We start from the raw sequence: 109,101 nt of genomic DNA on the forward strand, positions 1-109,101 counted from the left end.
GCGACGGCCCACCCAGCCAACGGCCGCCGCCGGGCGGCCTTTTCTTTTGGGGCTCGGCAGTCCCCCCCCCCGCCGCTTCGCGCCGACCTCCCCATCGAGGGGAGGTAGGAGGTCGCGGCAGTTTTGCCACCCGGACAATCCACGATGGTCCAGCGGCTAGCAAACCAGTTCGACCATAAAAACGCGGCACCCTACCTCCCCTCGATGGGGAGGTCGGCGCGCAGCGCCGGGTGGGGTGATGGCGCCGGCCTCGGTTCAAGTCTCAGAACTTGCCGGCCTTGATGTAATCGATAAACGCCCGTAGCGGCGCTGGAACCAGACGCCGTCCGGGATAGTACAGAAATGGCCCGGGAAAGCTCTGCCACCACGGTTCGAGCACGGGCTCCAGGTCACCGCTTTCGAAGTGAGGGCGAAGCCACCCCTCGAAGAGAGCGACGATGCCGCTGCCGGCAATCGCCGCATGGACGGCAAGATCGCTCGCCCCGCCGATGCGCACGATCAACGGCCCCGTCGTGTCGACCCGCACCACCTCGCCGTCGCGCTCGAATTCCCACGGCAGCATCGCACCACTGGCAAAACGGCCGCGCAGACAAGCATGGCCAAGCAGATCGCTCGGGTGCTGCGGCCGCCCATGGCGATCGAGATAGGCGGGGCTGGCGCCAGTGGCGAAGCGCTGGACGCGCGGTCCGATCGGCACCGCGATCATGTCCTGCTCCAGTCGCTCGTCATAGCGGATGCCGGCGTCGCAGCCGGCCGCCAGCACGTCGACGAAGTTCTCATCGGCGATGACCTCCAGCCGAATGCCGGGATAGGCGGCGAGGAAGCCCGGAACGATGTCGGGCAATATCAGCCGCGCGGCGCTGACCGGGACGTTGAGGCGCAGCGAGCCGGCCGGCCTGTCGCGAAAGCCATTAACCACGTCGAGGGCCGCCTCCACCTCCGACAGCGCCGGGCCAAGCCTTCCCAAGAGGCTGAGGCCTGCGTCGGTTGGAACAACGCTGCGTGTCGTGCGGTTGAACAGCCTGACGCCGAGCTGCGTCTCCAGGCGGCGCACCGCTTCGCTCAGGCCCGACGCGCTGCCGCCGCCGGCGCGAGCCCCTTCGCGAAAACCGCCGGCACGCGCCACCGTCACGAAAGCATTCAGATCGCCAAGATCCATCATTGTTCGCCATTCCGCACAAGCTGTACGGATTGTACCTTATTATCCCAAGGTTGAGCAGCGTCTATCTTCGCCTCCTCAAAGGAGATCGACCATGTCCACCATCCAAAAATCCGGCACATTCACCCTCGGCAGCCACACCGTGAAACGGCTCGGCTACGGCGCCATGCAACTTGCCGGCCCGCATGTTTTCGGTCCGCCGAAAGATCGGGACGCGGCCATTGCTGTGCTGCGCGAAGCGGTGGCGTCCGGGGTCAACCACATCGACACCAGCGACTATTATGGCCCGCATGTCACCAACCAGCTGATCCGCGAAGCGCTGGCGCCCTATCCGCAAGACCTCGTCATCGTCACCAAGATCGGGGCGCGGCGCGGCAGCGACGGCTCCTGGCTGCCTGCCTATTCCGCCAAGGAACTAGAGCAGGCCGTGCACGACAATCTCAGGAATCTCGGCCTTGAGGTGCTGGATGTCGTCAATCTGCGCATCATGTTCGGGGTGATGGGTCCGGCCGAGGGCTCGATCGAGGCGCAGTTGACCGCGCTTGCCGAACTGCAGCGCAAGGGCCTGGTGCGCCATATCGGCCTGAGCAACGTCACCCCAGCGCAGGTCGAGGAAGGCCGTGGGATCGCCGAGATCGTCTGCGTGCAGAACCAGTACAATCTGGCGCATCGCGACGACGACGGGTTGATCGATGAACTGGCGCGCGCCGGTATCGCCTACACGCCGTTCTTCCCGCTCGGCGGTTTCAGCCCGCTGCAGTCGTCGACCTTGTCGGATGTGGCCGCGCGGCTCGGCGCCACACCCTTGCAGGTTGCGCTCGCCTGGCTGCTGCGCCGCTCGCCGAACATCCTGCTGATCCCGGGGACGTCGTCGATCGGGCATTTGAGAGAGAACCTGGCGGCGCGGGAACTGGAGCTGTCGGCCGATGTGCTAAGGGAATTGGATGGGGTGGCGAAAGCGGCGTGAAGATTTTGCGGGCGGCGCTGTCACCCCACCCGCGCCTTCGGGCCGACCTCCCCATCGAGGGGAGGTAGGAGGTCGCGGCAGCCTTGCATGCCTCGCAATCGCTACGACTGTCGGAATCTAAAGCGCCAACGCCCTACCTCCCCTCGATGGGGAGGTCGGGGCGCAGCGCCGGGTGGGGTGATGGTGCCGACGTACGATTTCTAATTGATACTCGCCGTATTCGCGGCTCGGCCGGCTTCCCTCATCCACATAAGGCGCCCGAAACCCATCGGCCCCCAGCCAGCCAATCGCAGCCTTCGGTTCTTCGGTCTGGATGATGGTGGCGCCGCGTTCGGCCCAGAAACCGTGTCTCGGCCGGCATGCCGGCCCGCACCGCCAGTTCATCGCCGCGGCCGCCGGAGAGGAGTCGCCGGGCCTTGCGCCTTGGCGATACAAATCCTGTGTCGCCCCTCTAGAACGCTATGGCGTTTCGCCAAGCTGTGACTGGCATCTTGCGTGCCGGTTCTGTAGTTGTGGCAGCCCGATGAACAAAGAAGGACCCGTAATGGCGAACCAGACCATCGACAACGCCTTCACCGCCCGCTCCAAGACGGGGCCTTCCTTCGAGCCGACCTATGCCGGCGCGCTGTCGTTCATGCGGCGCAAATACACCAAGGATGCAAAGGGCGCGGACGCCGTCGTGTGGGGCATTCCGTTCGATGCCGCCGTCACCAACCGGCCGGGCGCGCGCTTCGGGCCGCAGGCGATCCGCCGCGCCTCGGCCATCCTCGACAACGACCCGCAATATCCGTTCTCGCGCGACCTGTTCGAGCATCTCGCCGTCATCGACTATGGCGATTGCCTGCTCGATTCGGGCAATCACCAGAAGACACCAGGCACGATCGAGCGCGAGGCGGCGAAGATCCTGAAATCGGGTGCCTTCCTGTTGTCGCTCGGCGGCGATCATTTCGTCACCTGGCCGCTGCTCAAGGCACATGCCGCCATCCACGGGCCGCTGGCGCTGGTGCAGTTCGATGCGCACCAGGACACCTGGCCTGACGATGGCAAGCGCATCGACCATGGTTCGTTCGTCGGCCGCGCCGTCAATGAAGGCATCATCGACCCCGACCGCTCGATCCAGATCGGGATCCGCACGCATGCCCCCGATACGTTCGGCATCAAGATCCTTTACGGTCACGAGATCGAGGAGATGCGGGGTTCCGACATCGCCTATGCGATCGTCGACCGCACGTGCGGCAGGAAGACCTATCTCACCTTCGACATCGACTGCCTCGACCCGGCCTTTGCGCCCGGCACCGGCACGCCGGTTGCCGGCGGACCGTCCTCGGCGAAAATCCTGTCGACGCTGCGCCAGCTCGGCCAGGTCGATATTGTCGGGGCCGACGTCGTCGAGGTTGCGCCGGCCTATGATCACGCCGATATAACGGCGATCGCCGGCTCGATGGTGGCCATGCACTATCTCGGCCTGGTGGCCGAGCGAAAAGCGCGGGCGGAAGAGCTGAACAGCGGCAACCATGGCGCGGCAAACCATGGCCAGGGCATATAGGCCTGAATTAGCAGGGAATTGACCGGCACATGAAACCGAAAATCTTCATCGATGGCGAACACGGCACCACCGGCCTGCAGATCCGGGCGCTGCTGGCCGAGCGCGGCGACCTCGAGATCATCTCGATCCCGGCCGAGCGCCGCAAGGAAACGGCGGCGCGCGCCGAGTTCCTCAATGCAGCCGATGTCGCCATCCTGTGCCTGCCGGATGCGGCTGCCAAGGAAAGCGTATCGCTGATTGCCAACGACACCACCAAGGTGATCGACGCCTCCACGGCGCATCGCGTAGCCGAGGGCTGGGAATATGGCTTTGCCGAGATGGAAAAGGGCCAGGCCAGGATCATCGCCAATGCAAAACGCGTCGCCAATCCCGGCTGCTGGCCGCAAGGACCGATCGCGACACTGCGGCCGCTGGTCGCCGCCGGCCTGCTGCCGGCGGATTTCCCGATCACCGTCAATGGCATTTCGGGCTATTCGGGCGGCGGCCGGCCGATGATCGAGGACTATGTCGCCAAGGGCGAGGATGCCTCTGAATTCCAGGTCTATGGGCTGACCCTGCAGCACAAGCATGTGCCGGAGCTGCGCACCTATGCGAAGCTGTCGCACGATCCGATCATGCAGCCGGCGGTCGGCAATTTCGCCCAAGGCATGATCACGGTGGTGCCGCTGCAGCTCGGCGGGCTTGACCATGTGCCGGCCGGCGCCGAACTGCACGCGGCAATCGCCGACCATTTTGCCGCCATCAAGGGCGGCGTGGTCGAGGTAGCTCCTTACGAGCACGTGGAGCGCCTGCCCGAGATCAATCCCGAGGTCTATAACGGCACCAATCGGATGAAGGTCTATGTCTTTGCCAATGACGACCGGGCGCAGGCGCTGCTGATTGCGGTCTATGACAATCTCGGAAAGGGCGCCTCGGGTGCTGCCGTTCAGAACATGGATCTGATGCTCGGCCTTTAATTCAGTTGGAGAGAGCATGTTGCCCGAAAACCGCTTAACACTTTTCGGCATCACGCTCTGAATGGACGCGCCTGCATTTCCAAAGCGCTGGAAGATCAGCGCGCCCGAGCTCATTGCGGAGACGTTTTCAAGCCGCATCTGGAAGGTGCGGCGTGAGGACGGCTCGCCGGCCATCGTCAAGGCGCTCAAACCATTCGACGATGTCGAGGACGAGTTGCGCGGCGAGCGCTATCTCGCATGGCGGCGCGGCGAAGGCGCGGTGCGGCTGCTTGGCCGGGACGGCCACCGCATGCTGCTCGAATATGCCGGCGACACCCTGCTTTCCGACGTTCTGGCCAAAGAAGGCGACAACGCCGCGACCGCAATCGCGGCCGAGTTGATGGGGGGACTGTTCTCGCCCACAAGACACCCTGCCCCGCCGGACCTGCAGCCGCTGCGGACACGGTTTGCCAGCCTGTTCAAAAAGGCCGGAGCCGATCGCGACGCCGGAGAGCACAGCCTCTATATCGAGGCCGCCGAAATCGCGGACCGGCTGCTCGATGCCCCGCATGCGGTCAAGCCGCTGCATGGCGACCTGCATCACGACAACATTTTGCACGGTGCGCGCGGCTGGCTGGCGATCGACCCGAAGGGCGTGCTCGGCGATCCCGGCTTCGACGCCGCCAATCTGTTCTACAACCCACTGGGGCGCGACGACCTCTGCCTCGATCCCGAGCGCATCGCGCATATGGCCGAGATCTTCGCCAGGACACTCGGCCAGACGCCGGCTGCCATTCTCGACCATGCCATCGCCTATGGCTGCCTGTCGGCCGCATGGCATCATGAGGACGAGAATGCGGTCGACGAGAACCGCGAGCTGTCGGTTGCGGGAGTGATCCGAAAGGTGCGGCTCAGCTTCTGACCGGCGCAGCCTCGCGCGTTAGACGTAGCGAGGCAGTTCGTTCGCGAAATAGATTATTGCGACGGCCAAGACACCGTAGACGATGTACCTGCGTTCATGGGCGGCCGCGTTGGCAGTGGATAGGCGCCCTTGTTGCCGCGCCAGTGGGCGGCGGCAAATCCCAGCAGGACAAGCGCGAAGGCCTGATGGGTCAGCGCCATGTGCAGCGGCACCTGCATCAGCAGCGTGCCGATGCCGATCGAGGCCTGGACCAGCACCAGCAGAAACAGCAGCGTCGCGCGGCGTGCGTGTGTCGTGCCTGGTAAACGCCGGCGTGTCGCGATCATGTGCCAGAGCCCGACGGCAAAGACCGTGTAGGCGCCCAGTCGGTGGACGAACTGCACCGTCTTCGGGTTCTCGAACAAGTTGCGCCAGGCCGGCTCGAGCAGAAGCAAATCTGACGGGATCACCTTGCCGTCCATCAGCGGCCAGGTGTTGTAGCTCAGGCCGGCGTCGAGCCCTGCGACCAGGCCGCCGAGATAGATCTGGACCAGCACCAGCAGCACGATGAAGCCGGCCAGCCTTTGTGTCGGCCGGTCGGCGGCAGGCTCCGAATGCGGCGCCAGCCCGCGCGCGACCACCATGGTGGCAGTGAAGATCAGGGCGGCAAGCGTCAAATGCGTGGCCAGCCGGTACTGGCTGACGGAGACGCGGTCGACCAGGCCGGAGGCCACCATCCACCAGCCGATGGCGCCTTGCAGGCCACCAAGCAGCAGAATACCGACCAGCTTTGGCCCAAGGCCGCGCTCGATGCGGCGCGTCGCCCACAAGACCAGCAACGGCAGGCCGAAGACCAGGCCGACACTGCGCGCCAGGATACGGTGCGCCCACTCCCACCAGAAGATCGACTTGAAGGCGTCCAGGCTCATGCCCTTGTTGAGCTCGGCATATTGCGGAATCTTCTGATAGAGCTGGAATTCCTCCTGCCACTCGGCGTCGTTGAGCGGCGGTATCACGCCGTGGATCGGCTTCCACTCGGTGATCGACAGGCCGGAATTGGTGAGCCTGGTGGCGCCGCCGACCAGCACCAGCGCAAACAGCACCAGAAGCACGACATACAGCCAGCCGCGCACCAGCGCCCGATTTTTCAAGTCGCGATCGCGGTCAATGTAAGGCGCGGCGGCTGATATGGCGGCCATGGTTGGTCCCGGCAGGTTGACGTGGCGGATTGGTGAACCATCGCAACCCGGCTGACAAGACCGGACGGCGCGGCACGCCGTCGCGCCGCATCTCCCGGGTTGCACAGGCGCGCGGTTGGGCCTAAGCGGAGGCGATCAACGAGAACGCTCATGCCCATCCGCCTGAAAAAGCTGATCGGAACTTTCCTGCTGGTGGCGCTGGTCATCATCTATGCGCTGGTCGCGTCGATCATAGCGGTCGCGCAGCTGTCGCAATCCAGCCCGCTGGTGCACTTCCTGTTCTTCCTGTTCAGCGGCCTGTTCTGGGTGCTGCCTGCGATGGGCATCATCAAATGGCTGATCCTGGAGCCGCCGCCGAAAGGCTGAAGAGCCCGCCCCAGGTTAGATGGTGACCACCATTTTGCCGGCATTGGCCAGCGGCGTCGTTACGCCCGACAACATGGTGCGGATATGGGCGACGCTCTGGTAGCGGCCGTTGATCGAAATGCGCGGCAGCGCGTGCAGGAAGCCGGCGTGCTCGGCGTGCAGCACGCCGTGGCGAGTGGTCACCGCCGAGGCGTAGCCGGCGTCGCGGGCAAAGCCCACTTCGCGGCAGCCGACAGCGCTGGCGTAACCATAGGGGTAAGCGAGATGACGTGGGTCTTCGCCGAGCTGCGCCTGCAGCTGGCGCCTGACGTCGACGATCTCATGGCGCGCATCGGCTTCGTCGAGCCGCTTCAGATTGCGGTGGTTGACCGTATGCGCGCCGATCGTCACCAGCCTGTGCCCGGCCACGGCGCGGATATCGTCCCAAGTCATCAGCGTGCTTGGGCGCAAGCCATCGAGGTCGATGCCGTTCGAGTGCGCCAGATCGCGCAGCACGGCGCGCTGATCCTCCTCGCGCACCTCGAGCGTCAGATAGGCATGCAGACGCGCATTGGCGTGGAGTTTCTTGCTGTGGGTCGAGCAGTCTATGGTCACCGGCCCCTTCGGCGTCGCCAGCGTCAAACGCTCCCGCGCGTTGACGATATCCTCGACCACGTCCCACCATAAATCGGCGCTGCCGTCGATCAGACCCGGCGCGACATAGATGGTGATCGGCGCGTCGTGCTTTTCGAGCACTGGCAGCGCTTCGGTCATGTTGTCGCGATAGGCGTCGTCGGCGGTGATGGTGGCGAACTGGCCGTCCTTGCCGCCGGCCTTGATGCGCTCGATCGCCTCGTCGAGGGTGACGAAGGCATAGCCCCTCGACTTCATGTCGGCGACGAGAGCGTCGAGGAATCGCGGGGCGATGTTGAGGTGGCGGTTAACGCCGTCCGGCTTCTCCGGCGTGGCGGTGACCCGATGCAACATGAGGATGGCGCCAATGCCGCCGACGAACGGCTTGGCCAGCGGTGCAAGGCCGGTAAAGCGGGCGATATTAAGCGCCAGTTTCCGAACTGCCTCACCACCGTCGATCATTCATTCACCTTTTGCGCCTAGGCTCGATCCAAGCACGGAACGCGCCGACGCGAACTCCTGATCGCGACGAATACGCCTTAAGGATTGAGGTATGGTTGACGCCACCGCGTCATTTGACGGCAATCGGCTCGCCGCAAGCAAGGCGTCTGCGCGTGCGCCGGCTGCCGACCAGACCAGTCTGTCGGTGTCGATCGCAGATGCTGCCGCGCTCGCCTCTTACGGCGAATTCTGCCGTTCGGCGCTGTTTGCGCCGGCGCAAAGCGCGGCCTGGGTTCATGCCTGGACGGCGCAGGCCAATCCCGATGCGGTCGTCGCCACGCTGACAATCGAGGACAGGCCGGTCTTTGCACTGGCACTGGAAATCACGCGAACTGGTCCATTCCGCGTCGCCCGCTTCATGGGCGGGCGCCATGCCAACGGCAATTTCGCCGCCGCCGATCCGGCATGGCTGGCAAAGGCCGATGCCGGGGGGATCCGCAGGCTGGTGACGGCGATCGGCAAGGCGCGCCCCGACATCGATCTCGTTGCCTTGGAAAGGCTGCTCCCCGACCTCGATGGCGTTGCCAATCCGCTGGCGGCGTTCTCCAACTTTCCGAGCCCAAACCTGTCGCTCGCCGTCAATCTCGACGGTGGTTTCGATGTGCTGCTGTCGCGTGTGGGCGGCAAGCGCAAGCGCAAGAAGCACCGTTCGCAGACACGCAAGTTCGAGGCGGTCGGCGTTCATCGCCGCATCGAGGCGCAGACACCGGAAGACGTGAACCGGCTGCTCGACGCTTTCTTCGAGATGAAGGAGTTCCGCTTCGCCAAGATGGGCATCGCCAATGTCTTCGGCGAGCCGGAGGTGCGGGCTTTCTTCCGTGCCCTCTTCGCCGGCGCGCTGGCCGAGGAGAAACCGGCCTTTGTGCTGCATGGGCTCGAAGTGGCCGGCAAGCTGCGCGCAATCACCGGCTCGAGCCGCTCGGGCAAACGCCTGATCTGCGAATTCGGCGCCATCGCCGAGGACGATCTCGGCCACACCAGCCCCGGCGATTTCCTTTTCTTCGACATCATCGAGGAAGCCTGCCAAACAGGCTTCGATGTCTATGATTTCTCGGTCGGCGACGAGCCCTACAAGCGGCTCTGGTGCGATATCGAGACCCAGCATTTCGAGGTGCTGGCGCCCCTGACGCTGAAGGGACGCGCCCTGGCGTCGGCGCTGCGGCAGGGCGCACGGGCGAAAGCCTTCATCAAGAACAACCCGACGGTCTGGAAACTGACCAAGATGCTGCGCCGCAAGGCCGCCGGACAGGCAGCGCCCGCTCCCACGGACGACGAAAACTAGCGTTCAGAAATTCAGCGCTTCGCGGAGCGCCGGGCCGGCCCTGACCCGCAGGTCGAGATCCGCCTCGATGTGGTCGATATGGTGCAGCATCAGCCGGCTCACCAACCCGCAATCGCCGCTCTCCAGCGCGCCGACCATTTCCGTGTGCTCACTGTGCCCGCAGGCCGACACGCCGGATCGTCCGTAAAGGGCGATCACCAGCGACGAACGCGCCACCAGCTCCTCCATGAAGCGCTGCAGGATGGCATTGCCGGCGACGGAGGCGAGCAGCAGATGGAAATCGCCCGACGCCTTGATTTCGGAGCGCCGGGCGGTTGGGCCGCGCTCGGCGATGAAGCGGCCTTCCTCGTCGAGCTGCGCGCGGAACGCAGCGATATCGGTGGCTGTGACCCGCCCACAGGCGGCAATGGCTATGCCCGGCTCGATCAGCCGGCGCGATGCGAACACCTGGCGCGCTTCCTCGGGCGAAGGGTTGGCGACGAAGGCGCCACGGTTGCGCTCGGTACGCACCAGCCCCTCGAAGGACAGCATCTGCAGCGCCGCGCGCGCGACCGTGCGCGAGACGTCGAACAGCGTGCCGACCTCGCCTTCCGACAGCTTGGTGCCGGGCGTCAGCCGACGGTCAACGATGGCGTCCCGCAGATTGTCGCGAATCGCCTGGGCGCGATCCTGGTTGGCGCTGTCGGCGGAATGGATCTGATCGGCAATGTTCATGGCGATGATGGTTCCCAGCCTCTTTCTAGCGCAACTCGTCGCCTGCGCACGAGAGGCAAAGTGGACACGAAGCCAAAAAAGATTGCATACGATTCTTGCGCGGATCGCGCACAATCGCCCATAATTTGTGCAATGCACAAGATAGCTCACCGGCTAGGCAGTGGGCACGAATTCCGATTTTGCTGATGATTCAAACGCTTGGCCGAATCTCGCCGATTGGCACGCATAATGCATTGGTTGACGCGACCAAACGGGGAAGCCTGAATGTCCAAAGCCGCCGAGATCGACATCGTCTCCGTTTCGAAAGTGTACGGAACGACGACTGCCGTCGAGGCCATCAGCCTGAAGATACCGGCAGGCACCTATTGCTGCCTGCTTGGCCCCTCCGGCTGCGGCAAGACCTCGACGCTGCGCATGATCGCCGGCCACGAAAGCATTTCGTCGGGCGATGTCCGCCTCGGCAACATCGTCGTCACCGACTTGCCGCCGGCAAAGCGTGGCACGGCGATGATGTTCCAGTCCTATGCGCTGTTTCCGCATCTCGACCTTGTCGACAATGTCGCCTTCAGCCTGAAGATGAAGGGCGTCGACAAGGAGCAGCGCCGTGCCAAGGCGCTCGACATGCTCAAGCTGATGCAGATGGAGGCCTATGCGACGCGCCGGCCGGCGCAGCTTTCCGGCGGCCAGCAGCAGCGTGTTGCACTCGCCCGCGCTCTGATCACCGATCCCGAGGCGCTGCTGCTCGACGAGCCGCTGTCGGCACTCGACCCGTTCCTGAAGATACGCATGCGCGCCGAGCTGAAGAAATTGCAGACCTCGCTTGGCATCACTTTCGTCCACGTCACCCACAGCCAGGAAGAGGCCATGGCCTTGGCGGACCTGATCGTGGTGATGAATGACGGCCGCATCGAACAGGCGGCGCCGCCGCGAGATGTGTTCGAAAGGCCGGCCACCGCCTTCGTCGCGCGCTTCATGGGTGACCACAATGTCATCTCCGGCCGGGTTACCGGCGCGCGCGACGGCATGGTCGTCTTCGACGTCAATGGTGGCGCCTCGCTCGCCGCCCGCGGGCAAGGCCGGGAGGCGGGCCAGGAGGTGGGCACGCCGATCGACATCGCCATCCGCACCGACCATGTGCGCATCGGCGAAGCACCCTCTCCCGGCCTCGGCTTCACCGGCATCGTCTCCAACATCGAATATCGCGGCGCCACGGTGAAGCTGTCGGTCACCGGCGGCGGCATCGACGATTTCACCGTTATCATCGACGATTCCGACTTCTTCGCCAAACCCGTCGCCCTTGGCGACGCCGTACCGCTCGCCTGGGATTCCGAGGACGCCATCGTCCTCGGCCGCCTTCATTCATGAATTCAACGAAGCAAAACAAAACAGGGGAATAGGAATGACAAAAACAGTAGAAACAAAGACCGGAATTTCGCGACGTTCGTTGCTCAAGACAGGTGCGGCCGCCGTCGGCCTCGCCGCAGGCTCGGGCGCCATTACAGGCTTCCCGACCATCTGGGCGCAGTCCAACATCACGCTGCGCCAGTTCGGCACCGGCGTGTCGAACCTGAACGCGATCGCCGACAAGTGCAAGGCCGACCTCGGCATCACGCTGGAAATGACGGCGACCGATTCGGACGCGGCCGCCCAGCGCGCCGTGACCCAGCCCGACAGCTATGACATCGCCGACATCGAATACTGGATCTGCAAGAAGGTGTTCCCGAGCGGCGTGCTGCAGCCGATGGATGTCAGTAAGCTGAAATACTACGACGAGCTGGTGCCGTTGTTCAAAACCGGCAAGCTGACGCCCGACAGCATCATTGCCCAGGGCACCGCGCCGCACACGGTCGGCTATGTCGAAGCGCAGGACTCAAAGACCTTCGCCAAGGCGCCGACCAAGTGGTTCACCATGGTGCCGACGATCTACAACGCCGATACGCTAGGCATCCGGCCCGACCTCGTCGGCCGCGACATCACCACCTGGGCCGACATCATGGATCCGGCCTTCAAGGGCAAGACCGCGATCCTTAACATCCCGTCCATCGGTATCATGGATGCGGCCATGATCATGGAGGCCACAGGCAACATCAAATATGCCGACAAGGGCAACATGACCAAGGAAGAGATCGACAAGACGATCGACTTCCTCATCAAGGCCAAGCAGGCCGGCCAGTTCCGCGCCTTCTGGAAGTCGTTCGACGAGAGCGTCAACCTGATGGCATCGGGCGAAGTGGTCATCCAGTCTATGTGGTCGCCGGCCGTCGCTGCCGTGCGCTCCAAAGGCATCGCATGCCGCTTCCAGCCGCTCAAGGAGGGCTATCGCTCATGGGGCGGCGGCCTTGGCCTTGCCGCCCATCTCAAGGGCGCCGAGCTCGACGCCGCCTACGAATACATCAACTGGTATACGTCGGGCTGGGTCGGCGGCTATCTCAACCGCCAGGGCTACTATTCCGCCAATATGGTCTCGGCCAAGAAGTTCATGTCCGAGGACGAATGGGGCTACTGGATCGAAGGCAAGCCGGCCAAGGGCGAGATCAAGGCGCCGGACGGCACCGTCATGGAAAAGGCCGGCGCCGTGCGCGACGGCGGCTCGTTCGAAGAGCGTATGGGCAAGGTCGCCTGCTGGAACTCGGTCATGGACGAGGACCGCTACATGGTGAAGCGCTGGAACGAATTCATCGCGGCGTAGAGCGGACGCGTTCACTGTGATGTTGCGATCCTTCGCGCCCCCCTCTGTCCTGCCGGACATCTCCCCCACTTGGGGGGAGATTGGCAGCGTCATGGCCGGCTCTTCGTTAGCAACGTTGGAGTTTGGCGAAGGCCGTTATGAGAGTTCGATCTCCCCGCTCGTGGGGGAGATGTCCGGCAGGACAGAGGGGGGCGCGAAGGATCGCAAGTCATCGCGATCACGCGGAGGATTTTCCCAATGACAGTCGCGCTCGAACGCCCCGCCATCGCAGCAGCCAAGCCCGCCAGACGCCGCCGCGTCTCCCTTGGCGCCGTCACGCCCTATTTGCAATCGGCGCCGCTGGCGCTCATCCTCGGTGCGTTCCTGCTCTTGCCAATCATCATGATCGTCGTCGTCTCCTTCTGGGATTATGACTTCGCCGCCATGTATCCGGATTTCCTGACGACGAACTATTCCGACGTGCTGGGATCATGGGTCACCTGGAAGACCTATCTCAACACCATCAAATTCGCTGCCATCGTCTGGGCTCTGACCTTGTTCATCGGCTTCTGGGTCGCCTATTTCCTCGCCTTCCATATCCGCACCACCGCCATGCAGATGGTGCTGTTCCTTGTCTGCACGGTGCCGTTCCTGACCTCCAACATCATCCGCATGATCTCGTGGATCCCGGTGCTTGGCCGCAACGGGTTGATCAACTCGACGCTGGTGCAATTGGGGCTGGTGCCAAAACCCATCGAATGGCTGCTCTATTCGGAATTCGCCGTGGTGCTGGCCATGGTGCATCTCTACACGCTGTTCATGGTAACGCCGATCTTCAACACGTTGATGCGCATCGACCGCTCGCTGGTCGAGGCCGCGCGCGATGCCGGCGCGTCCGGCTGGCAGGTCTTGTGGAACGTCGTCATCCCGCTGGCCAAGCCCGGCATGGCGATCGGCACCATCTTCGTCGTCACGCTGGTGATGGCCGATTTCTCCACTGTGCAGGTGATGTCGGGCGGCCAGAGCGCGTCGGTCGCACTGATGATGAAGAACCAGATGTCGCTGCTGCAGTATCCCGCAGCCGCCGCCAATGCCGTAGTGTTGCTGGTGTTGGTACTGTTGATGGTCGCGGGCATCCTGCGCATCGTCGACATCCGCAAGGAGCTTTGAGGTGAGCCACGAAAAACGCACCCTCGAATTCTATGTGCTTGCGGTCTTCTTCACTCTGTTCGTGCTGTTCCTCTACGGCCCGCTGTCGGCGATCCTGATCCTTTCTTTCCAAGGCGAGACCGGCGGCCTCACCTTCCCGCTCAATGGCGTGTCGCTGCACTGGTTCGCCAATCTGTTCGAGCGCCAGGCGGTCGGCGATTTCGGCGGCAGCTTCAAGCGCTCGCTCGTGCTCGGCCTCATGGTGATGATCGTCACCGTCGTCGTGTCGCTGCTGGCAGGGCTCGCTTTCCGGCAAAAATTTCGTGGCGCCACCGCTTTGTTCTACCTGGCGGTCGCCAGCCTCGTCGTACCCTCGATCATCATTTCGCTCGGCATCGGCGTCGTCTTCCAGCAGGTCGGCTTCCGCCCGGCCTGGTACACATCGGCCTTCGGCGCGCACCTGACCTGGACCTTGCCCTTCGGCGTGCTCATCATGTTCGCCGTCTTCAACCGCTTCTCGCCCGCCTATGAGGAAGCAGCGCGTGACCTGGGCGCCAACTCCTGGCAGACCTTCGCCCATGTCGTGCTGCCGATGATCGCGCCGAGCCTGATCGGCGTCGGCCTGTTCGGCTTCACGCTGTCCTATGACGAGTTCGCCCGCACGCTGATGACGTCGGGCACCTTCAACACGCTGCCGCTCGAGATCTACGGCATGACCACCAATGTCACGACGCCGGTGCTCTATGCGCTGGGCACGGTGACCACCGTGTTCTCCTTCCTGGTGATCCTGGCCACACTGGGCGCCATCCTCTATGTCGGCCGCAAGCGGGCCAGGGTTTGATCGTGCAGATACTGGTGGTGAACCCCAACACGACGGCGAGCATGACCGAGACGATCGCGGCGGCGGCGCGCGCCGTTGCCGGCGCCGGGACCGAGGTGATCGCGGTCACCTCCTCGATGGGTCCTGCCTCGATCGAGGGCTATTATGACGAGGCATTGGCCGTGCCCGGCCTTTTGATGGAGATCGCCGCCGGCGAACGTGCCGGGGCTCAGGCCGCCATCATCGCCTGCTTCGACGATACCGGCCTGGATGCGGCACGCGCCATGGCCTCCATTCCGGTCATCGGCATCTGCGAGGCCGCTCTCAGTGTCGCCTCCTACATTGCCCAGCGCTTCACAGTGGTGACGACCACCGAACGCTCGCGTGTCCCTGTCGAGGGGCTGGTGCACCGCTACGGCATGGCCGGGCGTGCCCGCGTGCGCGCCGCCGACATTCCCGTACTCTCGCTTGAAGACGCTGCTTCCGGCGCTGTCGAGAAACTGCGCGCCGAGATCGCCCGCGCCATAGCGGAAGACCGCGCCGAGGCCATCGTGCTCGGCTGCGCCGGCATGGCCGACCTGGCACACCGGCTGCAGCAAGAGTTCGACCTGCCCGTCATCGACGGCGTCGGCGCCGCCCTCAAACAGGCCGAGGCGCTGATCGCATTGGGCCTGTCGACCTCGAAGCGCGGCTCCTATGCCAGTCCGCTGGCCAAGCCCTATCGCGGCGTGCTGAAATCCTTCTCGCCGGGGGTGGTCGCCGCGGAGTGAACGCTATGAAGCCTACCGTCCGCGCATTGTCTCCGCCGGAAGTGACCGTTCTCATCGACTGGGCGGCGGCTGAAGGCTGGAACCCTGGCCTTGATGATGCCGCCGCGTTCCGGCCAACCGATCCTGAAGGGTTCATCGGCGCTTTTGTCGACAACGAGATGACCGCCGCCATCTCGGCTATCGCCTATGGCGGCAACTTCGGTTTCATCGGTCTCTACATCTGCCGACCAGACATGCGCGGCAAAGGCCATGGCAAAGCAGTCTGGAATGCGGGCATGGCCAGGCTGGCCGGCCGAACGGTCGGCCTCGACGGGGTCGCCGCGCAGCTGGCGAATTATCGCCGCACGGGATTCAGCTCGGCGTACGAAACCATCCGCTTCAGCGGCCGTATCGCGACCCCGCCCGTCCGAAGCGAAGGGGTGCGCATGATAACCACGCAACTCGTGCCCGACATCATCGTCTATGACGCCCGCTGTTTCCCCGCGCCTCGACGAGCCTTCCTGCACCGCTGGGCGCAGCCGCCGCATTGCGGGTTCGCCGCGATCAGTTCACTCGGCACCATAGGCTACGCCGTGGCTCGTCCCTGCCGTTCGGGTTACAAGATCGGCCCGCTGTTTGCCGACGACACCGAGACGGCGATGCAGCTCATGGGCAGTCTGGCTGCCGCATGCGAAGGTGGCGACCTGCATATCGACGTTCCTGCCGAAAATTTCGATTTCACCACGGCGCTTTCAGCAATTGGTTTCAGGCCGACCTTCACCACCACGCGCATGTACAAGGGCCCGCCTCCGAAGGTCGACTCGCGCCGAATATTTGGCGTGACGACCCTGGAGTTGGGGTAGATCCCGGCGCCGACTGACAGGCTTGGTTTTTCGGGAGCCGGCGGGCGATGGACGAGCCGATCCGTAGTAGCGCCGCCTAAGTCGAATTGTCTGATGTCTCAGGCGGCGCTACGTCGTCCCGGCACGGGGTTACCCGGCGTCTCGTGGCCGATCGGCGTCACCAGAGTGAGGTCGGGATAGCCGCTTTCGATCAGCTCGACGGCGGCCTGCGCCACCTCATCGTCCGCCTGCAGCATGGACATGAAGACCTCGGTGCTGTCGCCGACCAGTCGGCTGATGCCTTGCGCATCGGCCGGTCCGCATTCGACGATGACCAGATCATAGGCGGTGGTCAGCGACTGCATGATGATCGGCAGCCGGTCGGCGGCGCGCATGGCGCGAACCGGATCGGCGGTGCCGACGGGAACGACATGGCAGTCCGAATAGAGGTCGGCGTGGATGACGTCGCTGAACTGCGCTTCCGAAGCCAGCAGATTGGTGATGCCGGGGAAAACTCCGCTGTCCAGCATCGGCCGCGAGGCGGCACCTGACGCCGTGAGATCGAGCAGCAGCACGCGCAGGCCAGCGTCGGAGACTTCGCGCGCTACCAGCACTGCCGATGCAGCCGCCTCATCGCCTTCGGGCGACACGAAGATGGCGCGCGCAGCACCGCTGGCGATCAGCTTTTCCGCCGCCTTCTCGACATCGATCTCGCCAAGGCTGGAGCGGACAGGTTCGGCTTGCGGTTCGGAACCGGCAGCCGCTGCTCCTTCCAGCACTGAAGGAGCCGGCTCGGGCTCTGGCACCAGTTCAGACTCCACGGTCGTCGGCTGATCGTCCACTTCCACGACCTCAGGAGCCGGTTCCGGGTGGACGACCGGCGCCGACATTGCCGACATCGCAACCTGCTCGATACGCTCGAAGCGCGCCCCTGGGGCCGGACGCATGGCGCGGCCGGAAAACAGCTCCTGCAGCAGCGTGATGACCGACATCAGCAGCAGCGAGCCGACTAAGGCGGCGCCGACGATCGGCACGAGCTTGGGGAAATAGGGTTCCGACGGCACGCGCGCCTCGGAAAACACGCTGGCATCGACCGGCAGGTAATTCTTGCGCGAGGACACTTCGCGGAAGCTCGCCATATAGGATTCAAGCTGCTGGCGCCGGACGTTCGCCTCGCGCTGCAGCGCATCCAGCTGGACCTGCTCCTCGCCGGCCCGCGACGACGCCGCTTTCAGCTTGTTGACGTCCGATATCAGCTGGTTTTCGCGCGCCTGGGCGGTCTGCGCCTGCGTCAGCAACCCGCGCATGATTTTTTGCGCTTCGTTGCGGATCTGGCCGTCGAGATCGGCAAGCTGCGACCTCATCGCCCGCAGGCGGGGATGGTTGTCGAGCAAGGTGGTGGAAAGATCGGCGATGTTGGTTCTGAGCTCGATCTGACGCTCACGCAGCCGCTGGATCAGATCGGAAGACAGCACTTCGGGTACAGCGTCCAGCGAACCGCCATTCTGCAAAGCCTGGCGCACCCTTTCGGCCGTCGCCTCGGCCGAAGCGCGGCTGGCGCGCACACGCGACAGTTCGGTCGATAGCTCGGACAATTGCTGTGTCGCCAGCACCGAATTGTTGCCGCCCATCAACAGGTCCGACTGGGCGGAACGGAAGGCCGCGACCTTGGCCTCTGCATCCCTGACCTGCTTCTGCAGATCGTCGATTTCCGGCCCGAGGAAGGCGGTCGCGGCGGCGTTCGACTTGGTCTTGGCGTCCGCCTGATAGGCCAGGTAGGCCTTGGCGATGGCGTTCGGAATGTCAGCGGCAAGCTGGGGATCTTCAGAGGAAAATTCGACGGCGATGACGCGGGTCTTTTCCACGCCATAAACATTGAGCTTGTCGCGCATCTTCGTCAGCACGCGCTCTTCGAGCGGAATTTCTTCCGGATCGCTCTTCAGCCCGGCAATGACCAGGAGCCGGGTGACCGGCGACATGCCGAGCGCATAGTTGAACTCGGGCTTGTCGCCCAGCTTAAGGTCGGCAGCCACCTGCTTGAGAATGTCGGACGAGGAAATGACCTGAACCTCGGTTGCTACACCTTCCGCATCGAGCACAGGTTTGTCGTCTTCATTGGTGCCGGCAGGCCGCGTATAGGCCGATTCGCTCAACTGGATTTTCAGCTGCGTCGTGGCCTTATAATGCGGCGTGGCAAGCCACGCGAACGCGAAGGCGAGACCAGTGACGAGAAGCGTGATCACAAGAATGCGCAGCCAGTTCCGCGCCAGGCTGGCGAAGAGCTGTCTCAGGTCGACATCGACATCTGCGGCCGCGGACTGGTCGGACATGCATTCCTGCTCCGGACATGAGGCTAGATGGTAGCGTAAACAACTATGGTAACTCAGCCGTTAAGATCGCGGTAAGCAGCTGTTAGGGTTTGCTGACATCCGGTAAACAAAGCCAGCAAAACTATACGGCTTTTTGTCGATTGCCGCCAAATCGGCCGCGTCCCTTTACCGGCCATTAACCCTAACAGGATGATAACGAACCCAGATCCTTAAGGTTTGCCGCCGTGTCCTGGCGGCCATAGCGACGAAGGTGTGTGTCCGATCATGAAAAGCGCTGCTGGTCTGTTTCGCGCTCTGCTGGCCGTGTCGATGCTCGCCGGCTGCTCCAGCTACCGGCCGACGCCGGCGGCCTTCCACGAGGTACTCGACCAGCCCTATCGGCTCGGCGCCGGCGACCGTGTCCGCGTCACCGTGTTCGAACAGGACGGTCTGACCAACACCTACAGTGTCGATCAGTCCGGCTACATGTCCTTCCCGCTGGTCGGCGCGGTGCCGGCGCGCGGCCACACGGCCCAGCAGCTGGAAAAAGCGCTCGCCGACAAACTGCGCCAAGGCTATCTGCGCGACCCCGACGTGTCGGTCGAGATCGATCGCTACCGGCCGATCTTCGTCATGGGCGAAGTGGGCGCCGCCGGCCAGTATTCCTACGTGCCGGGCCTCACCGTGCAGAAGGCCATCGCGATTGCCGGCGGTTTCTCGCCGCGCGCCAACCAGGAAAGCGTCGACATCACCCGCGACATCAACGGCAAGGTGATGACAGGCCGGGTGGTTACCTCCGATCCGCTGCTGCCGGGCGACACGGTCTACGTTCGCGAACGCCTGTTCTGACATCAACGTGGCGGACCAGCTCAGGATCGTCCACTGCTTTCGCTCACCCGTCGGCGGGATCTTCCGGCATGTGCGCGACCTGACGGAGGCCCAGCTCGCCGCCGGACATGTTGTCGGCATCGTCTGCGATTCGACCACCGGCGGCGAATACGAGGAACGCCTGTTCGACCAGATGAAGGACAGCCTGGCGCTGGGCATCCATCGCACGCCGATGCAGCGCCATGTCGGGCCGGGCGACTTCGCCTCGGCCTGGCGTACCTATCGAATCATCAAGGAATTGCGGCCGGACGTGTTGCACGGACATGGCGCCAAAGGTGGCGCCTATGCCCGTCTGTTCGGCTCATTGTTGCGGGTATCAAGGTCTCGCGTAGCCCGCCTCTATTCGCCGCATGGCGGCTCCCTCCACTATGATGAAACGACGACGACCGGGAAGCTGTTCTTCGCGCTCGAGCGCTTCATGGCGCGCTTCACCGACTGCCTGCTGTTCGTCTCCGACTATGAGCGGCGCACCTATCGCAGGAAGGTCGGTGAACCGCCTATCCCGAACACGCTGGTCTATAACGGCCTGCGCGCCGCCGAGTTCGAACCGGTGGTCGCACAGCCCGACGCGGCCGACCTGCTCTACATCGGCATGATGCGCGACCTCAAAGGGCCTGACATTTTCATCGACGCGCTGGTGCTGGCCGGGTCCCAGCTTGAGCGCCGCTTGACCGCGGTCATGGTCGGCGATGGCGACGACCTGCCGCGCTACCATGCGCAGGTGAAACGGCTGGGCCTCGAAAAACAGGTCCGCTTCTTGCCGCCGATGCCGGCCAGGGAGGCATTTTCGCTGGCCGATCTGGTCGTCGTCCCCTCCCGCGCGGAAGCCATGCCCTATATCGTGCTGGAGACGCTGGCGGCCGGCAGGCCGATGATCGCCACGGCCGTCGGCGGCATTCCCGAAATCTTCGGGGAGGGATCCCCTGCCCTGATCCGTCCCGATCCGCGCCAACTCGGCGACAAGATGGGTGAAGCGCTGCGCGATCTCGACGCCTACCGGCGCGCCATGCCCGATACGGCCAGCCTCAGGGCGCGATTCGGCGCCGATGTGATGGCCGCCGAAATCGAAAAGGCCTATTTCGCCGCTCTCAACAGATAGACGACCCTCCAAAACCACAAGTTGTCTCAAGGTTTTTTTAGCTCTCTTTCTGCTATCGTCATCGCGGAAGCTTGTGGGAAACCCGATGAACGAGACCGACCCCACGCGCCGCTTTTCGGCCGATGCGGTGCGCAAATTCGACAGTCCTGCCGAGAGCCCCACGCCCGGCGGCATGAACAGTGTTGCCCGCCAGGTCGCCTCGCAATACCGGCGCGATACGATGTCGCCGGTCATGGTCAGCGGCGTATTGCGCATCGTCGAATTCGGCTTGCTGTTCCTGTCGGGGCTCGCGCTCTACTTCCACTTTGTCGGCTTCTTCAACTATCTCGCCTGGCAATATCCGCTGACCATTGCCGCGGCGTCATTCGTGGCCGTGGTGCTGCTCGACGTCAGCGATTGCTACCAGATCTCCGCCTTGATGCGACCGATCTCCAATCTCGGCCGCGTGCTGATGGTCTGGGCCGGCACCTTCGCGCTGATGGCGCTGACGGCCTTCATCATGAAAATGTCGGAGGATTATTCGCGTCTGCTGTTCGGCACCTGGTTTGTCGTCGGCCTGCTTCTGCTGTTCGGCCTCAGGCTGGTGATGTCGAAGCTGATCCGGCGCTGGGCGCGCAACGGCCGCATGGAACGCCGCGCCGTCATCGTCGGCGGCGGCAAGGCGGCCGAGATGCTGATCCGCTCGGTCGAGAAGCAGCCAGACAACGACATCCGCATCTGCGGCATCTTCGATGACCGCGGCGACAAGCGCTCGCCGCCGATCGTGGCCGGCTATCCCAAGCTCGGCACCATTTCGGAGCTGATGGAATTCGCTCGCATCGCGCGCATCGACATGCTGATCGTGTCGCTGCCGCTGACTGCCGAAACGCGCGTGCTGCAGCTGCTGAAGAAGCTCTGGGTGCTGCCGGTCGACATCCGGCTCTCGGCGCATTCGAACGCTTTGCAGTTTCGCCCGCGCGCCTATTCCTACATCGGCTCGGTGCCGATGCTCGATATCTTCGACAGGCCGATCAACGACTGGGATTCGGTCGCCAAGCGCGCCTTCGACATCGTCTTCTCGCTGATCGGCATCATCCTGTTCTCACCGGTGATGCTGGCGACTGCCATCGCCATCAAGCTCGACAGCAAGGGGCCGGTGCTGTTCAAGCAGAAGCGGCACGGCTTCAACAACGAGATCGTCGAAGTCTACAAATTCCGCTCCATGTACACCGACCGCTCGGACCCGACCGCCAAGCAGACGGTGACCAAGAACGATCCGCGCGTCACCCGCGTCGGCCGCTTCATCCGCAAGAGCTCGATCGACGAACTGCCGCAGTTCTTCAACTCGCTGTTCGGCACGCTGTCACTGGTTGGCCCGCGCCCGCATGCGATTGCCGCGCAGTCGCACAACCTTCTCTACAACGAGGTGGTCGACGGCTATTTCGCCCGCCACAAGGTCAAGCCCGGCGTTACCGGCTGGGCGCAGATCAATGGCTGGCGCGGCGAGATGGACACCAATGAGAAGATCCGCATGCGCACGGAATACGACCTCTATTACATCGAGAACTGGTCGATGCTGTTCGATCTGCGCATCCTGCTCATGACGCCGCTGCGGCTGCTCAACACGGAAAACGCCTATTGAGCGCGATTTCCCATGATGTGCCGCAGGCTGCGGTCAATGCCAAGCTGATCGCGCTGATATCCTCGGGCGCGGTGTTTTTCGGCGTCTTCCTGTCAGGCTTCGTCATCGACGAGCCGGCGCCTTACGATCTTTTCATGGTCGGGCTGATCGCGGTGTGGGGGCTGTTTGGACTGCGCATATCGCGTGCCGCCGCGCCGCTGCTCGTGCTGCTGATCACGATGAACATCGGCGGCATGATTGCCATGACGCAGATGGCCGATCTCGCCAACACACCGCTCTATCTCGCCGTGTCGCTTTTTCTCGCTTTCACCGCGGTGTTCTTCTCGTCGGTGACTGCGGTGCAGCCCGGCCTCTACCGGCTGATCTTCATCGCCTATGTCGTCTCCGCGGTGGTGACCTCGCTGCTCGGCATTGCCGGCTATTTCCACGCTTTCCCGGGCGCTGAAATCTTCACCAGATACGACCGCGCCCAGGGCGCCTTCCAGGATCCGAACGTGTTCGGGCCGTTCCTGGTGCTGCCCGGCATCTATCTGCTCTATCTCCTGTTGACCGGCTCGATCGCGCGCATGCCGCTTCTGGCGGTGCCGCTGCTGATCATCACCGCCGGCATTTTCTTCTCCTTCTCGCGCGGCGCCTGGGGCATGTTCGCCGTCTCGGCCATCCTGCTCACCGGCGCCCTGTTCCTGCAAAGCAACAGCGGCAAGTTCCGGCTGCGCGTCATCATCATGAGCATTGCCGCCGTCACCCTGCTGGTGGTCGCCATGGTCGTCATCCTGCAGCTGCCCGGCGTCGGCGAGATGTTTTCCAGCCGCGCCCAGCTCGAACAGAGCTACGACACGGCGCGCCTTGGCCGTTTCGCCCGCTACACGATCGGCTTTCAGATGGCGCTCGAACATCCGCTCGGCATCGGCCCGCTGGTGTTCGGCACCATTTTCGGCGAAGACACGCACGACATCTGGCTGAAGACGCTGATGGATTATGGCTGGCTCGGCTTCGTCTCGTTCCTGTCGCTGACGCTGTGGACGATCGCCGCCGGCTTCCGCATCCTTTTGCGCGACCGGCCGTGGCAGCCCTATCTGCTCTGCGCCTACGTCGCTTTCATCGGCAATATCGGGCTCGGCACATTCATCGATATCGACCACTGGCGCCATGTCTACCTGCTGCTCGGCCTGATCTGGGGCGCGATCGCGCTGGAATACAGGCATCAGCGCGGGTTGCGGGCGGTGGCGCAACCGAGGTAGCCGAGTAATCCTGAAGGACAGGCGCACGCCAATACCGGGGTTGTGCAGGCCATCGCAGGCTTTGATCTGCTTGCTTCCACCTCTGGTCTAATTGAGCACGTTTGCCGGCGGCGCTTATGTTGTGATGGTGGGAAAACGTCTCTAAACGCGACTGACAAAATTCGAATTGAGTTGGCGTGCTTGCCGGGCTGGATAATATTCCACGTTGGTGGGCGCCACTAATCTGACGGGCGTGGTTATGCTGAGGGAAAGCTATTTCGAATTCATGCTGCGCTGGTACGCGTATCGGCGGTGGCACAGGCCCCCGCGGCGTGTGCGGCAGGCCGAATACGACTTCCATCAGCTTATGAAAAGGCTTCCCGCCGATAGTCTGTTCATCGATCTCGGCGCCAACATTGGCGACGTCACGGGACATGTACTAGCCTATGGAATGCGGGTGATTGCTTTCGAGCCTGACCCTGTTGCTCGCCAGATTTTGACGAAAAGGTTTGGCAACAACGACCGGGTGACGATCATTCCGAAGGCTGTTGGTGGATCAGCGCGAGCGGCCACATTCCATCAGAGGCCGGACGTCAGCGATCTCCGCAGGACCGAATCGTCGTCCCTGATCCAGACACACGAACACACGAACGGGAAAAGCTTTGAAGTTGAGGTGGTTGACCTGGTGCAGTTCCTGCAAGGTCTCCATGAGCCGATCGCCATCGTCAAGATGGACATAGAAGGGGCCGAAGCGGAATGCATCGAAGCCATGCTGGACGCCGGCGTTCACCGTTCGATTGGACAAATCCTGGTCGAGACACATGAACGGTTCTCGCCAGACCTGGCCGACCGGATCGGCAAGCTGCGGGGCCGGATCGCGCAGGAAGGCATCCGCAACATCAATCTGGATTGGAGCTAAGTATCGGCTCGGCCTTGAGCGTGCTAGCCGGAGGGCATCAACCAGCGGGGCAATAGACTTATCGAGGAAGATTGGCGGGAGGAACCGCGTCCGGCGGAGCGTCAAGTTCTATCTGGCTATGCCAGCTACCCGTTCGGGGTATTGCACGGCCAACATCGAATTGTCCGCATGGCTGGCAAAGATGGCGCTGACCTTTTCGGCGTCGAACCGCGCCCGTCGCTTGCGCTTCTCGTCGTTCAGCAAAATCCCGCTGATGGCGTCGAACTTGCGGCCGAGGTTTTTCAATATGCCTCTCTTGATCGGCCAGTTGCTGTTGAAACGGCCGGCCCAGGGCGTGCCTTTCGCCAGATCACGATAGATCGCCATGGCGCCGACCTCGACACCGATCGGCGGACGGTCCCAGGGCTTGCCCCAGGCGAAGTGGCGGGCGTAGCAGCGGCTGAAAGAGATCTGGCTGGTGTAGTTGGTCATCACGTTCCAGAACGGGTGCATCGTCTGCCACCTGCCCTCGAAAGCCACGTTCAATGCACCTTGATCCATCCCGTAAACCTGCTCGGAGGCCAACTGCCGGGTACGCTCCAGAAGCCCCTCCTGCCTGACCAGTGGCATGTTGAACACCAGCACGCCGGCATTGAACTTCGGCGCGCCTGGCTGCATCGGCAAATGCTGTCGATACTTTACGTCGAAATAGGTCTGCTCATCGTGTGCGGCCAGCAGCGGAGCGTTGAGCGGGACGTTGCAGAGGTCTTCTATCGATCTGTTGAAAAGCACATCGGCGTCGGAATAGGCGATGCGGTCATATGGTTCGAACTCCGGCAATTGATCGGCAAACAGCCTGATGTAGGTCGCAAGGGTTGGGTGCGTTCCGCGGTTGAAGTTTGTCGCTTCCATGAATTTCGTGACATCCAGGATGCGGATCTTCCCACCGAGCAGACGCTCTCCGATAGCTCGGTCTTCGCTGGAGATGACACCGGTGTGCAAAATAAAGCCGTCGAGGTGGTCCGACACATTCAGCACGCGGCGCGCCGCCAGGCTGGCATACGGGAAATACCTCTGGTCGGTGGCGAAAAAGAAACACGAATTTTGCGACATGCTACAACCTGTTGCCTGACCCACTCGCGAGAGCTCCGTTGCGGCTCTCAGGCGAAACCACCGAGTACTTCCGGAAACTGCACAGCCATAGCCCCGGCGTCAGCATGCTCGGCATATATCTTATGCACCTTGCTGCCGTCGTACCGTGCGCGCCGCCGATACCGATCCTTGTTCGGCAACATCCCCATGATACCGTCGAACCTGCGGGCGTACCGCCTCATGACGCCCCGCTCGAAGGGAATACGCTGCCGGAAGGGCTCAAGCCATGGCGTATCCCTTGCCAGATCGCGCCAGACGGCAAGCGCCTCAGGCTCCACATCGACCTGGCTTCCCCAGGGCTTGCCGCCGGCGAAATGCCGCGCATAGGCTTGGGCGAAGCGGAATTCCTTCGTATCGTTGGACATCAAATTCCAGTTCGGGTGCATCGTCTGCCACTTACCCTCGAAGACGATGTTCAGCGCGTTCTGATCGTTCATCTGCCCGGCAACGGCGACATCCCTGGCGCGGTGCAAAAGTCCCTGTTCACGGACCGGCGGCATGTTGAAGACGATGATGCCGGCGTTGAAATAAGGCGCCCCCGGCTGCATCGACAGTTTGTTCCGATAGCCCGGGCGGAAATACATGTAATCGTCGTGAGCGGCCAACAACGGAGCATGAAGTGTCTGGCCCACCAGGTCGGCGATATCTCGATTGAACAGAACATCGCAATCGACATGAGCGATGCGGTCATAGTCCGCGAACTGAGGCAGTTGGTCGGCGAAAAGCCGAACAAAAGTGCCGACATTGCTTGGCCGGAAAGTATGGCCAGCCTCCGCAAACAGCCCCGAAACGTCCACTATGCGAAGACGGTTAGTCAGCAGGCGTTCAGCAACACGCATATCGGCATCGCGTGCGCCGACATGCAGGATGAATCCCGGTGTTGCCTCTCCCGAAACATCCAGAATTCTGCGCGCCGCCAAGCATGCATACGGAAAATAATTGGCGTCGGCCGCCAGAAAAAAACAGGAATTTGCCACGCGCAATCCTTCGTATCGATACTGCGCGAGCCATATCGCCTTGGCATTGCGGCGACAAGGCCGAATGCTGGCGACTTTCAGGCCCGGCGCGCCGTTTTAGCGCTTGCACCATACCCCTTGAAAATATATGGCTTTGCGCGGTCCGGAGTGTAGCGCAGCCCGGTAGCGCACTTGACTGGGGGTCAAGGGGTCGTCGGTTCGAATCCGGCCACTCCGACCAAATAAAAGCAAGGACTTACCCCCAAAGTCCCCCTTCCCGCAAAGTCGTGGTATTGGCCTCAGGGTAACTCCTGGGGTATCAGAAACCTGGTGGGCGCGGATTCGGCTCAAAGAAAATCTGTCCCGCCAATCGGCTCAAGATTCGCTTGGACTGAGCCGACCCCCACGGGATATCTCGTTAGGCCTCGTTATCAACGGAGGCCCCTTATGCAAAAACAATACCGCACCTCGCGTGAAGTTCGCGCACGCTACGGCGACGCCAGCGAAATGAGCTTGTGGCGTTGGCTCCGCGATCCCAAGCTCGATTTTCCTAAGCCCTTGATCATCCAGCGCCGCCGGTTCTGGACCGATGAGCAGCTTGACGAATTCGACGCTCGCCAGCGCGAGGTCGCATAAAATGGAAAGCCTCGAAGAATTCAAAGGGCGTGTTGTTGCACACCTTCGTCAGCATCTGGTTCACGCTTTGGTGCACGGCAAGGACATCCTTGATGAGGCGAACCGGTTTCCCGTGGTTCCGGAATCCATCAGGCATCAGGCCGTTTATGAGGCTGAACAAGAGGTGACCGAATTCACCTTGGGACGATTGAAAGCCCAGTGCGCCCTCGAAGGCTTCAGCAAGGTGTTGCGGCCGGAACCGGCTGCCCCTCGCAGCCGGCCAATCGGGGAACATGATCCGTGTCCATTCTGATGCGCGTCGATCATGAACTTGTCGAGATCGTCGCCGTCCAGGTAGTGAAGCATTTCCGCGATCTCGACAGGCCGCTGCTGCCATCCATCCGCAGGCGCTTCGGCCTCGATGACATCCACGCAATTGCCGCCATCCGCCGCGCCGCCGAGATCCGCGCCGAACAGGTGAAGGGGGCTCGGTGATGGGCACCGGTACGAAGAGCGGCTCGTCAAGCGTAGCCGGCGCTAAGAAAAGGCTTTGGCTGAAGGCGTGGGTTCCCCACCGCCTGGAGATGCTGATCAGCCCCGCCTGGACACATGCGCCGCAGCCTCTACGGCGGATCCTGGAGCGACTGGAGGTGGAACATCTTCGCCACGGCGGCCAGCACAACGGCTACCTTCATGTTGCCTTTTCTCAGTTTGTCCTGGCCGGCGTTTCCAAGCGAACGATCCGACCATCGATCGACCTGGGTCAAGCCCTTGGTCTTCTCGAATGCGTTCCCGACGATGAGCCAGCGGGCGACATCCGAGGCCCAAATCGTTACCGGCTTACCTACGTGCCGGCCAAAGGCCAGCCTTTTCCGACCGACGAATGGAAGAGAGTGACACAGGAACGGGCCGAAAAAATTCTCAAGCAATTTCGAGCTTCATCTGACGGCCAGAAAAGCCAGCAGAAGGCAAACGAAAAGGCCGCCTGATATGTGGATCAAAAAACAGCTTCCCAGTTCCCTTTCCCGCATCTCGTCGGTTCCCTTTCCTACATCGAAACGGGGATTGCCGGTTCCCTTTCCTGACCGCTGCCCAGTAGTCGATAGGGAACTGTCTCTTATAGCTCGGGGGGGAATGTCATGAAGCCCGATCTTCCTCTCTTTGAATGGGCGGCCCGGCCGTGCCAGATCCTTGCCTTTCCCCTAGCGCGCCGTGTCGGCAAGGTCCGCGACGTCGCCGCCAAGCTGTCAGGGAAGACGACAGAGAAGCATGCCGCCTCCTACCGGCTCCAGGTCGATGTTGGCCTCAGAACGCATCTGGCGAAGACACGCCTGAGGCCTGAGGCCATAGACGCCGAGGTGGCCGCTTTCTGGTCTTCAGTCAGGATTGAAATGCAGCGCATCGCCTTCCGCGATCATGGCAGGGGAGGCGCGACACCATAGAAAAAATCGAAAAATCAGAAATCAGAAATCAGAAATCAGAAAATCAGAAAATCAGAAAATCAGAAAATCAAGAAAAAGGAGCGGATGGATTATGAAAAATGAGCAAGATAAAGACTGGCAAAAATACGAAATCGGCGGCGCTGGATAAATCCAAAATCTCGGTCGCCAAGACGGCGAAGGAGAGGAAGAACGAATGGAAGGAGCGACAAGAAAGAGGCGAGGCCGTGTTTCCCCTGACCCTGAAGGTCGCAGAGGCACGAGACGCTTTTCTTGCTGCGGGCGTATTGCCGGAATGGGACAGCGAGGACCCCACGAAAATCGCTGAGGCTGCGTCGCGCATCGTGAAAATCGTAATCGATTGGTTGCTACAACGCAGTGATCAATTACCGTTCGCTCATGGTCGAAGCAGTCTCGGACCAGGCCTTTGGTTTCGATCTGGATTGTCGGGCAAATCTCCAGATGGGCGATTGCGGAACGCGTTCCAAGCCAGTCATTTAGGGTTTGCTATGTCGGAGCCTCAGCTAATCGGAGGCTCCCAAATGAATGTTCTGAATGACCTTCTCAATGGCAACGATCTTGATGCTTTTCTGAAACTGGCGCGGTTGTTGACAAAGGCCGATAGCCATGTCGGCTCCTCCCGCACGGATGAACGTGAATTTCTTGAGGACGTCGCCGCAGTCATAAAGGCGGCAGTTCAAAAGGAAACCAAAACTCTCACCAACCGCGTGACTTTGCTTGAGGTTGCTGCCAGCGCGCAGAAGAGCGCGAAACCAATCGCCAAGATGCGCACTGCCAAGGTGAAGTTGTGATGACCAATCCGCAAGCTCTACGGTTTTGTGAAGATGCGTTCCGAAACGTCGCTACGCACGTTCTCAGTGATTATGAGAACTACCTCAAGAAGCAGGGGCTTAGTGAAAGCGAGGCGGTTGAACGTCTCTGCGTGTATCGCGCACAGATGGAGGGTTGGCTAAAGCGATCCATTGACGCGGCTAAAAAGAGGTTCCCGGTACATTAATTACACCTTGGCGGGAATTTATTCCTCCTTCCTTTGGCCATTTGCCACCGCGCCGTGACGCCGCGCGGTGGCCGCTCTAGGAGGGGTCGGGGGCATGAAAGTGTACTCAGTAGCGGACACTGGACGACCCCAATTGGTACCCGCCGCAGGATTTTTTTCCTATGACAGGATTTTGGCCCAGGCGATTTATTTCCTGATTAGCGTTTCACAATGAGGATTTGAGATGGCAAAAACCCAGACAAACCCTGGAGACCTCGGGATCCCGTCAGGTCTCAGCCGGCCGGAAAAGCGCATGTTTCGTCAGCTTTTCCAGGCATTTTTCCCGGAGTCTAGCGCAATTTCGGCCGCTGACGCCATGGATTTGGAAATGATCGTGGCTACCGCTAGTCGGATCAGATCGCTGCGGCGACTTTTTGCCGAACAAGTAAGAATGAGCGTCGCAGACGAGATCTTGAGCGGTGACTCGCTAGGGGTCTCGCGGGAGTTAAACTCCGTGACACGGCTTCATGCCGATCTCAGCAAAAAGCTTCGTTTACTGAATCGTTCTGCTGCTTAGGAGACTTCGCGGCCTAGATTCGATTGGTACGAAACTCTGACCACCACTTCCCCGGTGGTGTTAAATCGGTATCTTTGTGCGGTCGGTCGTCGGGCGGGATAGAGCTACGTGAGTGGTCCAAAGCTAGTCCAAGTTTCACAAGATTTGTGGGAAATGCCAGAACCGCTTGGTATCTTCGCCGGGGAACTGTTGCGGCGTGGCAGGGCCTACTACCAGGCTTTCAAATTACTCTCCGAGAACGACCAGCCCGACCTTCGATTTCCAACCTATTTTCTCCTCGCTCATTCGTTCGAGGTTGTCCTCAAATCGTATCTGGTAGCAGTGGGAACCCCAAAGAAGGCGTTAAACAGGAAGCCCTTGGGCCATGATATCGGATCGATCTACTCCGAGTGTGAACGGAACGGCCTGACCGTAGCCCACCCACTTGTTCGACCGCTTGCAAATCAACTGACTGAGATCAACTCCGACTATGACCTTCGATATCCTTCAGGCTATCACCTGCCAATTGCTAAGCCATCAGAATGCATGCCTCCTTGCGACGCGCTGATTAGTGCCGTGTCCACAACAGTTGGGCGAGCTAAAGCTCAGGCCCAACTACAATATGCAACGGATACTCGGCATCTTCAGGGAAGCAAAGTGCGCTGGTGCGACTAGCGACGGCCGATTTTCTAGCCGATACTCGATTGTAAGGCGGCGATGTTCAATGGAAGAATAGAGGGTAGTGATACGGTCCCGGCCTTCCGCGACGCCTTCAAGTCCAAGCGCTGCCTGATCCCTGCCGATGGCTTCTACGAGTGGACGATATCGCCAGCCGACGGCAAGAAGGACCCTTGGCACATATACCAGCCAGGCCACGCGCCTTTCTCGTTCGCCGGCCTTTGGGCTTACAATTCCAATCTTGACATAACCAGCTGCACCATCATCACAGAGCCTGCCGCAGAACCGATGAAGCAGTTGCACGATTCGACAGCCTCTCATTCTAGACCAGGCATACTATGACGCCTGGCTGGACCCGGCGACGCCCAAGGACAACCTCAAAGACATTCTCAGCCACGACATCGACGGTCAGCTGCAGTTCAATCGCGTTGGGCGTGAGGTGAACACGAGCGCCGTCAACAAGTTGCCCAACGACCATCCCGGCCTGGTCGGGCCGATCAACCCGCTATGAGCGACGAACGGGCCGGCTTGCCGAAGGCATGACAGCACCCCAGCGCGATTCGGCGACGCGTCGACAATCATGCGTGCGAGCATCTCGGCTGCGGCAAGGATGCTGGGTTCGGATTTGCAAAGCCGCGTCTGGCGTCGCACTGGTTCTGCATGGAGCACCGCGGCGAAGGCGAGCGATATCTTTAGGAGGTTTCAATGTCGGAAAACGTGCTGCCCACCCAAGCCAGGCCGAAGTTGATTGTGATTGTTGCCTGTGATCGAGGCCAGGATGGGCGATCTGTTCACAGCCTATGGTCCAACCGATCAGCAGAGCGAAGAACGCGCGATTTGTACTGCCAAGGGCCTATCATCCAGCCATGTCGGCGTCATAGCCTGGAGCCGTGATGCAGACCCGGCGCTTGGTGATTACGGGCCGCCCACCACGCTATTCGTCAGCGGTGACGTGCCGGATATGGAATGATCAGAGGTCAAAGAGATCAGTCCGTCCAAGGCCGATCTCGTCGACTTTTTCGCGTAACAGGGCGGGAACTGAGCGAAAACACTCGAAGGTTCTGTGCCGTTTCTGTGCCAGATGAGGGCTGGGTAGCTCTGACGCCAAGAAAACCCGCCGTGAGCGCGCAACAGCGGGTTTTCGTAGTCACGGCTACATCCAAAGAATCGACCGCTTGAGGTAGAAATGTGTGGTTGTCGCTGCGGTTCCATACAATTTTAGTTAGCTGGGCCAGATGCCGACGTAAAAAAGCCCGTCGCCTTAATTGGCCACGGGCTGGAGCTATGGGGTTGGGTCAGGAGGGCAAAATGTAGACCCGACAACACGATGCGCCACGCCTCATGATCGAGGTCTTAACCGAACCGCGACAATTCGAACGATCTTGTCGACCTGTGGATAACTTTGCTGACGCCGGCTCATCGGCAGGGAGAAGACGTGATTTGACCTTGGCCGCGCGGCGCTCACGATGCGACGGCTTGGGAGGGCGCGAGATGCAAGTATGCAAAGACATGATTGTGGTGCCGCCGATCGGCGCACATTTCGAGACGCCGGAATTCCTCGCCGAGATCAGCGCCCTGCTTGATGAGGCCTATCCCGACTACGATTTCACGATCACCACCATAAGCAAGTTTCGGGATGACAGCTTCGTGTTGATCCCGATGCTCGGCAGCGTCGGTGGTGAAGGCTCCGTTTTGGCGGCTTACCCGGATATGACGGCAATGCAGGAGATCGGCCTTTTCCTGTTCAAGCACATTCATCGGCCATCGCCGTCGCGACATTAGTGGCCGCACGTCGGCCCAATCACCATGAATTGCCTTCGCATCAAAATCCTTGTGTGAAATGGTAAGGCATTGAGCCGCGTTGAGGGGCCGGCGATGCCGTTGGAACGTTACCGTGGGGTATTCGAACCCGAGGATCTGGACTTGCTCCAGAGGGTGCTCGACAAACTGTGCGGCGAGCGCGGGATCGCCCGAGACGACAGGGAACAAAGGGAAGCCCTGGCTTGGGGAGTCATCCTCCTTTTTCAGAATGGGATTGCCGACGAGGCGGAACTGCTGCAGACGTGCAGGTTGCGCTGAACGCTAATGCCCGTCCTTAAGAAGCCGTGCCTCACGAAGTAGGGAATTCCAGTCGGTGCCCATCAGTTCGATAAGCTGACGTGATTGCTCTACCGAAACACCTGTTTCTTTCGCCAATCCTGCGGCGAGTGCTTCCACCTCAATTCCTTGACGCTGTTTTTCCATAAGCCTGCTCCGCAACCAGAACCGGTGTGCGGCAACAAGGTTCCCTCCGTCTCACCATCTGCCTTGTCGGCTAGTCCTTTAGGGCGTCCGCGTCGCTATTGTCGTCACGCTGACGTTGACGAAGGCGCCTCAGCAGTTCGCGTGAGGCTTGGATCGCCCTGCGCGATTGATCCATATTCTGGCGAAACGTGGCGCGTTCCTCCATGGACTTCTGCCACTTCAGCAAGGTGGCCGTCGTAGTCGCAGCGGCTGCGCGAGCGATATCTATGGGCGTTGTAACCATCACATCCTCCCAAAAAGGCAATGGTAAACGCCATCTTTATAGGCCCGCCGAAACCCTTTCTTCAATCAAAAACGACCATACGGGCATACGGCAAAAATGGCTATTCGGCGAGTCGCTCGACGGCGGCTTCGTCGACCTCGGCTTCCATCTCGTCGTTGATGGTCTTGGTCTTGGCAAAACCGGCCATTGGCACACCGTCAAAGCCCTGCAGCCAGGCTTCGGCATGTTCCTGCCAGTAAGCTGGCACCTCACGCTCCTTGCTGTCCTTACGCGCTTGGGCGCCGTACATCCAAGCGTAGTTGGCGCGCTCCTGATCGTTCTTAGGCACCGCCATTTGTGTCATCCTCTCGAAAGTCCTGCAGTGAGGCGTGGCGCAGGTCATCCTCGCCGCGCAGGTGCTTCACGCGGCCGATCAGCCCCGGCTTGACCCATTGCGTCGCCGGCCGCTTCATAATGCCCTCGTGCGCCGTGGCCGTCACCCGGATTCGGGATCGAGGAAACTTTTTCCAAGCTTCGCTGTTAGGGCTCCATGGCCCGCTTCTTCTTCGATCTAACCGAAAACGGAATCCCCTACCCGGATATTGAAGGCACCGAGCTTGCAAACTTGGCCGCCGCTGAAGATGAGGCGGCAAGGGCGTTGTTTGAGATCGTGAAAGACCAGATGCCGGGCGGCACATTCCGCCAAGTCGCCTTCCAAGTCCATGACGGCACCAGCATTTCGCTGTTTGAGGTGAAAGTCACGTGTGAGGTGACGCGGGCTGGACATTCCGATGACAGACCGTTGGAAGCCTGACGATTCACACCTCGAAGCGCTCGCCGGAACCAACGCCGGGCGGTCGGCGAACTCAACTACCTACGTTCATACCGACGAGACACGTCGCGTCCTAGCTGCGTCACGGAAGCTCTTGGAACAGATGGCCGAACGCGAAGACCCCAGCCGCCAGGTTAACGCGCCTTCTATTGGAATCCGCTCATCTTGACGCGAGAGCTGGCAGGTCCGTCAACCGGCTACCCGCAGAAGCAGTGCGACACCGATCCCATAAGGGATCAGCAGTGCCGCCAAGGCGACCCACAGGCCCGGATCGGCGAATACCTGCATCTGGCTGCGAAGCTGTTCCATTGCACCCAACGGCGAAAGGCCCGCTGTGTTCCAAAACTGAAAAGGCCGGCGCACTCAAGCTGGCGATGGGCATTAGGTTCCATTGCTAGATCACGAGCAAGCGCGCTTACCTGCAGCGGAACCTGACGGCCACTACGACCGTTATTCGAAAGGACAACGAAAGGAGATCGCCATCATGGACTGGAACCGCGTCGAAGGGAATTGGAAGCAATTCAAAGGCAAGGTCAAGGAGCAGTGGGGCAAGCTCACTGATGATGATCTCGACCGCATAGCCGGCAACCGCGATCAGCTCGAAGGTACGATCCAGGAGCGCTACGGCATTGAGAAGGATCGCGTGCGGCGAGACGTCGACGACTGGTATGGCCGACAAGACTCGTAGGATACGACAGTTGGACCTAGTCAAATAAAGGGCGCGTGACGAACCGCGCCCTTGTCGCCTTTTTGGCATCCGTCGTGCCGTTCGGCTCGGCCTTGAACAAGCGATTTTTGGGAACGTGTCGGCTTCCAGCCGCGTTGATCTCCACAATCGGAGATCTTAGCAATGTCCATCCACAAAGAAGACTATCGAACGAACAGGGCTGACTACCTGATAGCGAAAAGGCCAGATCTGGTTGAGCGGACGAAGCCGAAAAAGAAGACATTGCGGCGTGACGATCAGCGTTCCGTAAGGTTACTAGAAAACCCCTCCGCGTTATCCGAGAAGCCGGCATCACGCCGTTAGAAATTGCAGAAGGTCAAGTGGAACATTTTAGCGATTTTGAATGTTCGACTGTCTATGAACAGCCGAACCGTACTCTCAGCAGATCAATCCAGAGCAGCACTCTCAGCAGATCAATCCAGAGCAGCACGAGCCCTACTGAACTGGTCGCGTGTGCGACTTGCAGCAAAGGCCAATCTTAGCGAAATGGCCATCAGCGATCTTGAGAACGGATTCAGCAAATCGCGTCCCCACTACATCGCGGCCATCCGGAAAGCGTTTGAAGACGCCGGAATTGTCTTTACCGTCGAAGGCACTCCATCGCTGCTAGCCCGCTCAGAAGGTGATAGCGGCCTCGCCGCCGATAATAGACAGTGGCGCCGCCGGGAGAAAAAAGGATAAGCGGAAAAGCCAGCCATTGTTGGATGGAAACGGTTGAACCATCCTGAATGGGCAGTACGCAGATGAGATAGCCTCTGCTTCAGGTCGTTGGCATTCAGGATGGCCGCCAGCTCTTCGGCATACTCCATGTCGGGAAGGTCGACAGATGGGTGGCCCGCTAAAATAGCCGGCAGCCCGGTGAACACGTCGAACACCGTCCACGTCCCATCCGCTTCCCGCCTTACGCCGTACCGCAGAGTTGCCATGAGAGGATGCTAATGGAAGTCGGGAATAGATGGTACAAAAATGCGAGCGGGCGATCGGACAACAGGCACGCCTTTCCGGAAACTTTTGCCGCTGCGGCGGGTTCGGTCGAGCATGACCAGAATGGCCGACCTCGGACCGCCCATTTCCGGCAAGACACATGACCTGACTGGGAAGAGCATTTCTATGCGCGCCACACTGCGCGCAACAGGGAGACCGTCCCGAGTTCGCCAAGTGATGTGGCAGGAGCTACCGGGGCACCAGCCGCTGGAATTCGACGCCTAAGAGCGCAGCACAACCTAACTGGGCATCGCTATCGAACCAGCGTTTGCGCGCGGCCACTTCTAGGCGCATGATACCTAGATGAGTTCTATCGAACGGAAGCTGGCCGAATTGAACGACATTCAGCAGGACTTGACTGAAAAGGCTACAATCCTGCGCTATCGCTGCGAGTGTTCGCGCCAAGACGCGAGAGAGCTATGCGAAGAGCTCCGCCAACTGGTAGGTCTGCCCCGCAGCAGCAACAAATTCGCGTCTATCATCACCGGCTCGCGCAAAGGCTGAGCGACGGCGGCCCGCGTCACGCCAGGAAGACGGGGCCCGACCGTTGCTGTCTTCAGCTTCGACAGGCGGAACCGATGGGCGTCATCGGGAGAATTTGGCGCCAATCCAAGCACGACTTGATAATCTCAGCGTTCTCATCGGATAATGAGGTTCAATAGAGGCGGCTGATCCGATGCGGGCGAGTTGTCCACCCGAGGAGCGCCTTATGCCAACAAGGGTTGGATCGGATGGCGCCAAGGTTCATAACTAAACAACTGTCTTGGCCGACCGGAATCGGCGGCTGGCTGGTCCGGGCCGGCATGAACCGGGGCAATGCCCGGCTCAACGGCTACGCTCTCAATGAATTGCAACTGGTCCCGGAAGATCGCGCCGTGGAGGTCGGTTTCGGCGGCGCAGTTTTACTGCCGCAACTTCTCCGTGGGGCAGCATTCGTTTGCGGTGTTGATCGCTCGCAGGATGTCGTGAACGCTGCCTCCCGCCGGTTCGCCGATGCAGTGCGCGCCGGACGAGCCGAGTTCCGAGTCGGGCTAGTCGAGGACTTGCCCTTGCCAGATAGCACATTCGACAAGGCTCTCAGCGTCCACACAGTGTACTTCTGGCAAAGCCTTAGAGCTGGATCCGCAGAGCTCGCTCGCGTCCTCAAACCAGGCGGTCGCGTCGTGCTGGGCTTCCTCCCGAAGGCGCATATGGACCGGATGAACATGCCGGCCGATATTTTCACACCTCGCGGGCCGGATGAGGTGATTGCTGCCTTGCGAGACGCAGGGTTCAGCGACCCTGAAGTGCGGAGACCGAGCACGGAAACCGCTTGGCTCCTTGTGACAGGCAAACGAAGATAAGTTTCGGCGCCAGATGCAAAAAACCCGCCGACCAAGGCCAGCGGGCTCGTATTGCCGGAGAGCGAGGATGTTCCTGGGCCGCACAAAAAAAGCCGCCGGCCGGGGAGCCAGCGGGCTCACGGGCCTATTTTCCCATCATCATCGCAGCTTTGCAGAAACTTTCATGGGCCTTCGCAATGTCTGCGTCAGCGCAGTCCTTCATCACCGCGTCCTTGTCCTCCTGAGACATAGCCGACCAGGCGGCTTTCGCTTCGGCCTCAGACTTCATGGTCTTCATGCCGGCGTCGGTGAAGAAAGGAGACATTTTCGCAGGATCGTCGAGGGCTGACGTGCCGGTGGAGCTACCGGCAAAGGCCGTTCCCGTCATAAGAGCAAATGTCGCGCCGAGAATGATCACTTTCGAATACATCGAAATTCCTCCTAGGACAAACTGCTTGAATGCAGCTGTGCTAATTCAACGCTTGCGGGTAGAAATGGTTTCCAGCCAGACCGAAAATTCGAGAAATTCATACCGATCGTCGTCGTCAACCAGGAGGCATTGGCCCGCGAGTCGGTCAAGGCGGCCCGCGCCCACCATCGACGCTGCAATTGCCTAGCCGGTTGCCATGGCCCGCTAACGAGCGCACACTGTTGCGGTCGCCTCGAAAAACCAAAAACAAACACAGGCACGAGGCGCTTGGGAGCGATCATCAGGCTTTCGCCCGACCAGGGAGAAGGCCCATGCCGACACCGGCAGAGATCCGGCTCATTTATTTGATGGGCCAACTCGCTCACAACCAGAGCATCGTTTCCAAGCAAGATATACTCGTTGGTTTGCTGAATCACGAAGGCAGTCCAACGACCGACGCCATTAGCCTTTTGGCGAGCATGCACCACACCCTGCAATGGACCCGCCAAAGCTTACACGAGGCGGAAGCGGTATATCGAGCCAGATATGCGGAGTAGCGAAAAAGCAAAGCTCGCGTACACAGCCGCAGAGTTCGCCGAAAAACACGGTTTGACAGTGAAGGCAGCCGAAATCATCTTGTCCGTGAACGGCTCCTCACGTGTCGCTTGCGATGCAGCAGCACGCGCATTCAAAGAAGCGGTAGCGCACCGACAACACAGCAATGACAGAGAACGATGAAACTGACATCGGGGGAGGCCCGGGCTTGTGTGCAGGGATGGCCCGCGCTTGCTTCCGAGCGCGGGCCGACCGTGATGAGTGAGGGGCCATCTTGGTCACCGGCAGGGACCGCTGCAGAACGAGCCGGGTGCGACCGAACAGCCTCGGAGCGAGGAAGTTCCCGACTGACGCAAAAAAGCCCGCCAGCAGCCGGCGGGAAATCGGTCTGGAGTAGCTGGAGCGAGCCAGCAAAATGTTAACGAGCGGCGGAGGGTTGGTGGCGCTGAGCACCGCTCTAGGCGCTGGGTTGCCCGGCTCCGTATCTATTTCGCCGCCCGCAGCGAAAAGGTTGTGAACCCATCGCGGCGCGCACGCTCGCAAACGGTTTGCGGCCCCATTGGCACAAGCCTCATCGATCCTTATAACAGCCTAGAGCAATAGCTCAGGGGCGTCAGAACCCTTCACGCAGCGGCGCAAGAGCAGCCGTCACCCGCTCTCTCCGACCTGGTCGGGGAGGCCGCGGCGCATGTCCAGGGCGAAAGCCTAAAGGCTGCGGCGCATCTCCTGCGTGAGATGTTCTGAACTCCCCGATCAAGGTCATGGGGAGTAGTATAAAAAATCTCGTTTTGGCATTAGTTGGCCTCGCGGCTGCGATTTTCGTCGGCGAGTTCGTCTGGACATCGGCCTCAGGTGCCTACCGTAGTTCGGTATCTGAAAAGCAGGCTAAAAAGGATGAGTTTGATCACATCGTGCTGGAACGGACGATCCTACTCTGCAAACATTCAGGATACGATCCGGCAGCGCCTTTCTGCCAATCTGCGAGGGCTACTTGCCTTAAGGACGCGGCGCGGTTTCCCGATCTCTGTTGATTGAGGTCGCATCGGCAAGGCTCGCCGACAGGCTCGGCGACGCCGCGCTGATCCGGAGCTGTGGCTTTACCAGTGACGAAATGTGTATAGAGCTAGCAGGCCGACAATCGCCCAGACGCCGACCTCGATGTTGTTTAAGCGCCGTCTGATCCCTACGAGATTGAAGTTCGCAACCAACGGAACCGTCCTCAGTTCATCAGCAAGAACAGTAGCGTGCTGATCTCCGGGATCATCCATTTTGGCTATTATCTTTTCGACCCTTCTGTCGTGGGCATCCCGCATATCGGCGAATATCATCGGAAAAGCTCCTTTTTTTGACCGAGTCTGACTCGGATTGGCGTCATGAAGCTATGATTGTGGAGTAGGCATGCGGGCGCGGGGCACCAAATAAATGGCAACTATATCGAAGCTGGATGTTGCCCGCAGGCAGTTGCTTGCCGCGATCCATATCCATTGGTATCTCAATGAGCCTTTGGCGGTCTACACTCTAGCAACAAACGCCTGGGAGGTTTCGGACGCACTTCTCAAAGTCTCAAATAAGATGCGCATGATTGATCAGTTCGCCAACGCTTTTGGGAGGGCCGCAAAAGACTTTCGCGACATGTTCAACGAACCACGTAATTTCATGAAGCATGCTGACAGAGATCCTTCCGCGTTGGCGCCAGATCTGCCCGTAGAGGAGTGCGACGCCGTTCTTATGGTCGCCTGCATAGACTACATGGTGGCGTCCGGCCGAAGCCCTTATATCGTAGGTCTTTTTGTTGCGTGGTATGCTGCGATCTATCCGTCGAAGACAGGCGATTTTTTTAGATCTGAGGCTGATCTACAGTTTCCAGACCTCGTAAGGCTATCTTCTCGAAAAGAACAATGTGCTGCAGCCAGAACCGCAGCCTTGAACTGGGGCAAGTCGGGGTTGATGTCGCATCCAAAAAATGAGCTTACAGATAACTCCCGATGGACGAAACTGCGGCAAGCACTTTCCTAGGTTGCATAGGCAACACAATCGTTGACTGGGGATTGGTCGTGAGCAATGACGTAAACAAGCCTTTTGTAAGCGATTGGCCCGAAGCAGATCGTGCGCGCTATGAACAGCATGCTCGCGAAGTATTCAAGCAAACGGCAGAGCTTCGCGCCGCCAGCCAGCGCAATCACGTTGACTATGGCCGATGGTTGATTGCCAGCTTATTGGCCGTTCACGGCGGCTCTCTTTATGCGATCAGCGGCCTTTGGAACGGCAGCCGCAAGTTAGCCGACACGGCAATGCCAGCCCTGGTAGCTGGGGCAGGATGGAATCTTTTCGGGATCGGTTTCATCCTCATCGCCGCCTTCTTGGCATGGCTGAACTTTCAGTTCGCAGAACGCCAGTATTTCAAATGGGGTGATCCCGCCATCCTTTACCGAAGCGACTATTGGCCCAAAGGTGACGAGAGGACCGATCCTGTCACCGCGACCCTATTCCTTTCTGCGGCGTTTGGTCTGACGTCGTTTGGGTGTTTCGTTGCGGGCGCAATGTCAGTATTTCATGCCCTTACGAATCCCTGACGGTTCCAACGATTGGGTTCCACACAGGAAGGCCTGAGAACTAGGCCGAAGGTCCCACCTGTTGCGAACATCCTTGCAAGAAGTCGTCAAAAACACAAAATGGCCTTGACTTTTTAAGCGAACAAGGAGAGCAACCAACCTAGGGGTAGGGGCAAATAATGAACTATGCGGCGCGGCAAGCTTATTATCGAGAAATCGAAAAGGCGCGCGGCTCGAAAGTAATAGCGTTCGTCAACGGCGAACGTCTGTCGCTCCAGACCATCATTGCCGGCGATGCGATTGAGCCATTCGTCACATTGCTCGACGCGATTGGCCCTACCAAGAAGTTGTCGCTAATACTCGACACCAATGGCGGCCATACCGCCGCCGCATGGCGGCTAATACATTTGCTCCGATCCTTCGGAGACGAGATCGAAATCATCGTGCCGGCAAAAGCCATGAGCGCCGGAACACTTATGGCTCTTGGAGCCGACAAGATCGTTATGACCAAGCAGGCCGCTCTAGGCCCAATCGACCCTAGCTTGGATAACCATCCTCTCAATCCCATGACGCCCGCAGGGTCGGCCGTCCCTGTCGCCGCCGAAGCCATTCGCGGATATATGAGCGAATTAAAAAAAGACGTTACCGACCCCGTGGCGCTCGCATCGGTGTGGAATCATCTTTCGACGCAGATACACCCACTAGTGCTCGGCCAGCTATTTCGCCTCGGTGGTCAGATCCGATCTATGGCAAAAACTCTCATCAAGGGTCAGGTCAAAGACGAAAAGAAGCAGAACGAAATAATTGAGTTGCTATGTTCAGACTCCGGGAGTCATGACTATACTATCAACCGCAGGATGGCAGCAGAAATTGGACTTTCGGTCGACAAGCCAAGCGACGCGTTATACAAAATTCTGTCCAATGTAACGAAATCTTATCATACCGAGCTCAAAACTCTTGAACCATTTAGTCCTCATGGGCTACTGGCGGGCGCGACCCAAGCGCCCTATACCCTTGTAAGAGGCCTCATCGAAGCCACCGAAACCGGCTGCTTCGGTTATGTGACAGAAGGTCAGGTCGGTCCTGCGCTCGGACCTGCTGGGCCCGTGATGACCAAAACGTTCGAAGGATGGAGGAAACTGCCGTGACCCACACATCGGATGGTAGCAACATATTTCGCATAAATGCCGCGGCACCGAGCAACCGCTCCAACAATGTCAGCGGCGTGGCTGCCGACGACCGTCACTGGGAGTATCAGTCGTCGGCATCGCAGCCGAACTGGAATGTTCCCCAACCGCCGTTCACAGTCCCTGGCGAACCGCAACCGCACAGCGACAAATAGGTCGGGTCACTCCCCCTGAAATCCTGCAATGAGGCATGGCGTAAGTCTTCCTCACCGCAGATGCTCCACCGTGGCAACGAGCTCCGGCTTAACCCAGTTGGGTCGCCGGCCGCTTCATGCCCTTCGGTGCCGCCGCTGCATGGTCCGGGACGCGCTTCCAAAGCCGCTCCCGCATATCCCGATTCAAGTGATAAAGGCGGCGCCGACATAGCTTGCTGGCGTCTTAGCCTGGGGCCGAGACGCCGATCCGGGTCTAGGTGACTATGGACCGCCGAAGACTCTCTTTGTAAGCGGCGATGGGCCGGATATGGAGTAAGCTCGCCCGGACTCACATCAGGAGATGCCCTATGGATTTCGGTGACGATGACGAAAAACGGGATGATCTGATAGCGGCGGAACTCGGGCTGACACGAGATGAGCTCGATGAAGCCATCTGGAGGATTCAGGAGAACGCCAGCGATGATGAGCTGACGTACAGCTTCATTATTATATTCGACCCCTCTACGCCGGCCGAAATTTTGGCCAAAGTTGAAGGATTGAACCGAACCGATCTATCCGTCCACATAAGCGTCAATACGTTTGACGAACCAGATCCTGAGGATTTTTCCTAAAGAGGCGGCCCATGGCATTTTACAGACATCAAGGATGGAAGATACAGACCACACGAAATTCTGATTGGAGCGCAGCCATCTCTCGGCCCGGGAGCAGGTTCTGCGAACCGCAATTTGCGCAGGCCATACGCGAGGAAGGCGAACAAGTTTGTCTCAGTCGAGCAAAGGCCATGATCGACCGCTGGGAGAAGGGAAGTACGCAGATTTAAGGCTTGCGAACGCGTTCAGTACTACCTCGCGAGGAGTAGACCGGCCCGCTGATCAATGCTGAAACCGCCACGGCGGCGCCGGAATCCGCTATAGAGATCATCGACCATGGCGGCCTCCGCTGGGTACAAGATATGCCCGTAGGATAGGCCCTGCATCATGGCCTTTAGCTCGCGATCATGTTGCGGGTTGTCGGCGAGGCATTTCTGAACGGCGGCATCCAGGATCATTGCCCAGTTCTGAACATCGACGGCGACGGCGCCGGACGCCTCGCGCCGGAGCCGGGCGAAGATGGTCCGGATATCGAGCTCGCGCATGGTCTGGCTGTAGTCCAGGCCGCGCCGGTTGGCGTCCGAAACGAACCTCTCAAAATCGGCTTGGCCCGGTGTGCCTTCAATCAGGTCCAGGAGATCGGGCAGCTTCGAGAGGATCATACCGACGCCGCCAAGGATGACGGGCGAGAAATACAGGAGATCAGACCAATCCATTGCTGCGACCTTTCACTTCAACGCGACGCTTTTCCGTCGATAGGATTCCATCCGCCGAGGCCGTCTCGGCCCGGATCTCATTTGCTTGGCTCACAAGCATATCAAGAACGCGCTCATCCCAATTCCTGACCTTGGTAGCCGGAACAAAGAATTCCATGTAGGTGACCCGCCTCTCCGCCGATGCGATTCGGCGCTCGATATCTGGCCAACGCGTGAGAGACTTCAGGGTCTCCGCGTCTTCCGCGCCTTTCAACCACTTCTTGACCGTGGAGAATGCAGAATGCTTGCATCGGCTTGACGCCTGTTTGGCGGCCGTTGTCTGGTTGTTGCCGCAAAGGAGTAGGTAGGCAGCTACGGCCTCAGTGATCTCATCCAGTTCTTTCTTGTTGCCATCGCCGCCACTGCGAAAGACGCGCGTCTTCAAGTCCTCGAACAACGGAGATGTCCGTCCCTTCCCCAGGTGGTCAAGCATCACCGCGACGGTGTCGAGGGCATGAGCAAGCTCTGTGCCGCTGTCGGCGTCAACTAAATCCCGGCATGCCTCCGCAGCCATGGCTAGAGCTTCGTTCAAGGCGGGAGTCACGCTACAACCTCCCGCAGCTTCACCACATTGGCCGCCGGCCTTTCTGTGACCAACGCATCAATGAAGTCTGCCCAGGCCAAAAGGGCGGCCCGCTTCTCCTTGGCAAAATCGAAACGCTGATAGACCCCGACGATGCCGGCGAAACTGCCAGAGCTATGGTTAAGAACCTTTTCGACCACAGGCAGACTGATGTTGAGGGCCGCCATACCTGATGCCATCGTCCGGCGCAGATCGTGAAGCGTCCATGGCGTGAGACTGATCCTTGCCGGATCATCGCCGGCCTTCGCCGCCGTGTCGCGAAGGATGGCCAGCATCGCCAAATCCAGGCGACCCTTGGAACGACTAAAACCCGACACAGCAGTTTCGCCAGTAGTGGTGAAGACAAAGCCCTTGTCTCCTATCCTGGGCAGCGATTTGATCAGGGTGGCCGCCCCCGGCGCCAACGGAACGAAATGTTCATTGCCGTTCTTTGTCCTGGCGCCCGGAATCGTCCAGGCCGGCGCGTCGTCATCAAGGGCGAGTTCACCCCGCTTCATGCCGGCTATTTCATTGCGCCGCTGGCCTGTCAGCAAAAGCAGCCGCCACATCGGGCCGAAGGGATGATCGAATCCTTCCGTCGCCTGCCAGAAGAGCTTGATCTCATCACTTGTCAGGATTCGTTCCCGTGATGTTTCCGGCGTCGGTTTCTTCATGCCGGCACAGGGCGAAGCCTTTAAGATGTCCCGTTCGATCAGCCAGCCGAAGAACCGCCGCAGTGTCGCAAAAATCCTGTTGGCGGTAACCGGCGACCCTCTGTCGATGACCGCGTCAAGAAGATCCAGCACATCACGCTTGGTGATGTCATGAACACCCTTTTTGCCCCAATGCGGGTTGATCTCGATTTTGAACTGGCGTTCCACCTCTTTCCAGGATCGGTTCCGGGGTTTGCAGTAGCGGGCAATGAATCGCTGACCTTGTTTCTCGACTGAGTCTTTGTCCTCACCGGTGTCGGCCGCCCGATGCGCCTTGGCCTCTTTCTTGGCTGTGCCGGGATCGCGCCCTTCGCCAAGGGTCTGGATCGCGTCGCGGGCGGCCCGGCGCGCCTCCTGGAGTGTCATCGACTGACCAAGAGGCAAGGTGCCCTCGATCTCATCCCCTTCCCTCTTGAGCAGGACCGGGCCAATGGTAAGTTTCTTTGGCTTGCCGTCGAACCGGTACCGCAGCGCCCAGGACTTCACCCCCGTAGGCTGGACAACCAGATAGAGACCCGGCAGGGCTCCGTCAGGAATCTCGCGTCGGTTCTTGGCCTCAGGCTTTGCCGCCTCGACGGTCTTTGCCGTAAGCACTTTTGATGGATTCCGGAGACCGGCGTTACCCTGATCTGTGACAGCGCTCATTGGTCAAAGGCTCCTATGGGGTAACAGGGGGTAACAGAAATGGTGTGTTAGGCCGTGTTACCCCGCGTTATTAACGGGACCTATCAATGCCTCACAAGCGCATGGAATGCAAGGCTTTGCGGCCCGAAGGATGTTATGACTTGTTAAGCGTCGTTACGCCCTGGCCTTTTTCTGGGGGTCAAGGGGTCGTCGGTTCGAATCCGGCCACTCCGACCATTTTTAGACAGGACTTGCCCCAAAGGTCCTGCTTCTCAAATCACCAACATTCATCCTTGGCAGACGTCGACCCATTCGGCGCCGACAATCTGTGCCATGCGCTGCGGGCTGAGCCTTACAGCGGCGTTGGTGGCGCCGGCCGCGGGCACGACTTCATCGAAGGCGCGCAGCGAGACGTCGCAATAGACCGGCAGCGGCGCCGGCAGGCCGAATGGGCAGACGCCGCCGACGGGATGGCTGGTGATCGCGACAACCTCGTCGGCGTCAAGCATGCGCGGCTTGCCGCCGAAACGGTCCTTGAATTTGCGGTTGTCGAGCCTCGACATGCCGCCGGCCACGATCAGCATGGTCTCACCGCTGACGCGCAGGCAGATGGTCTTGGCGATCTGCGCCGGCTCCACGCCATGCGCCTCAGCCGCCAGCGCCACCGTCGCGGAACTCGCTTCGGTGACGAGCACTTCGACATCGGGCGCATGGGCAGCCAGGAAGGCGCGCACGGATTCAAGGCTCATCTCGGCATTGTCCCATTCGAAAACGGTTAGCGTTCACACTGGATAGCTTCACGCTCGGTCGGCGGCAACCTCCCCGCCCCTCGACGGCTGCAGCGATACCAGGCCAGGCGGGTCGCGCCGCATGTCAGCAACGCAAGGCGCATCCCCCGTGCGGGAGATGTGTTCGGGCTGCTGCCTTGGTAGGTCGCAATGGATCAGGGCCGGCGCTGATGCTGTGCTCCCACGACCAACCGGAGAGATCATCATGCTCAAGCTCGCCTCGGCTCTGGCGCTGCTGCTTATCGGGACGGCGCCGCTGCTTGCCGACGACATGCCGATAAACGCGGACGCCATCAAATGGGGCCCTGCTCCTGCTGTCTTGCCCGCCGGCGCGGACATGGCTGTCATCGCCGGGGACCCCTCGAAGGATGGCATCTACGTGCTGCGGTTGAAGCTGCCGGCCGGCTACAGGATTGCCGCGCACAACCATCCCACCTCGGAATATGTGACGGTGATTTCCGGCAATTTTCATATCGGCATGGGCGACAAGCTCGACGAGACCAAGGGCATCGAACTGACCGCCGGCGGCTTCGGCGTAGCCCCACAGGGAATGAACCATTACGCCTGGACGACAAGCGCTACGATCGTCCAGGTTCATGGCGAGGGGCCGTTCGCGATCACCTACGTAAACCCGGCGGACGATCCGAGCAAGAAGTGACATTCGCCGTTGGGCGAATGCAACAAGCCCGCCAGGGCAAACCATGGCGGGCTTGTTGAACGACGCTTGGCCGTTGTTTATGAAACGGACCGATTTTCCACAGGCGCCGTGGGCGCCGGGGCATCGATCAGGGCCGTTTCCGGCAATTGCAACGCTGCGGCGATCCGGCGAAGTTTCGTCGGATCGGTGTCCTTGCCGCTCTCTATGTCGGCAATCTCGCTGGTCGACAGACCGCAGGTCAGGGAAAGCTCTTCAATACTGTATCCCTTTGTCTCCCGGATGGCTTTGAGGCCGGGGTGCTCAAGCGCTACATCGGCCGCAACATCGGCCGCCAGCCTGGAGAAGGGTTCGTGTTTTGCAGTTTGGGGCATTGGCAACTCCATGGGGCTAAAGAGTTTTGGATTAAATGATAGGGTGTTGCCTGAGAGCCGGGACAATGCCCGCTTGACGGCGATTTGCCAAGGCCCAAACCGACCGTCACAGCATCGTGAACCGGCGTCAAAACCGCAGGCGCCAGGGCGCATATAGGATCTCCGCCCCGATCTCCCAATCAAGTTCTTTTGAAGGGCCGCACGCCGAAGTGTTCAGCGGTTTTGCGCCGCTCGCGCGTTAGCCTGATGTTGCTGGCAGCCGCATCGGGCCAGCTTTTCCCAAGAGGATCATATCCATGACATTCAAGACATCAGCCATCGTGCTCGCCACGATTTCAGGCCTCGCTGGCGCGAGCATGGTCGCGGCGCAAGCCGCCGAGGCCGTGCGCATTCGCGGCACGGTGACCGCCTTTGCCGGAGCGACGCTGACTGTGAAGACCCGCGAAGGCGCTACCGACGCCATCGCGCTGGCTGAAGGGTGGAAGATTTCCGGCGTCGCCAAGGCGGATGCCGGGGATATAAAGCAAGGTGATTTCCTTGGCATTGCCTCTGTTTCGAAGGCCGATGGCGGCAGCGGCGCGCTCGAGGTGGTGATCTTCCCGGCCGCGCTGAAGGGCGCCGGCGAAGGCGACCGCCCGTGGGATCTCGAGCCCAATAGCCGGATGACCAACGGCACGGTCGCCGATGTCACCGAGATTGCAGGCCGCACGGTGACGCTGACCTACGACAATGGCCAGAAAAAGCAGATCGCGATCCCGCAGACGACGCCGGTGGTGACCTTCGCGCCGGCGACGCCCGCCGACCTCAAGCCTGGCGCTGTGGTGTTCGTCAACGCCGAGCGCGGCAGCGACGGCAAGCTGACCGCGGGCCGGGTCGTGGTCGGCAGCAACGGCGTCGTTCCGCCGATGTAGGTTGCCGACGAAGCCGCCAGACACAATCCAGAAACAAAATTCTACAGTCCGGAAAAACTGTCGAAAAGTTCGGAGGCGATAGTCATGACTGCGGGGTTCACCGGCACCGATCTTGCTCGGTGACGGTCAAATTCAGCCCGCGCAGAAAAGGAAACGAAGTCATGAAGAAGTCCCTCCTGTCGGCTCTCGGGCTGGCTTTTGCCCTGGCTGTCTCTCTGCCCCTCATCGGCGCCAGCAGCGCCGACGCAGCACCGCTGCACAAGAAGCATCACCACCATCATCATCATCATCACAACAAGCATCACCGCCATCACCACCACCACCACCACCACCATCACCACAAGGTGGAGGCCAAGAAGGCCTGAAAGGGCCGACTTGCCCAACGGGAAGGCTGGCCCTGGAGTCCTCGCCAAGGCCGCCTTCCCGTTGGTTTCTGCCAGGCGAAGGCAGGATTCGATGGCGCCCATGCGCCAGAACGCGAGCAACCACAGGTTGCCAGCTGCAGGACACTACGGGGTCTCTCAATGCTGCCGGAACCCGCTAGGACGGCGCCGCGAACGCGAGCACTATTGCGATCAAAATCAAAAGCGGTCCCATCCATTTGAAATGCTTCGCGACCTGCAGCCACCATGGCTGCTGACCTTGCTGGGCCTGAAAAGGACTTTGGAGCAGCCCAAAACCAACGCCTGTCATCCACAGCCCAGCGCAGAACATAATGAACTCGTCGATGTAGTTTGCGACCACTTCCGTATCCTCCGCCGGTACCTTTGGACTGGCGTTATAGTCGCAGCCGGGAGTGGCAGAAAGCGCGGTGCCAAGTGGCGGCAATGACTGCTGCCGCCACCTGACAAGAGCCAGGCGCGGACTCGGTCTTGGCTGGCCATTTGGGCACGCCACGGTGCGACCTTCGCATGGGATGCCGCGCTGCTACGTCAGCGCCCTTCACGCGAAATGCATGATCGATGCCCGCCCGGCCCCGCCAGGCGCCGTCCGTTGGCGAAGGCTAAAAATCAACGTCGCGAAAAAACGCGAAGAAAATTCGAACCGCGCATGAACCTTTGCTTTGGAGGCCGCACTAACCCGGCATGGACGCCGAGAAGGCGATCCCAACACAGAAGGACGCCATGGTGGCGATCCTCGATCCAGAGAAGGAAATGCTCAAATGACCAACTTCAAGCGCATCACGCTCGCCGCGGCCCTCATCGTCTCGGCCTTCGGTTCGGCTTCCGTTCCGACCTCGGCCTTCGCCAACGGCACGCATCCCACGGGCGACGGCGGCGCGGTTTGCAAGGGCTCTGGGCATTGCCTGGTGCTCTCGATCGAGTGCAAAGGCACCTATACCGACGCCACGGACAAGAATGGCACTGTCTATGGCAAATGCAGCCAGACCGCGCAGGTTTCGCCGCAGGCCAAGATCAAGCTCGCCAAGTAATCGGCCGCAGATCAGGGAAATGGCGGTCGTCCGCGGGACGGCCGCCATTTTCTTTTTGTTTTCGTGAATTGTTTTAGCGCCGGCTGAGCAACAGGCTGGCGAGAAGGCCGACCACGACCAACCCAACAGCAGCGGCTGTTGCCGGACGATCGCGCGCCGTCCTTTCGATCGCCCTGCCCTGCTTCCTGATCGCCGGCAGCGCATCGCTGACAAGGTCGGCAAGCTGCCCATAATAGTCCGAAGCGGCATCGCGCCCGTCCTCGTAGTAAGCACCGCCGCGTTTGGCCACGACTTTGCGCAACGCGGCGAGCTCTTTGGAAAGGGTCGCGACCTGCTTTTCGAGATCGAGATCGGAGAGGGTCGAAAGCGATACCATGATTGTTTTTCCTTCTTTTGAGAGAAGGCCAAACGCATGGCCTCGGAACCGGTTCCGGTCTGCTTGCCCGAGGGCAGCGGAAAGGTTAGCGCACCTGGTCGAGCAGGCGCTTGCACTCCAGGAGGTCAAACAGCGCCTCCTGCAGCAAGGCCCGGTTGTCGCGCGACAGTTTCGATGCGCCGGGCTGGACCGGACCTTCCTCCTCGGTCTTGCCCAGGCCGAAAAAGCGGCGGCTGGGTTTTACCTTGGGCTGACCGACCAGCATCTCGTCATCCATGCCGCGCGGCTGGGCGGCTGGCGTCAGCGGCACCTGATCGGCCTGCCTGCGCTGCGAGATCGCTTCGACGGCAGCCATGTCGCCATTGCCGATGGCGACCAGGAAATGGTTGCCGTTCTCGCGCAGCAGTTTCTGCACGCCCTTGATCGTGTAACCCTGGTCGTAGAGCATGTGGCGGATGCCCTTGATCAGTTCGACATCCTGTGGCCGGTAGTAGCGGCGGCCGCCGCCGCGCTTCATCGGCTTGATCTGGTTGAAACGGGTTTCCCAGAAGCGCAGCACGTGCTGCGGCAGATCGAGATCCTCCGCGACCTCGCTGATGGTGCGGAAAGCGTCGGGGCTCTTGTCCATGGGCGAAATCCTCACGCTGGACGGCGATCCGGCCCAGTCTGCCGAATCGGGTATCATTTCAGCGGTTTATGAAACAATATTCAAGCCCGGCGTCAAAACGGCCCGGCGTTTTCAACCGAAGCCTGCGGCAGAACCTATTTGCCGCCCTTGGCCTTGCTGTTCTGGTGCGAGCGCAGGATACGGCTTTTCAGCACGTTCGACGACTTGAAGGTCATCACCCGGCGCGGCAGGATCGGCACTTCCTCGCCGGTCTTGGGATTGCGGCCGATGCGTTCGTTCTTGGAACGGACGTGGAAGGTGGCGAAGGACGACAGCTTCACCGTCTCGCCGCGTACGATGGCTTCGCAGATTTCGTCCAGCACCGCCTCGACGAGTTCTGCCGATTCAGTGCGTGACAAGCCGACCTTACGGTAAACAGCTTCGGCAAGGTCGGCGCGCGTAAGTGTCTTTCCCCCCATGCGACCGTCCCATCAGTTCAAAAAACATAAATCGATACAGGTAAAGGCAGAGCCTAAGTAATTGATCCGGCAAGGTCAAGGACCGAAACCGGACCGTTCGGCACTTACCAGCGAACGAGAACCGCGCCCCAGGTGAAGCCGCCGCCCATCGCTTCCAGGAGCACGAGATCACCCTTCTTGATGCGACCGTCGGCGACGGCCACCGAAAGCGCCAGCGGCACGGAAGCAGCCGAGGTGTTACCGTGCAAATCGACGGTGACCACCACCTTTTGCTCAGCAATCCCGAGCTTCTTGGCCGAAGCGTCAATAATGCGTTTATTGGCCTGATGCGGCACGAACCAGTCGAGGTCGTCGGCGGTTATGCCGGCCTGCGAAAACGTCGCCTCGATGACATCGGTGATCATGCCGACGGCGTGCTTGAACACTTCGCGGCCTTCCATCCTGAGATGGCCGACCGTGCCGGTGGTCGAGGGACCGCCATCGACGAAAAGCTTGTCCTTGTGGGCGCCGTCGGAGCGCAGGCTCATCGCCAGCACGCCACGGTCGGCAATGCCGCCGGTGCCCTCATCCGCTTCCAGCACCAGCGCGCCGGCGCCGTCGCCGAATAAGACGCAGGTCGAGCGGTCGCTCCAGTCGAGGATGCGCGAAAAGGTCTCCGCGCCGATCACCAGCACGCGCTTGGCGAGGCCGCCTCTGATGTAGAGGTCGGCGGTGGTCACCGCATAGACGAAGCCCGAGCACACCGCCTGCAGGTCGAAGGCAAAGCCGTGATGCATGCCGAGCCGGTTCTGGATCTCGACGGCGGTCGCCGGAAAGGTGTTGTTGGGCGTCGAGGTCGCCAGCACGATCAGGTCGATGTCGGCAGGCGTAAGACCAGCATTGTCGAGCGCTGCGCGCGCCGCCGCCTCGCCCAGCGACGCCGTCGTCTCGTCATCGGCGGAGATATGACGCTGGCGGATGCCGGTGCGCTGGGCGATCCACTCGTCCGAGGTTTCGACCATGCCTTCGAAATCGGCATTCTTCATGATGCGGAGGGGCAGCGCAGCACCGGTGCCGCGCACGACTGATCTGATCAAAGCTCTTTCCTATTCCTTTTCGTCGACGGTGGCGTCGGATTTCCTGCTTGCCTGGGCATGCGGGTTGCGCGCATGGAACAGGTCGAGATCGGCCTCGATGCGGTCGATCAGATTGTTGCGCACCATGTCATAGCCCAGCTCGATGGCCGCCGCGAAACCGTCCGAATCGGCGCCGCCATGGCTCTTTACCACGATGCCGTTCAGACCCAGGAAAACACCGCCATTGGAGCGGCCCGGATCGAGCTTTTCGCGCAGGCGGTCAAAAGCGCCCTTGGCGAAGACATAGCCGATCCTGGCCATCAGCGTGCGGTTCATCGCGGCGCGCAGATAGCCTGAGATCTGGCGCACAGTGCCTTCTGCCGTCTTGAGCGCGATGTTGCCGGCAAAGCCCTCGGTGACGACCACGTCGACCGTGCCCTTGCCGATGTCGTCACCCTCGACGAAGCCATGATAATTCATCGAGGCCATGTTGGCCTCGCGCAGCATGCGCCCGGCTTCCTTGACTTCTTCCTGTCCCTTGATCTCCTCGACGCCGACATTGAGCAGGCCGACTTTCGGCCGGTCGATGCCGAACACCGAGCGCGCCATGCCGGTGCCGAGAATGGCAAAGTCAATCAGCTGGTGCGCATCGGCGCCGATGGTGGCGCCGACATCCAGCACCACGCTCTCGCCGCGCATCGTGGGCCAGATCGCCGCGATCGCCGGACGATCGATGGTCGCCATAGTGCGCAGGCAGAATTTCGACATCGCCATCAGCGCGCCGGTATTGCCGGCCGAAATGCAGGCCTGCGCGCTGCCACTCTTGACTGCTTCGACAGCCTTCCACATCGACGACTTCCAGCGGCCGTGGCGCAGCGCCTGGCTCGGCTTGTCGTCCATCCTGACCGCAACTTCGCAATGGTGGAACTCGCTGACCTCGGCCAGTTTGGGGAATTTGGCGAGTTCGGGGCGCACCAATTCCTCGCGCCCATATATGACGAAGCGGATGTCGGGACGCCTGACGGCGACCGTCATGAGTGCCGGGATGACCACGTTTGGCCCGTGATCGCCACCCATGGCATCGATGGAAATCCTGATCACGCGGTCTTTATCTCACTAGCTTGGGCCAAGGCACATGGCCCGCGAAAGAAATACGAAACTCGCGAAATTCGGGGGCTCGCGAAGGTTCGGCGAAAATAGCGGTTTTGGGCTGCCGCACAACCGGCTTTTCTCCGATCGCTTCGGGTTTTAGGATTTTCCAAGCAAGGATCGCAGCTTTTGCTGGAATTCATTCTCGACGGGCTCGTCCGGGCCGGCGGCATCGAGAGAGGCGCCTGTCTTGCGCGGATAGGGATCGATCGCCAGCCCGAAGAACTGTTCGGCGAGCGCACCGACGTCGATCGTGTCGCCGGAGAATGTTTCCGGGCCGTCTGGCCCGTCGGCGTCGAGCAGGATCTCGCCGCCGCCTTCGAACCCTTGCCGTCCGAGCTTGGATTGCTCCGGCAGGAACAGCGCCTCGACCTCCTCGTCGATATGGGCCGCGACCGGCTCAAGGGTGACGATGCAGGCCTGGGTGATATCAGCCTCGACGCGGCCGCTGACCTTGACGCCATTGCGCTTCCACGGCGCCACCAAAAGCTCAGCACGGTAGTTTTCGACCGAAAGCAGCTCGTGCTCGCGCGCAAGCATTGCGCGCTGCGCGGCGTCGGCGTCGATCACCACCTGCAAACCTTTGTGCGGCAGGCGGCCGACATTGGCCGCGAATGAGACCGGGCTAGGCGTGTCCACATGTTTCATCTTGGTCTCCCCTCCTCACTCCGCTTTCGCGACGGGAAACGCCACGGCACCGGAAACGATCAATTCGGACGGCTGTGCTTCAAGCTGCCTTGCGGCATCGATTACATAGGACGCCAGCGGCAAGGCTTGCGGCCAGGCGCCGGCATCGGGCCTGACATTGCGCGCCAGGGCGGCAGCAAGCGCGTCGCGGTCGCTGCGTTCCAGCGCGTCGTCATAGGCGGCGGTACGGCCGTAGAACATTTTGGCCAGCCTCTTCATGCGCTTGGGCACGCCGACATCGCCAACGCCCAGTTCCCGCAGCGAATGCTCGACATCGAGAAAGAACTCGTCGATCAGCACCTGCGCGACCTCATGCGCGACGCCCTCTTCGCCGCGGAGCCGGTGCTGAAACAGGAACATATGCAGCGACAGCATCTCGAAACGGCCGAGCGGCGTATCCGGCACATTCCAGTGGGAATAAAACACGGTCTGCCGCGCCGCCGCCACGATTTGTGCGTAAAGCGCCTCGGTGATAGCGCGGTTGGCGTTGCGTTCGCGGCCAAAAAGGCGCTGGAACATTGAGGGTGGTCTCCTGGGGACCGATTGTTTGAATGGGCCTTGTTGCATCGGCAAGCAAGCTGGTTTACCGGTTTTGCCGCCCAGCGCAAGTTGCGGCCAGCTAATGGAGTTGTTGTTGCGCGCGCTGAAATTCAAGTCGACTTTTCTGCCTGGGGCCACCGCCGCGGTTTCGCTGGTGCTGGTGGCTTCCGCGCTGTCGGGCTGCAATTCGTCCAAGATGTTCGGCGACCTTAACCCTAGCGAGACGCTGACGCAGGGCTATGTTATCGACCAGCAGGCGGTCGATTCGGTGCCGGTGGGCTCCAGCCGCGAACAGGTGCTTCTGGCGCTCGGCACGCCATCGACGAAAGCCACCTTCGACAATGAGGCGTTCTATTACATTTCGCAGACGCGCAAGCGCTATGTCGCTTTCGACAAGCCGCGCCTGGTCGACCAGAAAGTGCTCGCGGTCTATTTTGGCGAGGACGGGCGCGTCACCCAGATTGCCAATTACGGTCTGAAGGACGGTAAGATTTTCGACTTCATCTCGCGCACCACGCCGACCGGCGGCAAGGACCAGAACTTCCTCAGCCAGATCATCAAAGGCGCCAGCAAGCTGGCGCCCCCCATTCCTGGCGGCGGCGCCTAAGAAGCGACCACCTTCCTTAGATTTTTGCTTCCCCCGAAGCGACACCATCTCAGGCGACCAAAAGCCCGTGGGAGCGATCCTGCGGGCTTTTGTTTTGAGGTCATGCGGCCGCAACACCCGTCGCGCTTTGCCGCGCGTGGCCTGTTCGGCCGCCGGGCTCCAGCGAGGCGCGGTGCACAGCCGCACTCTGCCGCGCTTCCGAAGGCGTCATGCCGAAATGCCGGCGGAAGGCGTGGTTGAAGGTCGAGAGATCGCCGAAGCCGGCGTCGAAGGCGATGGCGCCGATGGTGCGGTGTGCCAGGCGCAGGTCGGATAGCTTGCTGCAAACCAGCGCCAGCCGCCGGCCAAGCACGAACTGCGACAGCGAGGTACCCTCACCCTCGAACAGCTTTCTGATATAGCGCGCGCTGACGCGGTGGCGCCCGGCCAGCGCGTCGGACCCGACATCGCCGGAAGCCAGATTGCTTTCGATATCGGCTTTGATGGCGCGCAGCCGCGCGGCGCGTATGCCGCGGCCTGCGGCGACCTCGGTGGCGTCCTGCGTTACCACGACCGCGACAAGGTCCTGTATGTGCTTGGCGGCAAGCCAGCGCAATTCGGACGCGGCCAGGTTCGGCTCCTGCATCAGCAGACGGACATAGCTGGTCAGCAGCAAGAACTTTTCGCCCACGCATGACATCGGCGTCATCAGGGCGGCATCCGCATTCGCAGCCATGGGCCCGAGCGCTGCCTTGGGGATGGTGATGAAGAGATGATGCGACATCGCCCGCTCGATCACATGCGGATCAGAGGAGGACAGAAGGATTGCCTGGCCGGCCTCGATGCTGGCCTCGCGGCCGAGATGCGAGAAGGTGGCAGCGCCCTCCAGACACATGAAGAAAATGTAGTCATCGGTCCCCTTGGCCATGGCGCTGGAACGGATGGTGCGGAAGGCGGTGGTCCTCGAATCGGCAATGCCGACGCCCGGCAGCCGCAGGATGGTCGCGTCGACGGAGAGCTTTTCCTCCGTGACGTTAAAATCCATGTCGGTCACCATCCGGCGCAACAGGTCGCAATAGACGTTTCGCCATTCCGCTCGCGGCCACATGGCGGTCGAAGAGCGCGCATACGCAAACTCGGGGGGTCGAATAGTCATGGGGTACTCCCAAGCGATTGTCTTCATTTCACTGTCGTTCGTAGTCGAGGCTCGTTCCATGAACGGCCTCTCATCCGACGGCGGCAATCGGGGGGCACTGGATGGCTACAATGATTTGCGCACTTGGACAAAAGACTATTTACGAAGCTATGGATGAGCTTTGTTCATTCATGCTAAGGAACCCATGGGCAGGATCGGGTGACGGCAAATGACAAGACGGCTTCCACAACTGGAATCCATTCGTGCTTTCGAGGTCATTGCCCGGCTGGGCAGCTTCAAGCGCGCCGGCGATGAGCTGAATGTTACGCCAAGCGCGCTCAGCCACCGCATCGCCGATCTCGAAGCCGATCTCGGCGTGCTTCTGTTCACCCGCCATGTCCGCCGCGTCGAACTAACGCTTGAAGGCGAACGATTGTCCGCGGGCGTGCGACGCGCATTGCTGGAAATCCAGAGCACGGTCGCGAGTGTCGCGCGCAACGAGCGCACGAGGCTGAGGGTCACTGCCATTCCTTCGCATGCCGTACGCTGGCTGGCCCCGCGCCTGCACAGGTTTCGCAAAAAGCATCCCGAAACAGAGATCGACATCAATGCGGATCTTGCAGTCGTCGACCTTTCGCAGCGAACAGTCGACATCGCATTGCGTTTCGGCGGCGGACACTATCCGGCCGTCGAGACCGAATGGCTGATGGCAGATGCGATCTTTCCTGTCGTCAGTCCCGACTATCTCGCCGCCAACGGCCCGGTCAGAGACCAGCACGATGTGCTGCGACTGTTCCGCATCCTCGACACGACGGCCGAAAATGACGAGAGCGGCGCCAATTGGCGCCACTGGTTCGAGAGAAACAATCTGCCGCTGGATACGGTTGGCGACGGCATGAATCTGAATGGCACCTTGTTGGCGGTCGAAGCGGCGGCGAGCGGTCTGGGCGTCGCTATCGCGAGGAAGTCGCTGGTCGAGAGCGATTTGCGGACCGGCAGGCTCGTCCGCCTCCTGACGACGGACATACCGACGAACTGGAACCACTACGTCGTCGTCCACCCGTCCATCTCCGCCTGGGAGCCTGCCAGATCGTTCATCAACTGGCTGAAGGCGGAAGCCGGCGACAACACCGGCGCCGGTTGACCTCGGCGGCCGTCCAGGAGCTCTCATCGGAAGGCGTCGGGGCTCACGGACTCATTGTATCGGCCAGTTGCTCATCCTTGCGGCCCGACTGGTTCGCCGCCTTGGCGGCAAGCGCTGCCGCCATCCGGCTCTCCAGCTCGCGCAGCTTGGCGTCGAGTGTCGCCATGCCACCCCAGGCGAATGTCGCGCGGTATAGCGGTGCGATCTCGGGCGTCAGGAATTCGACCAGGGTTTCGTCCTCGACCCAGACCTTGAGCACCTTGAACAGGCGGGCATCGATCAGCTCGCTATGCCAGCCCATGCGGGCGGCAATGCCCTGGATGGTTTCGGTCGAATTGGGCGTGCTGAGCAGCACATGCGAGCCGGAGCGCAGGCGCATGTTCGGGTCGAAGCCGATGCCGAGCGGCGCTTGCTGGTCCAGAACCGTGCCGCACGGCAGGATTTCGATCAGCGAGCCGAAATCGTCGCCGAGGCAGACAAACCATGCGCCCTCAGGAAATGGCGGCGACGGCGCACGAACCGCGGTGGCGACAAGCATTTCGGCAAGGACGCTGGCGACGGCCTGCGGATCGCGGGCGTTGAATGAAGCGTGATGCAGCATGGCAATACTCCTGTTTTCAACGGCGGCGGCCGGCAGAAGTGCCGACCCATGCCGCGGCGTTCCGTAAAAACTGAATCACCGGCTGAGCGTCAGGATGACCGCGGCAAACAGGCAGGCGTATTCGGCCAGTCCAAGCACAAGGCGCAAATTGTGGTTGGCCGCCCAGCTGTCGCGCGTCTGCGCCCAATCATCGGGGATGGTCACCGGCGTCCAGCTCTGCACCTGTTTGTTGAGCGGCACCTGACGGCTGACGGTGAAGCCAATGTCGATCACCACCAGCGCCGCGGCGACGATGGTCAGGATGCGCGGCAGGCCGGCATCGACCGCAAACATCGCCATCGCCGCGATCAGCACCAGCGTCGTCAGCCTGACGAACGGCATCACCCGGGTAAACGTCCGGTCGCGCATCTGATGCATGGCCATGTACTGGCCGGCGGTAAGATCATCGATGCGAAAATCGTGGATTACGCCCGAGACGTAGATGCCGGCAATAATTCCAGCCAGCGCAAGCGAAGCCGCCATCAAGAAAATGTCCATGTCTTTTCCCTGCCCGAATGTCGTTTCCCTGGCCAAAATCGCCGCAGAGGCGAGCCCGACACCGCGTCGATCGCAATGTCCTGGCCAATGGCGGGGTATTAAAGCAGGCGAACGGTCCGGGCTTGGGTAGGATGGAACGATGTTTTGGGCAATGCGGCCCTCCGATTGCGTCGGAAACATCAAGTGCCGTGAGATCGAAATCTATCAGCAACCTTGACGCGTACTTGCCAGCGACCGGTCAAATTCGTATCAGACCGTGCTGGCCAATGGCGCATCACGCTGAATTGGGAGGAGCATCCGTGCCGGAAAAAACCCGGACAAAACCGACAGGCTGGATGGCGACCGGAACGGCTGACGGCCAGGTGGTCACGCCTGACTGGATGCCCATCGAGCCGGTGGCGATCGATGGCGTGAGGGTCAAGGAGATCAGGCCGGTCGCAACCTCCACCGGCTATCTGACCGAGATCTTTCGCGAGGAGTGGGAGCTCGATTCGGAGCCGGTCGGCCAGGTCTTCCAACGCACCTTGTATCCCGGCGCGGTGACGGGCTGGCATGCCCATGCGGTGACGACCGACCGGCTGTTCTGCTGCGTCGGCAGCGTTCGCATTTCGCTGTTTGACGGACGCAAGGCCTCGCCGACCTTCGGCGCCGTCTGGCACAAGATTATCGGCCCGTTGCGCCCGGCGGTCGTCATCATTCCACCCGGAATATGGCACGGTGTTGTTTCGCTCGGAGCGGAGACGGCGGTGCTGCTCAACCTCGTCGACAAGGCCTATGCCTACGATCAGCCCGACCATTGGCGCCTGCCGCCAGACACCGACCACATTCCCTACAGACTGGTGTAGCGTGGAAGCATCGGCGCAGCGCGATCAGGCCGGCGGCGAACCGCTGGTTTCGATCGTGATCGCGACGCACAACCGGCCGGCAGCACTGCGGCAGGCATTGACCAGCGTCATGCGCCAGACGTTGCAAGACTGGGAAGCCTTGGTCATCGGCGACGGTTGCAGGCCGGATACGGCGGCCGTTGTCGCTGAATTTGACGATGCCCGCATCGTCTACATCGATCTTCCTGTCAATTTCGGCGAACAGTCCGGTCCCAACAATATCGGCTTTGCCAGGGCGCGTGGCCGCTTCGTCGCCTTGCTCAACCACGACGATCTGTGGTTTCCCGACCATTTGGCGGCGATGACCGGCTGGATCGACGCCTCGGGCGCCGACGTGGTGCTGGCGCGCGGTGCCGTCATCCAGCCGCCGTCGGCGGCCGGCAATCCTGTCAATTCGATCTTCGGGATCGGCAAGGATGGTTTTTACGACCCCGTCACGACGGAAGGATTTGGCTCGGCACACATGTTTCGCCGCGCTTCGTTCAGCCTGCTCGGACCTTGGCGACCCGCCAGCCAGTGCTTTTGCGAAAGCTCGCAGGACTGGCTGTTTCGGGCATGGCGAAAGGGCGCGGTGATCGCGACGATGCCGCACCTCACGGTGATCAAGTTGCATTCCGGCATACGCAAGGGTTCCTATCTCGGCGACAATGCGCAGGAACAGAAGGATCTTCTGGACGCCATGCAGACGCCGGACGCCTTGCGCGTGAAAATCCTTGGCTGCGCGCGCGAACCCATTCGCCTGGCGGCATCGAGTTATCTCAGGCGCAGGCTGATGGCGGCTCTTAGCATCCATCCCCGTGCCCGCGCCTTCCGCCGCAAGTATAAGCGAGGCGCCTTCCTTGCCAAGCTGCGGCGCCTGCGTGGCCTGGCGCCGATGCCTGAGCGCGAACCTGGCGTGAGCGAATTGCTAGATCGCTACAGCGAGCGCGGCGATGCCGGCACCGAGCCGGATGAGGGTTGACTGCCACCAGCGTAAATCTCAAACAAAAACCCGCGGGATCGCTCCCGCGGGTTTGTTCCTGAAGCAGTGGCGTTGACTTAGCCGTGCGCGAGCACGGCCAGCAGCAGAAGCGCCACGATGTTGGTGATCTTGATTGCCGGGTTGACCGCCGGGCCGGCGGTGTCCTTGTAGGGATCGCCAACCGTGTCGCCGGTGACCGAAGCCTTGTGCGCTTCGGACCCCTTGAGGTGCTTGACGCCGTCCTTGTCGACAAAACCGTCCTCGAACGACTTCTTGGCATTGTCCCAGGCGCCGCCGCCCGAAGTCATCGAGATGGCAACGAACAGGCCGTTGACGATGACGCCGAGCAACGAGGCGCCGAGTGCCGCAAAGGCGGACGCCTTGGAGCCCGAGATCAGCTGCACGCCGAAATAGACGACGAGCGGCGCCAGCACCGGCAGCAGCGAGGGGATGATCATTTCCCGGATCGCCGCCTTGGTCAGAAGGTCGACGGCGCGCGCATAGTTTGGCTTGGAGGTGCCGGCCATGATGCCCGGATCCTCGCGGAACTGCTTGCGCACTTCCTCGACGATGGCGCCGGCCGCGCGGCCGACGGCCGTCATGGCGATGCCGCCGAACAGATACGGGATCAGACCGCCGAAGATCAGGCCGGCGACGACGTAGGGATTGGAGAGGTCGAAGGAGACATCGCCCATGCCCTGGAAGTACGGATATTTGTCGCCATTGGCGGCAAAGAACTTCAAATCGTTCGAATAGGCCGCAAACAGCACCAGCGCGCCGAGGCCGGCCGAACCGATGGCATAGCCCTTGGTCACCGCCTTGGTGGTGTTGCCGACCGCGTCGAGCGCGTCGGTGGAGTGGCGCACTTCCTTGGGCAGGCCGGCCATTTCGGCAATGCCGCCGGCATTGTCGGTGACCGGGCCGAAGGCGTCGAGGGCGACGATCATGCCGGCAAGGCCGAGCATGGTGGTGACCGCGATCGCCGTGCCGAACAGGCCGGCGAGCTGGTAGGTCGAGATGATGCCGCCGACGATGACGATTGCCGGCAGTGCGGTCGATTCGAGCGACACCGCAAGTCCCTGGATGACGTTGGTGCCGTGACCGGTCACCGAGGCCTGGGCGATGGAGTTCACCGGGCGCTTGTTGGTGCCGGTATAGTATTCGGTGATCACCACGATAAGACCGGTCACAACGAGACCGATCAGGCCGCAGATGAACAGGTTCTTGCCGATGATGGTCATGCCGGCGACGGTGCCGACCTCGCCCCAGCCGACGGTTGCCGAGGTAGCGACGCCGAGACCGACGATCGACAGCAGGCCGGTGACGATCAGGCCTTTGTAGAGGGCGCCCATGATCGAGCCGTTGGAACCGAGCTTGACGAAGAAGGTGCCGACGATCGAGGTCAGGATGCAGGCACCGCAGATAGCGAGCGGATAGAGCATCGCCGCACCCAGAGCGGCGGTGCCGCCGAAGAAGATGGCAGCCAGCACCATGGTGGCAACGACGGTCACCGCATAGGTCTCGAAGAGGTCGGCGGCCATGCCGGCGCAGTCACCGACATTGTCGCCGACATTGTCGGCGATGGTGGCCGGGTTGCGGGGATCGTCTTCGGGAATACCGGCTTCGACCTTGCCTACGAGATCGCCGCCGACGTCGGCGCCCTTGGTGAAGATGCCGCCGCCCAGACGGGCGAAGATCGAGATCAGCGATGCGCCGAAGCCGAGCGAAACCAGCGCATCGATGACGATGCGGTCATTGGGCTGCAGGCCCATCGGGCCGGTCAGGATATAGTAGTAAATCGACACGCCGAGCAGCGCGAGGCCAGCCACCAGCATACCGGTGATGGCGCCCGACTTGAAGGCGATGTCGAGACCGGCGGCGAGGCTGTTGGACGCCGCCTGCGCGGTGCGCACATTGGCGCGCACCGAGACGTGCATGCCGATGAAACCGGCGGCGCCAGAGAGCACGGCGCCGATCAGGAAGCCGACCGCGGCGGTGATCGAGAGCAGCCACCAAGCGAGCACAAGCACGACCACGCCGACGATGGCGATGGTGGTGTACTGGCGCGCCAGATAGGCTTGCGCGCCTTCGCGGATGGCGGCGGAGATTTCCTGCATGCGTGCGTTGCCCTGATCGGCTGCAAGAACCGATCGTGTCGCCCAGATGGCGTAAAGGATTGAAAGCAAGCCGCAGGCTATGACGGCAGAAATGATGGTCATTGCCGAATTTTCCTCGATTGATGGCCCAAAAGAACCCCTCCCTGGGCCGTTGGTGCGGGGAGCGGATAAGCCTAGGCGGAATCCGTCCTTCGCAGCGGTGTATGCGAAACAGGGCTCGGAACGTCAAGATATTGTTCGGTTTTTGCCCCGCTTTCAGCCAAAAGGTTTAGGCCAGAACATTCCCGTGGCCGATGCCTTGCTATTAGATCGGTTGAAATGACGCTGCCTCAGTCAATGCTTTGCCCGCAGTCCAGCGAAGGTCAGTCGCCAGTCTCCTGCCCCATCTTGCGCGCCGTATAGCGCTCGATGGCGGACAGTCCGTCATAGATCAGCACCGCCAGCGCCGCGACGATCAGGCCGCCTTGCAGGACGAAGGCGAGATTGTTGGACAGCAGGCCGGCGATGATCACCTCGCCCAGCGTCTTGGCGGCAACCGTCGAGCCGATCGTCGCCGTGGCCAGGCTGATCACCACCGACAGCCTTATTCCTCCCAGAATGATCGGCGCGCTCAGCGGCAATTCGACCTTGACCAGTCTTTGCCAGCCCGTCATGCCGGCGCCGCGCGCGGCCTCCATGATGTTGCCCGGCAGCGTTGTGAGGCCGGTCAGCGCGTTCTCGAAGATCGGCAGCAGGCCGTAGAGAAACAGCGCAATCAGCGTCGGCTTCTCGCCGAAACCGACGGCGGGCACCGCCAGCGCCAGCACCGCCACCGGCGGAAAGGTCTGGCCGATATTGACCAGACTGCGCGACAGCGGCAGGAATTCGGCGCCCGCCGGCCTGGTCACCAGGATGGCAAGCGCCACGGCAACGATGGTTGCGGCGACGGTAGCGATCAGCACGGTCCTGAGATGCAGCAGGGTCAGCGTCAGCAGGCTGCCCTGATTGTAGATCGCCGGCGCATTGTTTTCGGTCAGCGGCTTCAACAGCGGCTCGAACCAGCCGGGATTGGTGACGAAGGCTATGAGAAGCACCACCAGGGCAAGCCTGAGCAGCGAAGGCAGCCAGGCTTTTAGACCGGCCCCTTTCATGCCGGCCTCGCCGCGCGCTTCACCAGCCCGTCGACGGTGACGCGGCCGAGCAGCTTGCCGTCTTCGCCCTTGACCGGCAGCGCCGGCCGGCCCGACCACAGAAGCTCGGCCAGCGCGTCGCGCTGGCTGGCGTCGCCTGGGATCGCCTCGCCTTCGGCAGTCCCCTTTTCCACGGCGTCGCGCACGCGGCCGAGCGACAAGAGCCGGAACGGCTTTTCGCTGGCGCCGACCAGGGTTTCGACGAAGGCGTTCGCCGGCCGCGCCAGGATCTCTTCCGGCTTGGCGTATTGCACCAGCTTTCCGGCATCCATGACGGCGATCTTGTCGCCCATGTGGACCGCCTCCTCCATGTCGTGGGTAACGAGGATGATGGTGGTGCCGAAGCGCTTCTGGATTGCCAGCAGGTCCTCCTGCGCCTTGGTGCGGATGATCGGGTCGAGTGCGCCGAACGGTTCGTCCATCAGAAGCACATTGGGCTCGGCGGCGAGCGCGCGGGCGACGCCGACACGCTGCTGTTGCCCGCCGGACAGTTCGTGCGGGTAGCGCGGGCCATAGGCCTCGGGGTCGAGCTGGTAGAGCGTCATCAGCTCGGCGACGCGGGATTTGATACGGGCGCTGTCCCAGCCGAGCAGGACCGGCACGGTGGCGATGTTCTGCGCAACGGTGCGGTGCGGGAACAGGCCGTGGCCCTGGATGGCGTAGCCGATGCTGCGGCGCAGCTCGTAGCCGGGCAGCGAGCGGTTGTCGTTGCCGTCGAGCTTGATGACGCCGGCGGTCGGCTCGACCAGCCGGTTGATCATTCGCAGCAGCGTCGTCTTACCGGAACCGGAGGTACCGACAATGACGCAAACCGTGCGCGGCTCGACGACCATGGACACGTCGTCGACCACGGTCGTCGCGTCATAGCGCTTGGTAATGCCTTCGATCTCGATCATGCCGTTTCAACCCTGCGCCTGGTGGCGGTCATTTCGATTACTGCGTCGAGGATGATGGCCGCGGCGAAGGCCAACGCCACCGTCGGCACGGCGCCAAGCAGCACCAGGTCCATCGCCGTCTGGCCAACGCCCTGAAACACAAACACACCGAAGCCGCCGCCGCCGATGAGTGCTGCGATGGTGGCAAGGCCGATGTTCTGCACCAGCACGATGCGGATGCCGGCGAGGATCACCGGAAAGGCCAACGGAAACTCGACGCCGAACAGGCGCTGGCCATCGGTCATGCCCATGCCGCGCGCTGCATCATTGGCCGCGCGGGGTACGCCGGCAAGCCCGACCACGGTGTTGGCCACCACCGGCAGCAGCGAATAGAGGAACAAAGCCACGAAGGCCGGCGCGGTGCCGATGCCTCTGATACCGAGCGCTGCGGCACCCGGAACATGCGCGGCGACCCAGCCGAGCGGCGCGATCAGCAGGCCGAACAGCGCGATCGAGGGTATGGTCTGGACGATGTTGAGCACATTGAGCACGCCGGCCCGCACCCGTTCGACGCGGTGGCACAGGATGCCGAGCGGCAGGCCGACGATCACCGCCGCCGCCAGCGACCCCAGCGCCAGTGTGATGTGCTTGGAGCCTTCCGCCCAGAAACTATCGGCGCGGTTTGCATATTCCTTGAGGATCGACAGGCTGTCCCACTGCCCCGATATCAGCAACAAGCCGATGGCCAGCGCCGCGACGACGAGCACGCCGACGCGGGCCGGTGGCGACAGGTTGAGCCTGGTCAGCACGTCGGCGAGCAACAATGTGAAGGCGAAGATCAACAGCCAGAACCCGGAAGCCGGCGAGATGCGGGCGAAGGTGTTGCCGGCCGGCATCAGGAAGGTGCCGGCGACACCGATCAGGATGGCAAGGGCGGCGAGCGCCACGACGCTTGCGGCCAGGCGCAGGACAAGCGGGGTTTTCAGCAAGGCAACAATTGCGGCCACGACGACGATCGCCAGCAGTAGCGGCCCGACTGTGGCCGGCAGCGCCTCCAGGATCGAGCGCGCCTGACCGGGGACGATACGATTGGCGCGGAAGGTGGCGAACGGAGCCAGAAACGCCGCATAGGCAACGATCGCCGCGATAACCATGCCGAGCTTGTCGAAACGCAGGGTCATGGATGCCCCTCATGAGGAGCGATTTTCCACGTTGCGCAGACTACGCTGGTGATCGGCGCAAGCCGACGCGAAGTCCGATCTCCCCCCTTGCGGGGGAAATGGCCGGCAGGCCAGAGGGGGGTGTGAAGGATCGTCAGCTTTCGAGCGTCGGCCTGTTCGGAAGCAACCCTGTCGAGGCACGCACCTGCTACCGGTTGTGAGGTCGGCGGGACAGCACCCCCCTCTGTCCTGCCGGACATCTCCCCCGAAAGGGGGGAGATCAGCAGCTTCCAGAGAGGGGTGTCTCGCACCAGCGTCACGATCAGCTATGCGCTGACTACTTCAAAAACCCGTTCTTCTTCAGAAAGTCCTCGGCGACACCCTTGACCGGCTCGCCGCCGACCTGGACGCGGCCGTTGAGTTCCTGCAGCGTGACGAGGTCGAGCTTGGCGAACACCGGCTTCAACAGCGTCTCGATCTCCGGATGCTCTTTCAGCACCGCTTCGCGGATGATCGGCGCCGGCTGGTAGACCGGCTGCACGCCCTTGTCGTCGGCGAGCACGACCAGGCCGGACGGCGCGATGCCGCCGTCGGTGCCGTAGACCATGGCGGCGTTGGCGCCGTTGGTCTGGTTGGCGGCAGCACCGATTGTCGCGGCGGTGTCGCCGCCCGAAAGCGTGATCAACTGCTCCGGCTTCAGCGTGAAGCCGTAAGTGGTCTGGAACGCCGGCAGGGCTGCCGCCGAATTGACGAACTCGGCCGACGCCGCCAAAACCACCGTGCCGCCGCCGGCGACGTATTTGCCGAAGTCGGTCAGGGTCGCCAGCTTGTTGGTCTCGGCAACCTCCTTGCGCAGCGCGATCGCCCAGGTGTTGTTGGCCGGTGACGGCGACAGCCAGACGATCTTGTTGGCGTCATAGTCGAGCTTCTTGGCGGTCTCATAGGCCTTGGCGGCATCCTTCCAGACCGGATCGTCGGCCTTCTCGAAGAAGAAAGCGGCATTGCCGGTGTACTCGGGATAGATGTCGATCTCGCCGGCAGTGATCGCCTTGCGTACCACCGGCGTGCCGCCGAGCTGGATGCGGTCGGTGGTCTTGATGTTGTTGGCGTTGAGCACAAGCTGGATGATGTTGCCGAGCACGCCGCCCTCGGTGTCGATCTTCGAGGAGACGACCACCTGGGCATTGGCGGAGGCGGCCGTGATGCCGAGCGCCAACGCCGCGCCGGCCAGAATCTTGACTGAAAACATTGTGAAAACCCCTTGCTTTGGACCGAAATGCGGTGGCCGCATATGAGCATGGCTTCAACGCCCCGTCGGGGCACACGGTTTCATAACAATGGGTACAGACGCAATAATTTTGTGCGGTCGCCGCGATTTCGGCCGCCGCCATGCTGACACGTCGTGCCAAGCCAAAGATAGAACCGGATCAGGCGCGGGCTTTGCGCGATCCGGTCAGTTTGAGCGCGCCAAGGGCGACGAAGCAGAGGGCGACGACCGGGAAAACCAGCCAGTTCAGCATCTCCCAGCCCCAGGCATTGTAGATGGCGCCCGACATTAGCGAGGCGAAGGCGACGGAGCCGAACAGGACGAAGTCGTGGAAGCCCTGCACCTTGCTCTTTTCGGACGGATGGTAGCTGTCGGCGACCATGGAGGTGGCGCCGATGAAGGCAAAATTCCAGCCGAGGCCAAGCAGGATCAGCGCCGTCCAGAACTGCCACAAATGCAGGCCGGACAATGCCACCGCGGCGCAGCCGATCAGCAGGACCAGGCCGGTTGCGACGATGCGTTCGGCGCCGAAGCGATGGATCAGCGATCCGGTGAAGAAGCTCGGCGCAAACATCGCCATCACATGCCAGGAAATGCCGAGCGTGGCGTCGTCCGTCGACAGGCCGCAGCCGACCATGGCCAGCGGCGCGCCGGTCATGACGAAACTCATCAGCGCATAGCTGCCGACGGCGCAAAACAGTGCCGCGACGAAACGCGGCCGGGTGACGATCTCGGACAGCGGCCGGGCGTCGCTTGACGCGACTTCCGCGTGGCCGGGAGCCTTGGCCGAGATGCGCAGGAATGACAGGATCATGGCGCCGGCCGCCGCCAGAACCGGAATGGCCAAGAACGAGCCGGCAAACATCACCGGCGCCAGCAATTCGCGGGTGAAGATGACGATCTGCGGCCCGAGGATCGCGGTGATGACGCCGCCGGCCAGCACGAAGGAAATGGCGCGCGCCTTGAATTCGGGCGGAGCATTATCGGCGGCGGCGAAGCGGAACTGCTGGACGAAGGCGCCGCCGACGCCGATCACCAGCAGGGCGAAAGCGAACAGCCAGAAGCTGGCGTGGAACAGTGCCAGCGTGGAGATGACGCCGCCAAGCGCGGTCACGATGGTGCCGGTCATGAAGCCGCCGCGCTGGCCGAGCCAGTGGATGATGGCCGCGGCCGGCAACGCGCCGAGCGCCACGCCGATGTTGAAGCCGGTGATTGGCGCCGTTGCCAGCGACTTATCGGGGCCAAGCAGATATTGCCCGGCCAGCCCGCCCATGGAAATGGCAATCGGCGCGGCCGAACCGATAATCGCCTGCGACGTCGCCAGGATGATCGCCGTGCGGCGCGCTTCCCTTGCTGCGCCGGCGACGGTGCCGGTCACAATGCGTCCTTGCCGCGCCCCTCGCCCCGCACCCGGCGCGACACACGGTCGAGCACGGCGTTGGTCAGCTTCGGCTCGTCTTCCTCGTAGAAGGCCTTGGCGATGTCGACATATTCCGAAACGATGACGGCCACCGGCACGTCGTCGCGCTTCATCAGTTCGTAGACGCCGGCGCGCAGGATGGCGCGCAACGTCGAATCGAGTCTGGACAGCGGCCAGTCTTCCGTCAGCGCCTGGCGTATGATCGGATCGATGGTCGTCTGGTTCTCGACGACGCCGGCCAGGATGGCGCGGAACCACTGCGCGTCGGCCTCGCGATAAAGCGCGCCGTCGACTTCCTTGCCGAGCCGGAACGCCTCGTATTCGGCGGTGATCTCGAAGACGCCGCTGCCGGCCACGTCCATCTGGTAAAGCGCCTGCACGGCGGCCAGACGGGCGGCGCCACGCTTGTTGGCGTGGCGTATCGCGGGCTGGCCGGGCGAAGCGGGTTCGCTCACGATTGCGCTCCCAGCTTCTCCTTGAGCGCGATCATGGTCAGCGCCGCGCGCGCGGCAAAGCCGCCCTTGTCGCCCTCCGAGCGCTTGGCGCGCGTCCAGGCCTGCGCGTCGTTCTCGGTGGTCAGGATGCCGTTGCCGATCGCAATCGCTTCCTGCACCGAGAGATCCATCAGCGCGCGGCTCGATTCATTGGCGACGATGTCGAAATGATAAGTGTCGCCACGAATGATGGTGCCGAGCGCGACAAAACCATCATAGTCCTTGCCGCCCTCGCCCATGCCGTCGAGCGCAAAAGTGATCACTGCTGGAATTTCCAGCGAACCGGGAACGGTGACGACGTCATAGGTCGCGCCGGCTTCGTCGAGCGCGCTCGTCGCGCCGTCGAGCAGCGCGTCGGCAAGATCGTCATGAAAGCGCGCCTCGATAATCAGAAGGTGGGCCTTCTTCTTCGGGCGAATGAACGCTTTGCCGTGTTGGGATGTGCCTGCCATGAATGTCTCCGGGGGTAGCCGGTGACTTAGGCCGAAGCCGGTTTGATCGCAAGCGGAAGATTGCTGGAGGCGAAGCGTAGCCTAGCGCGTCTTTGGGCTGGGCGTCGGTAGCGGGCACTCGCTGCAGAGGCTTTCAGCCCAGACGAGAACAGCTTCGTGATCCACTAAACGACCCGCGTCTACATCGGCCATTGCTTCGCGCGTAAGCCGCTTTTTCTGTTCGATTGTGAGTCTTGCGGCCATCAAAGCCCCTCTTTCGCCGCCTCGACTAGGCGCGCGGCGTAGCGGGCGATCGTGTCGATCTCCAGGTTGACCTTGTCGCCGACCTTGCGCTCGCCCCAAGTGGTCACGGTCAGCGAATGATGGATCAGAAGCACGTCGAAACGGGTGCCCTCGACCTTGTTGACGGTAAGCGAGGTGCCATCAAGTGCGACCGAGCCTTTTGGGGCAATGAATTTTGCCAGTTCGCGCGGCGCCTCCAGCGTGAAGCGAACGGCATCGCCTTCATCCTTGCGCTCGATGATTTCGGCCATGCCGTCGACATGGCCCGACACGATATGCCCGCCAAGTTCGTCGCCGATCTTCAGTGCTCGCTCAAGATTGACCTTGGTGCCTGATTTCCAGCCCGACGCCGTGGTCAGCCTGAGGGCCTCTTCCCAGGCTTCGACCTCGAACCAGCGTGCGTTGGACCCGCCATCTGGCAGCGCCGTCACCGTCAGGCAGACGCCGCCGCAGGAGATCGAGGCGCCAATAGCGATGGTCGCGGGATCATACGCGGTGTCGATGCGCAGGCCGACGCCTTCGCTCAGCGGCTTGACGGCCGCGACGGTGCCGATATCGGTGACAATTCCAGTGAACATTTCAGATATCTCTCACCCATTCGGCATAGCTGTCTTCCGCGAAGCGCATCTCGCGCAATTTGCGGAAGCCTGCCGGGATATGGTTGGCGTCGATGGGCGATGCAATGCCGCCCTCGCCGATCGCTTCCGGTCCCTGGAACAGCACGATGCGGTCGACCAGTCCTTCGGCGAGGAAGGCGCTGGCTACCTTGGCGCCGCCTTCGACCAGAACGCTGGCCATGCCGAGCGCGCCGAGATCCTCGAGCAGTTCCGGCAAGGCCACGCCGCCTTCATGGGTTTCGGTGCCGATGAAGCGCACGCCGGCACGCTCCAGCACCGACCGCCGCAGCGGATCGGCCCCCAGGCTCGCGGCGACATAGAGCGGCACTCGGTCGGTGCCGGAGACCAGCTTCGAGGCTTCCGGCAGCCTGATCTGGCGGTCGAGCACGATGCGCGCCGGCGAGCGGTTCTCCAGCCCCGGCAGCCGCACGGTGAGCGCCGGATCATCCTCCAGCGCCGTGCCGATGCCGACCAGTATGCCATCGGCTTCGGCGCGCATCAGATAGACTTCGCGGCGGGCGATATCGCCGGTGATCGCGACCTGGCCGGCGCCGTGCCTGCCGATCTTGCCGTCGCTGGAAAGCGCAAGCTTCAGAATCACTTCCGGGCGCTTTTTCAGGGACCGAATCAAATAGCCGGCCATCTGCTCGGCGGCTTCCTCGGCCAGCACCTTTTCGACCACTTCGATGCCGGCGGCGCGCAGGATGGCATAGCCTTTGCCGGAGACGCGCGGATCGGGATCGCTGGCGGCGCCGACGACCCGCGCCACTCCGGCATTGACCAGCGCGTTGGCGCAAGGCGGGGTGCGGCCATGGTGGGCGCAGGGCTCCAGCGTGACATAGGCCGTGGCGCCGCGCGCCAACTCGCTGGCGTCAGCCAACGCCGCGGGCGCGGCAGGCGGCCGGCCGCCGACGGCGGTGACGCCGGTGCCGACGATCATCGGCCCGGCGCCATCGTCGCGAACGATGATGGTGCCGACCGAAGGGTTGGTCGAGGTGCGGCCGGCATTTCTGCGCGAGAGCCTCAGCGCTGCGGCCATGAAGCGGCGATCGAGGGCCTGCTGATCGGCCTTCCCTGACGTTTGGCTTGCCATGCTCAGCCGGCGTCCTCTTCGCTCTTCAGCTCGTCGCCTTTGAGTTCGTCACCTTTGAGCTCACCCAGCACATCGTGAAAATCCTTGGCCTCACGGAAATTGCGATAGACCGAGGCGAAGCGGACATAGGCGACGTCGTCGAGCGACTTCAGCGCTTCCATGACGAGCCGGCCGACCTCGCCCGAGGCGATTTCAGTCTCGCCGGAGCTTTCGAGCTGACGCACGATGCCGGTGACGGCGCGGTCGATGCGCTCGGGATCGACATTGCGCTTGCGCACCGCGATCTCCACCGAACGCAAGAGCTTGTCGCGGTCGAACGGCACCTTTCTGCCGGACTTCTTCACCACCACGAGGTCGCGCAACTGGACGCGCTCGAAAGTGGTGAAACGGCCACCGCAATCGGGACAGACGCGCCGCCGGCGGATCGCCGCGCCATCCTCGGCGGGGCGCGAATCCTTCACCTGCGTATCTTCGGACTGGCAATAGGGACAGCGCATGGAGAGCCTTCAGGTTGGCGATTCTGGCGGAACGATAGGCTTAGAGGTTTTTGCCGGGACGGCAAAGGTTCGGCAACGGCCGCTGGCGCCCTCAGAGATAGCGAGGCGGGAGGAAAATTGCCAGCCGCGCCAGATATGTCAGGGGGCGACGTCCTTGGTCGGGAAGCCGCAGGACGTTCCGAGGTTGCGGTAGGCCTTGGTGAAGCCGTCCATAGGGATGCTGGCGACGGCTTGCTTGCCGAACGTCACGTCGAGCGAGATGACCTGGCGCATGGCCCGCAACAAAGCGAGACTGGTCTTGGCCTGGTTGTCGACGGTCCAGCTCGGGCGGCCGGCATCATTGGAATAGACAGTCGCGGAAACCTTGACGCCGGGGTCACCGAAGGTCGCGGCGATCTTCTTGCCGGTCGGCAGCTCCTTGTTGGCGACGGTGAACATGATCGCCGGATAGGCATCGGGCGGCAGGGCGTCGCCAGTCGAGATCGAAAGCGTCAGCGTGCCGGCATTGCCGCCGCCATCGACAAAGGCCGTGGAGGCAGCGCAGGTCTTGTGGGAATCCTGGCCGGTGTCGAGCGCATCGATGATGGTGGTCCACCTGCCAAAGGTGTTTGTGGCGGGGATATCCGTGCCCGGCTGCGGCTGCTCCTGGGCGATCGCGCCCGACACGGCGACAGCGGCAAGCGAGCCGATGAAGGCCAGAACGGCAGGACGGAACACGCGCATCGTCAGATCTCCAACAGGCCGCGCCGCCCGAACAGCAAGCGGCGCAGAGCGCGGGATAAAAGACGATGCGCCGCTGGTGGTCAACCGAGATAGGGATAGAGCGGGAAACGATCGGTCAGCGCCACGACCTTTGCCTTCACCGCCGCCTCGACCGCCGCATTGCCTTCGTCGGAATTGGCGACCTTCAGCCCGTCCAGCACTTCGGCGATCAGCTTGCCGATCTCGCGGAACTCGGCCTGGCCGAAGCCGCGCGTGGTGCCGGCCGGCGTGCCCAGACGCACGCCAGAGGTGACGAAAGGCTTTTCCGGATCGAACGGGATGCCGTTCTTGTTGCAGGTGATGTTGGCGCGGCCGAGCGCTGCCTCGGCGCGCTTGCCGGTGGCGTTCTTGGGCCTGAGATCGACCAGCATCAGATGGTTGTCGGTGCCGCCGGACACGATGTCGAGGCCGGTTTCCTTGAGGCTCGACGCCAGCGCCTTGGCGTTGGCGACGACGCTCTCGGCATAGAGCTTGAAGCTCGGCTTCAGCGCCTCGCCGAAGGCGACAGCCTTGGCGGCGATGACATGCATCAGCGGCCCGCCCTGCAGGCCGGGGAAAACCGCCGAATTCATCTTCTTGGCGATGTCCTCGTCATTGCACAGGATCATGCCGCCGCGCGGGCCTCGCAACGATTTGTGCGTGGTCGTGGTCACGACATGGGCGTGCGGCAGCGGTGACGGATGCACGCCGCCGGCAACCAGGCCGGCGATATGGGCCATGTCGACCATCAGATAGGCGCCGACCGCATCCGCGATCTCGCGAAAACGCTTCCAGTCCCAGATGCGCGAATAGGCGGTGCCGCCGGCCAGGATCAGCTTTGGCTTGGTCTCATGTGCGGTCTTTTCGATCGCGTCCATGTCGAGCAGATGGTCGTCCTTGCGCACGCCGTAGGAAACGACTTTGAACCACTTGCCGCTCATATTGACGGGCGAGCCGTGCGTCAGGTGGCCGCCGGAATTCAGGTCGAGGCCCATGAAGGTGTCGCCGGGCTGCAGCAGCGCCAGGAAGACCGCCTGGTTCATCTGGCTGCCGGAATTCGGCTGGACATTGGCGAAGTTGCAGCCGAACAGCTTTTTGGCGCGCTCGATGGCGAGTTCCTCGGCGACGTCGACGAACTGGCAGCCGCCATAATAGCGCTTGCCCGGGTAACCCTCGGCGTATTTGTTGGTCATGATCGAGCCCTGCGCCTCGAGCACGGCGCGCGAAACGATGTTTTCCGAGGCGATCAGCTCGATCTCGTGGCGCTGGCGGCCAAGCTCGTTGCGGATGGAGCCGAAGATCTCCGGATCGGCATCTTCCAGCGTGGTTTCGAAGAAGGATTCGAATTTGTTCGACGCTGCCGCTGCAGTTGCCATGGCCTGAAATCCTTCGGTTCGGGGCATTTATCTATGCATATCGTTGCCCCGAAACCGCTGCACGGTTCCGGGCGACATGCATTGCCGCGCCATTAACACAGTTGTTTTCGCCTCGCCACGTTTGCAGCGCGAAATTTGCTGGCCGGATTGCGCCAGAGCGGCCCTGTACCGCTATTTTCGCTCCTGCCGCCCCTGCAGCAAGGCTTCGGTGAGCGTGATCTCGGTAAACAGCGCCCGCGCCGTATGGTCGTTGATCGCGCCGCTGCTTAACATGTCGCGCACGGCGATGCGCTCGGCCTCGATGCCGGCAAGCCGCATTTCGAGCTCCAGCCGCCCGGCTTCGCGGGCCTCTGCCCGGGCGTCGTCGGCCTCGTCCGAGGTGGCGATCCGGCGCCGGTAGCCGGCGACGATGTTTTCGGCGGCGGCAAGCCTGGCGCCGGGCACCTCGCCCTGGTCGTCGTCGCTGGCGCCCGCCATGCTTTCGACGCGGGCGATGGCCGCCTTGGCGGCGCCGATGCGGGCGAGACGCTCCTCGATGGCGCTGCCATCCTCGCCCGGCTCGACCAGCCCGCGCGCTATCTTCGGCAGCGCCACGCTGGCGATGGCGAGCGAACAGATGATGACGCCGGCGGCGAGGAAGATCACCAGGTCGCGCGCGGGAAAAGGCGAGCCGTCCGGCATGGCGAGCGGGAGCGACAGGATGCCGGCCAGCGTGATCGCGCCGCGCACGCCCGCCACCGAGCCGGCAAGCCGCACACGCATCCCGAACGGCTCGGCCTTGCGCTTTCCCCATTTTGCCTTGAGGCCTGCCGCGATGTCGCCGACCCAGATCCAGAGGAAGCGCAGCGCGATCAGGCACAGCGTCAGCGCAATCACCGTCGCGACCGGCTGGATGATCGGGTAATGGCCAGTCAGTTCGGGCGGCACGCGGCGAATGATTTCGGGAAGCTGCATGCCGAGCACGATGAACAGCGCGCCATTGTAGACGAAGGACAAGGTCGTCCACAGCGAGATCGTCTGCATGCGCGCCGAGACGCCGAGGAAGCGGAAGACGCCGGAGCCGCCGGTCAAAAGCCCGGCGGTGACCGCCGCCAGAATGCCTGAGGCATGCAGATGTTCGGCGACGAGATAGGCAATGAAGGGCAGCAGGACCATGACCAGAACCTGCGCCTCGGCCGGAACGCCGCCGATGCGATTCAGAAGCTGCAGGAGCCTGGCGGCGATGAACAACGCGGCGATGCCGGCCAGGATGCCGATGGCGACGGCATAAACGAAGCTCAGCGATGCATCGGCGAAGGAAAAGCTGCCGGTCACGGCGGCGGCGACGGCGAAGCGGAACATGACCAGGCCCGAGGCGTCGTTGAGCAGCGCCTCGCCTTCCAGAATATGCATCAGCCGCGCCGGCACCAGGCTTCTGTCGACGATCGAGGACACCGCCACGGCGTCGGTCGGGGACAGCACGGCAGCGAGCGCGAAGGCGACGACCAGCGGGATGCTCGGCACCAACCAGTGCAAGGCATAACCGAAGCCGACAATGGTAAAGAAGACCAGCCCGATGGCCAGATCGAGGATCGGTCCGCGCAGCGCGATCAGCTCGCGTTTGGGCGCTCCATAGGCATCGCCGAACAAAAGCGGCGGGATGAACACCAGCAGGAAGAGTTCGGGGTCGATCTCGACATGGATGCCTTTCACCGGCCATGCGAGCGCGGCGCCGATGGCAATCTGCAGCACCGGCAGCGGCACCCGAACCAACCGCACCAGTGCGCCGGAAAGAGCGACGAAGACCAGCAAGGCGAGGATGAAGATTGCGACCTGCATGGCGCGATTCCGGCTGTTTTGAGGACCATGCGCAATTGCCGTTAGTCCGTCCAGATGGGCCTGCGGCGCAACGTCCGGCAGTGTTCATGGCCTGCATGGCTGGCGGCCACCAGTCTTCTTCTGTTGGGATGTCGAACGGAAAAGGCCGCCTCACGGCGGCCTTTTCATAAACAATTCAGGCACCTAGAGCGAAGAGGTGATCTGCAGTTCGCTGGCGCCATCGAGCGCGTAGACGTCGTCGCGGAACTGCACGACGCCCGGACCCGTCGACCAGGCCGACACATAGAGGAAGTGGACCGGAACCGGGTTGACGACCTGCACCGGCGTGTTCTCGCCGGTCTTGATGGTAGCCTCGAAATGCTGGCGGTCCCAGCCGGGTGTGTCGCGCAGGATCCATGTGACGAGGTCGCGCACGTTCTGGACACGCACGCAGCCCGAGGAATCGAAGCGCATCATCTTGCCGAACAGGCTTTGCTGCGGCGTATCGTGCATGTAGACGCCGTCGGGGCTGGGGAAGTTGATCTTCACCGAGGCCATGGCGTTGCCGGAACCCGGATCCTGGCGGAAGCGGTATTTCGCGGCATCATCCGTCGACCAGTCGACAGTCATCGGATCGACTTCGCTGCCATCAGGCGCAAACAGCCGGATATGGCTGTCCTTGAGATAGTCGGGGTTCTTCCGCATCAGCGGAATGATGTCCTTGCGCACGATCGAGACCGGCGCGTTCCAGTAAGGATTGACGATGATCTCGTTGATCTTGGAATTGACCACCGGGGTCTGGCGGTCGATCTTGCCGACGATTGCGGTGTGGCGCAGCACGACGCGATCGTTCTCGACCGCCTCGATCTGTGCCGCCGGGATATCGACCAGCACATAACGGCTGCCCAGCGTGCCGGCCTTTTCGCGCAGGCGCTCCAGATTGGTCTGCAGCTGACCGAGGCGGATCTGCGCCGAAACGTTCATCGCCGCATAAGTGTACTTGCCCATGGCACCGTCGGCCGGCAGGCCATGGCGCGCCTGGAAGCGCTTGACCGCGGCGTCGACGTAGGAATCGAACGACGTCGAAATGCCGGCGCTCTGCGCCAGATCGCCCGAAACCATCAGCCGCTTGCGCAGCGGCACCACGTCCGGATCGTCGACGCCAAGCTGCAGCTTCTTTGTCGCCGGCACCTCGCCCCAGCCGCCCTGGGCGACGATGTTCTGATACTGCGCCACAGCCTGTTCGGTGAAGGCGACCGTCTGTAGGCTGAAGATCGGCAGCGTCGAGGCGACCTTGCCGCCTTCGGAGGCGCGGGCGTCGAACTGGTCGTCCCAATTGCCACGGTTCGAAGACTTCAGGATATCGTCGATCACATCCTGCGCGCTGGCGGCATTGGCAACCATGGCAACGGCGAGCGCGGAAGCTCCGGAAAGGAAAAAGCGGCGGCTGGTTCTCATGGACGTTCCAGACATTCTTGTCGTGTTGGCTTGTAGCGTTTGGCTGTTGCAGCGTTCGGCTACGTGCTCGATTTTGGGCGATATCGCCCGCACTTTAAAGTTGGCATTGTTAAGAATTAGCCAACCATGACCTGCGTCACCTGGCCGTAAAAAGCGGACGGCGATGCGACGTTACAGGCGCGCGAACAGCTTTCGCCGCCGCATACCCACACCCCTCGCTTCCACCGCGAATATGGCGGCAACGTGGCTTTGCGCCGAATTTGGAAGCGCCGGCGGCTCGAAAAGAAAAGGCCGGTGCTTTTCGGCACCGGCCTGTTGGCTGAGACTTTCCTCCGGCCGCGCTTCTTCCGGCGCAGCTGCTATTCAATGGCCCGCTGATTACATCCTGTAAGCAATCGTGTCGTTCCAGAAGCGGTCGAGGCGCTGCAGCGCGCGGTTCATCTGCTTGAACTCTTCGCTGTTGATGCCGCCGACCTGTTCGATCGAGCCGACATGGCGCTCATAGAGACCGGCGACGACTTCCGCCACTTCATTGCCCTTCGGCGTCAGCGAAACGCGGACCGAACGGCGGTCGATGCGCGAGCGCTGGTGGTTGATGAAGCCGAGATCGACCAGCTTCTTCAGATTGTAGGAGACGTTCGAGCCGAGATAGTAGCCACGCGAGCGCAGCTCGCCGGCGGTCAGTTCGGAATTGCCGATATTGAACAGAAGCAGCGCCTGGATGGCATTGATGTCGGAACGGCCGTTGCGGTCGAACTCGTCCTTGATCACGTCAAGCAGACGGCGATGCAGACGCTCCACCAGTTGCAGCGATTCCATGTAAAGCGAACGGATAGCCTCGCGGCGATCGTCGGATACGTTGGCGGTCTTCGCCGCCGGACGCGAATTGATCATTGTCTTTGCCTCTCGTTTGTCGCCCTGGTGATTTTTTGTTTTTCACCTTGATTGCGACACTATCGAATACTCATAAAATTCGACTTAAACGCTAGGGCTAACAAGAGCTTACCGGTAATAGGTTTCGCAAGACGCTTAACGAACGGTCACCCGAGCAAGGATAATTAACCTAAAGATTTACCCAATGGCTGCGGGGCGGCGTTTCAGGCGCGCGCGGGGCGCTTGCGCATCCAGATAACGACGCGGAAGGCGATGTAGAGCAGCGCCACCGCGGCATGCGAGAAGACGATCAGCGGCCGGTGGCCGTACAGATCGGGGAAGCCGGCATACATGATGGTCTCGGTCACCGCGCAGATGAACCAGATCACCGGGCCCCACGACGCCAGCATCCAGAGGCCGGCGGCGGCGAAGGGGAAGAACACGGCCAGCATCACCGCCACGACCTGCCAGTGCACCGGCATCAGGTCGAAGCGCCACAGCGGGCCGGGATAAAAGCCGATCAGCCGGATCCAGTACAGGATGCCGAACAGCAGGCAATAGCCCGCTATGACGCGCTGGAACCAGGCGAAGATGATCTCGACACCCGAGGGCTGCAGCACGATGCGCCGCGACGTGACCTCGCTCACAGTTCGAGTTCCCGTTCGAGCGGCGCGAAATAGGCGTCCACCGAAGCAGCGTCGACCTCGGCCAGGCTTGCCGGCCGCCACTGCGGCGTCGAACCCTTGTCGACGAGGACGGCGCGGATGCCTTCATAGAAGTCGTGCCCGGCCAGCATGCGGTTGAGGATGCGGAACTCCATCTTCATGCAGGCTTCCATCGACAGCGTCAGCCCGGCGCTGATCTGGCGCCACGCGACACTGAGGCTGGTCGGCGAGCGGGTGCGGATGGTGGCCAGCGTCTTGGCGGCAAACTCGTCGGCGCCTGCCGCGCGCTCCAGGCTCTCGAGGATTTCGGCGAGCGAGGGTTGGGAAAAATGCCGGGCAATGGCTTCCAGCACCGGCTGGCCGGTCTCCCGCCTGGCCGGCACGAAAAAGCCGCGCAGCACCGATTCCGGATCGCCATTGGCGCAGAGCCGATCGAGAAAGGCAGCCTGGTCGGCGGCCTTGATGGTGTGGGTGGCCAGGCCAGACCACAGCGCATCGCCATAGCGAATGCGGTTGCCGGTCAGCGCCAGATACATGCCGAAGCTGCCGCCAAGGTCAGGCAGAAGATGGCTGCCGCCGACATCGGGGAAGAAACCGATGCCGACTTCGGGCATGGCGAACTGGGCGTTCTCGGTCAGCACACGCTGCGAACCGTGGAAAGAGATGCCGACGCCGCCGCCCATAACGATCCCGTCGATCAGCGCGACATAGGGCTTTTTGTAACTGTTGATGCGGGCGTTGAGCCGGTATTCGTCGGCGAAGAACTCGACCGGCGGCTTCCCGGCGCGGGCCTCGTAGACGTGCATGATGTCGCCGCCGGCGCAAAACGCCCTGCCCTCGGCCTTGACGACGACGACATCGATGCCGACGTCGCGCTCAAAAGCGTCGAGCGCCTTGTCCAGCGCCTTGATCATGCGATGTGTCAGCGCATTGAGCGCCTGCGGCCGCGTCAGCGTGACGACGCCTGCCTTGCCCAACCGTTCGAAGCGGATCTTGTCGCCGCCGCCAAAAACCATCGTCAGAGAATCCCTCCCCGCGCCTGCGGGACTGAAGTGCTAAAGGTGGCGCATGGGTGCGTCAACCGGCGGGCGCGGTTTGGATTTTCGCAAGGGAACGCGACCGTGCTTTGCCCCCGACAGAAATGCGCGCAAAATTGCCGGGCAAAACAGCCTTTCTTCTGATGCAGGGACAAACGCATGACGCTTGAAACCGCAGCGCCGAGCCATGGCTGGGAGATGCCGAAAAAGTTCGACCCGGATGATGTTCTCAGCCGCCCGCTGATGGCCAATCTGGCGACCGTGACCGCTGACGGTGCGCCGCGCAACGCGCCGATGTGGTTCATCTGGGAGGACGCTGCGATCTGGCTGCTCGGCTCGACCGGCGCAAGTGCTGTCAAACACCTCGAACGTGACCCGCGCTGCGCCGTGGAGATCGTCGACAATGAGGCCGGCATCCTGCTGCATCTCGGCCTGCGCGGCGTCGCCACCATAGAAGCTATGGCGCCGAACCGCTTCAAACGGCTGCTGCACAAATATCTCGGCCCGGAGGCGACCTGGAACCGCTGGTTCATCGACAATGTCGCCGACATCGGCCATCCGGACGGGCGCCTGATCCGGCTCGCCCCGGAGAGCACCTTCACCAACAATGTGTCGTTCTTCAAAACCGGCCCAGAACTGGCGTGGCCGCCAAAGCCGTAAGCACCGCGTCATCGGCTGGCACAATCGTGTCGCATTGGTCAGCGGCAAGGCCTCGTGGTAAAAGCCGCCTCGACCCGGAGTTTTTGCGATGAACAAATTCACCCCCGCGACGAGCAACAAATTCCCGCCGGCAAAGCTCGGCGCACGCAGCGTCGACGAGATCACCGGCAGCCGCCGCTTGCGGCGCATGCGCAAGGCCGACTGGTCGCGCCGCCTGGTGCAGGAAAACCGGCTTACGGTGAACGATCTGATCTGGCCGATCTTCGTGATCGACGGCAAGAACACGCGCGAGCCGATCGCCGCCATGCCCGGCGTCTTCCGCCTGTCGCTGGACCTCGCCGTCAAGGAGGCCGAGCGGGCCGCTAAGCTCGGCATTCCGGCGATCGCCACCTTCCCCAATGTTGAACTCAGCCTGCGCGACCAGACGGGATCGCACATCCTCGACCCGGAAAACATAATCAACCGCGCCACCCGCGCCATCAAGGACGCAGTGCCCGAGATCGGCATCATCACCGATGCCGCGCTCGATCCGTTCACCTCGCACGGCCATGACGGCATCTTGCGCGACGGCATCATCGTCAATGACGAGACAGTGGAACAGGTGACCGCCGCGGCCGTCATCCAGGCAGCGGCCGGCGCCGACATCATCGCGCCGTCCGACATGATGGACGGCCGCATCGGCGCCATCCGCGACGCACTCGACGCCAACGGTTTTTCGGATGTGGCGATCATGTCCTATGCGACGAAATTCGCCTCCGCCTTCTACGGCCCCTACCGCGAGGCGGTCGGCACCGCCGGCCTGCTCAAGGGCGACAAGAAGACCTACTATCTCGACCACGCCAATTCCGACGAAGCGGTGCGCGAGGCCGAGCAGGATATCGCCGAGGGCGCCGACATGCTGATGGTCAAGCCCGGCCTGCCCTATCTCGACATCATCCGCCGGCTGAAGGACGAGTTCCAGATGCCGACCTTCGCCTACCAGGTGTCAGGCGAATATTCGATGATCAAGGCGGCGGCCGCCAATGGCTGGATCGACGGCGAAAAGGCAATGCTGGAGAGCCTGCTCGCCTTCAAGCGCGCCGGCTGCGACGGCATCCTGACTTACTTCGCGCCGGAAGTGGCGCAAATGCTGAAGGGATAAATTCACTCCAGCACATAACTCTCTTTGACATTTCTTGTTTCGAAGTCCAGCCGACCACGCCCGCAAACCGACATGTCTTGGAACAAGTCGGGATTCTTGATGCCTGCTTCGACACAGGCTTCTCTCAATTTGGCGGTGCAAATGACGATGCCCATGTTCTTCTGTTTGAAGATATGCGCATCGCCAACAATCTCCTCCTTGAAATAGAAGCACGCGCCTCCGGCGCGGTCGTAGTGGACGCCTCCATTCTCGCCGATCAAAAGCCTAAACTTCGACGATTCGAGATCCACGGCATCAATCTTGCGAACGATGTCGCAAAGGTAGTGCTTTGGTTCGATCGGCTTTCCGCTCAAATAGAATACGTCGCAGTCGTTAAACACGACCCCATCGGGGTCGACTGACTGCAGAACTTCCTTCAGGCGCTCGGATACAAGCCAGTAACAATGAAAATCTTCTAAGTCTTTTGGTGGCCTGCAATAGGCTGTCGCTTCAGGCCGTAGCCTGGGCGTCTCCGGGTACTCAGGAAAGCCGTATCCCCCAAACTCCGTCGGCCCGAGCAGTATGCGGGGTGGCGGCACCAAAGCTTGGGCGTTTTCCAGCTGAAGACAATGGGACCCGCCGCGATATGTCGGTCCGATCTGGAAGAATTTTCCATGTTTCTTGAATTTCGCCTCTTTGCGGAAAACCCGCTCTGGGACTTGAGCTGGCCTATTCTGCGGGCGGTTCCGGTTGGCAAACAGTTTTGCAATGAGTGAAATAATGGTCACGTGCGCGCCTGCTCAGTTTACCGACTTTCGAGTTCAAGACTAAATCGCGTGAGAGTACCCGTCCACCTGCTTCGCGCCCGAAGTGGCGCAAATGCTGAAGGGTTAGCCGGAACCCTGATACACCGGGTTCCGGCTTTTCCTCACGCCTTCGGCAAATAAGGGATCGTTCCAGCGAGATCGGTATCGTCGATCAGTTGGAAGCGGCTGTCGCTGCCCTTCCGGCGCTCCGCCACAAACGGAGCGTATTGCGGATCGTTGGTGAAGGCTTCGGCTGCCTTTGCCGACGGAAACGCCATGATGGCGATCAGGCTGGTGTCGAGCGGCTTGCCCTCCAGCGTCTTCACATTGCCGCTGCGGGCGAGATACTTGCCGCCATGCTTGTGGACGAGGTCATGCACCGAAGCGGCATAGGCCGGCACCCATTTGTCGTCCTTCACCTTGATGTCTGCGATCACGTAAGCGGTCATTGTCCAACTCCTCATCGATCGGCACCGGACTGCCCGGTGACGTGACCGCTGCCTCGCATGGCGGCGCCGGACCGCTCCAGTCACAGAACTGTACCGGGGGTGCCAGTACAGCTTCTGTACTGGCTGAACTCAGGTTTTCTGAATAAGGTCCGGCAACATCTTTTGGAGCTCACCACATGACACAAGCCGGTTACAAGCAATTCTGCCCGCTCTCCATGGCCGCCGAGCTGCTCTGCACACGCTGGACCATGGTGCTGCTGCGCGAACTGGTGGCGGGATCGACCCGCTTCAACGATTTGCGCCGCGGCGTGCCGAAAATGTCGCCAACCCTTCTGTCGCAACGGCTCAAGGACCTCGAGGCCGGCGGCATCGTCGAGCGGACCGAGATCGCGACCGAGAAGGGCGTGTTCGAATACCGGCTGACCGAGGCGGGCCGGGATTTGCGCCCGGTTGTCGAGGCGATGGGGTTTTGGGGCCAGAAATGGGTCGAGGCCAGGCTGTCGCTCAAAAACCTCGATCCGTCGCTGCTGATGTGGGACATGCGGCGCAATCTGAACCCCAGCCCGCTGCCGGACGGGCGCACCGTGATACAATTCCTGTACCATGACCTGCCGGCGTCAAAACGATCGTGGTGGCTGATCGTCGAAAAGCAGGGCGAGGTCGATCTTTGCTGGTACGATCCGGGCTTCGACGTCGATCTCTACGTCTCGACCGATCTGTGCACCATGACCTCGATCTGGATGGGGCTGACGACAGTTCATAAGGAACGCGACAAGATCAGCCTGACCGGCGATCTCGACGTCGCCGGCAAGATGCAGATCTGGCTTGGGCTCAGCCCGTTTGCGGTGATGCCGAAGCGCGTGGCGGCTTGAGGTCCCTGCGCATTCCACAGATCGGCTTGCCTCTAAAAACTACTTGCGATATGCAATCGGTTTGGATACTGATTGCAAATCGCAACTGGTCACCAAAGGGAGTCTTCCTTGTCCAAACTGCGCGTCAATGCCTTCACCTTGTCGCTCGACGGTTTCGGCGCCGGTCCTGACCAGGACCTGCAAAATCCGCTCGGCGTTGGTGGCGAAGATCTGCACAAATGGATGACCGGCACCCGCACCTTCCACGAGATGGTCGGCAAGGATGGCGGCACCACCGATGTGGACGACCGGTTCACCATCGGCAGCTTCCACAATGTCGGCGCCTGGATCCTCGGCCGCAACATGTTCGGCCCAATCCGCGGCGAATGGCCGGACGAGAGCTGGAAAGGCTGGTGGGGCGACAACCCGCCCTATCATGTGCCGACCTTCGTGCTGACCCATCACAAGCGCGACCCCATTGCGATGGAAGGCGGCACCGTTTTCCACTTCGTCACCGGCGGCATCCACGCCGCGCTCGAACAAGCAAAGGCCGCGGCCGGCGGCAAGGATGTCCGCGTCGGCGGCGGCGTTTCCACCATCCGGCAATATCTGCAAGAGAAGCTCATCGACGAGTTGCATCTGGCCGTGTCGCCAGTGTTGCTCGGGAGGGGCGAGAGCCTGTTTGCCGGGCTGGATATGCTGAAGCTGGGTTACCAGTGCACCGAGCAGGTGGCGACAGCGCTCGCCACGCATGTGACGATCAAGCGGGTGTAGTGGCGAAGTGATAGGCGCAGGCTTCTTTCTCCCCGTTCTACGGGGAGAAATGCCCGGCAGGCAATGAGGGGCAGCGCTGCTTTGGAGGTTAGCAGCGTCCGACGGCTGTGAATTCGTCGCCGGAGCTGCCCCTCATCCGCCCTTCCGGCACCTTCTCCCCGTGAAACGGGGAGAAGGAAAAGTGCTCAATACTTCTCCGGCACGTAAAGCTCGCGCGGCAGGACCTGGCGCTCGTACTCCGGGTTGAACACCCGCTCGGGCAGCGTGATTTCTTCGTGCGGCACGTCCTCATAGGGCAGCTGTTTGAGGAGATGGTCGATGCAGTTCAGCCGCGCCCGCTTCTTGTCGTTGCCTTCGACGATGTACCACGGTGCCTCTGGGATGTTGGTGCGGGCAAACGTCTCTTCCTTGGCCTTGGTGTACTGCTCCCAGCGCACGCGCGACTGCAGGTCCATCGGCGACAGCTTCCACTGCTTCATCGGGTCGTGGATGCGCATCATGAAGCGCATCTGCTGTTCCTCGTCGGTGATCGAGAACCAGTATTTGACCAGCGTGACGCCGGAGCGGACCAGCATGCGCTCGAACTCCGGCACGTCGCGGAAGAACTCTTCGACCTGATCGGGTTCGGCAAAGCCCATCACCCGCTCGACGCCGGAGCGGTTGTACCAGGAGCGGTCGAACAGCACGATCTCGCCGCCGGCCGGCAGATGCGGCACGTAGCGCTGGAAATACCATTGTGACTTTTCGCGCTCGGTCGGCGCCGGCAGCGCCACGACGCGGCAGATGCGCGGGTTGAGGCGCTGGGTGATGCGCTTGATGACGCCGCCCTTGCCGGCGGAATCACGGCCCTCGAAAACCACCACCAGCTTCTTCTTGTGGTAGGCAACCCAGGACTGCAGCTTGATCAGTTCCGACTGCAAGCCGATCAGGTCGCGGAAATACTGCATGCGATCGATCGACGGCGGATGCGCGTTCTTGTAGATCTTGGCGATCTCCAACGACAGCGCCGGCTCCGAGATTTCCAGCTCATAGTCCTCGTCGAGCGTGTCGGCGAGTTCGGCTTCCAGCCAATCCCTGGCCGCAGAATTCTGCTTTAGCTCATTCATTTCCACTGCTCCGCTTGCCGGCTGACATGAAACCCTGAGCCGACTTGATATAGGCCGGCAATGACGGTTTTATTGCAAGCCGCCGGCCAGCCGGTCTTCACTGCAAAGCAGCGAGGCATTGCCGATCCAGCGCCCTGGCATGGCGACAAGCCGCTCAAATTGTCCTACAAATAGCGGACCCGTTCGGGCTTCCCCGCCCTTTCCTGCTAAAACCGCCTCCCCACCAAAACTACGAGGATCAGACATGGAATACCGCACGCTTGGCCGTTCCGGCTTGAAAGTTTCGGCGCTGACCTTGGGAACCATGACCTTCGGCGGCAGCGGGCCGTTCGCTGCCGTCGGCAATTCCGATCTCGCGGAGGCCTCGCGCATCATCGACACTTGCATCGATGCCGGCATCAATCTCATCGACACCGCCAATGTCTATTCCAACGGTCTGTCGGAAGAGATCATCGGCGAGGCGCTCGGCGGCAAGCGCAAGAACGACGTGCTGATCGCCTCCAAAGCGCGCATGCGGATCGGCAAGGGCCCCAATGACGAAGGCCTGTCGCGCCATCATCTGATCCGCGAATGCGAGAAGAGCCTGAAGCGCCTCAGGACCGATGTCATCGACATCTATTTCCTGCACGAATGGGACGGCGCGACGCCGCTCGAGGAAACCATCGCCGCGCTCGACACGCTGGTTGCCCAGGGCAAGATCCGCTATGTCGGCTGCTCCAACTATTCCGGCTGGCAGGTCATGAAGGCGCTCGGCATCAGCGACAGCCAGCACCAGCCGCGCTTCGTCACCCAGCAGATCCACTACACGCTGGAAGCACGCGAGGCCGAGTATGAGCTCTTGCCGATCTCGGTCGACCAGGGCCTTGGCGTTTTGGTGTGGAGCCCGCTCGCCGGCGGCCTGCTGTCGGGAAAATACCGCCGCGACAGTCCGACGGCGCGCCAGATCGGCGGCTGGTCGGAACCCCCGATCCGCGACGAGGATCGGCTGTGGCGGATTGTCGACGTGCTGGTCGATATCGGTGCGGCACGCGGCGTTTCGGCGGCCCAGGTGGCGCTGGCCTGGCTGCTTGGCCGGCCGGCCGTCAGCTCGCTGGTGATCGGGGCGCGCAACGAAGCCCAGTTGAAAGACAATCTCGCCGCGGCGAGCCTGACGCTGTCCTTTGATGAACGCCAGCGTCTCGATGCCGTCAGCCGGCCTCCGGTGCTCTATCCCTACTGGCACCAGCAGTTTACGGCGAAGGACCGCTTCGGCCCGGCCGATCTGGTTATGGACCGCAGCGTCATCTGACTTAAGGGCGCCGGAAGCCGCTAGCCCGCGATAAACCGCCAGACCTGCGGATCGGGCTCGATCTGGCCGCTGAGCACGAAATATTTGTAGAGCACGAGCAGGCAGATCGCCTGCTCGGCCCGCTCGTCGGCGAATTTGCGGCAATAGGCGTTGGCCGCCGCAACGATGCGCTGGGCCTCGGCCGGATGCTGCTCGAGATGATGCACCCGCTCGGCCAGATCGCTGAAGTCGGGCGCCAGCGGCACATAATGGACATCGGGCTCGAGCTGCCCCTCGGCGAACCAGGTCTCGTAAGTCGGCGGCGGCATCAGGCAGAGCGAGTTCGAGCTCATGATCCATTTCAGATTGGTCGCGACATCATTGCCTTCGAGCGAGATGATGTAGCGGTAGCGGCGCTGCTGATCGATGCTGAGATAGGGCTTGCGGTATTCCGCAGGTGCTGTCGCCCTCGGCGTGCCGACATCGCAGAACGGCAGATTGCGGGCTGCATCCAGCAACAAGGTGCGGATCGGATTGTTGAGTTCGCCGCGCCAAACGACGAGCGGATGCTTGTCGGCGAAGGCGACATCGTCGGCCGGCATGTAGAAATGACGGAACTTGTTCAGCTTGAACAGGACGCCGTTGCCGTTGTCGCCCGCTATCGGCCGATCCTTGACGATCGACGGCATCTTCGGCACTTCGATGACGTCGCCGAATTCCAGGTCGATGCGCAGATCTGGGTCGAAATAACGGGTGAACTCCTTCAGATCGTAATAGTACATGCTGCGGTCCGACGGCAGCCGGCTGACCGGCACGGCCTCGGAGCTGGGGCTAAAAGGCTCCCGCAGCGTGTTGTAGTAATTGAGCCGCTGGCGGACCGATGCGTCGGAAAGCCTGGCCTGATCGAGCAGCCGGCCGAGCCGGCGCCGGAAAAGAACCGGCGGCGCGATGTCGCGCATGGCGTTGCGCGCATAGTAGATCAGCTTCTGTGCGTTTCTTTGAAGCGTGGCCATCGGTCGTTTTGATTCGAAATCGGTCGGCGGCGGCTCCAGCAACTGTCCCGCAGCCTTTTCTAAACCATTGTGTTCGCCATCACGCAAGTCCAGAACCGCTGGCATCTGCCCTCGCGGCGCTGTTGTGTTTGCCGGCCAATGCTTCTAGGCAGGATCAGGCACAGCGAAAGGAAACGATATGGCTCGACCACCGAATTACGGTCAGGAACGCAAAGAGCGCGACCGGCAGAAGGCCGCCAAGAAGGCAGAGAAGCTCGCCGCCAAGGTCGCGGCCAAGGAGCGCGCCGAGCCTGAGAACGAGGCAAGTTCCAAAACCGACACCGAGACAGAAAAATAGGCAAGACAGGATCACCGGCCCGCGAAACGGGCCGGATCCTGGCAAAATGCCGGTCTGATCAGGCCGATGTGATCAGGCCGGGGCCTTGTCGCTGACGAAGACGTTGACCTCGCGCGCGGCGGCGATGAAGGCGCGTCTTGCAATCATCGCCGGCTTGTCGCCGGCCAGCGCGTCATGGCAGGCCTGCAGCGCTTCGCGGTGCTTGGGGCTGCGCTTGCCGGGCCAGCTGTTGAGCAGGTAATCGGAAGCCTCGCGCACCGTACGTAAGAGCTGAGTGCTTCCCTCCGTGCCCGACTTAACGGTCACGGGTGTTTCAAATCGGTTGTTTTCCATGGCCGCCTCTTACGCCATCGGCGTCCGCGAAGCGAGGCCGAAAGCGGATCGCGACGGCGTTCTTTCGTTTTCGTGACCGGTATCAAGCGGCGACGACGGCAAAACCCCTGGCGCGCAGGCTGCGCCGGTCATTGTGCAACGACGTCACCCGGCGGGCGCGGCTGCCGGCGATATGGGCCGAAAGTCGCGCCGCCGCCGCATCGGCATCGCCGGCCCGCACCGCCGCCAGAATGGCGTGATGCTCGCTCCAGGCGCGGCCAAGGGCCGCCTCGTCGCGCACCTCCAGCCAGCGCGCCCGCGACAGGCGCGTCATGGCATCGCGCACGGCCCGAAACAGGAACTCGTTGCCGGAGAGCCGCGCCAGTTCGATATGGAAATCCATGCCGACGCGGTGCCATTCCTCGCGCGGCGTGGCAGTGTCGCAGGAATCCAGCATCGCCTCGATGACATCGGCTGCGCTCCTGTCGGCCAGCGCCGAAGTCAGCCTGACCGCCGCGACCTCGACCGCTTCGCGGTACACAGCGATCTGTTCCAGTTCGGCAAGGTTGATCGGCGACACGGTCCAGCCGCGCCCGTCGCGGCAGATAAGCCCTTCCGTCTCCAGCCGCAGCAGGGCTGCCCTGACCGGCGTACGCGAGGCGCCGAAGCGGCTCTCGATCCAGCGCTCCGTCAGCCGCTCGCCAGGACCGACCTCGAGGCCAAGGATCATCTCGCGAAGCGCTTTTTCGACGATCTGCATCTGCGACATAGTTGCTTCCATTGCTGGCGATCGGCCTTGCCTATTGGTCTTGCCGATCACATTGAGGGCGCCTGATTGACAGCAGCCGGGCTTTGCGTCCATGAGGGTGCCAAATTGGTATCCCAAAATGGTATCCGCAGCAAGCGGACAGGACAGGACATGCCGCAGGACAGTGCAGCGCAGGCCGCCGAAGCGCCTTCCACCTACAACATTCATTGGCGGCGCAACCTGTTCGTGTGCTTTGCCGGATCGTTCAGCACGCTTGTGGCGATGACGCTGTTGTTGCCGTTCCTGCCGCTCTATGTCGAGCAACTGGGCGCCGTCGGCCACGCGGCGATCGTGCAATGGTCGGGCATCGCTTTCGGCGCCACCTTCCTTGCCGCCGCCCTTGTCGCGCCGCTGTGGGGACGACTGGGGGACCGTTATGGCCGCAAGGTGATGCTGGTGCGCGCCAGTTTCGGCATGGCGATCTGCATGTCGCTGACCGGCATGGTGCAGACCGTCTGGCAATTGGTGCTTTTGCGCCTGCTGATCGGCTTTGCCGGCGGTTATTCCTCAGGCTCGACGATCCTTGTCGCCATGCAGACGCCGAAGAAGCGCTCCGGCTGGGCGCTCGGCGTGCTGTCGGCCGGCATCACCGCAGGCTCCCTGGTCGGCCCGTTGCTTGGCGGCGCGCTGCCGCCATTGATCGGTATTCGCGCCACCTTCCTCATCGCGGGCGGCGTCATTTTCCTGGCGGCGCTGGCGACGACGTTCCTGATCAAGGAGATGCCTCGCCCGCCAATGCAGGCACAACCCAAGGAGAAACCAAAGGGCGGTTGGGCGCAGATCCCCGACAAACGCCCTGTCGTGGCGATGCTGGCAACCGGCATGCTGTTCACCTTCGCCAACATGTCGATCGAGCCGATCATCACCGTCTACGTCCAGCAACTGGTCGTGGACGCAAGCCGGGTGACGCTGGTCTCCGGTGTCGTCATGTCGGCGGCGGCGCTGGGCGCCATCCTGTCGGCGTCACAGCTGGGTAAGCTCGCCGACCGCATCGGCCACTGGAACGTCATCGTCGCATCGCTGGCCGTCTCGGCGCTGCTGTTGATACCGCAGGCCTTCGTCACCGAGAGCTGGCAGTTGGTCGGGCTGCGGTTCCTTATGGGTCTGGTGTTGGGCGGGCTGTTGCCCTGCATCACCAGCGTCATCCGCCACAATGTTCCCGATGGGGTCGGCGGCAATGTGCTGGGCCTGGCAATCTCGGCGCAATATGTCGGCCAGGTCGCGGGGCCGCTGCTGGGCGGCTTCGTCGGCGGCCATTTCGGCATGCGCGCGGTGTTTCTCGGCACGTCGGTGCTGATGGCGGGCGGTGCCGCGTATAATTGGCTGGCCCAGGCGCGCCGCACGCGCGACATGCTGGCGATATCGGAAAAATCCTGACAGACAGGTCGCGCCGCCTATCGTCAATCACGGAGCCCGAGACATGAGCATCGCCGAGTCAGCACCAGCAAACAGCGCGCGCATCCTCGTTTTCGCCGGCGGCATTGCCGGCGCGGCGGGCGTGGCGCTGTCGGCGGCTTCAGCGCATCTCGGCGGCGCGTTCGTCGGCACGGCCGCATCCTTCCTGCTCATGCATGCGCCGGTGTTTTTGGCCGTCGGCCTCGCCGGCGCAAACCGGATCTTGCGGATCGGCAGCCTGGTGCTGCTCGTCGGGCTTGTTCTGTTCTGCGGCGATCTGCTGGCATGGGATTTCGTGGGATCGCGGCTGTTCCCGATGTCGGCGCCGATCGGCGGCACCTTGCTCATCGCGGGCTGGCTGGTGATCGCGGCCTCGGCGCTCGTGCGGCAACGGTCCTGACGAGCCAAGAACCCTGCCCCACCAGATATCACACGAGGCTTAATCCTGCCGGTTTTGCGGCAGCAGGTCGCGGTTGCGCTTGGCAGGCTTGGTCGGCCGCCGCCGTTGCGGCTGCTCCGTGGCAGGCGAGATACCCCAGTAATTGCGATAAATGTCTTCGAACAGATGCTTCACGGGATGCATGGTCGTTCCTCTTCAAGAACTTGAATCGATCCAATCAGCTGGCACGAAAATGTCTGGCCGATCAGCTGCGCTTGCGTTTCACAAGGTATTGCAGGTCACGCCTCCACGGCCCGACCTTGTCGCGGCGCCTGCGGGTGGCGGCGTCGGAGACTATGCCCCAATCATTGCCGTAGATGTCTTCGAACAGATAATTCACGGGATGCATGGCACCGTCCTCTTGAATCGATCCAAGTTGTACTTGATGAATCCCTTGGATCGATTCAAATATAGACCCTCTCCGCCGTCCGATCAAGGGAAAATTTGAACCGATCCAACGAAAGTGCTAAACAGGCTCCGGTTCAGGAGACGAAAATGACGGCATTGACCTCCGGCAAGACGAGACCAGTGCGGCTTGCCGACATCGCCAAGGCGGCCGGGGTCTCGCACGGTACCGCGTCCAACGTGTTCGCTCGCCCGGAAATCGTGCGCGAAGAGGTCCGCGAGCGGGTCAAGGCGGCGGCGGAAGCGATGGGCTATGCCGGCCCGGATCCCAAGGGCCGGCTGCTGCGCGCCGGCAAGGTCAACGCCATCGGCGTGGCAACGGCAGAACCATTGTCCTATTTCTTCGACGATCCCTTTGCCCGCGTCATGATGGCCAGCATTTCGCAGGCCTGCGACGCCACCGGCGCCGGAATTTCGCTGGTCTCGGCCGCCAACAGCGAGCAGCTCGCCTGGAACATCCAGAGCGCCCTGGTCGACGGCTTCATCGTGTTCTGCATCGAGGGTGGGTCGCGGCTGGTCGAACTGGCGCGCGAACGCAAACTGCCTTTCGTGGCGCTTGATCTCGATTCGGAAAATGAGGCGGTCGCTGCGATCGGCGTCGACAACGTCGCCGGCGCGGGTCTGGCGGCGCGCCATCTGGCCGAGTTCGGCCATCGCAGCTTTGCCGTACTCGCCCTGGAATCTGCCGACGCTGGCTTTGGTCCCGTCACGCAGGAGCAAGTCGAGACGACATCCCTCTACTCGGGCACACGCGACCGTCTGCGTGGCTATTTCGGCGAGCTCTCCCGCTTCGGCATCGACGTCTCGCAAGTGCCAATCTACGAAACCCTCAATGACGAGGCGAGCGTGCGGGCCGGCCTCGAGCATATTTTCGCGCTGCCGCAGACGCCGACGGCAATCCTGGCCATGTCGGACAAGATTGCGCTGCATGCGCTCGACTGGCTGCGCGAGCGTAACATTGCCGTGCCGGGCGATGTGTCCATCGTCGGCTTCGACGGCGTGCCGGAAGGCGCCGACTCCGAGCCGCCACTAACCACCGTCGCCCAGCCGATCGCCGAGATGGGACGCCTGGCCGTCAAGGCGATCCTCGAAAATGACGGCTCGCAGCACCGGCAATTGCTGCCGGTCGATCTCGTGGTGCGGGGGTCGTCCGGCCCCTCGCCTGCTAGCCAGGCGGCTGATGTGGGATCATCGGCTTAGCCTTGGCATCGCGGGCATGCCGAAGGTCTGGTGAACGGCTGGCGCTTCTTTGCGAACCGGCTTTTTGCTCGAGCCGATGCCGGACAGCCACTCAAGATAGAAGGCGAGCACGAATTGCATGGCGATGCCGGCCGAAATCAGCAAGGCGTCATAGGCAAAGCCGCCCGGATTGATCAGCTTCATCACCTGCGCCGCCATGGCGATCAGCGTGCCGGCGAGGAACACCGGCAAGGAGCGCTTGCCGAGCAGCGCTAGCGGATGATCCGGGCTGAGACGGAACAGGTTCGAGAAAGCCGGCAGGGCGACGATCAGATAGCTCACCGCCAATATGTGCAGGAGCCGCGGCAGCGACAGGAACGTCTTGTCGAAGCCGCCGATCACCACGGGCAGGTTAAACCACGTTATCTCGCCCCAGAGCGGGCTGTGCACCCAGACCGCCGCTGCCGCGACATAGGCCGCCGCGGCGCCCACCAGCCAACGATTGACGGGAATTGTGCCGCCGCGCCTGACATGCAGCATGCCGGCAAGGCCGATGTTGAACAGGAATTGCCAGGACAGCGGGTTGAGGAACCAGAAGCCGGGCTCGGGATAGTTCGGCGGCGCGATCTGCCAGAGGCCGGCGGCAAGCCACAGCGCGCCGGAAAAGACCAGCGCCGGGAGCGGCCGGTAGCTGACGAAGAGCAGGAAAAGCGGCGCCATCAACAGCAGCGCCGCATAGACCGGCAAAATGTTGTTGTAGCCAAGCTGGTGGCCGAGCGTGACAATGCCGATCATGACCTCCGGCGTGTTCTTCATCAGCGGCTCGATGTTGATCAGCTTGAGCAGTTCCGGCCGCCGGCCGTACACCGCCGCGGCGCAGAACAACGCCATCACAACCATGGTGGTGACGATGTGGGCACTGTAAAGCACGCCGGCCCGGCGCCACATCTTCAACATCGCCAGCAGCCGGCCGCCCGGCTGGAACTTGTTGCCATAGGCGAGTGCGACCGACATGCCGGAAATCAGCACGAAGGCTTCCGCCGCGTCCGAGAATCCGAAATTCTTGTAGGTCAGCGTTTCGAAGACGGTGCCCGGCACGTGGTCGATATAGATGGTCAGGAGTGCGAGCGCACGGAACACGTCAATGCGCGTGTCGCGATCGGCGATACGCGGGGCGCGATCGGGCGGAACTGGCAGGGTCATCGACAAAAGGCCTCAAAGGAGAGCAAGGGTGCTCGCGTTGTTCATGCCGGGATGCGACCATCGGCGCACACCGCTTCGATTCCTCCCGCAGGGAGCATATCGGCGCAGAAACGGTCTGAAATGAGCCTGTTGCAATCACATTTGGCGGAGCGTGAAAATATTCCGTTTTGAAGCTGGCAAAGGACCAATGTCTCCGTGAAAACAACGAGATATGAGCGTGCATCGATATAGCGACGAGAACGCCTTTCTGCACCAGGATCTGGCCTTTCCCTACCGCCTCCTCAAGCCGGAGAATGCCGGCGGCGAGAGCCTGTTTTTACTGCACGGATCGGGTGTCGACGAAACGACGATGGTCCCGACTGCGAGGCAGATCGCCCCTAACGCCACGCTGGTCGCGGTGCGTGGCCGCATCCGCCAAGAAGACGGCTTCCGCTGGTTCGAGCGGATCACGCCGACCAGTTTCGAACAGGCGAGCATCCGTGCCGAAACATCGTACTTTGCCGCCTTCGCAAGCGAGGCCGCAAAGCGCCACGGGCTCGACCTCGCCCGGGCGACTTTCCTCGGCTATTCCAACGGCGCCAATCTGGTTTCCAGCCTGATGCTGCTCAACTCCGGCCTCGTCCGAAAAGCGGCGTTGCTGAGAGCAATGCCCGTGCTTGACGATGCGCCGGCAACCAATCTGACCGGAACGCGCGTCCTGATTGTCGCCGGTGCCGCCGATGAGACCTACGGGCCGTTTGCGCCGCCACTGGTGACGCTGCTCAACAAACATGGCGCCGAGGTCGATGCGCGCATCGTGCCTTCAGGTCACGAAATCGGCGACCCGGATGCCGCCATCGTCCGGCAATGGCTGGCGGGACCAGCATTGGTCGCACGCCAGGCAGGCTAAGAGACCTTGGTAGACCGCATCGGCCCCCGGCGGAACGGCTGAGCAGATGCTCGTCGCCTAGCCCTGTCCCATCCGGTTCCAGGCATCGAGCCCGGCGATCTTGTAGGCTTCGGCCAGCGTCGGATAGTTGAAGGTGTTGTTGACGAAGAAATCAACCGTGCCGCCGAGGTTGATCACCGCCTGGCCGATATGGATCAGTTCGGTGGCGCCTTCGCCGACGATGTGGGCGCCGAGCAGGCGGCGCGTTTCGACCGAGAACAGCAGTTTCAGAAAGCCGGAGTTGACGCCCATTATGTGGCCGCGCGAGGTTTCGCGGAACCGCGCCAGACCGACTTCATAAGCAGCGCCGCTCTCGCGCACCTGCTCCTCCGACTGACCAACGGTGGAGATTTCCGGCACGGCGTAGATGCCATAGGGGAAGGTTTCCGGCGGCGGTGGCAGTTGCACGCCGAAGGCGTGGCAGGCGGCCACCCTGCCCTGCTCCATCGATGTCGAGGCAAGGCTGGGGAAACCGATGACGTCGCCGGTGGCATAGATGTTGGGCGCACTGGTCTGGAAGGTCTGCGGATCGACCTTGATGCGGCCCCGGGAATCGGCCTCGATGCCGACCACGTCGAGGCCGAGGCTGCCGAGATTGCCGCTGCGGCCGGCGGCGTAAAGCACGATCTCGGAGCGGATGGTGCGGCCATCGGCGAGCGTCACTTCGGCATAGTCGGGTTTTGAGACGATTTCCTTGACCGTACTGCCGAGGCGAATGGTCATGCCGCGGTCGCGCATCTGGTGGATGAAGTCGTCGACGATCTCGCGGTCGACGAAATCGAGGATGGTGTTGCGCGGCTCCACCAGCGTCACCGGCACGTCGAGCGCCGAAAAGATCGTCGCATATTCAACGCCGATGACGCCGGCGCCGATCACCGTCAGCGTGCGCGGCAGATGGTCGAGTTCCAGCATCTCATCGCTGTCGAAGACGCGGATCTTGTCGAAAGGCACGTCGCGCGGCCGGTGCGGCCTGGTGCCGACCGCGATCAGCGCATTGGTGAAACCAACCTCCGAGTAGTCGCCATTTTCTGCCGTCAGGCTGACCTTGTTTGGGCCGACGAATTTCGCCATGGCGCGCACGCTTTTGACGGCGTTGCGCATAAACTGGTGCTGCAGCACCTCGACCTCGTGGTCGAGCGTCTTGTGCAGCCGCTCGACCAGATCGGCGATGGAGATGTCCTGCTTGACCCGGTAGCCGCGGCCGTAAAAGCCCCGCTCGCGCCAGCCGGACAGGTTCAGCACCGTCTCGCGCAGCGTCTTCGACGGGATGGTGCCGGTGTGCACCGAGACGCCGCCGAGGCGCCGGCCCCTGTCGACCACCAGCACCGATTTGCCGAGCTTGGCCGATTGCACCGCGGCGCGGCGCCCGGAAGGGCCGCTGCCGATGACCAGCATGTCGTAATCCATGTAACCCCGTCCCCTCGGCGTCTTGTTGCGCCGCAGCAAGCTAACGCCATCCGTCCACCAAATTCAATCGGCTCAACCGCGTCACACTGCCGAGCAGGACCGATGGACGAACCGATCTTGATTCCGCCCGCGGTCTTCACCATTTCAGTGGCGGCGCACCCTAGCGTGGCGCCTGTTGCGAGGACATGACATGAACGCGCGCGTACTTGACGGCGAAATCATCACCAGCAGGCTCGACGACGTCAGGGCCTATGACGGTGTGCGCACGCGGCGCATCCTGGCCTTCATCATCGACTATTGCATCGTGGCGCTTCTCACCATTCCGTTCGCGATCCTGGTGGCCGTGCTTGGCCTTTTGACATTCGGTCTTGGCTGGGCGCTGTATTCCATCCTCGTGCCGGCGGTCGCCATTCTCTACATCTGGAACACGCTGGGCGGTCGCAACCAAGCCACATCAGGCATGAAGATGATGGGCATTCGGCTCGATCGTCTCGACGGCAGCCGTATCGACGGCCTCACCGCCGTTGTCCATTCGGTGCTGTTCTGGGCGAGCACGGTCATCCTGACGCCGCTCGTCCTCCTGGTGACGCTGTTTTCCGATCGCAAGCGCACACTGCACGACCTGCTGCTTGGCACGGTCGTCAGCCGCAGCGACCGTTGAACCGGCGTTCAACCGGGGCCAACAGGCATTTGTGCGCAAATGTGAAGGGGTCCGTTCAACCCCGCCTTCACAATCCTGTTGAATTTTTCGCCAGCCAAGCCAAAGGTAGAGCGATTCGCAGGAGTGTTCCCAAGGTTCGATGACGCACCATCCGACCCAGTCGCCGCAGTTCTTCCTGACCGCGCCATCGCCGTGCCCGTATCTCGAGGGCCAGTTCGAACGCAAGGTGTTCACGCATCTGGTCGGCGACAAGGCGCCGGAGATGAACGACCTGTTGACGCAAGGCGGTTTCCGGCGCTCGCAGAACATCGCTTACCGTCCCGCCTGCGAGACCTGCCGCGCCTGCGTCTCGGTGCGCATCCTGGCGCAGGAGTTCACCGCCAGCCGCAACATGAAGCGGGTGATCCAGCGCAATTCCGATCTGATCGGCGCCATGCACGACGCGCAGCCGTCGACCGAGCAGTATTCGCTGTTTCGCGGCTATCTCGACGCTCGCCATCGCCGCGGCGGCATGTCCGACATGACGGTGCTCGACTACGCCATGATGGTCGAGGATACCCATGTCGACACCAAGGTGATCGAATACCGGCGCCGCGGCCCCGACACATTCATCACCGGCAAGGGCCAGGGCGAGCTGATCGCCGTGGCGCTGACCGACAAGATGGCCGATGGCCTGTCGATGGTCTATTCCTACTTCAATCCCGAGTTCGAGGACCGTTCGCTCGGCACCTTTATGATCCTCGACCATATCGCCCGCGCCCGGGCCATGGGCTTGCCCCATGTCTATCTCGGCTACTGGGTCAACGGCTCGCGCAAGATGAACTATAAAATGCGCTTCATGCCGCAGGAGCATCTCGGCCCGAAGGGCTGGGAACGCTACGACCACGAAGCGGTCACGCGCTGATTTTCTTCTTACCAAATCCTGATCTAAACATTTTCAGCCGAGACGATGCTGGTCTTTCCGCCCGTTGGCGGGGCGATTGCGCAGACCGGCATCTGCTCAAATCATTGCGAAAGCCGTTGCATGTCCTCTCACAATGCCCACACCAAAGGACTTCTGCTCACCGCGCTTGGCGGGCTGGCGCTGACCATCGACATTCCCCTGATCCGGCTCGCCCATGGCGAAGCCTGGACGATCCTTTTGCTGCGCACCGGCTGCACCTTCGTGGCGGGGCTGATCGTATGGGCCATCTGGCGCTCGTTCAGCAAGAATGCTCCGCAGCTGATACCCGGCTGGTCGGGGCTCGTCGTCGCCACCCTCTACGGGCTCGGCGCAATCGCCTTCATCACTGCCGTCTACAACACCTCGACCGCCAATCTGGTTTTCATCCTGGCCTTCTCCACCATGTTCTCGGCGCTGCTGTCGTGGCTGTTCCTGAAGGAGCGACCGCAGCCGCTGACGCTTGCGGCAATGGCGCTGATGATCGTCGGCATCGCGATCATCGTCGGCGATTCCGTCGGCACGGGAAATCTGTTCGGCGATGTGATGGCGCTGTGTTCGGCCTTGGCGATTGCCTGCGCAATCACCGTTTCACGCGCCAGCGGCAGGGATATGGGATTCACCGCGCTGACCGGCGTCCTGCTGCCGTTCGGGCTGGCGGCGCTCATGGTCTCCAGGACCGGTTTCCAGGTGGAAGCGCCATGGTGGATCGTTTTCAACGGCGCCGTCATCATGCCGTTCGCCTTCTTCTGCCTAGCCAACGGGCCGAAATACATTTCAGGCCCGGAAGTGGCGATGTTCTATCTCCTGGAAACGGTTTTGGCGCCGGTCTGGATATGGATGATCTTTGCCGAGACGCCGTCGCGCAACAGCTTGATCGGCGGCGTGATCCTGATCGTCACGCTGGTTGCCCATTCCCTGTGGCAGTTGCATGAAGGGCGCAAGCGCCGGGCAGCGCTCGCCGTCGCTTACCCAGCCTGACTTTTCTTCGCCGGGCCGGCGACAATCTCGATCTGCGGCGGCCCGCCTTCGAGCTCGGCCGCCGCGTCGGGAACGGTGTCTTCGGCCAGTTCCACCTCGCGCAGCCATTCGCGCCAGATCGCGACGAGCAGCGCCATCAGCACCGGGCCGATGAACAGGCCGAGAAAGCCCATTGTCTTTACGCCGCCGATCAGGCCGAAAAAGGTCGGCAGGAAGGGCAGCTTGATCGGCCCGCCGACCAGCTTCGGGCGCAAGGTCTTGTCGACGATGAACAGTTCCACTGCGCCCCAGATGAACAGCGCCAGACCCGCCATCGGCGAGCCGCTGGCGGCGAGGTAGATCGACACAAGCGTAAACGACAGCGGTGCGCCACCGGGGATCAGCGCCATCACGCCGGTCAATGCGCCCAGCGTCACCGGCGACGGCACGCCGGCCAGCCAGTAGGCGATGCCCAGCACCAGCCCCTCGCCGATGGCGATCACGGTCATGCCGGTGACGGTGGACGAGATCGTTGCCGGTACGACGCGCGAAATCCGCTCCCAGCGTGCCGGCAGGATGCGTTCGCCGAGGCGGTCGATCTGACCGGCAAAGTGTGCGCCGTCGCGATAGGCGAAGAACAGCGCGATCATCATGAACAGCAGCGTCAGCAACAGGCCGAAGGCGCTGCCGCCGGCCGCCAGCACGCCGCGATAGATGCTGCCGATATTGGCGCCGCTGACCAGTTGGATCAGTTCGCCGATGCCGCCGGGATGGCCGAAATTGTCCGTCCACTGTTGGTTCAGCCACTCGCCGACGACCGGCAGCGAGGTGATCCAGTGCGGTGTGACCGCACCGTGCCTGTTGGTTTCGATCGCCCAGCCGACCCATTCGCGGACCTCGTTGATGGCGTAGGTGCCGGCAAGCGCTATCGGCACCACCAGGAAGGCGAGGATGAACAGGATGGCGAGCGTCGCGGCGACCGTGCGGTTGCCTCCGACACCGGCAAGCAGCCGGCGGTAGAGCGGCCAGCTGGCAAAAGCAATGACGAGGGCTGCCAGCACGGGAAACAGGAACCCGTGGAAGAAATAGACGCCGGCGGCAACGATCAGCACCAACAGCCAGCGCGCCGCCGACAGCGGCGGAATGACGGCGGCTCTGAGCGGTGTCGACAGGCCGAACAGGCGCTGCTGACGTTCCGGCTTCTGGATCTTCGCTTCCTTCAAACGGTCAATTCTCCCGGCCTACACAGCGTTTATGCACTGTCATAGTGCCGCAATCGTGACGATAGTCCAAATGCCTTGGGATCTCCCCCCTTGTGGGGGAGATCAGCAGCTTCAACCAAATTTCCCCGTCCGCGGGAATCCCTTCGGCACCATCCGTCCGGCCGACGCTCTCGCGCCGATCCACTCGGCCAGCTCTTCGCGCGACCTGACGAAGGTGCGGTCAGCGGAATCCTGCCAGGACAGGCCGCTCTCCAGCGTGAAAGGTTTCAGGTCGAGCAGACCGCCATCCTTGTATTTCTGCAGGCGAACGCCCTTGCCGCGGCCCATCTCCGGAATTTCGGAGAGCGCAAACACCAGCATCTTGCGGTTCTCGCCGACAATGGCGAGATGATCGCCGGAAACCGGGATGCAGGCCTTGGCCTCGTCGGGCGCCTTGACGTTCATCACCTGCTTGCCCTTTCGGGTGTTGGCGACGACCTCCTCCTCCGGCACGATGAAACCATTGGCATCGTAGGAGACGAGCAGCAGCTTGCGCTTCGGGTCGTGGACGAAGGCGGTGACGATGTCCTGGTCGTTGTCCATGTCGACGATGATGCGGATCGGTTCGCCATGGCCGCGGCCGCCCGGCAGCCGGTCGGCGCCGATGGTGTAGAATTTTCCGCCGGTGGTGAAGACCAGGATCTTGTCGGTGGTCTGGGCATGGAAGGTGAGCTTGAGGCTGTCGCCTTCCTTGAAGGTGAGCGTGGAATGGTCCGCCAGATGGCCTTTCATCGCCCGCAGCCAGCCCTTTTCCGAGACCACCACGGTGACCGGCTCGCGCTCGATCATGGCGTGCGCAATGTCGGTCAGATCATGCTCCGGCGCGTCGGCGAACTGGGTGCGGCGCTTGCCGAGTTCGGTCTCGGGGCCGAACTTGTCGCGAACCTGCGTGACTTCCCATTTGATCGTCGACCATTGCTTGGCGTCGGATGCGAGCAATGCCTCGATCTGCTTCTTCTCGGTGGTGAGACCGTCGAACTCCTTGCGGATCTCGAACTCTTCCAGCTTGCGCAAGGCCCGCAGCCGCATGTTGAGGATGGCTTCGGCCTGGGTGTCGGTGAGCGACCAACGGGCCATCATCACCTGCTTGGGCTCATCCTCCTCGCGGATGATCCTGATGACCTCGTCGATGTTGAGGTAGGCGATCAGGTAGCCGGCAAGGATTTCCAGCCGCTTCTCGATCTCGCCAAGCCGATGCTTCGAGCGGCGGATCAGCACATCGCGCCGATGGTCGAGCCACTCCTTCAGCACGCCCTTCAGCGACAGGACGTTAGGCACCTTGCCCCGCGACAAAACGTTCATGTTGAGGGGAAATCGGCTTTCGAGCTCGGTCAGCTTGAACAGCGATTCCATCAGAATGCCGGGATCGACCGAACGGCTCTTCGGTACGAGCACAATGCGGACGTCCTCGGCGCTTTCATCCCTGACATCCTCGAGCAGCGGCAATTTGCGCGCGATCAAAAGCTCGGCGATCTTCTCGATCAGCCTGGCCTTCTGGATGCCGTAGGGGATTTCAGTGACGACGATGCTCCAGGTGCCCCTGCCCTGATCCTCCTGGCCCCATTTGGCGCGCACGCGAAAACCGCCGCGGCCGGTCTCATAGGCCTCCAGGATGGATGCGCGGCTGTCGACGATGATGCCGCCGGTCGGGAAATCCGGCCCCTGGACGAACTCCATCAGCTTTGTCACCGGCGCGTCCGGCTGCTCGATCAACTGCAGCGCTGCGTTGCAAAGCTCGGCGGCATTGTGCGGCGGGATGGACGTGGCCATGCCGACCGCAATGCCGGAGGAACCGTTGGCGAGCAGATTCGGGAAGGCGCCGGGAAGCACTACGGGCTCCTCGTCCTCCTCATTGTAGGTTGGCCGGAAATCGACGGCGTCCTCGGTGATGCCGGCAAGCAAATCGCTCGCCACCTCGGTCATGCGCGCCTCGGTATAGCGCATGGCGGCGGCGTTATCGCCGTCGATATTGCCGAAATTGCCCTGCCCGTCGACGAGGGGATAGCGCATGGAGAAATCCTGCGCCAGGCGCACCAGCGCGTCGTAGATCGACTGGTCGCCATGCGGATGGAACTTGCCCATCACGTCGCCGACGATGCGGGCGCATTTGGCAAAGCCCTGGTCGGGGTTGAGCCTGAGCAGCCGCATCGCATGCATGATGCGGCGATGCACAGGCTTCAGCCCGTCGCGCACGTCAGGCAGCGCCCGGTGCATGATGGTCGAGAGCGCATAGGCGAGATAGCGCTCTTCCAGCGCCTTCTTCAGATCGACCGGTTCGATGTGGTCACCGCCGCCATTTTCAGGCGGCAAAATCCTTTTTCCCATGCGGCTGGACTAGCCGAGCGGGTGATTCGCGGCAAGGCGGGGCTGCGGAAATCCGCACTTTGCAGCCTTTGGGCTTACGAGGGCGGCTCAAGGTCCGACAATGGATGTGACGGACTTCATGTTCCCCCTTGCCGTCCCTGTGCAACAGCAACGGTAGCAGTGCTGTTGCCAACCAACATCAATCTGTTACACGCCCTCTCTAAGGCAGGAGACGGTACGCAGGGGAGCCCGACCTTCATGACATATTCACCGCATCGGGCGAAGGCTCCCGCTCCGATTTGCCTTTCGCCGTGATTTTCGACAAATCTGCGGGAAGGCGCCTTTTTCCCGTCCAGTTCGTCACGGAATGGTGATGGCGTAGAATTGAGAAAACACTTTTTTCAGGACTCTCTCAGGGAACTCGCGATGACAATCCAACGCTCGACACTCAAGACTCTTGCTTTTTCGACCTTTTTGCTGACGCTGCCGCTGAATGCCGCCTTTGCGCAAGACACGGCGGTTGCCGACCGACTGAAGGCCGCACTTGCCGTCCAGGGCGTCGATATCACTTGGACCGGCGTTACCGGCGACAATTCCAGCATGGTGCTGCAGGGCGTGTCGGTCAAACCGGCGGCCGAAAAGGAATCGCTGCCGATCGGTGACGTCAAGCTCGAGGGCGTGACCGAAGCCAATGGCGGCTTCGATGTCGCGACCATCACGACTTCGGCCTTCGAGCACAGCAAGGACGGCGTCACGCTCAACCTCACCCCCTTCGTCATCCACGACGCCAACATCCCGGCTGAGGGCGCTACAGGCCCGCTCGGCTCGATGATGATCTACAAGTCGGCCGAACTCGAAAACCTGACGGTCAAGGTTGCCGACAAGACCGCCTTCTCGGTGGATGGGCTTGCTGTCCAGATCACGCCGCCGGCCGACGGCAAGGCGATGGAGTTTTCCGCCACCACGGAAAAGTTCAACGCCGACCTGACCCTGGTCGACGATGCGAAATCCAAGGAAGCCATCGAGGCCCTCGGCTACCAGAACATCTCGGGCAATATCGAAATCGGCGGCACCTGGCAGCCGAGCGACGGCAAGATGGACCTGTCGAAATACGACATCTCGGTCGAGAATGCCGGCACGCTCGGCATGACCTTCGGCCTCGGCGGCTACACGGTCGACTTCGTCAAGTCGCTGCAGGAGATGCAGAAGAAGATGGCGGCGCAGCCCGAAGGCGCCGACAATTCGGCGCAAGGCATGGCCCTGCTCGGCCTGTTGCAGCAGCTCTCCTTCAACAGCGCCTCGATCCGCTTCGATGACGATTCGCTCACCGGCAAGGTGCTTGAATATGTCGGCAAGCAGCAGGGCATGTCGGGCAAGGACATCGCCAACCAGGCCAAGGCGATCGTGCCGTTCGGCATGGCACAGCTCAACAATCCCGAACTGACCGCCGAAGTGACGGCGGCGGTGAGCAAGTACCTCGACGATCCGAAGAGCCTCGAGATTTCGGCCGAGCCGCCGGCAGCGGTGCCGTTCGCGCTGATCATGGCCGGTGCCATGTCCAACCCGGCCGACCTGACCAAGACGCTCGGCGTCCATGTCAAGGCCAACGAAGACTGATCGAAGTTCGCTCCCTTCTCCCCGTCACTATACGGGGAGAAGGTGCCGGCAGGCAGATGAGGGGCGGCGCCAACGCCTGCAAATTGTAGTTCGATGCTGAACCGATTGTCAGAAGGCGCCAACTGCTAAGGCCGTTCGCCAATCGCCTGCATGCGTGCTGCCCCTCATTGTCCTGCCGGACATTTCTCCCCGAATAGAGACGGGGAGAAAGGGCAGTTGCAACGCTGCCGTCAGTCCTTCTTCACTGCCGCGACACGCAGCGACAGATCACGCAACTGCTGCGGCGAGGCTTCCGAAGGCGCGTTCATCAACAAATCGTAGGCCTGCTGGTTCATCGGGAACATGGTGATCTCGCGCAGGTTCTTGGCCCCGACCAGCAGCATGACCACGCGGTCGACACCGGCCGCCATGCCGCCATGCGGCGGCGCGCCATACTGGAAGGCGCGATAGAGGCCGCCGAAGCGCTCCTCGACCGTGGCGCGGTCCAGCCCGACCGTCTCAAACGCCTTGACCATGGTCTCGGGCAAATGGTTGCGGATACCGCCAGAGGCGATCTCGAAACCGTTGCAGACCATGTCGTACTGGAAGGCCTTGATGCCGAGCAGGTCGTCGCCGTTGAGCGCGTCGATACCGCCTTGCGGCATCGAGAACGGGTTGTGGGCGAAGTCGATCTTCTTCTCCTCCTCGCTCCATTCGAAGAACGGGAAGTCGACGATCCAGCACAATTCGAAGCGCTCGCGGTCGACAAGGTTCAGTTCTTCGCCGGCACGCGTACGCGCGGCACCGGCGAAGGTAACGAACTTCTTCGGATCGCCGGCGACGAAGAAGGCGGCGTCGCCATCGGCAAGGCCGAGCTGCTGGCGGATCGCCTCGGTGCGCTCCTCGCCGATGTTCTTGGCCAGCGGACCGGCGCCTTCAAGCTTGTCGCCTTCCTTGCGCCAGAAGATGTAACCCAGTCCCGGCTGGCCCTCGCCCTGCGCCCACGAGTTCATGCGGTCGCAGAAGGCGCGGCTGCCGCCGGTCTTGGCCGGAATGCCCCACACTTCGGCCTTCGGATCGTTGGCCAGGATGTTGGCGAAGACCTTGAAGCCGGAATCGCGAAAATGGTCGGAGACGGCCTGCATCTCGATCGGGTTGCGCAGGTCCGGCTTGTCGGAGCCATATTTGCGCATCGCGACATCGTAAGGAATGCGCTGGAATGTCTGCGTCACCGGCTTGCCGTTGGCGAAGGTCTCGAAGACGCCGCGCATCACCGGTTCCATGGTCGACAGCACGTCGTCCTGCTCGACGAAGCTCATTTCGAGGTCGAGCTGGTAGAATTCGCCGGGCAGACGGTCGGCGCGCGGGTCCTCGTCGCGGAAGCAGGGCGCGATCTGGAAATAGCGGTCGAAGCCCGAAACCATGATCAGTTGCTTGTACTGCTGCGGCGCCTGCGGCAGCGCGTAGAAGGTGCCGGGATGGATGCGCGACGGCACCAGGAAGTCGCGCGCGCCTTCCGGCGACGAGGCCGTCAGGATCGGCGTCGAGAATTCGGTGAAGCCGACATCGGTCATACGCTTGCGCATCTCGGCGATGATTTTCGTGCGCGACACGATGTTCCTGTGCAGCGTCTCGCGGCGCAGGTCGAGGAAGCGATACTTCAGGCGGATGTCTTCGGGATAGTCCGGCTCGCCGAACACCGGCAGCGGCAATTCCTTGGCTGCCGACAGCACCTCGATCTCGCGGGCAAAGATCTCGATCTCGCCGGTCGGCAGGTTGGCGTTGGTGGTGTCCGGCAAGCGCGCCTTGACCTCGCCGTCAACGCGGATCACCCATTCGCCACGCAGCGTCTCGGCGACCTTGAAGGCGGGCGAATCCGGGTCGGCGACGATCTGGGTCAAGCCGTAATGGTCGCGCAGATCGATGAAGAGCAGGCCGCCATGGTCGCGCACGCGATGAACCCAGCCCGACAGGCGAACCGAAGAGCCGACATCGCTCTTTCTCAACTGGGCACAGGTGTGGCTGCGGTAACGATGCATTGTCATGGCAAAATTCCGGGGTGCTGGGTTGTGGCCCGAGCATCAAAGCCCGGTCCAAAATTTGCGCGAAAAGCGCATGGGAGGCCCGATTTGTCAAGGCAAGCCGGGTTTGGCAAGCGCCCTTTCTGACTTCACTCGTTTGCAGGGCCCTGTGCCGATATGGTCGCCTCAGTCACGGCGCCTCAGAAGGGACCGCCTTGCGGCAAGAAAGAGGCTAGCTGCCGAACCTGGCCTGCATCCTGTTGAAGATCTGGACGACATCATCATGCGCCGCCGTGTCGAAGTCGCGGTCGTCGTATTTCGGGCCGGCCACGAGCAGTGGCCCGTCGCCGCGCCAGCGATCCTGTGCGAAATCCTCGCCAAACGACCTTGCCACCTTGCGGCCGCCCTGTTCGATGACGATCGTTTCGCGCGCGCTGGTACGGTTGGTAAGGCAGGCGTAGATGATCTTGTCGATAGCCACCAGCCGCGCGCGCGTATCCTCGCCCGGCTTTTCCATGAAATCACGCATGTAGTTCCGGGCGACGTTGCAGCCACTGACCTGATGGCCGGCTGTAGCGCCTTCGAGAAGCCACTGATCCGACGTCCGCCGCATCACCTCGTCAGCCACCGGTCCTTTCTCCAGGCGGTCGGCATATTTGTCACGCATGGTTGCAAGACCATAGAATGCAGCCGCATCTTCATCGCGTGCGGCGAGCAGTATCTTCGCTGCCATATTGAGCAGACGGTTCTTCACGGCGTGGTCGGCGGCTATGGATTCCAGTGTTCCAAGGATCGAGTCATCGGAGGCTTCTATGAGCGTCCATGCGAACTTGATCTTTTCCTTGCCGTCTCCGGTCGCGCCGACCTCGGCCAACTTCAGGAAACGTTCGCCCCAAGGCGCGAAGTCGCGCTGTGCGGCGCTGCTGCGGCCGAAACATTCCGCCGCAAAAGACGCCGCGGTGACATCGCCCGTCAGCGCCATCTTTTCCAGCATTGCGAAAACAGCGGTGTCTGCCCCGTCGATACGGCAGCGCGATTTTTGTACCAAAGCGAGATTGAGTTGTGCGCGCGGCAGACCGGATTCGGCAGCAGCAGACAGAAGACGCGCGGCCTCGGCAGGGTCTTCTTCGGTTCCCGTACCGCGATAGAGCAGAACGCCGAGATCGTTCATCGCTTTCGGATCGCCGAAGCCAGCGGCCGGCTTCAGGACGGCGACCGCGAGCGACGGCATGCCGGCGTTAAGGGCGCTACGGGTGAGCGTGGTATTGGCGAAAACCCCAATGGCCACCAACGATAGAACGGCAACCGAACCGAGGATCATGAGAAGTTTGCGCATTGTTGCCTTTAAGATGTCGGTTCCTTGAGCCGTGCCGCCGCGTCCTGGAACAAAAGACGCCGCAGCGCATCCGCCGCCCGACCGATGTCAAAGGTGGGATAACTCGAAGCAACCGGATGCGGTTTCACGGCAGGGTATTCCACCGCGTCGTACCATTCCAACGATGCGGCGCTGTCTTCCTGCCGGTCGATGCATGCATGCGCCCGCGCAACCACCGCGTTGAATTCAGAACGGCTGTAGCGGCCAACACGATGCAGCAGGTCTTCCATGGCAAATGAGGCGGTGCGGCAGATCATCGCCCAGTCACCGTTGACAGCGCCGGCTTGCATCCACTCTTCAAATGTCTTCTTGCCAAGCCGGTCACCCAATTGGAGGCGCGGCAACAGCCTGTTGAACTGGTGGCGTGCCACGCCCAGCCATTCGTAGGCCTGCGGCTGACCGAGTTCCGTCGCGGCGAAAAGATCCAGGCTGGCGCGGTCGATGAGCCGAACCACACGGTTGTCATACTCCTGCTGTGTCGGGCTGCCCCGATAGCCTGGAAGCTGGATCGAACGGGCTGCGTTGACCAGCGCCCTGCCCGATTTGAAGCGGCCCGGTCCATCGCCGGAAGCGATCGCAAGCGATGCCGCGATCATCGCACCGTCAGGATCCTCCAGGCGGTTCTTGGCAGCATTGAAATAGAGGCAGTCTATCGTCTGCTTTGCGGCTGCCGCATTTCCGTCAGCGACGGCGGTCTCCAGTTGTCCCACCGTTTGGGCGCTGCGGGCGCTGTCGAGACCGCAGCCGCCACCTCGTATAAGAGCGAGGTTGGCAACTGCTTGCGACGAGCCGAGCGCTGCGGCTTGCGTGAACAGCCCGCGCGCCGCCTCGAGGTCGGTCGAGACGCCGACGCCTCGATAGTGCAACACGCCGAGATTGTTCTTGGCTGTTGCGTCGCCGGATGATGCGACAGCCAGATAAACCTTGGCTCCGGCGGCAGTGAAACCCTCGGCGACCAACCAGTGCGCCAAGGCGTTGCGTTGCTTCTGCAAAATGGGGAGCGGTGATGCGATCAGGGCGAAGGCCGCGAAGACCAGCGCAACAACCCAGATAATTAAATGCCTCACGACGCAGCCCTCAGCCGCAAGTGCAGTTACGCGATCCTATGGGCCGAGGCCAGCGAAAAACAGATGTGCGGTTAACAGGTAGTCTCCAACGGGTACAATTGTTTGCCGCTATTTCGGTGATATATTGTTCGGTTTGATAAGAATACTTCATCCAGGAAACGGCCATCAATCAAGCCATATATGGATAAGCCGCCTCCAAGTACTCGACTTTTCTGGCAAAGCCAGGAGGCTATCCCGGACGCACCCTTCGTTCAAGCAAAGTGGATTTCAGCGCCCTGGCGTTCGAAGTCGGCGAGGATTGCGGCCGGCGCGGTCTTTTCGACCACGAGATGGCGGATCGCCTCTGGCCTGGCGACCCGGTAGGGTGCGGCTGTGGCTAGCTTGTCGTTGGTTACAGCGATGACGATGCCTGCGCTGTTCTTGGCCATCGCCCGCTTTACCTCGGCCTCAGCCGAATCGAAGGCCGTGACGCCGCGCGACGCATCGAGACCGCAGGATCCGAGAACAAACAGGTCCGCGCCAAGTTGCGCGACAGCGGCAAGCGTGTCGGCGCCAACGCAGGCGCCGAGATGGCGGTCGAACCGCCCGCCCAGCACAATCAGTTCGACCAAAGCGTGGTCTGACAGGACGGAGGCAATTTCGAGCGAATTGGTGGCGACGGTCAGATCGATGTCGCGCGGGATGGCCCTGGCGATCGCGCCATTGGTCGAGCCGCTGTCGATGAACAGGGTCTGTCCGCGCGAAAGCAGTGCCACGGTCGCGCGGGCCAGCCGCGTCTTTTCTTCGACCGCATGGCCGGCGCGCAGGCCGACCGGCGTGGCCGCGAAGGGTGCGGCCGCGAAGGGTGCGGCCGC

The 109,101-nt window shown here is 61.9% G+C and carries 122 protein-coding genes, 1 tRNA gene and 2 pseudogenes (1 of these 125 only partly in view); 59 read left to right on the plus strand and 66 right to left on the minus strand.

Annotated features, from left to right (window positions below; all coding sequences use genetic code 11):
• Nucleotides 1–262 precede the first annotated feature (262 nt).
• Nucleotides 263–1,162: a LysR family transcriptional regulator gene (locus NKI06_RS10745; protein WP_352985214.1), complete on the minus strand. Its 900-nt coding sequence runs from the start codon at nt 1,160–1,162 to the stop codon at nt 263–265.
• A gap of 91 nt (nt 1,163–1,253) precedes the next feature.
• Here NKI06_RS10745 and NKI06_RS10750 point away from each other — a divergent pair, with 91 nt between their 5' ends.
• Nucleotides 1,254–2,126 carry an aldo/keto reductase family oxidoreductase gene (locus tag NKI06_RS10750; RefSeq protein ID WP_352985216.1) on the plus strand — a complete coding sequence of 291 codons (873 nt, stop codon included), beginning with the start codon at nt 1,254–1,256 and terminating at the stop codon, nt 2,124–2,126.
• A gap of 200 nt (nt 2,127–2,326) precedes the next feature.
• Here NKI06_RS10750 and NKI06_RS10755 read toward each other — a convergent pair.
• Nucleotides 2,327–2,529: pseudogene (locus NKI06_RS10755) on the minus strand (glycerophosphodiester phosphodiesterase family protein); the annotation flags it as partial.
• Between the two features lie 141 nt (nt 2,530–2,670).
• On the opposite strand from NKI06_RS10755, the gene speB reads away from it, so the two are divergent.
• The 3 genes from speB (at nt 2,671) to NKI06_RS10770 (ending at nt 5,529) form a co-directional block, all read left to right on the plus strand.
• Nucleotides 2,671–3,672 carry an agmatinase gene (gene speB, locus NKI06_RS10760; RefSeq protein WP_352985218.1) on the plus strand — a complete coding sequence of 334 codons (1,002 nt, stop codon included), beginning with the start codon at nt 2,671–2,673 and terminating at the stop codon, nt 3,670–3,672.
• Nucleotides 3,673–3,701: 29 nt separating this feature from the next.
• Nucleotides 3,702–4,628, plus strand: coding sequence for an N-acetyl-gamma-glutamyl-phosphate reductase (gene argC, locus NKI06_RS10765; RefSeq protein ID WP_352985220.1), 927 nt, complete (start codon nt 3,702–3,704; stop codon nt 4,626–4,628).
• Nucleotides 4,629–4,689: 61 nt separating this feature from the next.
• Entirely contained in the window at nt 4,690–5,529 is an 840-nt protein-coding gene (locus NKI06_RS10770; RefSeq protein ID WP_352985222.1) for an aminoglycoside phosphotransferase family protein, read from the plus strand.
• A 53-nt stretch (nt 5,530–5,582) separates the two neighbouring features.
• Here the strand turns inward: NKI06_RS10770 and NKI06_RS10775 are convergent, their stop codons facing one another.
• A complete protein-coding gene (locus tag NKI06_RS10775; protein WP_023823249.1) occupies nt 5,583–6,707 on the minus strand; it encodes a COX15/CtaA family protein in 1,125 nt (374 codons plus the stop codon).
• Between the two features lie 150 nt (nt 6,708–6,857).
• Here NKI06_RS10775 and NKI06_RS10780 point away from each other — a divergent pair, with 150 nt between their 5' ends.
• Nucleotides 6,858–7,073, plus strand: coding sequence for a DUF2842 domain-containing protein (locus NKI06_RS10780; RefSeq protein ID WP_023669401.1), 216 nt, complete (start codon nt 6,858–6,860; stop codon nt 7,071–7,073).
• A 15-nt stretch (nt 7,074–7,088) separates the two neighbouring features.
• On the opposite strand, the gene NKI06_RS10785 is transcribed toward NKI06_RS10780, so the two are convergent.
• Nucleotides 7,089–8,147: a polysaccharide deacetylase family protein gene (locus NKI06_RS10785; RefSeq protein ID WP_352675181.1), complete on the minus strand. Its 1,059-nt coding sequence runs from the start codon at nt 8,145–8,147 to the stop codon at nt 7,089–7,091.
• A gap of 91 nt (nt 8,148–8,238) precedes the next feature.
• Between NKI06_RS10785 and NKI06_RS10790 the strand changes: the two genes are divergently transcribed.
• Nucleotides 8,239–9,468, plus strand: coding sequence for a GNAT family N-acetyltransferase (locus NKI06_RS10790; RefSeq protein WP_023682322.1), 1,230 nt, complete (start codon nt 8,239–8,241; stop codon nt 9,466–9,468).
• A 3-nt stretch (nt 9,469–9,471) separates the two neighbouring features.
• Here the strand turns inward: NKI06_RS10790 and NKI06_RS10795 are convergent, their stop codons facing one another.
• Nucleotides 9,472–10,182, minus strand: coding sequence for a GntR family transcriptional regulator (locus NKI06_RS10795; RefSeq protein ID WP_023669398.1), 711 nt, complete (start codon nt 10,180–10,182; stop codon nt 9,472–9,474).
• 264 nt (nt 10,183–10,446) lie between these two features.
• Between NKI06_RS10795 and NKI06_RS10800 the strand changes: the two genes are divergently transcribed.
• The 6 genes from NKI06_RS10800 (at nt 10,447) to NKI06_RS10825 (ending at nt 16,431) form a co-directional block, all read left to right on the plus strand.
• Nucleotides 10,447–11,547: an ABC transporter ATP-binding protein gene (locus NKI06_RS10800; RefSeq protein ID WP_023689478.1), complete on the plus strand. Its 1,101-nt coding sequence runs from the start codon at nt 10,447–10,449 to the stop codon at nt 11,545–11,547.
• 34 nt (nt 11,548–11,581) lie between these two features.
• Entirely contained in the window at nt 11,582–12,871 is a 1,290-nt protein-coding gene (locus NKI06_RS10805) for an ABC transporter substrate-binding protein (RefSeq protein ID WP_023689479.1), read from the plus strand.
• A gap of 237 nt (nt 12,872–13,108) precedes the next feature.
• Nucleotides 13,109–14,020 (plus strand): ABC transporter permease, encoded by a 912-nt coding sequence (locus NKI06_RS10810; RefSeq protein ID WP_023697429.1) that lies wholly within the window; start codon nt 13,109–13,111, stop codon nt 14,018–14,020.
• Between the two features lies 1 nt (nt 14,021).
• A complete protein-coding gene (locus NKI06_RS10815; protein ID WP_352462912.1) occupies nt 14,022–14,840 on the plus strand; it encodes an ABC transporter permease in 819 nt (272 codons plus the stop codon).
• 2 nt (nt 14,841–14,842) lie between these two features.
• The gene (locus NKI06_RS10820; RefSeq protein ID WP_023682327.1) at nt 14,843–15,589 is read left to right on the plus strand and encodes an aspartate/glutamate racemase family protein; all 747 of its coding nucleotides are present in this window, start codon (nt 14,843–14,845) and stop codon (nt 15,587–15,589) included.
• A gap of 5 nt (nt 15,590–15,594) precedes the next feature.
• Nucleotides 15,595–16,431 (plus strand): GNAT family N-acetyltransferase, encoded by an 837-nt coding sequence (locus NKI06_RS10825; RefSeq protein WP_352985225.1) that lies wholly within the window; start codon nt 15,595–15,597, stop codon nt 16,429–16,431.
• Nucleotides 16,432–16,529: 98 nt separating this feature from the next.
• On the opposite strand, the gene NKI06_RS10830 is transcribed toward NKI06_RS10825, so the two are convergent.
• Nucleotides 16,530–18,740: a GumC family protein gene (locus NKI06_RS10830; RefSeq protein WP_352985227.1), complete on the minus strand. Its 2,211-nt coding sequence runs from the start codon at nt 18,738–18,740 to the stop codon at nt 16,530–16,532.
• Nucleotides 18,741–19,004: 264 nt separating this feature from the next.
• On the opposite strand from NKI06_RS10830, the gene NKI06_RS10835 reads away from it, so the two are divergent.
• The 5 genes from NKI06_RS10835 to NKI06_RS10855 all read left to right on the plus strand — a co-directional run bounded on the left by NKI06_RS10835 (nt 19,005) and on the right by NKI06_RS10855 (nt 24,466).
• On the plus strand, nt 19,005–19,568 hold the full coding sequence (locus NKI06_RS10835; protein WP_023669390.1) for a polysaccharide biosynthesis/export family protein: 564 nt from the start codon (nt 19,005–19,007) through the stop codon (nt 19,566–19,568).
• 7 nt (nt 19,569–19,575) lie between these two features.
• On the plus strand, nt 19,576–20,706 hold the full coding sequence (locus NKI06_RS10840) for a glycosyltransferase (protein ID WP_352985229.1): 1,131 nt from the start codon (nt 19,576–19,578) through the stop codon (nt 20,704–20,706).
• 85 nt (nt 20,707–20,791) lie between these two features.
• Nucleotides 20,792–22,327 carry an undecaprenyl-phosphate glucose phosphotransferase gene (locus NKI06_RS10845; protein WP_023689486.1) on the plus strand — a complete coding sequence of 512 codons (1,536 nt, stop codon included), beginning with the start codon at nt 20,792–20,794 and terminating at the stop codon, nt 22,325–22,327.
• A complete protein-coding gene (locus tag NKI06_RS10850; protein WP_352985231.1) occupies nt 22,324–23,568 on the plus strand; it encodes an O-antigen ligase family protein in 1,245 nt (414 codons plus the stop codon). The genes NKI06_RS10845 and NKI06_RS10850 overlap by 4 nt, the downstream gene beginning before the upstream one ends.
• A 208-nt stretch (nt 23,569–23,776) precedes the next feature.
• On the plus strand, nt 23,777–24,466 hold the full coding sequence (locus NKI06_RS10855) for an FkbM family methyltransferase (protein ID WP_352985328.1): 690 nt from the start codon (nt 23,777–23,779) through the stop codon (nt 24,464–24,466).
• A 108-nt stretch (nt 24,467–24,574) separates the two neighbouring features.
• On the opposite strand, the gene NKI06_RS10860 is transcribed toward NKI06_RS10855, so the two are convergent.
• Both NKI06_RS10860 and NKI06_RS10865 read right to left on the minus strand, forming a co-directional pair.
• A complete protein-coding gene (locus tag NKI06_RS10860) occupies nt 24,575–25,558 on the minus strand; it encodes a glycosyltransferase family 8 protein (protein ID WP_352985233.1) in 984 nt (327 codons plus the stop codon).
• Nucleotides 25,559–25,605: 47 nt separating this feature from the next.
• Nucleotides 25,606–26,574, minus strand: a complete 969-nt coding sequence (locus NKI06_RS10865; protein ID WP_352985235.1) for a glycosyltransferase family 8 protein — start codon at nt 26,572–26,574, stop codon at nt 25,606–25,608.
• A gap of 143 nt (nt 26,575–26,717) precedes the next feature.
• Between NKI06_RS10865 and NKI06_RS10870 the strand changes: the two genes are divergently transcribed.
• The 11 genes from NKI06_RS10870 to NKI06_RS10920 all read left to right on the plus strand — a co-directional run bounded on the left by NKI06_RS10870 (nt 26,718) and on the right by NKI06_RS10920 (nt 32,620).
• A tRNA-Pro gene (locus tag NKI06_RS10870) sits at nt 26,718–26,794 on the plus strand.
• A gap of 206 nt (nt 26,795–27,000) precedes the next feature.
• Complete coding sequence (locus tag NKI06_RS10875) at nt 27,001–27,189, plus strand: hypothetical protein (protein WP_023682336.1); 189 nt, start codon at nt 27,001–27,003, stop codon at nt 27,187–27,189.
• 1 nt (nt 27,190) lies between these two features.
• Entirely contained in the window at nt 27,191–27,481 is a 291-nt protein-coding gene (locus NKI06_RS10880; protein WP_352985237.1) for a hypothetical protein, read from the plus strand.
• On the plus strand, nt 27,469–27,663 hold the full coding sequence (locus NKI06_RS10885) for a hypothetical protein (protein WP_156939235.1): 195 nt from the start codon (nt 27,469–27,471) through the stop codon (nt 27,661–27,663). Before NKI06_RS10880 ends, NKI06_RS10885 begins: the two co-directional genes overlap by 13 nt.
• Nucleotides 27,663–28,157 carry a hypothetical protein gene (locus NKI06_RS10890; RefSeq protein ID WP_084633883.1) on the plus strand — a complete coding sequence of 165 codons (495 nt, stop codon included), beginning with the start codon at nt 27,663–27,665 and terminating at the stop codon, nt 28,155–28,157. Before NKI06_RS10885 ends, NKI06_RS10890 begins: the two co-directional genes overlap by 1 nt.
• Before the next feature lie 150 nt (nt 28,158–28,307).
• Nucleotides 28,308–28,610 (plus strand): DUF6074 family protein, encoded by a 303-nt coding sequence (locus NKI06_RS10895; protein WP_023682340.1) that lies wholly within the window; start codon nt 28,308–28,310, stop codon nt 28,608–28,610.
• Between the two features lie 98 nt (nt 28,611–28,708).
• The gene (locus NKI06_RS10900) at nt 28,709–29,419 is read left to right on the plus strand and encodes a hypothetical protein (RefSeq protein ID WP_031203758.1); all 711 of its coding nucleotides are present in this window, start codon (nt 28,709–28,711) and stop codon (nt 29,417–29,419) included.
• Nucleotides 29,420–29,848: 429 nt separating this feature from the next.
• The gene (locus NKI06_RS10905) at nt 29,849–30,181 is read left to right on the plus strand and encodes a hypothetical protein (protein ID WP_352985239.1); all 333 of its coding nucleotides are present in this window, start codon (nt 29,849–29,851) and stop codon (nt 30,179–30,181) included.
• Nucleotides 30,182–30,877: 696 nt separating this feature from the next.
• Nucleotides 30,878–31,180: an SOS response-associated peptidase gene (locus NKI06_RS10910; RefSeq protein ID WP_352985241.1), complete on the plus strand. Its 303-nt coding sequence runs from the start codon at nt 30,878–30,880 to the stop codon at nt 31,178–31,180.
• A gap of 436 nt (nt 31,181–31,616) precedes the next feature.
• Entirely contained in the window at nt 31,617–31,808 is a 192-nt protein-coding gene (locus tag NKI06_RS10915) for a hypothetical protein (RefSeq protein ID WP_352985243.1), read from the plus strand.
• 470 nt (nt 31,809–32,278) lie between these two features.
• Nucleotides 32,279–32,620 carry a hypothetical protein gene (locus NKI06_RS10920; protein ID WP_352985244.1) on the plus strand — a complete coding sequence of 114 codons (342 nt, stop codon included), beginning with the start codon at nt 32,279–32,281 and terminating at the stop codon, nt 32,618–32,620.
• 300 nt (nt 32,621–32,920) lie between these two features.
• On the opposite strand, the gene NKI06_RS10925 is transcribed toward NKI06_RS10920, so the two are convergent.
• The 3 genes from NKI06_RS10925 to NKI06_RS10935 form a co-directional block, all read right to left on the minus strand.
• The gene (locus NKI06_RS10925; RefSeq protein WP_352985246.1) at nt 32,921–33,082 is read right to left on the minus strand and encodes a hypothetical protein; all 162 of its coding nucleotides are present in this window, start codon (nt 33,080–33,082) and stop codon (nt 32,921–32,923) included.
• A gap of 383 nt (nt 33,083–33,465) precedes the next feature.
• Complete coding sequence (locus tag NKI06_RS10930; RefSeq protein WP_352985247.1) at nt 33,466–33,699, minus strand: hypothetical protein; 234 nt, start codon at nt 33,697–33,699, stop codon at nt 33,466–33,468.
• The gene (locus NKI06_RS10935) at nt 33,686–33,817 is read right to left on the minus strand and encodes a hypothetical protein (RefSeq protein WP_280940306.1); all 132 of its coding nucleotides are present in this window, start codon (nt 33,815–33,817) and stop codon (nt 33,686–33,688) included. Before NKI06_RS10935 ends, NKI06_RS10930 begins: the two co-directional genes overlap by 14 nt.
• A 77-nt stretch (nt 33,818–33,894) precedes the next feature.
• On the opposite strand from NKI06_RS10935, the gene NKI06_RS10940 reads away from it, so the two are divergent.
• The 3 genes and pseudogenes from NKI06_RS10940 to NKI06_RS10950 form a co-directional block, all read left to right on the plus strand.
• Nucleotides 33,895–34,158, plus strand: coding sequence for a DUF6894 family protein (locus tag NKI06_RS10940; RefSeq protein WP_352985249.1), 264 nt, complete (start codon nt 33,895–33,897; stop codon nt 34,156–34,158).
• Nucleotides 34,159–34,660: 502 nt separating this feature from the next.
• On the plus strand, nt 34,661–34,864 hold the full coding sequence (locus tag NKI06_RS10945) for a CsbD family protein (RefSeq protein WP_023673385.1): 204 nt from the start codon (nt 34,661–34,663) through the stop codon (nt 34,862–34,864).
• 396 nt (nt 34,865–35,260) lie between these two features.
• Nucleotides 35,261–35,401, plus strand: a pseudogene (locus NKI06_RS10950) (hypothetical protein); the annotation flags it as partial.
• A 35-nt stretch (nt 35,402–35,436) separates the two neighbouring features.
• Here NKI06_RS10950 and NKI06_RS10955 read toward each other — a convergent pair.
• A complete protein-coding gene (locus tag NKI06_RS10955) occupies nt 35,437–35,778 on the minus strand; it encodes a hypothetical protein (RefSeq protein WP_352985332.1) in 342 nt (113 codons plus the stop codon).
• Nucleotides 35,779–36,190: 412 nt separating this feature from the next.
• Between NKI06_RS10955 and NKI06_RS10960 the strand changes: the two genes are divergently transcribed.
• Complete coding sequence (locus NKI06_RS10960; protein ID WP_023682355.1) at nt 36,191–36,391, plus strand: hypothetical protein; 201 nt, start codon at nt 36,191–36,193, stop codon at nt 36,389–36,391.
• Nucleotides 36,392–36,618: 227 nt separating this feature from the next.
• Complete coding sequence (locus tag NKI06_RS10965) at nt 36,619–37,230, plus strand: class I SAM-dependent methyltransferase (protein WP_352985251.1); 612 nt, start codon at nt 36,619–36,621, stop codon at nt 37,228–37,230.
• A 124-nt stretch (nt 37,231–37,354) separates the two neighbouring features.
• Here the strand turns inward: NKI06_RS10965 and NKI06_RS10970 are convergent, their stop codons facing one another.
• Complete coding sequence (locus NKI06_RS10970; RefSeq protein ID WP_023682357.1) at nt 37,355–37,639, minus strand: hypothetical protein; 285 nt, start codon at nt 37,637–37,639, stop codon at nt 37,355–37,357.
• A 311-nt stretch (nt 37,640–37,950) separates the two neighbouring features.
• Here NKI06_RS10970 and NKI06_RS10975 point away from each other — a divergent pair, with 311 nt between their 5' ends.
• Nucleotides 37,951–38,175: a hypothetical protein gene (locus NKI06_RS10975; protein ID WP_023682359.1), complete on the plus strand. Its 225-nt coding sequence runs from the start codon at nt 37,951–37,953 to the stop codon at nt 38,173–38,175.
• A 1,095-nt stretch (nt 38,176–39,270) separates the two neighbouring features.
• Here the strand turns inward: NKI06_RS10975 and NKI06_RS10980 are convergent.
• Complete coding sequence (locus tag NKI06_RS10980) at nt 39,271–39,501, minus strand: hypothetical protein (RefSeq protein ID WP_352985253.1); 231 nt, start codon at nt 39,499–39,501, stop codon at nt 39,271–39,273.
• Nucleotides 39,502–39,595: 94 nt separating this feature from the next.
• On the opposite strand from NKI06_RS10980, the gene NKI06_RS10985 reads away from it, so the two are divergent.
• The 4 genes from NKI06_RS10985 (at nt 39,596) to NKI06_RS11000 (ending at nt 42,678) form a co-directional block, all read left to right on the plus strand.
• Nucleotides 39,596–40,189 (plus strand): hypothetical protein, encoded by a 594-nt coding sequence (locus NKI06_RS10985; RefSeq protein WP_023682361.1) that lies wholly within the window; start codon nt 39,596–39,598, stop codon nt 40,187–40,189.
• 38 nt (nt 40,190–40,227) lie between these two features.
• Complete coding sequence (locus tag NKI06_RS10990; protein ID WP_352985254.1) at nt 40,228–40,746, plus strand: hypothetical protein; 519 nt, start codon at nt 40,228–40,230, stop codon at nt 40,744–40,746.
• Between the two features lie 158 nt (nt 40,747–40,904).
• Nucleotides 40,905–41,873, plus strand: coding sequence for an SDH family Clp fold serine proteinase (locus NKI06_RS10995; protein ID WP_023682364.1), 969 nt, complete (start codon nt 40,905–40,907; stop codon nt 41,871–41,873).
• A 541-nt stretch (nt 41,874–42,414) separates the two neighbouring features.
• Nucleotides 42,415–42,678: a hypothetical protein gene (locus tag NKI06_RS11000; RefSeq protein ID WP_352985256.1), complete on the plus strand. Its 264-nt coding sequence runs from the start codon at nt 42,415–42,417 to the stop codon at nt 42,676–42,678.
• A 230-nt stretch (nt 42,679–42,908) separates the two neighbouring features.
• Here the strand turns inward: NKI06_RS11000 and NKI06_RS11005 are convergent, their stop codons facing one another.
• The 4 genes from NKI06_RS11005 to NKI06_RS11020 form a co-directional block, all read right to left on the minus strand.
• Complete coding sequence (locus NKI06_RS11005; RefSeq protein WP_352985258.1) at nt 42,909–43,373, minus strand: hypothetical protein; 465 nt, start codon at nt 43,371–43,373, stop codon at nt 42,909–42,911.
• Nucleotides 43,360–43,926, minus strand: a complete 567-nt coding sequence (locus NKI06_RS11010) for a hypothetical protein (RefSeq protein WP_352985260.1) — start codon at nt 43,924–43,926, stop codon at nt 43,360–43,362. Before NKI06_RS11010 ends, NKI06_RS11005 begins: the two co-directional genes overlap by 14 nt.
• Before the next feature lie 26 nt (nt 43,927–43,952).
• The gene (locus NKI06_RS11015) at nt 43,953–45,332 is read right to left on the minus strand and encodes a tyrosine-type recombinase/integrase (RefSeq protein ID WP_084633896.1); all 1,380 of its coding nucleotides are present in this window, start codon (nt 45,330–45,332) and stop codon (nt 43,953–43,955) included.
• A gap of 266 nt (nt 45,333–45,598) precedes the next feature.
• The gene (locus NKI06_RS11020; protein WP_352985262.1) at nt 45,599–46,060 is read right to left on the minus strand and encodes a YbaK/EbsC family protein; all 462 of its coding nucleotides are present in this window, start codon (nt 46,058–46,060) and stop codon (nt 45,599–45,601) included.
• 244 nt (nt 46,061–46,304) lie between these two features.
• Here NKI06_RS11020 and NKI06_RS11025 point away from each other — a divergent pair, with 244 nt between their 5' ends.
• A complete protein-coding gene (locus NKI06_RS11025) occupies nt 46,305–46,757 on the plus strand; it encodes a cupin domain-containing protein (protein ID WP_023730864.1) in 453 nt (150 codons plus the stop codon).
• A 77-nt stretch (nt 46,758–46,834) separates the two neighbouring features.
• On the opposite strand, the gene NKI06_RS11030 is transcribed toward NKI06_RS11025, so the two are convergent.
• Nucleotides 46,835–47,128: a helix-turn-helix domain-containing protein gene (locus NKI06_RS11030; protein WP_023682373.1), complete on the minus strand. Its 294-nt coding sequence runs from the start codon at nt 47,126–47,128 to the stop codon at nt 46,835–46,837.
• Between the two features lie 296 nt (nt 47,129–47,424).
• On the opposite strand from NKI06_RS11030, the gene NKI06_RS11035 reads away from it, so the two are divergent.
• Nucleotides 47,425–48,039, plus strand: a complete 615-nt coding sequence (locus NKI06_RS11035) for a hypothetical protein (RefSeq protein ID WP_352985264.1) — start codon at nt 47,425–47,427, stop codon at nt 48,037–48,039.
• A gap of 41 nt (nt 48,040–48,080) precedes the next feature.
• Here the strand turns inward: NKI06_RS11035 and NKI06_RS11040 are convergent, their stop codons facing one another.
• Complete coding sequence (locus NKI06_RS11040; RefSeq protein WP_352985266.1) at nt 48,081–48,506, minus strand: hypothetical protein; 426 nt, start codon at nt 48,504–48,506, stop codon at nt 48,081–48,083.
• A gap of 73 nt (nt 48,507–48,579) precedes the next feature.
• Complete coding sequence (locus NKI06_RS11045; protein ID WP_023697438.1) at nt 48,580–48,783, minus strand: hypothetical protein; 204 nt, start codon at nt 48,781–48,783, stop codon at nt 48,580–48,582.
• Nucleotides 48,784–49,201: 418 nt separating this feature from the next.
• On the opposite strand from NKI06_RS11045, the gene NKI06_RS11050 reads away from it, so the two are divergent.
• On the plus strand, nt 49,202–49,471 hold the full coding sequence (locus NKI06_RS11050) for a hypothetical protein (RefSeq protein WP_023669376.1): 270 nt from the start codon (nt 49,202–49,204) through the stop codon (nt 49,469–49,471).
• Nucleotides 49,472–49,544: 73 nt separating this feature from the next.
• Here NKI06_RS11050 and NKI06_RS11055 read toward each other — a convergent pair whose 3' ends face one another.
• The 7 genes from NKI06_RS11055 to NKI06_RS11085 all read right to left on the minus strand — a co-directional run bounded on the left by NKI06_RS11055 (nt 49,545) and on the right by NKI06_RS11085 (nt 54,343).
• The gene (locus NKI06_RS11055; RefSeq protein WP_352860695.1) at nt 49,545–49,847 is read right to left on the minus strand and encodes a hypothetical protein; all 303 of its coding nucleotides are present in this window, start codon (nt 49,845–49,847) and stop codon (nt 49,545–49,547) included.
• Between the two features lie 85 nt (nt 49,848–49,932).
• Entirely contained in the window at nt 49,933–50,475 is a 543-nt protein-coding gene (locus NKI06_RS11060) for a MerR family transcriptional regulator (protein ID WP_023669374.1), read from the minus strand.
• A gap of 134 nt (nt 50,476–50,609) precedes the next feature.
• Nucleotides 50,610–50,933, minus strand: coding sequence for an integration host factor subunit alpha (locus NKI06_RS11065; protein WP_006201891.1), 324 nt, complete (start codon nt 50,931–50,933; stop codon nt 50,610–50,612).
• A 104-nt stretch (nt 50,934–51,037) separates the two neighbouring features.
• Nucleotides 51,038–52,009, minus strand: a complete 972-nt coding sequence (locus tag NKI06_RS11070; RefSeq protein WP_352860693.1) for a beta-ketoacyl-ACP synthase III — start codon at nt 52,007–52,009, stop codon at nt 51,038–51,040.
• A gap of 9 nt (nt 52,010–52,018) precedes the next feature.
• Nucleotides 52,019–53,089, minus strand: coding sequence for a phosphate acyltransferase PlsX (gene plsX, locus NKI06_RS11075; RefSeq protein WP_023700539.1), 1,071 nt, complete (start codon nt 53,087–53,089; stop codon nt 52,019–52,021).
• Nucleotides 53,090–53,236: 147 nt separating this feature from the next.
• Nucleotides 53,237–53,785: a YceD family protein gene (locus tag NKI06_RS11080; protein ID WP_352985268.1), complete on the minus strand. Its 549-nt coding sequence runs from the start codon at nt 53,783–53,785 to the stop codon at nt 53,237–53,239.
• Between the two features lie 15 nt (nt 53,786–53,800).
• Complete coding sequence (locus tag NKI06_RS11085) at nt 53,801–54,343, minus strand: ubiquinol-cytochrome C chaperone family protein (protein ID WP_023833084.1); 543 nt, start codon at nt 54,341–54,343, stop codon at nt 53,801–53,803.
• Nucleotides 54,344–54,458: 115 nt separating this feature from the next.
• Between NKI06_RS11085 and NKI06_RS11090 the strand changes: the two genes are divergently transcribed.
• The gene (locus tag NKI06_RS11090; RefSeq protein ID WP_023669368.1) at nt 54,459–54,971 is read left to right on the plus strand and encodes an outer membrane protein assembly factor BamE; all 513 of its coding nucleotides are present in this window, start codon (nt 54,459–54,461) and stop codon (nt 54,969–54,971) included.
• 100 nt (nt 54,972–55,071) lie between these two features.
• Here the strand turns inward: NKI06_RS11090 and NKI06_RS11095 are convergent, their stop codons facing one another.
• Nucleotides 55,072–56,106, minus strand: coding sequence for a helix-turn-helix domain-containing protein (locus NKI06_RS11095; protein ID WP_352985270.1), 1,035 nt, complete (start codon nt 56,104–56,106; stop codon nt 55,072–55,074).
• Between the two features lie 208 nt (nt 56,107–56,314).
• Here NKI06_RS11095 and NKI06_RS11100 point away from each other — a divergent pair, with 208 nt between their 5' ends.
• A complete protein-coding gene (locus NKI06_RS11100; RefSeq protein WP_023700544.1) occupies nt 56,315–57,229 on the plus strand; it encodes a LysR substrate-binding domain-containing protein in 915 nt (304 codons plus the stop codon).
• 43 nt (nt 57,230–57,272) lie between these two features.
• Here NKI06_RS11100 and NKI06_RS11105 read toward each other — a convergent pair whose 3' ends face one another.
• Together NKI06_RS11105 and NKI06_RS11110 are read right to left on the minus strand one after the other, a co-directional pair.
• Nucleotides 57,273–57,830 (minus strand): hypothetical protein, encoded by a 558-nt coding sequence (locus tag NKI06_RS11105; RefSeq protein ID WP_023742846.1) that lies wholly within the window; start codon nt 57,828–57,830, stop codon nt 57,273–57,275.
• A 75-nt stretch (nt 57,831–57,905) separates the two neighbouring features.
• Complete coding sequence (locus NKI06_RS11110; protein WP_023669364.1) at nt 57,906–58,367, minus strand: anthrone oxygenase family protein; 462 nt, start codon at nt 58,365–58,367, stop codon at nt 57,906–57,908.
• Nucleotides 58,368–58,666: 299 nt separating this feature from the next.
• On the opposite strand from NKI06_RS11110, the gene NKI06_RS11115 reads away from it, so the two are divergent.
• Both NKI06_RS11115 and NKI06_RS11120 read left to right on the plus strand, forming a co-directional pair.
• The gene (locus NKI06_RS11115) at nt 58,667–59,212 is read left to right on the plus strand and encodes a dTDP-4-dehydrorhamnose 3,5-epimerase family protein (RefSeq protein WP_245263480.1); all 546 of its coding nucleotides are present in this window, start codon (nt 58,667–58,669) and stop codon (nt 59,210–59,212) included.
• Nucleotide 59,213: 1 nt separating this feature from the next.
• A complete protein-coding gene (locus tag NKI06_RS11120) occupies nt 59,214–60,212 on the plus strand; it encodes a glycosyltransferase family 2 protein (protein WP_352985273.1) in 999 nt (332 codons plus the stop codon).
• 77 nt (nt 60,213–60,289) lie between these two features.
• Here NKI06_RS11120 and NKI06_RS11125 read toward each other — a convergent pair whose 3' ends face one another.
• The 19 genes from NKI06_RS11125 to NKI06_RS11210 all read right to left on the minus strand — a co-directional run bounded on the left by NKI06_RS11125 (nt 60,290) and on the right by NKI06_RS11210 (nt 79,581).
• Nucleotides 60,290–62,431 (minus strand): sodium-translocating pyrophosphatase, encoded by a 2,142-nt coding sequence (locus NKI06_RS11125; protein ID WP_023689501.1) that lies wholly within the window; start codon nt 62,429–62,431, stop codon nt 60,290–60,292.
• A gap of 260 nt (nt 62,432–62,691) precedes the next feature.
• Nucleotides 62,692–63,459, minus strand: a complete 768-nt coding sequence (locus NKI06_RS11130) for an ABC transporter permease (RefSeq protein WP_023682385.1) — start codon at nt 63,457–63,459, stop codon at nt 62,692–62,694.
• Nucleotides 63,456–64,394: an ABC transporter ATP-binding protein gene (locus tag NKI06_RS11135; protein ID WP_023682386.1), complete on the minus strand. Its 939-nt coding sequence runs from the start codon at nt 64,392–64,394 to the stop codon at nt 63,456–63,458. The genes NKI06_RS11130 and NKI06_RS11135 overlap by 4 nt, the downstream gene beginning before the upstream one ends.
• A complete protein-coding gene (locus NKI06_RS11140) occupies nt 64,391–65,554 on the minus strand; it encodes an ABC transporter permease (protein ID WP_352985275.1) in 1,164 nt (387 codons plus the stop codon). The genes NKI06_RS11135 and NKI06_RS11140 overlap by 4 nt, the downstream gene beginning before the upstream one ends.
• Before the next feature lie 316 nt (nt 65,555–65,870).
• Nucleotides 65,871–66,782 carry a glycine betaine ABC transporter substrate-binding protein OsmF gene (gene osmF, locus NKI06_RS11145; RefSeq protein ID WP_023689505.1) on the minus strand — a complete coding sequence of 304 codons (912 nt, stop codon included), beginning with the start codon at nt 66,780–66,782 and terminating at the stop codon, nt 65,871–65,873.
• Between the two features lie 178 nt (nt 66,783–66,960).
• A complete protein-coding gene (locus tag NKI06_RS11150) occupies nt 66,961–68,178 on the minus strand; it encodes an MFS transporter (RefSeq protein ID WP_352985277.1) in 1,218 nt (405 codons plus the stop codon).
• Complete coding sequence (gene nusB, locus NKI06_RS11155) at nt 68,175–68,675, minus strand: transcription antitermination factor NusB (protein ID WP_023682390.1); 501 nt, start codon at nt 68,673–68,675, stop codon at nt 68,175–68,177. Before nusB ends, NKI06_RS11150 begins: the two co-directional genes overlap by 4 nt.
• A complete protein-coding gene (gene ribH / locus NKI06_RS11160; RefSeq protein ID WP_023693260.1) occupies nt 68,672–69,166 on the minus strand; it encodes a 6,7-dimethyl-8-ribityllumazine synthase in 495 nt (164 codons plus the stop codon). Before ribH ends, nusB begins: the two co-directional genes overlap by 4 nt.
• 81 nt (nt 69,167–69,247) lie before the next feature.
• Entirely contained in the window at nt 69,248–69,409 is a 162-nt protein-coding gene (locus tag NKI06_RS30890) for a hypothetical protein (protein WP_502900586.1), read from the minus strand.
• Nucleotides 69,409–70,026: a riboflavin synthase gene (locus NKI06_RS11165; protein WP_352985279.1), complete on the minus strand. Its 618-nt coding sequence runs from the start codon at nt 70,024–70,026 to the stop codon at nt 69,409–69,411. Before NKI06_RS11165 ends, NKI06_RS30890 begins: the two co-directional genes overlap by 1 nt.
• 1 nt (nt 70,027) lies before the next feature.
• Nucleotides 70,028–71,158 carry a bifunctional diaminohydroxyphosphoribosylaminopyrimidine deaminase/5-amino-6-(5-phosphoribosylamino)uracil reductase RibD gene (ribD, locus tag NKI06_RS11170; RefSeq protein ID WP_352985280.1) on the minus strand — a complete coding sequence of 377 codons (1,131 nt, stop codon included), beginning with the start codon at nt 71,156–71,158 and terminating at the stop codon, nt 70,028–70,030.
• Nucleotides 71,159–71,160: 2 nt separating this feature from the next.
• Nucleotides 71,161–71,655, minus strand: a complete 495-nt coding sequence (gene nrdR / locus NKI06_RS11175; RefSeq protein ID WP_023669351.1) for a transcriptional regulator NrdR — start codon at nt 71,653–71,655, stop codon at nt 71,161–71,163.
• A 138-nt stretch (nt 71,656–71,793) separates the two neighbouring features.
• Nucleotides 71,794–72,378, minus strand: a complete 585-nt coding sequence (locus NKI06_RS11180) for an invasion associated locus B family protein (RefSeq protein ID WP_023669350.1) — start codon at nt 72,376–72,378, stop codon at nt 71,794–71,796.
• Nucleotides 72,379–72,458: 80 nt separating this feature from the next.
• Nucleotides 72,459–73,772 carry a serine hydroxymethyltransferase gene (gene glyA, locus NKI06_RS11185; protein ID WP_023730851.1) on the minus strand — a complete coding sequence of 438 codons (1,314 nt, stop codon included), beginning with the start codon at nt 73,770–73,772 and terminating at the stop codon, nt 72,459–72,461.
• A gap of 171 nt (nt 73,773–73,943) precedes the next feature.
• Nucleotides 73,944–75,590, minus strand: coding sequence for a Na+/H+ antiporter (locus NKI06_RS11190; protein WP_352675146.1), 1,647 nt, complete (start codon nt 75,588–75,590; stop codon nt 73,944–73,946).
• Nucleotides 75,591–75,773: 183 nt separating this feature from the next.
• The gene (locus NKI06_RS11195; protein ID WP_023682396.1) at nt 75,774–77,027 is read right to left on the minus strand and encodes a L,D-transpeptidase family protein; all 1,254 of its coding nucleotides are present in this window, start codon (nt 77,025–77,027) and stop codon (nt 75,774–75,776) included.
• Between the two features lie 378 nt (nt 77,028–77,405).
• Nucleotides 77,406–77,921, minus strand: a complete 516-nt coding sequence (gene ldtR, locus NKI06_RS11200; protein ID WP_023672997.1) for a transcriptional regulator LdtR — start codon at nt 77,919–77,921, stop codon at nt 77,406–77,408.
• Nucleotides 77,922–78,124: 203 nt separating this feature from the next.
• Nucleotides 78,125–78,547 (minus strand): DUF6163 family protein, encoded by a 423-nt coding sequence (locus NKI06_RS11205; RefSeq protein WP_023682398.1) that lies wholly within the window; start codon nt 78,545–78,547, stop codon nt 78,125–78,127.
• The gene (locus NKI06_RS11210; RefSeq protein ID WP_023682399.1) at nt 78,544–79,581 is read right to left on the minus strand and encodes an enoyl-CoA hydratase/isomerase family protein; all 1,038 of its coding nucleotides are present in this window, start codon (nt 79,579–79,581) and stop codon (nt 78,544–78,546) included. Before NKI06_RS11210 ends, NKI06_RS11205 begins: the two co-directional genes overlap by 4 nt.
• A gap of 180 nt (nt 79,582–79,761) precedes the next feature.
• Here NKI06_RS11210 and NKI06_RS11215 point away from each other — a divergent pair, with 180 nt between their 5' ends.
• Both NKI06_RS11215 and hemB read left to right on the plus strand, forming a co-directional pair.
• Nucleotides 79,762–80,262, plus strand: a complete 501-nt coding sequence (locus tag NKI06_RS11215; RefSeq protein ID WP_352812426.1) for a pyridoxamine 5'-phosphate oxidase family protein — start codon at nt 79,762–79,764, stop codon at nt 80,260–80,262.
• Between the two features lie 88 nt (nt 80,263–80,350).
• The gene (gene hemB, locus NKI06_RS11220) at nt 80,351–81,403 is read left to right on the plus strand and encodes a porphobilinogen synthase (protein WP_023682401.1); all 1,053 of its coding nucleotides are present in this window, start codon (nt 80,351–80,353) and stop codon (nt 81,401–81,403) included.
• A 2-nt stretch (nt 81,404–81,405) separates the two neighbouring features.
• On the opposite strand, the gene NKI06_RS11225 is transcribed toward hemB, so the two are convergent.
• Entirely contained in the window at nt 81,406–82,170 is a 765-nt protein-coding gene (locus tag NKI06_RS11225) for an imm11 family protein (protein ID WP_023715392.1), read from the minus strand.
• Nucleotides 82,171–82,310: 140 nt separating this feature from the next.
• A complete protein-coding gene (locus tag NKI06_RS11230; RefSeq protein ID WP_023673003.1) occupies nt 82,311–82,637 on the minus strand; it encodes a DUF1330 domain-containing protein in 327 nt (108 codons plus the stop codon).
• Between the two features lie 176 nt (nt 82,638–82,813).
• Between NKI06_RS11230 and NKI06_RS11235 the strand changes: the two genes are divergently transcribed.
• Together NKI06_RS11235 and NKI06_RS11240 are read left to right on the plus strand one after the other, a co-directional pair.
• Complete coding sequence (locus tag NKI06_RS11235; RefSeq protein WP_023682403.1) at nt 82,814–83,509, plus strand: winged helix-turn-helix transcriptional regulator; 696 nt, start codon at nt 82,814–82,816, stop codon at nt 83,507–83,509.
• Nucleotides 83,510–83,617: 108 nt separating this feature from the next.
• On the plus strand, nt 83,618–84,262 hold the full coding sequence (locus tag NKI06_RS11240; protein WP_023682404.1) for a dihydrofolate reductase family protein: 645 nt from the start codon (nt 83,618–83,620) through the stop codon (nt 84,260–84,262).
• 185 nt (nt 84,263–84,447) lie between these two features.
• On the opposite strand, the gene ppk2 is transcribed toward NKI06_RS11240, so the two are convergent.
• Nucleotides 84,448–85,368, minus strand: coding sequence for a polyphosphate kinase 2 (ppk2, locus tag NKI06_RS11245; RefSeq protein ID WP_023689516.1), 921 nt, complete (start codon nt 85,366–85,368; stop codon nt 84,448–84,450).
• A gap of 244 nt (nt 85,369–85,612) precedes the next feature.
• Between ppk2 and NKI06_RS11250 the strand changes: the two genes are divergently transcribed.
• Nucleotides 85,613–86,656, plus strand: coding sequence for an aldo/keto reductase (locus NKI06_RS11250; RefSeq protein WP_023730846.1), 1,044 nt, complete (start codon nt 85,613–85,615; stop codon nt 86,654–86,656).
• Between the two features lie 20 nt (nt 86,657–86,676).
• Here NKI06_RS11250 and NKI06_RS11255 read toward each other — a convergent pair whose 3' ends face one another.
• Nucleotides 86,677–87,648 (minus strand): glycosyl transferase family 90, encoded by a 972-nt coding sequence (locus NKI06_RS11255; RefSeq protein WP_352985285.1) that lies wholly within the window; start codon nt 87,646–87,648, stop codon nt 86,677–86,679.
• A gap of 178 nt (nt 87,649–87,826) precedes the next feature.
• Between NKI06_RS11255 and NKI06_RS11260 the strand changes: the two genes are divergently transcribed.
• A complete protein-coding gene (locus NKI06_RS11260; RefSeq protein ID WP_023673009.1) occupies nt 87,827–87,985 on the plus strand; it encodes a hypothetical protein in 159 nt (52 codons plus the stop codon).
• Nucleotides 87,986–88,057: 72 nt separating this feature from the next.
• On the opposite strand, the gene NKI06_RS11265 is transcribed toward NKI06_RS11260, so the two are convergent.
• Both NKI06_RS11265 and NKI06_RS11270 read right to left on the minus strand, forming a co-directional pair.
• Nucleotides 88,058–88,318: a DUF982 domain-containing protein gene (locus NKI06_RS11265; RefSeq protein WP_023682408.1), complete on the minus strand. Its 261-nt coding sequence runs from the start codon at nt 88,316–88,318 to the stop codon at nt 88,058–88,060.
• A gap of 82 nt (nt 88,319–88,400) precedes the next feature.
• Complete coding sequence (locus tag NKI06_RS11270; RefSeq protein ID WP_352985287.1) at nt 88,401–89,066, minus strand: GntR family transcriptional regulator; 666 nt, start codon at nt 89,064–89,066, stop codon at nt 88,401–88,403.
• A 150-nt stretch (nt 89,067–89,216) separates the two neighbouring features.
• On the opposite strand from NKI06_RS11270, the gene NKI06_RS11275 reads away from it, so the two are divergent.
• Together NKI06_RS11275 and NKI06_RS11280 are read left to right on the plus strand one after the other, a co-directional pair.
• A complete protein-coding gene (locus NKI06_RS11275) occupies nt 89,217–90,482 on the plus strand; it encodes a multidrug efflux MFS transporter (protein WP_352985289.1) in 1,266 nt (421 codons plus the stop codon).
• A gap of 43 nt (nt 90,483–90,525) precedes the next feature.
• On the plus strand, nt 90,526–90,900 hold the full coding sequence (locus NKI06_RS11280; protein ID WP_352985290.1) for a DUF423 domain-containing protein: 375 nt from the start codon (nt 90,526–90,528) through the stop codon (nt 90,898–90,900).
• Nucleotides 90,901–90,939: 39 nt separating this feature from the next.
• Here the strand turns inward: NKI06_RS11280 and NKI06_RS11285 are convergent, their stop codons facing one another.
• Both NKI06_RS11285 and NKI06_RS11290 read right to left on the minus strand, forming a co-directional pair.
• Nucleotides 90,940–91,083, minus strand: coding sequence for a hypothetical protein (locus tag NKI06_RS11285; protein ID WP_352985292.1), 144 nt, complete (start codon nt 91,081–91,083; stop codon nt 90,940–90,942).
• A gap of 61 nt (nt 91,084–91,144) precedes the next feature.
• A complete protein-coding gene (locus tag NKI06_RS11290; RefSeq protein ID WP_023673015.1) occupies nt 91,145–91,288 on the minus strand; it encodes a hypothetical protein in 144 nt (47 codons plus the stop codon).
• A gap of 146 nt (nt 91,289–91,434) precedes the next feature.
• Here NKI06_RS11290 and NKI06_RS11295 point away from each other — a divergent pair, with 146 nt between their 5' ends.
• On the plus strand, nt 91,435–92,544 hold the full coding sequence (locus NKI06_RS11295; protein WP_352985295.1) for a LacI family DNA-binding transcriptional regulator: 1,110 nt from the start codon (nt 91,435–91,437) through the stop codon (nt 92,542–92,544).
• Here NKI06_RS11295 and NKI06_RS11300 read toward each other — a convergent pair.
• A complete protein-coding gene (locus NKI06_RS11300; protein ID WP_023826083.1) occupies nt 92,533–93,726 on the minus strand; it encodes an OpgC family protein in 1,194 nt (397 codons plus the stop codon). The genes NKI06_RS11295 and NKI06_RS11300 overlap by 12 nt on opposite strands.
• Before the next feature lie 217 nt (nt 93,727–93,943).
• Between NKI06_RS11300 and NKI06_RS11305 the strand changes: the two genes are divergently transcribed.
• Nucleotides 93,944–94,615 (plus strand): alpha/beta hydrolase, encoded by a 672-nt coding sequence (locus NKI06_RS11305; RefSeq protein ID WP_245261333.1) that lies wholly within the window; start codon nt 93,944–93,946, stop codon nt 94,613–94,615.
• Between the two features lie 57 nt (nt 94,616–94,672).
• Here the strand turns inward: NKI06_RS11305 and sthA are convergent, their stop codons facing one another.
• The gene (gene sthA / locus NKI06_RS11310) at nt 94,673–96,061 is read right to left on the minus strand and encodes a Si-specific NAD(P)(+) transhydrogenase (RefSeq protein WP_352985297.1); all 1,389 of its coding nucleotides are present in this window, start codon (nt 96,059–96,061) and stop codon (nt 94,673–94,675) included.
• Between the two features lie 190 nt (nt 96,062–96,251).
• On the opposite strand from sthA, the gene NKI06_RS11315 reads away from it, so the two are divergent.
• The 3 genes from NKI06_RS11315 to NKI06_RS11325 all read left to right on the plus strand — a co-directional run bounded on the left by NKI06_RS11315 (nt 96,252) and on the right by NKI06_RS11325 (nt 98,643).
• The gene (locus tag NKI06_RS11315) at nt 96,252–96,722 is read left to right on the plus strand and encodes an RDD family protein (RefSeq protein WP_023673020.1); all 471 of its coding nucleotides are present in this window, start codon (nt 96,252–96,254) and stop codon (nt 96,720–96,722) included.
• Nucleotides 96,723–96,861: 139 nt separating this feature from the next.
• Nucleotides 96,862–97,626 carry an arginyltransferase gene (locus tag NKI06_RS11320; protein ID WP_023682417.1) on the plus strand — a complete coding sequence of 255 codons (765 nt, stop codon included), beginning with the start codon at nt 96,862–96,864 and terminating at the stop codon, nt 97,624–97,626.
• A gap of 120 nt (nt 97,627–97,746) precedes the next feature.
• Nucleotides 97,747–98,643, plus strand: coding sequence for a DMT family transporter (locus NKI06_RS11325; protein WP_023689526.1), 897 nt, complete (start codon nt 97,747–97,749; stop codon nt 98,641–98,643).
• Here NKI06_RS11325 and NKI06_RS11330 read toward each other — a convergent pair.
• Together NKI06_RS11330 and parC are read right to left on the minus strand one after the other, a co-directional pair.
• Nucleotides 98,631–99,845 (minus strand): AI-2E family transporter, encoded by a 1,215-nt coding sequence (locus NKI06_RS11330; protein ID WP_023715388.1) that lies wholly within the window; start codon nt 99,843–99,845, stop codon nt 98,631–98,633. The genes NKI06_RS11325 and NKI06_RS11330 overlap by 13 nt on opposite strands.
• Nucleotides 99,846–99,956: 111 nt before the next feature.
• On the minus strand, nt 99,957–102,209 hold the full coding sequence (gene parC, locus NKI06_RS11335) for a DNA topoisomerase IV subunit A (RefSeq protein ID WP_023715387.1): 2,253 nt from the start codon (nt 102,207–102,209) through the stop codon (nt 99,957–99,959).
• A 405-nt stretch (nt 102,210–102,614) separates the two neighbouring features.
• Here parC and NKI06_RS11340 point away from each other — a divergent pair, with 405 nt between their 5' ends.
• Nucleotides 102,615–103,805 carry an aq_1923 C-terminal domain gene (locus tag NKI06_RS11340; RefSeq protein WP_023673025.1) on the plus strand — a complete coding sequence of 397 codons (1,191 nt, stop codon included), beginning with the start codon at nt 102,615–102,617 and terminating at the stop codon, nt 103,803–103,805.
• Between the two features lie 230 nt (nt 103,806–104,035).
• On the opposite strand, the gene aspS is transcribed toward NKI06_RS11340, so the two are convergent.
• The 4 genes from aspS to NKI06_RS11360 all read right to left on the minus strand — a co-directional run.
• Entirely contained in the window at nt 104,036–105,829 is a 1,794-nt protein-coding gene (aspS, locus tag NKI06_RS11345; RefSeq protein ID WP_352519225.1) for an aspartate--tRNA ligase, read from the minus strand.
• A gap of 208 nt (nt 105,830–106,037) precedes the next feature.
• Nucleotides 106,038–107,126: a tetratricopeptide repeat protein gene (locus tag NKI06_RS11350; RefSeq protein WP_352650198.1), complete on the minus strand. Its 1,089-nt coding sequence runs from the start codon at nt 107,124–107,126 to the stop codon at nt 106,038–106,040.
• A gap of 23 nt (nt 107,127–107,149) precedes the next feature.
• The gene (locus NKI06_RS11355; RefSeq protein WP_352985300.1) at nt 107,150–108,247 is read right to left on the minus strand and encodes an SEL1-like repeat protein; all 1,098 of its coding nucleotides are present in this window, start codon (nt 108,245–108,247) and stop codon (nt 107,150–107,152) included.
• 251 nt (nt 108,248–108,498) lie between these two features.
• Nucleotides 108,499–109,101, minus strand: the 3' portion of a protein-coding gene (locus tag NKI06_RS11360) for a DeoR/GlpR family DNA-binding transcription regulator (protein ID WP_352650202.1). The gene runs 192 nt beyond the window's last position; the window shows 603 of its 795 coding nt (coding positions 193–795); its start codon lies off the right edge, out of view — the gene reads right to left on this strand; the stop codon is at nt 108,499–108,501.

Source organism: Mesorhizobium sp. M0772 (assembly GCF_040320135.1).
Taxonomy (GTDB): Bacteria; Pseudomonadota; Alphaproteobacteria; order Rhizobiales; family Rhizobiaceae; genus Mesorhizobium.

What these genes read in the sequence shown, in the direction of transcription:
- NKI06_RS10805 (WP_023689479.1), top strand. Translation starts at nt 11,582, where the DNA reads ATGACAAAAACAGTAGAAACAAAGACCGGAATTTCGCGACGTTCGTTG.
- NKI06_RS11265 (WP_023682408.1), bottom strand. Translation starts at nt 88,318, where the DNA reads ATGGAAAACAACCGATTTGAAACACCCGTGACCGTTAAGTCGGGCACG.
- NKI06_RS11005 (WP_352985258.1), bottom strand. Translation starts at nt 43,373, where the DNA reads ATGGATTGGTCTGATCTCCTGTATTTCTCGCCCGTCATCCTTGGCGGC.
- NKI06_RS10995 (WP_023682364.1), top strand. Translation starts at nt 40,905, where the DNA reads ATGAACTATGCGGCGCGGCAAGCTTATTATCGAGAAATCGAAAAGGCG.
- NKI06_RS11300 (WP_023826083.1), bottom strand. Translation starts at nt 93,726, where the DNA reads ATGACCCTGCCAGTTCCGCCCGATCGCGCCCCGCGTATCGCCGATCGC.
- NKI06_RS10780 (WP_023669401.1), top strand. Translation starts at nt 6,858, where the DNA reads ATGCCCATCCGCCTGAAAAAGCTGATCGGAACTTTCCTGCTGGTGGCG.
- ribD (WP_352985280.1), bottom strand. Translation starts at nt 71,158, where the DNA reads ATGGCAAGCCAAACGTCAGGGAAGGCCGATCAGCAGGCCCTCGATCGC.
- NKI06_RS10940 (WP_352985249.1), top strand. Translation starts at nt 33,895, where the DNA reads ATGGCCCGCTTCTTCTTCGATCTAACCGAAAACGGAATCCCCTACCCG.
- NKI06_RS10775 (WP_023823249.1), bottom strand. Translation starts at nt 6,707, where the DNA reads ATGGCCGCCATATCAGCCGCCGCGCCTTACATTGACCGCGATCGCGAC.
- NKI06_RS11085 (WP_023833084.1), bottom strand. Translation starts at nt 54,343, where the DNA reads ATGTTCCAGCGCCTTTTTGGCCGCGAACGCAACGCCAACCGCGCTATC.
- NKI06_RS11015 (WP_084633896.1), bottom strand. Translation starts at nt 45,332, where the DNA reads ATGAGCGCTGTCACAGATCAGGGTAACGCCGGTCTCCGGAATCCATCA.
- NKI06_RS11080 (WP_352985268.1), bottom strand. Translation starts at nt 53,785, where the DNA reads ATGAAACATGTGGACACGCCTAGCCCGGTCTCATTCGCGGCCAATGTC.
- NKI06_RS10905 (WP_352985239.1), top strand. Translation starts at nt 29,849, where the DNA reads ATGGCAAAAACCCAGACAAACCCTGGAGACCTCGGGATCCCGTCAGGT.
- NKI06_RS10960 (WP_023682355.1), top strand. Translation starts at nt 36,191, where the DNA reads ATGAGTTCTATCGAACGGAAGCTGGCCGAATTGAACGACATTCAGCAG.
- NKI06_RS11020 (WP_352985262.1), bottom strand. Translation starts at nt 46,060, where the DNA reads ATGAGCCTTGAATCCGTGCGCGCCTTCCTGGCTGCCCATGCGCCCGAT.
- NKI06_RS10930 (WP_352985247.1), bottom strand. Translation starts at nt 33,699, where the DNA reads ATGGCGGTGCCTAAGAACGATCAGGAGCGCGCCAACTACGCTTGGATG.
- NKI06_RS11280 (WP_352985290.1), top strand. Translation starts at nt 90,526, where the DNA reads ATGAGCATCGCCGAGTCAGCACCAGCAAACAGCGCGCGCATCCTCGTT.
- NKI06_RS11040 (WP_352985266.1), bottom strand. Translation starts at nt 48,506, where the DNA reads ATGGGCGCCATCGAATCCTGCCTTCGCCTGGCAGAAACCAACGGGAAG.
- hemB (WP_023682401.1), top strand. Translation starts at nt 80,351, where the DNA reads ATGAACAAATTCACCCCCGCGACGAGCAACAAATTCCCGCCGGCAAAG.
- NKI06_RS11260 (WP_023673009.1), top strand. Translation starts at nt 87,827, where the DNA reads ATGGCTCGACCACCGAATTACGGTCAGGAACGCAAAGAGCGCGACCGG.
- glyA (WP_023730851.1), bottom strand. Translation starts at nt 73,772, where the DNA reads ATGGCAACTGCAGCGGCAGCGTCGAACAAATTCGAATCCTTCTTCGAA.
- NKI06_RS11110 (WP_023669364.1), bottom strand. Translation starts at nt 58,367, where the DNA reads ATGGACATTTTCTTGATGGCGGCTTCGCTTGCGCTGGCTGGAATTATT.
- NKI06_RS11135 (WP_023682386.1), bottom strand. Translation starts at nt 64,394, where the DNA reads ATGATCGAGATCGAAGGCATTACCAAGCGCTATGACGCGACGACCGTG.
- NKI06_RS11010 (WP_352985260.1), bottom strand. Translation starts at nt 43,926, where the DNA reads ATGGCTGCGGAGGCATGCCGGGATTTAGTTGACGCCGACAGCGGCACA.
- NKI06_RS10975 (WP_023682359.1), top strand. Translation starts at nt 37,951, where the DNA reads ATGCCGACACCGGCAGAGATCCGGCTCATTTATTTGATGGGCCAACTC.
- NKI06_RS10895 (WP_023682340.1), top strand. Translation starts at nt 28,308, where the DNA reads ATGAAGCCCGATCTTCCTCTCTTTGAATGGGCGGCCCGGCCGTGCCAG.
- NKI06_RS10875 (WP_023682336.1), top strand. Translation starts at nt 27,001, where the DNA reads ATGCAAAAACAATACCGCACCTCGCGTGAAGTTCGCGCACGCTACGGC.
- NKI06_RS11325 (WP_023689526.1), top strand. Translation starts at nt 97,747, where the DNA reads ATGTCCTCTCACAATGCCCACACCAAAGGACTTCTGCTCACCGCGCTT.
- sthA (WP_352985297.1), bottom strand. Translation starts at nt 96,061, where the DNA reads ATGGATTACGACATGCTGGTCATCGGCAGCGGCCCTTCCGGGCGCCGC.
- NKI06_RS11295 (WP_352985295.1), top strand. Translation starts at nt 91,435, where the DNA reads ATGACGGCATTGACCTCCGGCAAGACGAGACCAGTGCGGCTTGCCGAC.
- NKI06_RS10800 (WP_023689478.1), top strand. Translation starts at nt 10,447, where the DNA reads ATGTCCAAAGCCGCCGAGATCGACATCGTCTCCGTTTCGAAAGTGTAC.
- NKI06_RS11140 (WP_352985275.1), bottom strand. Translation starts at nt 65,554, where the DNA reads ATGACCCTGCGTTTCGACAAGCTCGGCATGGTTATCGCGGCGATCGTT.
- NKI06_RS11315 (WP_023673020.1), top strand. Translation starts at nt 96,252, where the DNA reads ATGAACGCGCGCGTACTTGACGGCGAAATCATCACCAGCAGGCTCGAC.
- speB (WP_352985218.1), top strand. Translation starts at nt 2,671, where the DNA reads ATGGCGAACCAGACCATCGACAACGCCTTCACCGCCCGCTCCAAGACG.
- NKI06_RS11255 (WP_352985285.1), bottom strand. Translation starts at nt 87,648, where the DNA reads ATGGCCACGCTTCAAAGAAACGCACAGAAGCTGATCTACTATGCGCGC.
- NKI06_RS10845 (WP_023689486.1), top strand. Translation starts at nt 20,792, where the DNA reads ATGAACGAGACCGACCCCACGCGCCGCTTTTCGGCCGATGCGGTGCGC.
- NKI06_RS11000 (WP_352985256.1), top strand. Translation starts at nt 42,415, where the DNA reads ATGGATTTCGGTGACGATGACGAAAAACGGGATGATCTGATAGCGGCG.
- NKI06_RS10785 (WP_352675181.1), bottom strand. Translation starts at nt 8,147, where the DNA reads ATGATCGACGGTGGTGAGGCAGTTCGGAAACTGGCGCTTAATATCGCC.
- NKI06_RS11100 (WP_023700544.1), top strand. Translation starts at nt 56,315, where the DNA reads ATGACAAGACGGCTTCCACAACTGGAATCCATTCGTGCTTTCGAGGTC.
- NKI06_RS10925 (WP_352985246.1), bottom strand. Translation starts at nt 33,082, where the DNA reads ATGGAAAAACAGCGTCAAGGAATTGAGGTGGAAGCACTCGCCGCAGGA.
- ldtR (WP_023672997.1), bottom strand. Translation starts at nt 77,921, where the DNA reads ATGATCAATTCGCGTCCGGCGGCGAAGACCGCCAACGTATCCGACGAT.
- NKI06_RS11235 (WP_023682403.1), top strand. Translation starts at nt 82,814, where the DNA reads ATGACACAAGCCGGTTACAAGCAATTCTGCCCGCTCTCCATGGCCGCC.
- NKI06_RS11125 (WP_023689501.1), bottom strand. Translation starts at nt 62,431, where the DNA reads ATGACCATCATTTCTGCCGTCATAGCCTGCGGCTTGCTTTCAATCCTT.
- NKI06_RS10795 (WP_023669398.1), bottom strand. Translation starts at nt 10,182, where the DNA reads ATGAACATTGCCGATCAGATCCATTCCGCCGACAGCGCCAACCAGGAT.
- NKI06_RS11275 (WP_352985289.1), top strand. Translation starts at nt 89,217, where the DNA reads ATGCCGCAGGACAGTGCAGCGCAGGCCGCCGAAGCGCCTTCCACCTAC.
- NKI06_RS10810 (WP_023697429.1), top strand. Translation starts at nt 13,109, where the DNA reads ATGACAGTCGCGCTCGAACGCCCCGCCATCGCAGCAGCCAAGCCCGCC.
- NKI06_RS11055 (WP_352860695.1), bottom strand. Translation starts at nt 49,847, where the DNA reads ATGGTATCGCTTTCGACCCTCTCCGATCTCGATCTCGAAAAGCAGGTC.
- NKI06_RS10860 (WP_352985233.1), bottom strand. Translation starts at nt 25,558, where the DNA reads ATGTCGCAAAATTCGTGTTTCTTTTTCGCCACCGACCAGAGGTATTTC.
- NKI06_RS11050 (WP_023669376.1), top strand. Translation starts at nt 49,202, where the DNA reads ATGACCAACTTCAAGCGCATCACGCTCGCCGCGGCCCTCATCGTCTCG.
- NKI06_RS10900 (WP_031203758.1), top strand. Translation starts at nt 28,709, where the DNA reads ATGAGCAAGATAAAGACTGGCAAAAATACGAAATCGGCGGCGCTGGAT.
- NKI06_RS11105 (WP_023742846.1), bottom strand. Translation starts at nt 57,830, where the DNA reads ATGCTGCATCACGCTTCATTCAACGCCCGCGATCCGCAGGCCGTCGCC.
- NKI06_RS11065 (WP_006201891.1), bottom strand. Translation starts at nt 50,933, where the DNA reads ATGGGGGGAAAGACACTTACGCGCGCCGACCTTGCCGAAGCTGTTTAC.
- NKI06_RS11025 (WP_023730864.1), top strand. Translation starts at nt 46,305, where the DNA reads ATGCTCAAGCTCGCCTCGGCTCTGGCGCTGCTGCTTATCGGGACGGCG.
- NKI06_RS11180 (WP_023669350.1), bottom strand. Translation starts at nt 72,378, where the DNA reads ATGCGCGTGTTCCGTCCTGCCGTTCTGGCCTTCATCGGCTCGCTTGCC.
- NKI06_RS11030 (WP_023682373.1), bottom strand. Translation starts at nt 47,128, where the DNA reads ATGCCCCAAACTGCAAAACACGAACCCTTCTCCAGGCTGGCGGCCGAT.
- NKI06_RS10980 (WP_352985253.1), bottom strand. Translation starts at nt 39,501, where the DNA reads ATGATATTCGCCGATATGCGGGATGCCCACGACAGAAGGGTCGAAAAG.
- NKI06_RS10830 (WP_352985227.1), bottom strand. Translation starts at nt 18,740, where the DNA reads ATGTCCGACCAGTCCGCGGCCGCAGATGTCGATGTCGACCTGAGACAG.
- NKI06_RS11210 (WP_023682399.1), bottom strand. Translation starts at nt 79,581, where the DNA reads ATGGTTTTTGGCGGCGGCGACAAGATCCGCTTCGAACGGTTGGGCAAG.
- NKI06_RS11195 (WP_023682396.1), bottom strand. Translation starts at nt 77,027, where the DNA reads ATGAGAACCAGCCGCCGCTTTTTCCTTTCCGGAGCTTCCGCGCTCGCC.
- NKI06_RS11320 (WP_023682417.1), top strand. Translation starts at nt 96,862, where the DNA reads ATGACGCACCATCCGACCCAGTCGCCGCAGTTCTTCCTGACCGCGCCA.
- parC (WP_023715387.1), bottom strand. Translation starts at nt 102,209, where the DNA reads ATGGGAAAAAGGATTTTGCCGCCTGAAAATGGCGGCGGTGACCACATC.
- NKI06_RS10750 (WP_352985216.1), top strand. Translation starts at nt 1,254, where the DNA reads ATGTCCACCATCCAAAAATCCGGCACATTCACCCTCGGCAGCCACACC.
- ribH (WP_023693260.1), bottom strand. Translation starts at nt 69,166, where the DNA reads ATGGCAGGCACATCCCAACACGGCAAAGCGTTCATTCGCCCGAAGAAG.
- NKI06_RS10965 (WP_352985251.1), top strand. Translation starts at nt 36,619, where the DNA reads ATGGCGCCAAGGTTCATAACTAAACAACTGTCTTGGCCGACCGGAATC.
- NKI06_RS11095 (WP_352985270.1), bottom strand. Translation starts at nt 56,106, where the DNA reads ATGACTATTCGACCCCCCGAGTTTGCGTATGCGCGCTCTTCGACCGCC.
- NKI06_RS10935 (WP_280940306.1), bottom strand. Translation starts at nt 33,817, where the DNA reads ATGAAGCGGCCGGCGACGCAATGGGTCAAGCCGGGGCTGATCGGCCGC.
- aspS (WP_352519225.1), bottom strand. Translation starts at nt 105,829, where the DNA reads ATGACAATGCATCGTTACCGCAGCCACACCTGTGCCCAGTTGAGAAAG.
- NKI06_RS11290 (WP_023673015.1), bottom strand. Translation starts at nt 91,288, where the DNA reads ATGCATCCCGTGAATTATCTGTTCGAAGACATCTACGGCAATGATTGG.
- NKI06_RS11190 (WP_352675146.1), bottom strand. Translation starts at nt 75,590, where the DNA reads ATGCAGGTCGCAATCTTCATCCTCGCCTTGCTGGTCTTCGTCGCTCTT.
- NKI06_RS11285 (WP_352985292.1), bottom strand. Translation starts at nt 91,083, where the DNA reads ATGCATCCCGTGAAGCATCTGTTCGAAGACATTTATCGCAATTACTGG.
- NKI06_RS10745 (WP_352985214.1), bottom strand. Translation starts at nt 1,162, where the DNA reads ATGATGGATCTTGGCGATCTGAATGCTTTCGTGACGGTGGCGCGTGCC.
- NKI06_RS10835 (WP_023669390.1), top strand. Translation starts at nt 19,005, where the DNA reads ATGAAAAGCGCTGCTGGTCTGTTTCGCGCTCTGCTGGCCGTGTCGATG.
- NKI06_RS11230 (WP_023673003.1), bottom strand. Translation starts at nt 82,637, where the DNA reads ATGACCGCTTACGTGATCGCAGACATCAAGGTGAAGGACGACAAATGG.
- NKI06_RS10970 (WP_023682357.1), bottom strand. Translation starts at nt 37,639, where the DNA reads ATGTATTCGAAAGTGATCATTCTCGGCGCGACATTTGCTCTTATGACG.
- argC (WP_352985220.1), top strand. Translation starts at nt 3,702, where the DNA reads ATGAAACCGAAAATCTTCATCGATGGCGAACACGGCACCACCGGCCTG.
- NKI06_RS30890 (WP_502900586.1), bottom strand. Translation starts at nt 69,409, where the DNA reads ATGGCCGCAAGACTCACAATCGAACAGAAAAAGCGGCTTACGCGCGAA.
- NKI06_RS10825 (WP_352985225.1), top strand. Translation starts at nt 15,595, where the DNA reads ATGAAGCCTACCGTCCGCGCATTGTCTCCGCCGGAAGTGACCGTTCTC.
- nrdR (WP_023669351.1), bottom strand. Translation starts at nt 71,655, where the DNA reads ATGCGCTGTCCCTATTGCCAGTCCGAAGATACGCAGGTGAAGGATTCG.
- NKI06_RS11350 (WP_352650198.1), bottom strand. Translation starts at nt 107,126, where the DNA reads ATGATCCTCGGTTCGGTTGCCGTTCTATCGTTGGTGGCCATTGGGGTT.
- NKI06_RS10915 (WP_352985243.1), top strand. Translation starts at nt 31,617, where the DNA reads ATGGGCGATCTGTTCACAGCCTATGGTCCAACCGATCAGCAGAGCGAA.
- NKI06_RS11250 (WP_023730846.1), top strand. Translation starts at nt 85,613, where the DNA reads ATGGAATACCGCACGCTTGGCCGTTCCGGCTTGAAAGTTTCGGCGCTG.
- NKI06_RS11215 (WP_352812426.1), top strand. Translation starts at nt 79,762, where the DNA reads ATGACGCTTGAAACCGCAGCGCCGAGCCATGGCTGGGAGATGCCGAAA.
- NKI06_RS10985 (WP_023682361.1), top strand. Translation starts at nt 39,596, where the DNA reads ATGGCAACTATATCGAAGCTGGATGTTGCCCGCAGGCAGTTGCTTGCC.
- NKI06_RS11060 (WP_023669374.1), bottom strand. Translation starts at nt 50,475, where the DNA reads ATGGACAAGAGCCCCGACGCTTTCCGCACCATCAGCGAGGTCGCGGAG.
- NKI06_RS11340 (WP_023673025.1), top strand. Translation starts at nt 102,615, where the DNA reads ATGACAATCCAACGCTCGACACTCAAGACTCTTGCTTTTTCGACCTTT.
- NKI06_RS10790 (WP_023682322.1), top strand. Translation starts at nt 8,239, where the DNA reads ATGGTTGACGCCACCGCGTCATTTGACGGCAATCGGCTCGCCGCAAGC.
- NKI06_RS10890 (WP_084633883.1), top strand. Translation starts at nt 27,663, where the DNA reads ATGGGCACCGGTACGAAGAGCGGCTCGTCAAGCGTAGCCGGCGCTAAG.
- NKI06_RS10770 (WP_352985222.1), top strand. Translation starts at nt 4,690, where the DNA reads ATGGACGCGCCTGCATTTCCAAAGCGCTGGAAGATCAGCGCGCCCGAG.
- NKI06_RS11270 (WP_352985287.1), bottom strand. Translation starts at nt 89,066, where the DNA reads ATGTCGCAGATGCAGATCGTCGAAAAAGCGCTTCGCGAGATGATCCTT.
- NKI06_RS10945 (WP_023673385.1), top strand. Translation starts at nt 34,661, where the DNA reads ATGGACTGGAACCGCGTCGAAGGGAATTGGAAGCAATTCAAAGGCAAG.
- NKI06_RS11035 (WP_352985264.1), top strand. Translation starts at nt 47,425, where the DNA reads ATGACATTCAAGACATCAGCCATCGTGCTCGCCACGATTTCAGGCCTC.
- NKI06_RS10910 (WP_352985241.1), top strand. Translation starts at nt 30,878, where the DNA reads ATGTTCAATGGAAGAATAGAGGGTAGTGATACGGTCCCGGCCTTCCGC.
- osmF (WP_023689505.1), bottom strand. Translation starts at nt 66,782, where the DNA reads ATGTTTTCAGTCAAGATTCTGGCCGGCGCGGCGTTGGCGCTCGGCATC.
- NKI06_RS11165 (WP_352985279.1), bottom strand. Translation starts at nt 70,026, where the DNA reads ATGTTCACTGGAATTGTCACCGATATCGGCACCGTCGCGGCCGTCAAG.
- ppk2 (WP_023689516.1), bottom strand. Translation starts at nt 85,368, where the DNA reads ATGAATGAGCTAAAGCAGAATTCTGCGGCCAGGGATTGGCTGGAAGCC.
- NKI06_RS11130 (WP_023682385.1), bottom strand. Translation starts at nt 63,459, where the DNA reads ATGAAAGGGGCCGGTCTAAAAGCCTGGCTGCCTTCGCTGCTCAGGCTT.
- NKI06_RS10880 (WP_352985237.1), top strand. Translation starts at nt 27,191, where the DNA reads ATGGAAAGCCTCGAAGAATTCAAAGGGCGTGTTGTTGCACACCTTCGT.